This is a genomic window from Desulfatitalea alkaliphila (assembly GCF_022968795.1).
Lineage (GTDB): Bacteria > Desulfobacterota > Desulfobacteria > Desulfobacterales > Desulfosarcinaceae > Desulfatitalea > Desulfatitalea alkaliphila.
The window spans coordinates 1-107227 of record NZ_JALJRB010000019.1 but is presented as its reverse complement, the minus strand read 5'-3'; the positions used below and the strand labels follow the sequence as shown (position 1 = coordinate 107227).

The 107227-nt window shown below is 59.1% G+C and carries 98 protein-coding genes and 2 tRNA genes; 51 read left to right on the top strand and 49 right to left on the bottom strand.

Features of this window, described 5'->3' with window-relative positions:
- The first annotated feature begins 366 nt into the window (after window positions 1-366).
- Window positions 367-1320 (top strand): Mrp/NBP35 family ATP-binding protein, encoded by a 954-nt coding sequence (locus MRX98_RS15650; protein ID WP_246911730.1) that lies wholly within the window; start codon window positions 367-369, stop codon window positions 1318-1320.
- Here MRX98_RS15650 and MRX98_RS15645 read toward each other — a convergent pair.
- Both MRX98_RS15645 and manA read right to left on the bottom strand, forming a co-directional pair.
- Window positions 1260-1859, bottom strand: coding sequence for a VOC family protein (locus MRX98_RS15645; protein WP_246911728.1), 600 nt, complete (start codon window positions 1857-1859; stop codon window positions 1260-1262). The genes MRX98_RS15650 and MRX98_RS15645 overlap by 61 nt on opposite strands.
- On the bottom strand, window positions 1856-3094 hold the full coding sequence (gene manA, locus MRX98_RS15640) for a mannose-6-phosphate isomerase, class I (RefSeq protein WP_246911726.1): 1239 nt from the start codon (window positions 3092-3094) through the stop codon (window positions 1856-1858). The genes MRX98_RS15645 and manA overlap by 4 nt, the downstream gene beginning before the upstream one ends.
- Before the next feature lie 213 nt (window positions 3095-3307).
- Between manA and MRX98_RS15635 the strand changes: the two genes are divergently transcribed.
- The 5 genes from MRX98_RS15635 (at window position 3308) to MRX98_RS15615 (ending at window position 8925) form a co-directional block, all read left to right on the top strand.
- The gene (locus MRX98_RS15635) at window positions 3308-3952 is read left to right on the top strand and encodes a radical SAM protein (RefSeq protein ID WP_246911711.1); all 645 of its coding nucleotides are present in this window, start codon (window positions 3308-3310) and stop codon (window positions 3950-3952) included.
- 5 nt (window positions 3953-3957) lie between these two features.
- Window positions 3958-4662 (top strand): 7-cyano-7-deazaguanine synthase QueC, encoded by a 705-nt coding sequence (gene queC, locus MRX98_RS15630; RefSeq protein WP_246911700.1) that lies wholly within the window; start codon window positions 3958-3960, stop codon window positions 4660-4662.
- Between the two features lie 93 nt (window positions 4663-4755).
- Entirely contained in the window at window positions 4756-6177 is a 1422-nt protein-coding gene (locus MRX98_RS15625) for a glycosyltransferase (RefSeq protein WP_246911697.1), read from the top strand.
- Window positions 6170-7045 carry an HAD family hydrolase gene (locus MRX98_RS15620; protein ID WP_246911695.1) on the top strand — a complete coding sequence of 292 codons (876 nt, stop codon included), beginning with the start codon at window positions 6170-6172 and terminating at the stop codon, window positions 7043-7045. Before MRX98_RS15625 ends, MRX98_RS15620 begins: the two co-directional genes overlap by 8 nt.
- Window positions 7046-7089: 44 nt before the next feature.
- Window positions 7090-8925: an ARMT1-like domain-containing protein gene (locus MRX98_RS15615; protein WP_246911693.1), complete on the top strand. Its 1836-nt coding sequence runs from the start codon at window positions 7090-7092 to the stop codon at window positions 8923-8925.
- Between the two features lie 2 nt (window positions 8926-8927).
- Here the strand turns inward: MRX98_RS15615 and MRX98_RS15610 are convergent, their stop codons facing one another.
- On the bottom strand, window positions 8928-10229 hold the full coding sequence (locus tag MRX98_RS15610) for a CBS domain-containing protein (protein ID WP_246911690.1): 1302 nt from the start codon (window positions 10227-10229) through the stop codon (window positions 8928-8930).
- A gap of 295 nt (window positions 10230-10524) precedes the next feature.
- Between MRX98_RS15610 and MRX98_RS15605 the strand changes: the two genes are divergently transcribed.
- Window positions 10525-11079, top strand: coding sequence for a glycine cleavage system transcriptional repressor (locus MRX98_RS15605; protein WP_246911688.1), 555 nt, complete (start codon window positions 10525-10527; stop codon window positions 11077-11079).
- 35 nt (window positions 11080-11114) lie between these two features.
- The gene (locus tag MRX98_RS15600) at window positions 11115-12488 is read left to right on the top strand and encodes a PFL family protein (RefSeq protein WP_246911686.1); all 1374 of its coding nucleotides are present in this window, start codon (window positions 11115-11117) and stop codon (window positions 12486-12488) included.
- Window positions 12489-12594: 106 nt separating this feature from the next.
- Here the strand turns inward: MRX98_RS15600 and MRX98_RS15595 are convergent, their stop codons facing one another.
- The 3 genes from MRX98_RS15595 to MRX98_RS15585 all read right to left on the bottom strand — a co-directional run bounded on the left by MRX98_RS15595 (window position 12595) and on the right by MRX98_RS15585 (window position 15128).
- Window positions 12595-12987: a universal stress protein gene (locus tag MRX98_RS15595; protein ID WP_246911684.1), complete on the bottom strand. Its 393-nt coding sequence runs from the start codon at window positions 12985-12987 to the stop codon at window positions 12595-12597.
- Window positions 12988-13179: 192 nt separating this feature from the next.
- Window positions 13180-14229, bottom strand: a complete 1050-nt coding sequence (locus MRX98_RS15590) for an ABC transporter permease (RefSeq protein WP_246911682.1) — start codon at window positions 14227-14229, stop codon at window positions 13180-13182.
- A gap of 2 nt (window positions 14230-14231) precedes the next feature.
- Window positions 14232-15128, bottom strand: coding sequence for an ABC transporter ATP-binding protein (locus MRX98_RS15585; protein WP_246911680.1), 897 nt, complete (start codon window positions 15126-15128; stop codon window positions 14232-14234).
- Between the two features lie 77 nt (window positions 15129-15205).
- Between MRX98_RS15585 and MRX98_RS15580 the strand changes: the two genes are divergently transcribed.
- The 5 genes from MRX98_RS15580 (at window position 15206) to MRX98_RS15560 (ending at window position 19588) form a co-directional block, all read left to right on the top strand.
- On the top strand, window positions 15206-16216 hold the full coding sequence (locus tag MRX98_RS15580; RefSeq protein WP_246911678.1) for a YhdH/YhfP family quinone oxidoreductase: 1011 nt from the start codon (window positions 15206-15208) through the stop codon (window positions 16214-16216).
- Between the two features lie 13 nt (window positions 16217-16229).
- Window positions 16230-17372, top strand: a complete 1143-nt coding sequence (locus tag MRX98_RS15575) for a MalY/PatB family protein (protein ID WP_246911676.1) — start codon at window positions 16230-16232, stop codon at window positions 17370-17372.
- 229 nt (window positions 17373-17601) lie between these two features.
- Window positions 17602-17997: a hypothetical protein gene (locus tag MRX98_RS15570; RefSeq protein ID WP_246911674.1), complete on the top strand. Its 396-nt coding sequence runs from the start codon at window positions 17602-17604 to the stop codon at window positions 17995-17997.
- 4 nt (window positions 17998-18001) lie between these two features.
- Window positions 18002-18934: a radical SAM protein gene (locus MRX98_RS15565; RefSeq protein ID WP_246911672.1), complete on the top strand. Its 933-nt coding sequence runs from the start codon at window positions 18002-18004 to the stop codon at window positions 18932-18934.
- Window positions 18935-18973: 39 nt separating this feature from the next.
- Entirely contained in the window at window positions 18974-19588 is a 615-nt protein-coding gene (locus MRX98_RS15560; protein ID WP_281432379.1) for a peptidylprolyl isomerase, read from the top strand.
- A gap of 883 nt (window positions 19589-20471) precedes the next feature.
- On the opposite strand, the gene MRX98_RS15555 is transcribed toward MRX98_RS15560, so the two are convergent.
- The gene (locus MRX98_RS15555; RefSeq protein ID WP_246911670.1) at window positions 20472-20786 is read right to left on the bottom strand and encodes a hypothetical protein; all 315 of its coding nucleotides are present in this window, start codon (window positions 20784-20786) and stop codon (window positions 20472-20474) included.
- A gap of 12 nt (window positions 20787-20798) precedes the next feature.
- Between MRX98_RS15555 and MRX98_RS15550 the strand changes: the two genes are divergently transcribed.
- Complete coding sequence (locus tag MRX98_RS15550) at window positions 20799-21239, top strand: hypothetical protein (RefSeq protein WP_246911668.1); 441 nt, start codon at window positions 20799-20801, stop codon at window positions 21237-21239.
- 89 nt (window positions 21240-21328) lie between these two features.
- On the opposite strand, the gene MRX98_RS15545 is transcribed toward MRX98_RS15550, so the two are convergent.
- The 12 genes from MRX98_RS15545 to MRX98_RS15490 all read right to left on the bottom strand — a co-directional run bounded on the left by MRX98_RS15545 (window position 21329) and on the right by MRX98_RS15490 (window position 34743).
- Window positions 21329-22717 carry a DEAD/DEAH box helicase gene (locus MRX98_RS15545; protein ID WP_246911666.1) on the bottom strand — a complete coding sequence of 463 codons (1389 nt, stop codon included), beginning with the start codon at window positions 22715-22717 and terminating at the stop codon, window positions 21329-21331.
- The gene (locus tag MRX98_RS15540) at window positions 22714-23706 is read right to left on the bottom strand and encodes a ParB/RepB/Spo0J family partition protein (protein WP_246911664.1); all 993 of its coding nucleotides are present in this window, start codon (window positions 23704-23706) and stop codon (window positions 22714-22716) included. The genes MRX98_RS15545 and MRX98_RS15540 overlap by 4 nt, the downstream gene beginning before the upstream one ends.
- Entirely contained in the window at window positions 23696-24583 is an 888-nt protein-coding gene (locus tag MRX98_RS15535; RefSeq protein WP_246911662.1) for a phosphoribosylaminoimidazolesuccinocarboxamide synthase, read from the bottom strand. The genes MRX98_RS15540 and MRX98_RS15535 overlap by 11 nt, the downstream gene beginning before the upstream one ends.
- Window positions 24584-24741: 158 nt before the next feature.
- Window positions 24742-25086 (bottom strand): PilZ domain-containing protein, encoded by a 345-nt coding sequence (locus MRX98_RS15530; protein ID WP_246911660.1) that lies wholly within the window; start codon window positions 25084-25086, stop codon window positions 24742-24744.
- A 116-nt stretch (window positions 25087-25202) separates the two neighbouring features.
- Complete coding sequence (locus MRX98_RS15525; protein WP_246911658.1) at window positions 25203-26381, bottom strand: cyclic nucleotide-binding domain-containing protein; 1179 nt, start codon at window positions 26379-26381, stop codon at window positions 25203-25205.
- Window positions 26382-26388: 7 nt separating this feature from the next.
- Window positions 26389-27003: a GTP-binding protein gene (locus MRX98_RS15520; RefSeq protein ID WP_246911656.1), complete on the bottom strand. Its 615-nt coding sequence runs from the start codon at window positions 27001-27003 to the stop codon at window positions 26389-26391.
- A gap of 31 nt (window positions 27004-27034) precedes the next feature.
- Window positions 27035-27970 (bottom strand): tetratricopeptide repeat protein, encoded by a 936-nt coding sequence (locus tag MRX98_RS15515; RefSeq protein WP_246911654.1) that lies wholly within the window; start codon window positions 27968-27970, stop codon window positions 27035-27037.
- A 161-nt stretch (window positions 27971-28131) separates the two neighbouring features.
- Window positions 28132-29115, bottom strand: a complete 984-nt coding sequence (locus MRX98_RS15510) for a malate dehydrogenase (protein WP_246911645.1) — start codon at window positions 29113-29115, stop codon at window positions 28132-28134.
- A gap of 282 nt (window positions 29116-29397) precedes the next feature.
- Window positions 29398-31272: an excinuclease ABC subunit UvrC gene (gene uvrC, locus MRX98_RS15505; RefSeq protein WP_246911643.1), complete on the bottom strand. Its 1875-nt coding sequence runs from the start codon at window positions 31270-31272 to the stop codon at window positions 29398-29400.
- Window positions 31273-31361: 89 nt separating this feature from the next.
- Window positions 31362-33350 (bottom strand): excinuclease ABC subunit UvrB, encoded by a 1989-nt coding sequence (gene uvrB / locus MRX98_RS15500; RefSeq protein ID WP_246911641.1) that lies wholly within the window; start codon window positions 33348-33350, stop codon window positions 31362-31364.
- Between the two features lie 3 nt (window positions 33351-33353).
- Window positions 33354-33827 carry a 2-C-methyl-D-erythritol 2,4-cyclodiphosphate synthase gene (gene ispF / locus MRX98_RS15495; RefSeq protein WP_246911639.1) on the bottom strand — a complete coding sequence of 158 codons (474 nt, stop codon included), beginning with the start codon at window positions 33825-33827 and terminating at the stop codon, window positions 33354-33356.
- A complete protein-coding gene (locus MRX98_RS15490; protein WP_246911628.1) occupies window positions 33805-34743 on the bottom strand; it encodes an adenylate/guanylate cyclase domain-containing protein in 939 nt (312 codons plus the stop codon). The genes ispF and MRX98_RS15490 overlap by 23 nt, the downstream gene beginning before the upstream one ends.
- A gap of 203 nt (window positions 34744-34946) precedes the next feature.
- Here MRX98_RS15490 and pilM point away from each other — a divergent pair, with 203 nt between their 5' ends.
- The 19 genes from pilM to MRX98_RS15395 all read left to right on the top strand — a co-directional run bounded on the left by pilM (window position 34947) and on the right by MRX98_RS15395 (window position 56877).
- Window positions 34947-36833: a pilus assembly protein PilM gene (gene pilM / locus MRX98_RS15485; protein WP_246911626.1), complete on the top strand. Its 1887-nt coding sequence runs from the start codon at window positions 34947-34949 to the stop codon at window positions 36831-36833.
- On the top strand, window positions 36830-37357 hold the full coding sequence (locus MRX98_RS15480; RefSeq protein ID WP_246911623.1) for a hypothetical protein: 528 nt from the start codon (window positions 36830-36832) through the stop codon (window positions 37355-37357). The genes pilM and MRX98_RS15480 overlap by 4 nt, the downstream gene beginning before the upstream one ends.
- A 16-nt stretch (window positions 37358-37373) precedes the next feature.
- Window positions 37374-37898: a hypothetical protein gene (locus tag MRX98_RS15475; RefSeq protein WP_246911621.1), complete on the top strand. Its 525-nt coding sequence runs from the start codon at window positions 37374-37376 to the stop codon at window positions 37896-37898.
- An 86-nt stretch (window positions 37899-37984) separates the two neighbouring features.
- Window positions 37985-39559 (top strand): type IV pilus secretin PilQ, encoded by a 1575-nt coding sequence (pilQ, locus tag MRX98_RS15470; RefSeq protein ID WP_246911615.1) that lies wholly within the window; start codon window positions 37985-37987, stop codon window positions 39557-39559.
- Window positions 39560-39769, top strand: coding sequence for a hypothetical protein (locus MRX98_RS15465; protein WP_246911612.1), 210 nt, complete (start codon window positions 39560-39562; stop codon window positions 39767-39769).
- 60 nt (window positions 39770-39829) lie between these two features.
- Window positions 39830-41542, top strand: a complete 1713-nt coding sequence (locus MRX98_RS15460; RefSeq protein WP_246911609.1) for a GspE/PulE family protein — start codon at window positions 39830-39832, stop codon at window positions 41540-41542.
- 13 nt (window positions 41543-41555) lie between these two features.
- Window positions 41556-42776: a type II secretion system F family protein gene (locus MRX98_RS15455; RefSeq protein WP_246911606.1), complete on the top strand. Its 1221-nt coding sequence runs from the start codon at window positions 41556-41558 to the stop codon at window positions 42774-42776.
- Window positions 42773-44113, top strand: a complete 1341-nt coding sequence (locus tag MRX98_RS15450) for a sigma-54 interaction domain-containing protein (RefSeq protein WP_246911603.1) — start codon at window positions 42773-42775, stop codon at window positions 44111-44113. Before MRX98_RS15455 ends, MRX98_RS15450 begins: the two co-directional genes overlap by 4 nt.
- A 530-nt stretch (window positions 44114-44643) precedes the next feature.
- Window positions 44644-45888 carry an acyl-CoA dehydrogenase family protein gene (locus MRX98_RS15445; RefSeq protein ID WP_246911600.1) on the top strand — a complete coding sequence of 415 codons (1245 nt, stop codon included), beginning with the start codon at window positions 44644-44646 and terminating at the stop codon, window positions 45886-45888.
- A gap of 258 nt (window positions 45889-46146) precedes the next feature.
- Window positions 46147-46623 carry a type II secretion system protein gene (locus MRX98_RS15440; protein ID WP_246911598.1) on the top strand — a complete coding sequence of 159 codons (477 nt, stop codon included), beginning with the start codon at window positions 46147-46149 and terminating at the stop codon, window positions 46621-46623.
- Between the two features lie 29 nt (window positions 46624-46652).
- A complete protein-coding gene (locus MRX98_RS15435; protein WP_246911595.1) occupies window positions 46653-47156 on the top strand; it encodes a pilus assembly FimT family protein in 504 nt (167 codons plus the stop codon).
- Window positions 47153-47623 carry a prepilin-type N-terminal cleavage/methylation domain-containing protein gene (locus MRX98_RS15430; protein WP_246911592.1) on the top strand — a complete coding sequence of 157 codons (471 nt, stop codon included), beginning with the start codon at window positions 47153-47155 and terminating at the stop codon, window positions 47621-47623. Before MRX98_RS15435 ends, MRX98_RS15430 begins: the two co-directional genes overlap by 4 nt.
- Before the next feature lie 7 nt (window positions 47624-47630).
- On the top strand, window positions 47631-48275 hold the full coding sequence (locus MRX98_RS15425; protein WP_246911590.1) for a PulJ/GspJ family protein: 645 nt from the start codon (window positions 47631-47633) through the stop codon (window positions 48273-48275).
- A 39-nt stretch (window positions 48276-48314) separates the two neighbouring features.
- Window positions 48315-50429 carry a hypothetical protein gene (locus tag MRX98_RS15420; RefSeq protein ID WP_246911583.1) on the top strand — a complete coding sequence of 705 codons (2115 nt, stop codon included), beginning with the start codon at window positions 48315-48317 and terminating at the stop codon, window positions 50427-50429.
- Window positions 50430-50559: 130 nt separating this feature from the next.
- Window positions 50560-52734 (top strand): acetate--CoA ligase family protein, encoded by a 2175-nt coding sequence (locus MRX98_RS15415; RefSeq protein ID WP_343217768.1) that lies wholly within the window; start codon window positions 50560-50562, stop codon window positions 52732-52734.
- A 499-nt stretch (window positions 52735-53233) separates the two neighbouring features.
- Window positions 53234-54355, top strand: coding sequence for an MlaE family lipid ABC transporter permease subunit (locus MRX98_RS15410; RefSeq protein WP_246911581.1), 1122 nt, complete (start codon window positions 53234-53236; stop codon window positions 54353-54355).
- Between the two features lie 3 nt (window positions 54356-54358).
- Window positions 54359-55144, top strand: coding sequence for an ABC transporter ATP-binding protein (locus MRX98_RS15405; protein WP_246911579.1), 786 nt, complete (start codon window positions 54359-54361; stop codon window positions 55142-55144).
- Complete coding sequence (locus tag MRX98_RS15400) at window positions 55132-56142, top strand: MlaD family protein (protein WP_246911571.1); 1011 nt, start codon at window positions 55132-55134, stop codon at window positions 56140-56142. The genes MRX98_RS15405 and MRX98_RS15400 overlap by 13 nt, the downstream gene beginning before the upstream one ends.
- 84 nt (window positions 56143-56226) lie before the next feature.
- On the top strand, window positions 56227-56877 hold the full coding sequence (locus tag MRX98_RS15395) for an ABC-type transport auxiliary lipoprotein family protein (RefSeq protein WP_246911552.1): 651 nt from the start codon (window positions 56227-56229) through the stop codon (window positions 56875-56877).
- A gap of 459 nt (window positions 56878-57336) precedes the next feature.
- Here the strand turns inward: MRX98_RS15395 and pgi are convergent, their stop codons facing one another.
- The 6 genes from pgi to MRX98_RS15365 all read right to left on the bottom strand — a co-directional run bounded on the left by pgi (window position 57337) and on the right by MRX98_RS15365 (window position 69375).
- Window positions 57337-58986, bottom strand: a complete 1650-nt coding sequence (pgi, locus tag MRX98_RS15390; protein WP_246911549.1) for a glucose-6-phosphate isomerase — start codon at window positions 58984-58986, stop codon at window positions 57337-57339.
- Between the two features lie 126 nt (window positions 58987-59112).
- Window positions 59113-60717 carry a bifunctional aminoglycoside phosphotransferase/ATP-binding protein gene (locus MRX98_RS15385; RefSeq protein WP_246911546.1) on the bottom strand — a complete coding sequence of 535 codons (1605 nt, stop codon included), beginning with the start codon at window positions 60715-60717 and terminating at the stop codon, window positions 59113-59115.
- A 9-nt stretch (window positions 60718-60726) separates the two neighbouring features.
- Window positions 60727-61932 (bottom strand): glycogen synthase, encoded by a 1206-nt coding sequence (gene glgA / locus MRX98_RS15380; RefSeq protein ID WP_246911543.1) that lies wholly within the window; start codon window positions 61930-61932, stop codon window positions 60727-60729.
- Window positions 61929-63908 (bottom strand): 1,4-alpha-glucan branching protein GlgB, encoded by a 1980-nt coding sequence (gene glgB, locus MRX98_RS15375; protein ID WP_246911525.1) that lies wholly within the window; start codon window positions 63906-63908, stop codon window positions 61929-61931. The genes glgA and glgB overlap by 4 nt, the downstream gene beginning before the upstream one ends.
- Before the next feature lie 37 nt (window positions 63909-63945).
- Complete coding sequence (gene treS / locus MRX98_RS15370) at window positions 63946-67308, bottom strand: maltose alpha-D-glucosyltransferase (RefSeq protein WP_246911524.1); 3363 nt, start codon at window positions 67306-67308, stop codon at window positions 63946-63948.
- A gap of 81 nt (window positions 67309-67389) precedes the next feature.
- The gene (locus MRX98_RS15365) at window positions 67390-69375 is read right to left on the bottom strand and encodes an alpha-1,4-glucan--maltose-1-phosphate maltosyltransferase (protein ID WP_246911518.1); all 1986 of its coding nucleotides are present in this window, start codon (window positions 69373-69375) and stop codon (window positions 67390-67392) included.
- A gap of 661 nt (window positions 69376-70036) precedes the next feature.
- Here MRX98_RS15365 and glk point away from each other — a divergent pair.
- Together glk and MRX98_RS15355 are read left to right on the top strand one after the other, a co-directional pair.
- Window positions 70037-71038: a glucokinase gene (gene glk / locus MRX98_RS15360; protein ID WP_246911515.1), complete on the top strand. Its 1002-nt coding sequence runs from the start codon at window positions 70037-70039 to the stop codon at window positions 71036-71038.
- Between the two features lie 10 nt (window positions 71039-71048).
- Entirely contained in the window at window positions 71049-72620 is a 1572-nt protein-coding gene (locus MRX98_RS15355; protein WP_246911512.1) for a glycogen synthase, read from the top strand.
- 77 nt (window positions 72621-72697) lie between these two features.
- Here the strand turns inward: MRX98_RS15355 and MRX98_RS15350 are convergent, their stop codons facing one another.
- From MRX98_RS15350 to MRX98_RS15340, 3 genes are all read right to left on the bottom strand, one after another.
- Window positions 72698-73597: an LOG family protein gene (locus MRX98_RS15350; protein WP_246911510.1), complete on the bottom strand. Its 900-nt coding sequence runs from the start codon at window positions 73595-73597 to the stop codon at window positions 72698-72700.
- Between the two features lie 27 nt (window positions 73598-73624).
- Window positions 73625-74152 carry a DUF6691 family protein gene (locus MRX98_RS15345; protein ID WP_246911502.1) on the bottom strand — a complete coding sequence of 176 codons (528 nt, stop codon included), beginning with the start codon at window positions 74150-74152 and terminating at the stop codon, window positions 73625-73627.
- Window positions 74153-74271: 119 nt separating this feature from the next.
- Complete coding sequence (locus MRX98_RS15340) at window positions 74272-74670, bottom strand: YeeE/YedE thiosulfate transporter family protein (protein WP_246911499.1); 399 nt, start codon at window positions 74668-74670, stop codon at window positions 74272-74274.
- Between the two features lie 322 nt (window positions 74671-74992).
- On the opposite strand from MRX98_RS15340, the gene MRX98_RS15335 reads away from it, so the two are divergent.
- The 7 genes from MRX98_RS15335 to MRX98_RS15310 all read left to right on the top strand — a co-directional run bounded on the left by MRX98_RS15335 (window position 74993) and on the right by MRX98_RS15310 (window position 82621).
- Complete coding sequence (locus MRX98_RS15335) at window positions 74993-75757, top strand: response regulator (protein ID WP_246911496.1); 765 nt, start codon at window positions 74993-74995, stop codon at window positions 75755-75757.
- A 180-nt stretch (window positions 75758-75937) separates the two neighbouring features.
- Entirely contained in the window at window positions 75938-79273 is a 3336-nt protein-coding gene (locus tag MRX98_RS15330) for a hybrid sensor histidine kinase/response regulator (RefSeq protein WP_246911493.1), read from the top strand.
- 61 nt (window positions 79274-79334) lie between these two features.
- Window positions 79335-79781, top strand: a complete 447-nt coding sequence (locus tag MRX98_RS15325; RefSeq protein WP_246911485.1) for a chemotaxis protein CheW — start codon at window positions 79335-79337, stop codon at window positions 79779-79781.
- The gene (locus tag MRX98_RS22070) at window positions 79771-79902 is read left to right on the top strand and encodes a hypothetical protein (RefSeq protein WP_281432375.1); all 132 of its coding nucleotides are present in this window, start codon (window positions 79771-79773) and stop codon (window positions 79900-79902) included. Before MRX98_RS15325 ends, MRX98_RS22070 begins: the two co-directional genes overlap by 11 nt.
- Complete coding sequence (locus MRX98_RS15320; RefSeq protein WP_246911477.1) at window positions 79899-81041, top strand: protein-glutamate methylesterase/protein-glutamine glutaminase; 1143 nt, start codon at window positions 79899-79901, stop codon at window positions 81039-81041. Before MRX98_RS22070 ends, MRX98_RS15320 begins: the two co-directional genes overlap by 4 nt.
- A 44-nt stretch (window positions 81042-81085) precedes the next feature.
- Window positions 81086-82024, top strand: a complete 939-nt coding sequence (locus MRX98_RS15315; protein ID WP_246911474.1) for a CheR family methyltransferase — start codon at window positions 81086-81088, stop codon at window positions 82022-82024.
- A gap of 39 nt (window positions 82025-82063) precedes the next feature.
- Window positions 82064-82621, top strand: coding sequence for a response regulator (locus MRX98_RS15310; protein WP_246911471.1), 558 nt, complete (start codon window positions 82064-82066; stop codon window positions 82619-82621).
- Window positions 82622-82630: 9 nt separating this feature from the next.
- Here MRX98_RS15310 and murI read toward each other — a convergent pair whose 3' ends face one another.
- The 5 genes from murI to dnaX form a co-directional block, all read right to left on the bottom strand.
- Entirely contained in the window at window positions 82631-83416 is a 786-nt protein-coding gene (gene murI, locus MRX98_RS15305; protein ID WP_246911469.1) for a glutamate racemase, read from the bottom strand.
- A gap of 94 nt (window positions 83417-83510) precedes the next feature.
- Entirely contained in the window at window positions 83511-83915 is a 405-nt protein-coding gene (locus MRX98_RS15300) for a YkgJ family cysteine cluster protein (protein WP_246911466.1), read from the bottom strand.
- Window positions 83905-84504, bottom strand: coding sequence for a recombination mediator RecR (recR, locus tag MRX98_RS15295; RefSeq protein ID WP_246911456.1), 600 nt, complete (start codon window positions 84502-84504; stop codon window positions 83905-83907). The genes MRX98_RS15300 and recR overlap by 11 nt, the downstream gene beginning before the upstream one ends.
- A 12-nt stretch (window positions 84505-84516) precedes the next feature.
- Entirely contained in the window at window positions 84517-84828 is a 312-nt protein-coding gene (locus MRX98_RS15290; protein ID WP_246911453.1) for a YbaB/EbfC family nucleoid-associated protein, read from the bottom strand.
- Window positions 84829-84963: 135 nt separating this feature from the next.
- Window positions 84964-86754 (bottom strand): DNA polymerase III subunit gamma/tau, encoded by a 1791-nt coding sequence (gene dnaX, locus MRX98_RS15285; RefSeq protein WP_246911450.1) that lies wholly within the window; start codon window positions 86752-86754, stop codon window positions 84964-84966.
- A gap of 507 nt (window positions 86755-87261) precedes the next feature.
- Here dnaX and MRX98_RS15280 point away from each other — a divergent pair.
- Together MRX98_RS15280 and MRX98_RS15275 are read left to right on the top strand one after the other, a co-directional pair.
- Window positions 87262-87546, top strand: a complete 285-nt coding sequence (locus tag MRX98_RS15280; protein ID WP_246911447.1) for a helix-turn-helix domain-containing protein — start codon at window positions 87262-87264, stop codon at window positions 87544-87546.
- A gap of 189 nt (window positions 87547-87735) precedes the next feature.
- Window positions 87736-87879 carry a hypothetical protein gene (locus tag MRX98_RS15275; protein WP_246911444.1) on the top strand — a complete coding sequence of 48 codons (144 nt, stop codon included), beginning with the start codon at window positions 87736-87738 and terminating at the stop codon, window positions 87877-87879.
- Window positions 87880-87881: 2 nt separating this feature from the next.
- Here the strand turns inward: MRX98_RS15275 and MRX98_RS15270 are convergent.
- The 5 genes from MRX98_RS15270 to MRX98_RS15250 all read right to left on the bottom strand — a co-directional run bounded on the left by MRX98_RS15270 (window position 87882) and on the right by MRX98_RS15250 (window position 89474).
- Window positions 87882-87975 (bottom strand) — tRNA-Ser (locus MRX98_RS15270).
- Between the two features lie 78 nt (window positions 87976-88053).
- A tRNA-Ser gene (locus MRX98_RS15265) sits at window positions 88054-88145 on the bottom strand.
- 76 nt (window positions 88146-88221) lie between these two features.
- Entirely contained in the window at window positions 88222-88962 is a 741-nt protein-coding gene (locus tag MRX98_RS15260) for a tRNA1(Val) (adenine(37)-N6)-methyltransferase (protein WP_246911442.1), read from the bottom strand.
- 4 nt (window positions 88963-88966) lie between these two features.
- Window positions 88967-89284: a DciA family protein gene (locus MRX98_RS15255; protein ID WP_246911439.1), complete on the bottom strand. Its 318-nt coding sequence runs from the start codon at window positions 89282-89284 to the stop codon at window positions 88967-88969.
- A 91-nt stretch (window positions 89285-89375) separates the two neighbouring features.
- Window positions 89376-89474 carry a 30S ribosomal protein bS22 gene (locus MRX98_RS15250; protein ID WP_073474648.1) on the bottom strand — a complete coding sequence of 33 codons (99 nt, stop codon included), beginning with the start codon at window positions 89472-89474 and terminating at the stop codon, window positions 89376-89378.
- A gap of 158 nt (window positions 89475-89632) precedes the next feature.
- On the opposite strand from MRX98_RS15250, the gene MRX98_RS15245 reads away from it, so the two are divergent.
- The 5 genes from MRX98_RS15245 to MRX98_RS15225 all read left to right on the top strand — a co-directional run bounded on the left by MRX98_RS15245 (window position 89633) and on the right by MRX98_RS15225 (window position 94368).
- Entirely contained in the window at window positions 89633-90139 is a 507-nt protein-coding gene (locus tag MRX98_RS15245; protein WP_246911436.1) for a hypothetical protein, read from the top strand.
- Between the two features lie 216 nt (window positions 90140-90355).
- Window positions 90356-90643, top strand: a complete 288-nt coding sequence (locus MRX98_RS15240) for an FmdB family zinc ribbon protein (RefSeq protein ID WP_246911433.1) — start codon at window positions 90356-90358, stop codon at window positions 90641-90643.
- A 295-nt stretch (window positions 90644-90938) separates the two neighbouring features.
- Window positions 90939-91226, top strand: coding sequence for a co-chaperone GroES (gene groES, locus MRX98_RS15235; RefSeq protein ID WP_246911431.1), 288 nt, complete (start codon window positions 90939-90941; stop codon window positions 91224-91226).
- 38 nt (window positions 91227-91264) lie between these two features.
- On the top strand, window positions 91265-92917 hold the full coding sequence (gene groL / locus MRX98_RS15230; RefSeq protein WP_246911428.1) for a chaperonin GroEL: 1653 nt from the start codon (window positions 91265-91267) through the stop codon (window positions 92915-92917).
- Window positions 92918-93330: 413 nt separating this feature from the next.
- A complete protein-coding gene (locus tag MRX98_RS15225; protein ID WP_246911416.1) occupies window positions 93331-94368 on the top strand; it encodes a LysM peptidoglycan-binding domain-containing protein in 1038 nt (345 codons plus the stop codon).
- Between the two features lie 267 nt (window positions 94369-94635).
- Here MRX98_RS15225 and MRX98_RS15220 read toward each other — a convergent pair whose 3' ends face one another.
- The 10 genes from MRX98_RS15220 to MRX98_RS15175 form a co-directional block, all read right to left on the bottom strand.
- Complete coding sequence (locus MRX98_RS15220; protein ID WP_246911414.1) at window positions 94636-96447, bottom strand: GspE/PulE family protein; 1812 nt, start codon at window positions 96445-96447, stop codon at window positions 94636-94638.
- 78 nt (window positions 96448-96525) lie between these two features.
- Window positions 96526-98856, bottom strand: coding sequence for a hypothetical protein (locus MRX98_RS15215; protein ID WP_246911412.1), 2331 nt, complete (start codon window positions 98854-98856; stop codon window positions 96526-96528).
- 456 nt (window positions 98857-99312) lie between these two features.
- On the bottom strand, window positions 99313-101493 hold the full coding sequence (locus MRX98_RS15210) for a pilus assembly protein (RefSeq protein ID WP_246911410.1): 2181 nt from the start codon (window positions 101491-101493) through the stop codon (window positions 99313-99315).
- A 38-nt stretch (window positions 101494-101531) separates the two neighbouring features.
- On the bottom strand, window positions 101532-102086 hold the full coding sequence (locus tag MRX98_RS15205; protein ID WP_246911409.1) for a pilus assembly PilX family protein: 555 nt from the start codon (window positions 102084-102086) through the stop codon (window positions 101532-101534).
- The gene (locus MRX98_RS15200) at window positions 102083-102490 is read right to left on the bottom strand and encodes a prepilin-type N-terminal cleavage/methylation domain-containing protein (protein ID WP_246911406.1); all 408 of its coding nucleotides are present in this window, start codon (window positions 102488-102490) and stop codon (window positions 102083-102085) included. Before MRX98_RS15200 ends, MRX98_RS15205 begins: the two co-directional genes overlap by 4 nt.
- Before the next feature lie 55 nt (window positions 102491-102545).
- Window positions 102546-103394, bottom strand: coding sequence for a PilW family protein (locus MRX98_RS15195; protein ID WP_246911403.1), 849 nt, complete (start codon window positions 103392-103394; stop codon window positions 102546-102548).
- Between the two features lie 4 nt (window positions 103395-103398).
- Window positions 103399-103872, bottom strand: coding sequence for a pilus assembly FimT family protein (locus MRX98_RS15190; RefSeq protein WP_281432374.1), 474 nt, complete (start codon window positions 103870-103872; stop codon window positions 103399-103401).
- A 476-nt stretch (window positions 103873-104348) separates the two neighbouring features.
- Window positions 104349-104630 (bottom strand): type II toxin-antitoxin system RelE/ParE family toxin, encoded by a 282-nt coding sequence (locus MRX98_RS15185; RefSeq protein WP_246911399.1) that lies wholly within the window; start codon window positions 104628-104630, stop codon window positions 104349-104351.
- A 6-nt stretch (window positions 104631-104636) separates the two neighbouring features.
- Window positions 104637-104858, bottom strand: a complete 222-nt coding sequence (locus MRX98_RS15180; RefSeq protein ID WP_246911396.1) for a ParD-like family protein — start codon at window positions 104856-104858, stop codon at window positions 104637-104639.
- 141 nt (window positions 104859-104999) lie between these two features.
- The gene (locus MRX98_RS15175) at window positions 105000-106004 is read right to left on the bottom strand and encodes a transposase (RefSeq protein ID WP_246911393.1); all 1005 of its coding nucleotides are present in this window, start codon (window positions 106002-106004) and stop codon (window positions 105000-105002) included.
- A 243-nt stretch (window positions 106005-106247) separates the two neighbouring features.
- Here MRX98_RS15175 and MRX98_RS22065 point away from each other — a divergent pair, with 243 nt between their 5' ends.
- Window positions 106248-106484 carry a DUF4160 domain-containing protein gene (locus MRX98_RS22065; RefSeq protein ID WP_281432373.1) on the top strand — a complete coding sequence of 79 codons (237 nt, stop codon included), beginning with the start codon at window positions 106248-106250 and terminating at the stop codon, window positions 106482-106484.
- Window positions 106465-106740: a DUF2442 domain-containing protein gene (locus MRX98_RS15170; protein WP_246911384.1), complete on the top strand. Its 276-nt coding sequence runs from the start codon at window positions 106465-106467 to the stop codon at window positions 106738-106740. Before MRX98_RS22065 ends, MRX98_RS15170 begins: the two co-directional genes overlap by 20 nt.
- 260 nt (window positions 106741-107000) lie before the next feature.
- Here MRX98_RS15170 and MRX98_RS15165 read toward each other — a convergent pair.
- Window positions 107001-107227 (bottom strand): hypothetical protein (locus tag MRX98_RS15165; RefSeq protein WP_246911381.1); only part of this gene is annotated, 227 nt, incomplete at its 5' end.

Here is a 107227-nt window from a genome sequence, read left to right as displayed (position 1 = left end):
ACCAAACGCTCCCCGACCCACCCGCCGGCGGTTGTTTAATGCACAAATGTACAATGGAATGGCTAATAACCTAATGTGGACTTCCGTTACCTGAAAAGCGGAACCGGTGACACCGGCAATGTTTTGGTTTGGGTTGGAATTTTGCATTCCGAGCCGGAAGCAAGTCGCAGGAACGCTACCATGAACACGTTCCACGCGCTGCATGTGGTTGGGTTATTAGTGCAAATCATTTGATATCGGTGAGTTGAGATTCCGGGCGATCCCTGGCACGACCTATGCTGCATCCCTGCTGTACGGTCGCCGTTTCGAACGGCGCTGGTTTCGAACATCAAATACCTGCGGATCGCTTTGGAGGGAAACAAAAAGATGCAAACAACGGACGTCGAAAGCACCAGCACCTGTGACAGCTGCAACCAAACCGCCTGCAGCGCAACCAAACGCCAAAAGGACGAAAGCGAAGAGGCATTCCAGGAGCGGCGGCAGCTGCAATCCCGTTTGTGCCGCATTCGTCACAAGGTGGTTGTGTTGTCCGGCAAAGGGGGCGTGGGCAAAAGCACCGTCGCCGTCAATCTGGCCATGGCGCTGAAAATGGCCGGCAAACGGGTGGGACTTCTGGATGTGGATATTCACGGCCCCAGCATACCCACCATGATGGGCTTGGAAGGCAAGCAAACCATCGGGACCGAGGATGGCCTGGTTCCCATCGAGATGGGCGGCATCAAGGTGATGTCTCTGGGGTTTCTCATCAAGAATCCGGACGATGCGGTGATCTGGCGCGGTCCGCTCAAGTTCGGCGTGATCAAACAGTTTCTCAAGGATGTGGTGTGGGGTGACCTCGATTATCTGATAGTGGATTCACCGCCGGGCACCGGCGACGAACCCCTCTCGGTCTGCCAGCTGATCGGCACCCTGGACGGCGCCGTTGTGGTCTCGACGCCCCAGCGGGTGGCTGCGGTGGATGTGCGCAAATCCATCACCTTTTGTCGTCAGTTGCACCTGCCCGTCATCGGGGTGGTGGAGAACATGAGCGGTTTTGCCTGTCCTGAATGCGGTGCTGTGACCCACATCCTGCGCTCCGGCGGCGGGCGGCAGATATCCATCGACATGGGCGTGCCATTTCTCGGCTCCATCCCCATCGATCCCAAGATCGCGGAAGCCGGCGACAGCGGCCTGCCTTTTGTGCAACACTTTGTCGACAGTCCCACGGCCAAGATCATGCAAACCATCATTGAGCCGGTGCTCGCGCTGGATGGCCGGGATCAGGGGGCAGCCTCGTCATCCTCCGGCCTATCCACCAAGTCCGTGCCTTCTCCTGGATAGATGTATCGCTCTGCGGCGGGCGGGATGGGCGCTGCGGCCGCCCAATGACCGTTCACAGGCGCCATCCCCTCCTTGGCCGCCGGCAGGGGATGGCGGTCCCGCATGCGCGGCTGCCGATGCAAATCCACCTCCGCCACCGGCGCGCTGAACTCTATGGGAATGTTGTTGGGATCGAAACTGTACAAGGAGTGAATGAAGCCATGGTCGATCAGCTCCGAGGCCCATAGCCCCGCCCCCTCCAGCCGCGACTTGATCTCCCACAGATCATCATCGCTTGCCACACACAACGACACATGATCGAACCCCACCGGCCCCTCGACCGGTACCCCGTGATCCTTCTCCATCATGGGTTGCGCCTGGGGCCATTCGAAAAAAAGCAGCAGGGTGTGGGGTGCGATCTCGAAAAAATATTGCCGGTACCCTTCCCTTCCCAACCCGGCCACAAGACGCAACCCCAACAAATCACGCCAAAACCGAATGGTGGCCGTCATGTCGCGGGTCACCATCGCCAGGTGGTTGATACCACGGTAGTTGATCATAACAACGCCTCGTTCACCGTCGCTTTATAAATCTTGGCCGAACCGCCGAGGCGGTATCCCCGGTGGCCGGCAGGAATGAAAATCGAGCGCCCTTTGGACAGGGTGCATGTCGGACCGCCCGAGCCGGTACCCTCCACGATGGCTTGCCCGTCGATACAAAAGAGAATTTCAGGAAGAGCGGCTCTTTGGTCGAAGGTCGCCTGCCGACCGTATTGCAATCGAAGCTCGGAGAGCACGAATTCGGCGGCGGCGCTGGGATAGCGATTTTCCCACGGCGTTATGGCGTCGGGCAGCAAAATTTCAGTCGCCTGCGGCTCGAACCGGAGCACCTGCAACAGCTCCGGCACATCCACATGCTTGGGTGTCAGACCGCCGCGCAGCACATTGTCCGAATTGGCCATGAGTTCCATGCCCGTGCCGTTCAAGTAGGCATGCAGGCAACCGGCCGGTAAAAAGAGCGCTTCGCCGGGTGCCAGGCCAATCAGATGCAACAGGGCCGGGGAAAGCACCCCGACATCCTCCGGATAGACCCGGAACAAACGCGTCATGCAGGCGTAGACCGCATGCTCTTGCGCCATTGCCTCTGCTATGGGGCGGATGTGGCCGAGCAGTTCCCGCCGTTTATCAGTTTCCATGGTCATCAGGCGGGTGTAAAAGGTGCGCAAGGCCACTGCGGCGGCGGCTTCGGTCAGGGGTTGCAAATCGGCATGCCATCGGGCAGGCCAGAGGGGGGCGAGCAACGAACGGATGGCATCGGGGGCGCGAAATCCGCACAACGCCTCAAAAGGCGTCAAGGCACAGACCAATTCCGGCTTGTGGTTGTCGTCCCGGTAGTTGCGTTCCGGTGCATTCAGCGCAATGCCCAAGGCGTTTTCCCTGGCAAAACCCTTTTCAGCCGTCGTCCGGTCGGGATGGGCCTGGATGGAAAGGGGCTGCTCCACGGCCAACACCTTGAACAGAAAGGGCAGCCGCTCGCCGAAACGTTCGCTGACCGCCTTGCCCAGCAAAGCATCCGGGTCCTGCCGCAGCAGTTGATCCAATCGCATCAGGCCGTCCGGTCGCTGCCGGTGGTCCGGGTACCACACCCGGGAGGGCGCCTTGGGATGGGCGCCCATCCACAACTCGGCCTGGGGCTGATCCGCCGGCACCGGTTGTCCCAAAAGCCGTGCAATGGCCGTGCGTGAGCCCCAAGCGTAGGGTTGGATCGGATTCTCCATTTCCAGAAACAGGTTCATGCTATTGGAATCCTTTGATTATGGCCGTTTACGGACCGGTTGGCGCATGTTATAAGTGGGCATGCACACTGCGGTCTTGCCACAGGCATAAAATAGAATGGATCAAGTTGCAACTTGAAATGTTTGTATCCAACCATTTAATTATTAAAGATATTCGATCATGAACCGATTGGCCTGCAAGCCACAGGCGGGTGCAATTTCCCCGGGTGGACAATGTCCTTGACCATCAGCGAAATTTTTCACAGCATTCAGGGGGAATCCTCCTGGGCCGGTTTGCCCTTTGTGTTCGTTCGCTTGACGGGGTGTAACCTGCGTTGCCGTTATTGCGACACCCGTTACGCCTACGACGGGGGGCAGCCCATGACAGTGGACGCAATTCTGCAGCGTATTGCTGCTTTTGGTTGCCCCAGGGTCCTGTTGACGGGTGGAGAACCCTTGTTGCAGGGGACCACGCCGCAATTGGCCGAGGCCCTGTCGGACCGCGGATACACAGTCACCGTGGAAACCAACGGTAGCCTGGACATCGGTGTTCTGGATGCGCGCTGCCACCGCATCATGGACATCAAGTGCCCTTCCAGCGGCATGCAACACCACCAACGGTGGGCCAATCTGGATCTGTTGGCACCGGGCGATGAAGTCAAATTCGTAGTTGCGGATCGTGACGATTTCCAATACGCCCTGGACATCTTGCCACGGCTGGCGGCCCGGCAGGCGGCAGAACGGATCCTCTTTTCGCCGGCCCAGGGCATCCTGCCACCACGACAGTTGGCGGACTGGTTGCTGGCAACCCGAACGGAAGCCCGTTTGCAATTGCAACTGCACAAGATCCTGTGGCCGGATCAGGACAGGGGGGTTTAGCACACATGACGGAAAAGGCGGTTGTACTATCCAGCGGCGGTATCGATTCCACCACCGCCATGGCCATGGCCAAGGACCTCGGGCTGCGGTTGTTCAGTCTGAGCTTCGATTACGGCCAACGCCACCGCTGTGAATTGGACGCCGCCCGGCGGGTGGCAACAGCCTTGGGCGCAGAACGACACCTGGTTTTGAAGATGGACCTGGCGCCCATCGGCGGCTCGGCCCTCACGGACGCCATCGACGTGCCCAAGGGGCGCGCCCTGGAGGCCATGGGCGACGACATCCCGGTCACCTATGTCCCGGCCCGCAACACCATTTTCCTCTCTTACGGCCTGGCCTGGGCCGAGGTGCTGGACGCCAACCAACTGGTCATCGGCGTCAACGCCCTGGATTACAGCGGCTATCCCGATTGCCGACCGGCCTTCATCGCCGCTTTTCAAGCCATGGCCAACCTGGCCACCAAGGCGGCGGTGCAGCAAGACCGCCCTATTCGCATCTTCACCCCGCTGATCCGGATGACCAAGGCCGAAATCATCCGCACCGGCACCTCCCTGGGGGTGGACTACGGCCTGACCTTCAGTTGTTACGATCCCACTGCCGACGGGCTGGCCTGCGGCCAATGCGACAGCTGCCTCCTGCGCCGCAAAGGGTTTCAGGAGGCGGGCGTTCCGGATCCCACGCGATATATGAAATCAAGTTTTAAGTGTTAAGTTTTAAGTGTTAAGTTTTAGGTACTTCGGGTATAATATTTAATCTTAAACGTAAACATTAATGATTAAATTTTTAATATTTCATGTGGTTGGATGCGAATTGCACTGCTTCATTATCATCTCAAGCCGGGCGGCGTCACATCCGTCATGGGTCGCCAGGCGGCATTGCTGGCCGACGCGCAACACGAAGTGCTGCTGATCGCCGGCGCCTCATCGCCTGGCGCGTCGTGGCCGGCGCCCGTGGCCGTGGTGCCCGGTTTGGCCTATGATCGCGCCGGCCAGGCGGCACCGTCGGCGGCGCAAACCGTCACCGACCTGGAAAACGCTTTGCGCCGCCACTGGCCCGACGGTCCGCCGGACCTGATCCACGCACACAACCCCATCCTGGCCAAGAACAAGCGCTTACCAAACATTCTCAATGGGTTGCAGCGCAACGGGCACCGGCTGCTCTGCCAGGTCCACGATTTCGCCGAGGATGGGCGGCCGGAAGCCTATTGCCAAGACCCCTACCCGGCCGATTGTCACTATGCCGTCGTCAACGGCCGCGACAGGCACCTGTTGCAGGCGGCCGGATTGTCGGACGGGGGCGTCCACTACCTGCCCAATGCCATCGACCCCATCACCTTGCCGGCGGAAATACCCGGCGGGTCCGCCGGCCCCGTTCTCTACCCGGTACGGGCCATCCGGCGCAAAAACATCGGCGAGGCGATCCTGCTGCGGTTGTTCATGCAGACCGCCGCACCGTTGGCCATCACCTTGCCGCCGCAAAGCGGCGGCGACATGGACGGTTATCGCCTGTGGCGCAAAACGGTTGCCGACCAGGGGTTGCCGGTGATGTTCGAAGCGGGTTGCCGCGCCGATTTCCGGCGGTTGTTGGCCCAATGCCGCTTCGCCTTGACCACCAGCATCACCGAGGGTTTCGGTTTCGCATTTCTGGAGCCGTGGTGCGCCGGCAAGGCGTTGTGGGGCCGGTTGCTGCCCGACATCTGCAATGATTTCAGCCGCAAGGGCATCTTTTTGGACCACCTTTACCGGCAGTTGCGGGTTCCCCTGGACTGGCTCGATGCCTCGATTCTGCAACAACAGTGGTGCAACGCCTGGTTGGCCGCCGCCGAGTGTTACGGTCTAACCTCGGATGTCGACATCGCCCACCAAGGGTGGACCACGATCAGTGCCGACGGCTGGATCGACTTCGGTTTGCTGAACGAGCTCCATCAGCACACCATCCTTGCACGGGTGATCGCCGATCCCCACGCAAAGCGTCTCCTGGCGGACCGTAATCTGTTTTTGCGCGCACCCGGCCCGCCCTCGCCTGCGGCGGCGCTGATCGACGGCAACCGCCGCGCGGTCTTGCGCCACTTCCATCCGGCCGGCCACCTGCAACGGCTGCTGGCCATCTACCACCAGGTGATGGCGCACCCGGTGCGTCAGGCCATCGACAAAAGAAAGTTGGCGGCGGCGTTCCTGACACCGGAACGCTTCAGCCTGCTCAAATGGCGCCCGTTTCATGGATAGCGCGCTGCCCCCGGAATTGGCGGCCGAACATTTGCGGCCCATGGCGCCCATCCCCACCCCCTTGTCGGAGCGGGGCGCCCTGCGGCCGCCGGTGCGCTGCCTGTTGTGCGACATCTACGGCACGTTGCTGATCAGCGGCAGCGGCGATCCCGGCAACAGCCCGGCGCGGCATGTCGCATCGGACGCATTGCAGACCGTACTGGCCCGCCACGGTGTGGCCATGGCACCGGCCGCGGTGGCCGAGGGGCTGCGCCGCGCCATCGACCGGCATCATGCCGCCGCCCGACGCAGGGGAATCGACTTTCCCGAGGTGGACATCGAGGCCATCTGGCGGGAAGTGGTGCCTTCTGCCGACGCGCAACGGATCCGCCGGCTGGCCATCGAATACGAGATGGTGGTCAACCCGGTGTGGCCCATGCCCCATCTAACGGAATTGATCGCGTTCTGCCGACACAACGACATACGCCTGGGCATCGTTTCCAATGCCCAATTTTTCACCCCCTGCCTGCTTGCCTGGTTCCTGGGCGCGCCTGTCGAACAGCTGGGATTCGATCCCGACCTGATCTTCTGGTCCTATCGCCACGGGGTGGCCAAACCTTCACCGCACCTATTTCAAATGGCGGCCGAAGCGCTTGTCGCCAAGGGCATTGCACACGACCAAACCGCCTATGTCGGCAACGATCTGCGCAAGGACATCCTGCCCGCGGCATGCATCGGTCTCCAAACCGTGCTGTTCGCCGGCGACGCGCGTTCCCTGCGCCTGGAGGCGCCCGGCACAACCGATCCCACAACCGATCCATTGAATGTACCCGATTTGATTGTCACCGACTTGTCCCGGTTGATCCGCTGCCTGGAAGCTGTTAAATGAATCCACTGTCACTGCCATCCATCGTTACCGAGGAGTCTTTTGCGATGCCCGTTGCCCCCGAAACCAAACAAAACGCCAAAGCCGCCGCGAAGGCCGCCGAGCCGGTCTACGTCCCCGGGCAAAGCCCGGAACAGGACGCCTGGTTCACCTCATTTTTCATTGAAAACCACTTGGACTATTTCACCAGTCCGGAGAAAGCGGCCTCGGACGAGCAGATCCGCTTCATGGTCTACACCGCGCCCAACGAGCGCTACTACCCCTGCTCGGACAAGATGTTCGGCGCCATCATCTGGCGCAACAACTCGGCCCACATCCAGAAAGCCTACAACCAGGTGTTGCAGCGCATCCTGGCCTTGATCGAGAGACAAATCGAAGATCAGCGGGAGAAGGCCTACCTGGAGTCATTGGTGATCAACAAGTACCAGCACGAGACCCGGGACGAAATCATGATGCCTTCCCGGCTGGAAAAGCGGTTGATGCAAATCTATCTGAACCGCACCCACATCGAAGATCCCTTTGCCGTCGAAAAATCGGAAAGAAACCAACGGGCCAGGGCCCTGCTGGAAGCACCGGCCTTTCAGGAGGCCTTCAATCATGTGACCGAAACGGCCCTGCAGAACCCGCCGAAAACCCTCAATGAGATCAAATCCCAAATCGCCGCCGTCGAGTTCCAGCGCTTGTTGTGTATGGCCAACGCCCCGGAACTGTGGCAAACGGATCGCCCCGGAGAACTGAGTACGGCCGACTATCTGCAGCTGTTCGACAAACCCATCACCGGCAATGGCCGACGGCCCCTGATGGATTTCCTGGGATTCGGACGCTCCTACCCCCCGAAACAGCGCAGGATTCTCTGGCTGGCCGACGAGTCGGGAGAAGTGGTGGTGGACCTGGCCTTGATTCGGTTCTTGGTCTCCCACGGCAACAAAGTGATCGTGGCCTTCAAGGAGGGTCCGCTGTACACCAAGGCGGACATCCTGGACATTACCGCCGACACGGTATTGCACAACGCCATGGGGCAAGCCTTGACCATCGACGATCCGCGAATGGGCAAGAACGACCTGGTGCGCACTCTGCGCAGTGACGTGCCCATTCTGGCGCTTTCCGACGGCACCAGCGAGAACCTCAACCTGATCCTGGTGTCCACCACCTTCGCCCGCATGTTCAAGGAGGTGGACGCCGTGGTTTCCCGCGGTCTGGATCAGCGCCGGCGGCTGTTCGACACCCGGTTTCAGTTCACCCAGGACATCTTCAGCATCGCATCGGACGGCGCCGGCGCCGTTTCGATCCTCTACAAATCGCGCCATCCGGAAGTGATCAAGTTTTCCCACCACGATCTGGAGCGCAAGGGCAATGCCATTATCGCCCAAATGAAAGCGGCCAAGGCCAAGGGCATGACGGTCATCTTCTACAGCGGCATCATCGGCTCCATTCCGGGCAAGATCAAGATGGCCAAGGCGATCATGTCCACCTTTGTGGATCACTTGAAGAAGCAGTCGGCCATGACCTTCATCATCAACCCGTCCGAATATTACGAGCCGGGCATGGACGCCGACGATCTGATGTACATGTGGGAAATCGTGCAACGCAGCGGCCAAATCGACATCTGGCGCTTCCAGACCTACGACGATATCGTGACCGCTTTCCAGATAATGGGCCGGAAGATCCCCCCCGAATGGGTCGGCAAGGACGCCACCTACAGCACCGGTTGCACCAAGGAGATGGCCATCGCCATCGATGTGCAGCAGAAACATCCGGAAATGCAGATCATCGGTCCGGGCAAGGAACGTTTCATGCGTCGCAAGGAGTACGGCGTGGGCAAGATGTACGATCAGCGATTGGGCATGATTTGCCCGACGGGCAACTGCACGGAGCTATCGTAGCCCTAATCCGGTAGCAGATCGTAAAAATAGCACATGACGTCGGAGCGGGTGACGATGCCGATCAACCGATCGGCATCCACCACCGGCAGGCGGCCGATATCCTGCCGGATCATGAGGCGGGCGGCCTGCAGGGGGCTTTTGCCCGGTTCGATGGTCTGCACCGGCTGTTTCATGAAGGCCTTCACCGGCGCCTTGAGCTGGGAGTCGCGCCGCAGCTTCTGGAAATCGCGCCGCGAAATCATGCCCACCAGCTTGCCGTCCTTCGCCACGGGCAGTCCGGTACATCCCTTGGTGCGCATGATCTTGGCCGCCTCTTCCATTGTGGCATCGGGTTTGACGGTCTGAACCGGAAAGGACATCAGATCGCTGATTTGCACCGAGGCCTGTTGATTGCCGGTGATCAGTTGCAGAATCATCTCGGTCACCGCTTCGGGGTTGACCTGGCGCAGCATGGCCGAACCGGCGCCGGCGTGTCCGCCGCCGCCCAAGCTGCGCATGATGTCGCCGATGTGCAATCCGGCGACATCGCTGCGCCCGATCACCATGCAGCGTTCGTTTTCCGGCTGGCAGAAAATCCCGAAGGCGGCATCCACGTTCATGATGTCGCGGTACATGTTGACCACCAGGGCGAGCCCATCCACATGCCCTTCGATGGGCAGTCGGCTGATGCTCACCGTGTGCCCGTTGACCTTTTCCCGCCGGGCGTTGGACAGCATGCGGAACAGAATCTCTTTTTGCTTTTCACCGTAGGCCGGTCTCAGAAAGCGGCGCAGGATGGCCAAGTCGGCGTTTTGGGACAACAGGTGGCCGGCGGCGTGGGCGTCCTCGGCCGTGGTGCTGGGGAAGGTGAGCTGTCCGGTGTCTTCGTACAGGCCGATCAGGAACAAGGTGGCCTGGATGGGGCTCAGGTGTTTGCCTTCGGAGCGCAGGCAGCGCATCATGAGGGTGATGTTGGCGCCCACCATATCGTGGCATTTCCAGGCGGCCTTGATGGTGGCCGGCTGGGGATGATGGTCCCACAAGAAAATTTCCAGATCGGACCGCTTGCGAAAAACGGACATGCCGCTCAACCGTTCCCACTGGGCCGTATCCACCACGATCAGCCGCTGCGCTGTTTTCGGGTCGGGGGCCGGCTTTTCCACCCATGGAAACACATCCTTGTGCAGCGACAGAAACGCCTTCACATTGGGGTTGATGGGTTTGGGGAGCAGCGGGGTGGCATCCGGATAAAGCAGCATGGCGGCCACCAGGGACGCCAGGGCATCGAAATCGGTGTTCTTGTGGGTCGTTATGATCGTTTCCATTCCAGCTCCATCAAGAAGATCGTCGGCCGTGTGTCGCGATTGCGCCGGGTCCGAAAGTCATATCGACACCCGTCGGCCGGCACTTGAGCCCTCAGGGTTCGCGGACCGGCATCATCATTTGACAGGCCGGCGAATTTCATCCATATAGGCAACTTATTGGCGGGTCGTCAACCGATGTTGAAAAGGGGCGCCGGCTGTTCGATCTCCATGGGAAAGGGCTTGCAAACGTGAACATCAATGCCGATCACGACCGCAGGTACGACGGGTGGTCGATGGTCGACGGTTGGGTGGCGGAATGAAAAAGTTCATTATCTCGGTGCTGGGCAAGGATCGGCCGGGGATCATCGCAGCGGTGACGCAGGTTTTGTTCGAGCAAAACTTTAACATCGAGGATGTGAGCCAAACCATTCTGCAAACCCAGTTTTCCAGTATTCTCGTCGTCACCGGGCCTGACCGGATGGCGCCTGGAATGCTTTGCGACCTGTTGTCCACCCGCACAAGCGCCCTGAACATGCATTTTCACGCCCGGGAACTGTCTGCCGATGAAGGGCCTTGGACCGCTTGTGACTGCGAGCATTTCGTCATCACCACCCGCGGACCGGACCGCAAGGGCCTGGTGGCCGCAATCACCGCGGTGTTGGCCGATTTCAACGTCAATGTGACCCAACTGCGGGCCGCCTTCCGCGGTGGCGACAAGCCGGATCACAATGTGATGATCTACGAGGTGGACATACCGGTTGACGTCGACCAGGGGCGCCTCAATGCCGCCCTCAAGGCCAAGGGGGAAGCGCTGGGCCTTGAGGTCAACATCCAGCATCAGAACATCTTCGAGGCCATCAACCGCATATGAAAGGCCGTTCCGGCCAGTGAGGATCGCGATACACCATGCTCACCCACAGCGAAATTCTTTCCGTCCTGGACATGCTCCACCATGAGCACCTGGATCTGCGCACCGTCACCCTGGGCATCAGTTTGCTGGATTGCGCCAGCGACGATCTGCAACGGTTCACGACCAAGATCCATGACCGCATCGCCCGCAAGGCCGAACGGCTTGTGGCCGTCTGTGACCAGGTGGGGGAAAAGTACGGCATCCCGGTGGTCAACAAGCGGGTTTCCGTCAGCCCCGTCGCCGTTGCGGCGGCGCCTTTCAACGCCGATCAGATGGTGGCCGTCGCCCATGCCCTGGACAAAGCCGCCCGGGCGGTGAATGTGGATTTCATCGGCGGCTTCACGGCCCTGGTGGAAAAAGGGATGGCCGTCGGGGACCGTGCCTTGATCGATGCCCTGCCCCGTGCCTTGTCCGAGACGGAGCGGTTGTGCGCCTCCATCAACGTGGCCGCCAGTCGCGCCGGCATCAACATGGATGCCATTCTGTTGCTCGGGCGGCAAATCAAGGCGGCGGCGGAACTGACGGCCGACCGGGACGGCATCGCCTGCGCCAAGTTGTGCGTGTTCGCCAACATCCCCCAGGATGTGCCCTTCATGGCCGGCGCCTACCTCGGCATCGGCGAGGCCGATGCGGTGATCAACGTCGGCGTCAGTGGACCGGGGGTGGTCAAAAAGGCCATCGACCGCGCCCTGGAAGCCAGTCCCGGCATGGATTTGCGCCAAGTGGCCGACCTGATCAAACGCACGGCCTACAAAGTCACCCGGGCGGGCGAGCTGATCGGCCGCGAGGTGGCCGAAGGCCTGGGGATTCCCTTTGGCGTGGTGGATCTCTCCCTGGCCCCCACCCCCAACGTGGGCGACAGTGTGGGCGAAATCTTTCAAAGCCTCGGCCTGCTCGGCATCGGGGTGCCGGGCAGCACTGTGGCGCTGGCCCTGCTCAACGATGCAGTCAAGAAAGGCGGCGCATTCGCCGGTTCCAACGTTGGGGGACTCAGCGGCGCCTTCATTCCGGTGAGCGAAGACCTGAACATCTCCCGGGCCGTCCAGGACGGACATCTGACCCTCGAAAAGCTGGAGGCCATGACCAGCGTCTGCTCCGTCGGACTGGACATGGTGGCCATTCCCGGGGACACTTCCCCCGAAACCCTTGCCGCGATCATCGCCGACGAGATGGCCATCGGCGTCATCAACAAGAAAACCACCGCCGCCCGCATCATCCCCGTGCCTGGAAAAAAAGCAGGTGATTACGCCCACTTTGGCGGTTTACTGGGCGAATCGATCATCCTGCCGGTCAACAATGCCCGTGGGGACAATCCGTTCATCCGCCGCGGCGGACTGATTCCTTCGCCGATTCACTCACTGACCAATTGAGGGTTTGGGTGAGGGCTTGGGATTTATGGCTTTTTTTTTTAGGGGGTAGCGCGTTGAACGGGAGGGGACGGGGCGCACTTGGCAGTGCGCCCTTTCCGGATGCAGGTTATTTTACCGTAATGACGGGGCAATGGGCATTGAGGATCAGATACTGGGCCGTTGACCCGAAAATCAGTTTCCCCACCTTGGACCGTTTGCGGATGCCGATGGCGATCTCGTCGATGCCCTGCTCCTTGGCATAGGTCACCAGATCCTCATCCGGGGTCATGCCGCGCACCAGCAAATGGGTTTCGCAGGCGATACCGTCCCGTTCCAGCTTCTCCTTGGTAGTGGCCAGCTCGGTCTCCAGCTGCTGAATCATTTTCTGCTCGTCCTCGGTGCCCTTTTCCATCGAGGCCACCAGGTAAATCTTGGCATCCATGGCCTTGGCGTGTTTGGTCGCCACTCTCAGAGCCGAACGGGAGGCACCCGATCCATCATAACAAACCATAATCTTCATTGCGGTTCTCCTTTACCGAAAAAAGGTTTAAAAACTGAAATTTATGACGTTTCCGAAATATCGGGGAATAGCATGAGGATCGGTGGCGCTTGGTATCCATCCATATCACATTTGCGGTTTGTTGCATAGCGAGGTTGTCGCGTTTGTTGAGAGTTTGTTGAGTTTTTTGGGTTTGTTGGGTTGGCGTGGATTCTATTTGTTCCAGGAGAACAGTGCCGCGCCGGTGGCCAGGAACAGCAGGGTCAGCAAGGCCAGCACCGCCACCTCCAGCCCCAGGTCTGCCAGTCGGGCGCCGTCGTTGACAATTTGGCGCACCGCCCGCAACAGGTGGGTCAGCGGAAAGATCTGGGCGATGCCCCGCACCCAGTCCGGCGCGCCCTCGATGGAAAACCACACCTCGGACAAGAACATCATGGGCCATGTGATGAAGTTCAAAACACCATTGGCGAACTCTTCGCTGGTGCCGCGGGCGGCGATGATCAATCCCAGGGCGATCAGGCTCAAACTGCCCAACAAAAAGACGATCACCAGGTCGAAATAGGATCCTTCCATGGTGAAATCGAAAATGAAATGGCAGCCGATCCACAGCACCGTGATGGAAAAGGCCAGCACGAAAAGCCGGGACAACATCTGGGCGGAAAGATATTCAAAGGGTGTCAACGGTGTGGCCTGCAACCGTTTCAGCACTCCGTTTTTGCGGTATCTAACCACCACGAAGCCGACGCCGTACAGGGCCGAAAACATCATGTTCATGCCGATGATGCCGGGAAAGAGCCAGTCGATGTAACGCACCTGGCGCACGTTGAGGGCCTCCTGGCGGGACAGCAGCCGGGGACCGTCGTCGGTCAAACTGCCGACCAGGACCAGCTCCAGGGTCTGGCCCTTGGGCGCGGTTTCGTTGATCCAGTACCGGAACGGCGGCCCCTCCTTGTGCAGCAGCAAATCGATCTTGTGATGTTTGAGGCGCTCCAACCCCTGTTCCAGGTGATCGAAATGGATGTATTGAATTTGTTGAATCCCGGCCAATTCGGGAGGAACGCACGCAGCCGCCGCGGCCGGATCTTGGGTCGGACAGGAAAACAGCCCCACCTTGAATTCCTGGGGCGAATCCCCGCTGAAGATGATGGCGAATCCCACCACCAGCAAAAAAGGAAACAGAAAATTCCAGCCGAAGGTGGCGCGATCCCGGAAAAATTCCCGGTTGCGCGCGGTGAACATGGCCCATATCCGTCTGAAACGCATGGTCATTCCCTCAACTTCCGTCCTGTGAGGTTCAGGAATACGGTCTCCAGGGTCGGTGATTGAACGCTCATGTGGGTCAAGTCCACGCTCGCTTCCAACAACGCCTGGATGGCCCTGTTTAAATCGGTGACCTGCAACACCACCCGGTCGGCCAGCCGATTGACCTGAAAAATGGCGTTGCTGGTGATCGCTTCAGCGGCATCGGGCGGCAGGGTGATGTTGATGCCCCGCGTGTGCCGGGCGATCAGTTGCTGGGGGCTTCCGGTGGCGATGATCCGGCCGTGGTCCATGATGGACACGATGTCGCAAAGATGCTGGGCCTCATCCATGTAATGGGTGGTCAGGATGATGGTTTTGCCCTGGGACCGCACTTGATGCACGATGTCCCACAGATTGCGCCGGGCCTGGGGGTCGAGACCGGTGCTGGGCTCGTCCAGAAAGAGCAGCTCGGGTTGATTGATCAAGGCCAGGGCCAGCAGCAGCCGTTGCCGCTGGCCGCCCGAGATCTTGTCGTTGAGCTGTTTGCGGATGTCGTCCAGGTGGCACAACCGGATCAGCTCTTCCAGGTCATAGGCTTTGTCAAACAGCTTATGAAAGGTGGCCAGGGTTTCTTGAACGGTCATGAAGGCCAGCAAGGCCGTCTGCTGGAACATGATGCCGATTTGTTGACGAAACAGGGAGGTGCGCGGCTTGCCGAGGTAGAACACCTCCCCGGCGGTGGGCCGTATGATATCCTCCAGGATTTCGATAAGGGTCGTCTTGCCGGCGCCGTTGGGGCCGAGCAAACCGAAACAGATCCCCGGCGGCACCGCCAGGCTCAAATCGTCGACGGCGGTCAAGCGGCCGTATCGTTGAATGATACCGCGACATTCGAGGATCGGCGCGGTTGTCGTTTTCATGGTATCGTTGTTTGGCATTGTGGTATAAAATGACATTGATGGTTTGAAGACATCCCCCCTGAAAAGGAGCCTCCGCCATGACACAAGCAGACACACCATTTCCCGCCATGATCGTCGAGGAAACCGCCGATGGCCGATTCACCCGCCGCATCGGCACAAAAACGGTCTCTGAATTACCGGATGGTGAGGTTTTAATCAAGGTGCATTATTCTTCACTGAACTACAAAGACGCCTTGTCCGCCACCGGCAACCGGGGGGTGACCCGGCGCTTCCCCCACACACCGGGCATCGACGCCGCCGGCGAGGTCGCCCGGAGCAGCAGCAACGATTTCCAGGTCGGCGATGCGGTGCTGGTCACCGGATACGACCTGGGCATGAACACCTCCGGGGGTTTCGGCCGCTATATCCGCGTGCCGGCCGCCTGGGTGGTGCCCATGCCGGGAGGCCTTACCTTCCAGCAAAGCATGGTGTTCGGCACCGCCGGTTTCACCGCCGGCCTGAGCATCCTCAAGCTGGAACAGGCCGGCATCCTGCCGGGGGACGGTGAAATCCTGGTCACCGGCGCCAGCGGCGGGGTCGGCAGCCTGGCGGTGGCCATTCTGGCCGGCAGCGGTTATTCCGTGGTGGCCGCCTCCGGCAAGCCACAAGCCCGCGAACTGTTGACCACCCTGGGCGCCAAGGAGGTGCTGGACCGCGCGGCGGTGACGGACCCGAAAAACAAGCCGTTGCTGCCGGGACGCTTCACGGGCGTCATCGACACGGTGGGCGGCGACATTCTCTCCTTTGCCATCCGTTCCACCCGATACGGCGGGACGGTGACCTGTTGCGGCAACGCCGCCTCCGCCGAATTGCACATTACGGTATACCCCTTCATCCTGCGCGGCATCAGCCTCATCGGTATCGACTCGGCCGAATGCCCCATGAAGACCCGACGGGCCGTTTGGAACCGGCTGGCCGCCGATTGGAAAATCGCACATATGAAGCGAATCTGCGCTGAAATCGAGCTCGCGGAGCTGGACCAACGCATCGCGGCCATCCTGGAGGGTCGTCTGACGGGACGCTGTGTCGTCCGATTGCCCAACGATTAGGAGCCCGCTGCCCATGTTCGACTTCGACACGCCGGTGGATCGCACCGGCTCGGACAGCCACAAATGGCAAAAATACGCCGGCCGTGACATCCTGCCCATGTGGGTGGCGGACATGGATTTCCGATCCCCGCCCGCCGTCATGGAAGCCCTCCAGCAACGGGTGGAGCATGGCGTTTTCGGTTACGGGCGGCCCGATCCGGCGTTGACCGATGCCGTCCTGCGCCATTTGCTGGAAACCTACGGCTGGGAAGTCTCCCCGGAGTGGATCGTTTGGCTCCCCGGGTTGGTCACCGGCATCAATGTGACCGTTCGCACCGTGGGGGAACAGGGTTCGGCCGTGGTAACCCATGTGCCCGTCTATCCGCCCTTTTTGAACGCCCCCGCCCTGTGGCAAAGAGAGTTGCGCACCACCCCGCTGATCTATGACGGCCGTCAGTGGCAGATGGATTGGGACCAGCTCCAAAGCGTTTTGGGCCACCGGACCCGGCTCTATCTGCTGTGCAACCCGCAGAACCCCACCGGCCGTGTTTTCACCCGCCGGGAGCTGACCGCCCTCGCGCAGATCTGCCTGGAAGCCGATCTGGTGGTCTGTGCCGATGAAATCCACTGCGATCTGATCCTGACACCGGAAAAGCGCCACATCCCCTTCGCCACCCTCGGCCCCGAAGTGGCGGCCCGCACCATCACCCTGATGGCGCCCAGCAAGACCTTTAACGTCCCCGGCCTGGGTTGTGCCTTCGCCATCATCTCCGACAGCGGATTGCGACACCGGTTCAAGCAGGCCATGGCGGGCATCGTGCCCCACGTCAATGTGCTCGGCTTCGCCGCCGCCCGGGCCGCCTACGCATCCGGCGGACCGTGGTTGAAGGCCCTGCTGGAGTATCTGCGTGCCAACCGCGACCTGACCACTCAGGCCATCAATCAAATGCCCGGTCTCCACATGGGACCCGTGGAAGGCACCTACCTGGCCTGGATCGATACCCGTAGCAGCTCCATCGAGCACCCCGCCCCCTTCTTCGAGGCGGCCGGCGTGGGCCTTTCGGACGGCACCGGCTTCGGTGGACCGGGATTCGTGCGGCTCAATTTTGGGTGTAATAAGGGGTTGCTGGTGGAGGGGCTTGAGCGGATGGCTGTGGTGATGGCGGGGGTTGGGTGATATAAAATTAAAACAGAGTTTTAAGTGTTAAGTGTTAAGTTTTAAGTTAAGGAATGCTATCGATTGTAGGGGGGTGGGGTTTTGCTTTTCTTGGGGGGTGGTTGTGTAGTATGGAGGGCGTTGATGGAATTGAGCTGGATTGCCTCCTTAGCGGAGGCAATAGTGGATGGTGGGTTTTTGCAGGAGCGCTTGGAGTGGGCGCGGTTCAAAACGGGAGGGGATGGGTATTATGTATTTTATCGGTAATTTTCAATACTTGACCGATCAGCAGAACGAGAACGAGGCCGACCGTCGCCATGGCGGATTTTCCATGATGATTCAGGCCGATTCGGCCGATGAGGCATTGAATCATTTTCGGCAGCGACTGATCGCCTTTCGCGAAACGTCCACTTTCTTCGAGGGGCATTGCACCATTTTCATCACCCAAATCCTGGAGTTCGATCATGTACCGCGGGACGAGGCCATCCTGCTCAACTTCAAATCGTTCATGGGCGACCCCCTGCTGCCCCACATCGCCTGTGTGGTGCCGACGGAACAAAGCGATGCCTGCACCATCCACGAATGGCAAAACAACCAACCGCTGACCGAAGGACACCAGGACAGCCTGTTCATCGAATTCGTCTAACCGAATGGATTTTCAGCCGGCCTACATCAGCGCCTTGCGCCGATCGCGCCTGCGGGCCGCCGCCGATCAGGGCCTGGCCGCACTGAGCGCCTGCACCCTTTGCCCGCGCCGCTGCGGGGTGGATCGCACCGCCGGCGAGACCGGCTATTGCCACACCGCCGACCAGGCCGTGGTGGCCTCTTACAATGCCCATTTCGGCGAAGAAGCGCCGTTGGTGGGGCGCAAAGGTTCCGGCACCATCTTTTTCGCCCATTGCAACCTGTTGTGCAACTTCTGCCAGAACTACGAAATCAGCCACGGCGGCGAAGGGTGGCCGGTCAGCGCCCGTCAACTGGCCGACATCATGCTCGAACTGCAAGCCATGGGCTGCCACAACATCAATTTCGTCACCCCTTCCCACGTGGTGCCCCAAATTCTGGCGGCCCTGATCCCGGCCGCCGAACAAGGGCTGAACATCCCCCTGGTGTTCAACAGCGGCGGCTACGACAGTGCGGAAACCCTGCGCCTGCTGGACGGCATCGTGGACATCTACATGCCCGATTTCAAATTCATGGACGCAGCGGTGGCCGAACAGACCTGCCAGGCGCCCGATTACCCCGTAGTGGTGCAAGCCGCCGTTGCCGAGATGCACCGCCAGGTGGGCGATCTGAAGATTGCCGACAGCGGATTGGCCCAGCGCGGCCTACTGGTGCGGCACCTGGTGCTGCCCGACGGACTGGCGGGAACGCGACAGGTGATGCGCTTTCTGGCCACCCGCATCTCGGCCGACACGTATGTCAACATCATGCCCCAATACCGTCCCTGCGGCCGCGCCCGCGAAATGCCCGCCCTGTCCCGCACACCGACGGTCGAGGAATTCGAACAGGCACTGCGGGAGGCACAGGAGGAGGGCATCACCCGGCTGGACCAACGCCGGCGGTCGTTCGTTTTGTGGTAGCAGATTTCACCATTTGCATGTTTCAGGGAGGAAAAAAGGATGAAACCGTTGAAAATGATGTTACTCGTTTGTCTCGTCCTGTGCGTGGCGGCACCGATCGTCATGGCAACCGATGAAACAACCGGATCAAGGGTCGTTTTGGAAACCAGCAAAGGCAACATCGTCATCGCCCTGGACCCCGACGCCGCCCCCCTCACCACCGCCAATTTTCTCCAATATGTGGCCGACGGTTTTTACGACGGCACCATTTTTCACCGCGTGATCAAGGGCTTCATGATCCAGGGCGGCGGCTTCACAGCCGAGATGGGCAACAAATCCACCCTGGCCCCCATCGCAAACGAAGCGCACAACGGCCTGAAGAACCGCACCGGCACCATCGCCATGGCCCGCACCCCCAACCCCCACTCCGCCACCTCCCAATTTTTCATCAACACCGCCGACAACAGCTTCCTCGATCACACGGCCAAAACCCAGGCCGGTTGGGGCTATTGCGTGTTCGGTCAAGTGGTGGACGGCATGGAGGTGGTCCGCGCCATCGAATCGGTCTCCACCACCACCCGCGCCGGCCATCGGGATGTACCTTTAGATCCCGTGATCATTGAGCGAGTTGCTGTCGTACCTGCCGATGGTGAAGCGAGTAAAGGGGGAGATTAGAAGGAGTTTTAAGTGTTAAGTGTTAAGTTTTAAGTTAATGAATTCTATCGATTATAGGGGGTTGGGGGGTGGTCGAGCGGATGGGTACTGCCACGGATCGTGCCGGCACAACACATCATGCCCGAAAAGGCTCAACAATCCCGTAGGGGCACGGCACGCCGTGCCCGGGTAGCCCCGATCCACCCGCACGGACGCACCACACACCTCAGGGGCACGCAAGGGCACGGCATGCCGTGCCCCTACGAAGGCGATCCGATGGAATAACGCCGTGGTCCACGAACGAATGCAAAGACGATTCCGATCCCGATAGCGATATCGATTTCGATGCAACGGAATCCCCTCCGGATAATCCTCGAGGCCGACCACAAACGGATCTTCCCGCCGCAAAAGCGACACCGCCTGTTATCGCACGGAGGCCGATGGGTAGAAATCATACTAGCCTTCTATAATCGATAAAATTCCTTAACTTAAAACTTAACACTTAAAACTTAAAACCCATTATTTTCAGGTAGTTTCACAAATCCCCGCAAACCCGCAAGGGTACGGAACGCCGTACGCCGTCAAACCCAACATTACGGCCCTTTGGCGCCAAAACGCGCAGCAACAAGCGCTCCCCCCGACCCACCCGCCGGCGGTGGTTCAATGCTCCACTATATATTTTCTCATTGCACCTGATTTCATCTGATGACAATCATTGCATCTGATGACGATCTTAACTTGACACATTTCAAATCCCGCTGTTATTCTCCATATAGAAACACTTCAGTCGCAGCAGCTTTGCCGGTTTTCCAGGGATCACACTGACAACGACCGCCGACCTCTTGATTCAAACAACCATCCTAATTCGCTTGGAAATACGGACCGGCAACCAAGTAGAGGGGCCTCATTCGTTCTTCGGCAGATTGACCGCACGCCATTGGCCTCGGAACTGTTCACCGTCGATCTTCATCACGGGCTTTTGCTGCACTCGGACCAGTCTCTTCGACTGAACAATGATCGCTCTGTGCATCGGTTTGCGGGATTTGGATGCGTCGGGATCGAAATCGATTTCCTCGAATCCAAGGACCGAGGCGTCTCCTTTTCTTTCGATTGCGATCCCGATCCCGATGCGATTGATCTGATCGGGTTCAGGGGGATCTTCAAAATGAGGAGGGCAGGAAAAATGATCGTCCCATCTCGCCCGGAACGCCGCCGCCACAAACGCTACCCGATGAAAAACCGCATCTTCGCCGTGGTGCGTTCGGAAAATTACGCATCCTATGAAGTCGAAAGCATGAGCAAGGCATCGGTCGCGTTGGCGGTGCTGAAATCCAGACCGCCGCGCATGGGGGAGATCGTGGAGATCAGCAGGGATGGTCTGACCTTCCAGTTTTTGAACGAGGATGCCGGCCAATTGCATCTCGATGCGGAGATGGACATTCTATTTGCCGACGAAGATTTTCACCTGCGCCGGGTCCCTTTTCGGACCATCAAGGAAACGGCCGTCGACAGTGAATCGCCCTTCGACGTGCTGACCATGCGCCGACTCACCGTTGCTTTCGGAGGGTTGACGGACAAACAGCGGAAGAAGCTGCGGCACGTGTTGAAAAACTATACATCCCAAGACGTTGCCCGCAAATCCAGCAAACAGGTGTGGGGTGGTGGGTCATAGCGACACCCAGCGGTGATGGCCGTATTCAGCCCAGTCGTGGCCTCGATGACCGATCGATGCCACGGTCCCTTTCAGGTTGTTGGTGCCCTTCAGCCGCCGCCCCACACTTGTTCCAATCCTTCATACACACCACGACGGGCCTGGGCGGCCTTGTTGAGCGGCGGCACCAATACATCCACGTAATCGTATACCCGGGCCCGTTCGATGCCGGGTGTCGGTCGCAAAATGCGCCCCAGATACTGCATCATCCGGCCGCTGAAACGAACCGGTGTCGCCAGAAAGAGCGTCGACAGGCGCGGACAGTCGAATCCCTCGCCGATGAGCTGGCCGGTGGCGATGAGTACCCGTGCGGCGCCGCTGTTCACTCGCTCGATCACCGCTTTGCGCTGTTCCGCGGATAAATCGCCCGTCAACAACTCTGCGTCCACATGGTGCTTGTGCTTGAGCAAGGCTTGCAGCACTTGGCAGTGCAACTTGCGGTCGGACAACACCAAGCACACCCCCGGGCGGTGGGCATTGTTCACTTCCTCGGCCAGATCGGCGACAATCAGCCGATTGCGGGTGTCGTTGTGGGTCAACTCGGAAAGCATCCTGCTGTATTCGCTGACGGGATCGGCGTAGGCGACAAAATCGGTGGTGCGCCACATCACCTCGATATCGAGGATCTGTCCGCCGGCCACCAGATCGGCGGCCGCCAAACGATGATGGACGTCGCCCAGATGCCAGAAGATCAGCTTGGAGAGGCCGTCGCGTCGGAAGGGCGTGGCCGACAGACCCAGCATGTACCGGGTGTCGAAGGCGGTCACCGCCTCGGTGAAGGTGCGGCTGGGCGCACGATGGCACTCATCCACAACCAGGTGGCCGAAATGGGCGGCGATTTCGTCGGCGCATTTGTACAACGATTGGACCATGGCCACGGTGACCGCGGCGCCCAACCGCCGCCGCCCGCCACCGATCCATCCGATCTCTTTTTCCGGAATACCGAGAAAGGCCTCGATACGCGCGATCCACTGCAGGGCCAGCTCCCGGGTGTGTACCACGACGATGGCCGGTTGGCGGCGTTGGGCAATCATATGAAGGGCCATGACCGTCTTGCCGCTGCCGGTGGGCGCGCTCAAAGTTCCGAAATCCTTCTTGAGCATGGCATCCACCGCGGCTTGTTGATATGGCCGCAGTTCGCCCTGGAATCGAAAATCCACCGATGGCCCTTTACGGCGTCGATCATCCATCACCACCGGTTCCTGGTGATGTCGGCAAGCCAAAATGACTTTGCGTGTCAAGCCCCGGGGTACGATCAGTCCGTCTTTGCCTGACCTATGGAAAAATTTGAGTGTCTTGGGAACGCCCCGATTCCAGCGCCCCATGCGCTCGTTCTCCAGCCACTTGGGGTTGGCGAACTGCAGCTCGGCCTCCAATGCCGTCCGGATCGGGAGGGGAACACGGGTCAAGGTGAGGTGATTGGACAGGCGCAGGTTCACGACGGCGATTGATCGACCGAAAGGTCTTCCAGCAGGCGGCGCAATGGGGGCGCAGCGGCCAGGCGTTCCACTTCCCGCGCCAATTCGCGCAGCTGGTCGGCGGATTGAAAATCGATCTGCAAACGATAGGTGCGTCCCTCGAAGTGGGCGGGGGGCAACAATTGCAACCCGTTGGCCGGCTGCAGGGCCTTCACGGTTTGTGCATAGCGCGTCTCGAAAGCGGTGATGGCCGGAAAGCGGCGCCGGCGGATGTGATCCCGGATCAATTGCGACTTGCGCCCCCTGTCCATCTCCGCGTCTTGACGCCATTGCACGAGTTGCGGATCGGCCAGGACCTGCGCCAGGAGCATCCCTTCCCGCATCGCAATGGCCTGCACCCAATCCAGCAGATCCCGCTGGCGTCCCAGGCTCAACACCAGGTTTTCAAAAAGATCTCCCAGGATCCGGGCTGCCGCAGCATCATCCAGGTCATGGAGACGCAAGGCCATGGGCAATGGTATGGTTCCCTTGGCCAGACAGCCTTGCAGCCAAGGCGCCATTCGCGGCACGGGCCGCAACTTTTTCAGTAGTTGCGGCCCGGCTTCGATGCCGGCGGATTTCAACAGACGGGCGCCACCGTCCGGCGCACATTCCACGCCGGCCGCATGTTCCAGCAGCTTAAGGGCCTTGGCGGTTTCCACAATATCCAGGGATCGTTGGCTGCTGTTGTCCGCCACCGCCATCAAGGCACAATCGGCGAAGGCGGATTCGGCGGGCAAACAGCGCGCCGGCATTTCGCGCCAGGCGAGCCGTCGGCACACCTCCACGCGGGCGAAGCCGCAAACCACAACCCAGCGTTCGCCCTTTGCCAACAACACAGGCGGATGAAGCAGTCCGACGCTTTGAATGGAACGGGTCAGTGCATCGTCCGCCTGTCCGGAGGAGATCCGAAAGGTTTCGTCCGCGGCGTCGATCAGGGCCGGCGGGACGCTCCGGATCTCAAAGTCCATAATCGCTTCCGGTAATGGCCTTCAACGCATCCAGGTATTTGGCACGGGTGTTGGCGATCACATCCTCCGGCAGATGGGGGGCCGGGGGCTGTTTGTTCCATTTGATGGATTCCAGGTAGTCCCGCAGGTACTGCTTGTCGAAACTGGGTTGGGCACCGCCGGGACGGTAGGTCGCCAGGGGCCAGAAACGGCTGGAGTCCGGTGTGAGCACCTCGTCGATGAGCACCAGTTCGCCGTCCACCAGGCCGAATTCGAATTTGGTGTCCGCGATGATAATGCCCTTTTCCAAGGCCAGCGCGGCGCCCTTGGCGTATATGGACAGGGAGAGATCGCGCACCTTTTCCGCCACCTCCCGGCCGACCCTTTGACAGGCGGTCTCGAAATCGATGTTGATGTCATGCACCCCGACCTCTTCCTTGGTCGAGGGCGTGAAAATCGGCTCAGGCAATTTGTCCGATTCCTGTAAACCTTCCGGCAGCCGAATACCGCACACCTCAGCGGTTTTCCGGTACGACTTCCACCCGGAGCCGGATATGTAACCCCGCACGACACACTCGATGGAAAGGGGCGCGGCCTTTTTGACCAACATGGAACGGCCTTCCAGGGCTTGTGCGTGGGGTCGGCAGGCCGGCGGGAAATCCTTCACGTCCCCTGAAATGACATGGTTGGCCACCAGGGGGGCCATGATGCCGAACCAGTAGAGCGATATCTGATTAAGGATCATGCCCTTGTCGGGAATGGGTTCGGGCATCACCACGTCGAAGGCGGAGATGCGGTCCGAGGCGACCATCAACAACGCGTCGCCCATGTCGTAAATATCGCGCACTTTGCCGCGTTTGATCAGATTGAGATCGGACAGAGAGGTTTCGCTGACCATTAGTTTGTTCACTCCTGTTTGGATATGTTGGATGGTGATGGATTGTACTGTTCGTTTATGGAGTGCGGTGTGCCGTGGCCCCCTGTGATTGCTGGGTTTTGGGTGCGGGATGGCGCGCATCCTGCCGATACTCGGGCAGGGCACGGCGTGCCGTGCCCCTACGCCTCCGTTTCGTTGAAGGCCGTTATGTAGCGTCGCAACACCTGCAGGGCTCCGTTGTTCAACCCCTCGAAACTGATGCCGGACTCGAATAGGCCGTCCGGGTTTTGTTTCATGTAAACCACCCTTCCCCGGATATCCACCACATCCTCTTTCATGCCGATGGTCAGGCTGACCTTGTTGGGCGGTTGCAGGGGGGTGTGGGTTTCCAACAGAATGCCCGCTTCGGAGATGTTCAGGGTGCGTCCCATACCCTGGTTTGCATCTTCCTCATTGTTCTCGTAGTAGAGGTAATTGAGCAGGTTGAGCGAGTCGATCCGGGCGTATTTTCTTTTTTCTTCCATCTGCATGCCTTGTTCGTCCATTGCTGTGCGGGTTGCCCTCAATGGCGGCGCGAGTGCGGGAGATCCGGCGATCCACCACTATTATCATCTGCCGCTATTGTCATCAGCCGAAGAGGTTATGACGTCCCCCCGAATTTCTTGTAATAGTTGCAAACCACCTTGGTGCTCACCGATATGCAGGTCGCCACATTGTCGATGAAGTTTTTGAAGGTGGTGGACAAATGATTGTACTCTTTTTGGAAGTGGTTGATTTCGACCTTGCGCACCTTGAGATCCTTGGCAGCCATGATGGATGCGAACTCCGGTTCGTGCCCCAAGTCCAGAAAAGGCAGCTGTCCGAAATAATCGCCCTTGTAGAGCGTGGCCAAAGGAATGCGGCCGAAGGGCTCGCTGCGAACCACTGCTGCGGACCCTTCACGGATCAGATAAAAGGACTCCTCTTCGGAGGCCTGCATGATCAGCGGCTTGCGGTTCTCGACATAGCCGGAGGGGTCCAGTTGCTTTTGACGCAGTTCGATGGCCCTTTCGTTGAGTTGCTTCAAGCGCCGGTCAAGGCTGATCAGCAACCCACGGAATTCAGGTGAGAGGCGTGAAAACTCCTGAGCCAACCGTTGGGAGTCCAGCACCCCCAGCTGCACGTTGCCCACGGCAACAGCCGTGGCGGTGCGGATGTGACCCTGGATCAAAAAGGAAGACAAGCTGCCGATGAATGAGCCGTCCCCCAAACGGACGATCGGCAAGGGACCGTCGGGTGTCTGGCGCATGATCTCCACCACGCCTTCCAGGATCACCCAGATCCAGCTGCCGTGCTTGCCCTCCTCCACGATGAGTTCACCGTCGAAAAAGTCCTCCTCGTCGGCCACGTACATGTAGTCCACCAACGGACCTTTAATGATGGGAACCGCGTCGGGATCCTCCAGCATCTCATGCCGGCGGCTACCTGTTCCGGGACCGACCCTTTTGACTTGTCCATCGTCTACCATTTTCAAACCTTCCAGGATGATGCCCATTCGGCTCTTGGTGATCACCCTCTGACTGAGCACATTTTCGCGGGTGAATTCAAACTCCCCGTCGGTCCAGCCGAAAAGCGCGTAAACCGCCTCCAATCCGGTGGCGTTGCCGCAGGCGGCATTGACCGGGTTGCCGTTTTCGAAATAGATGAAGCCGGGGTCGGCGGCATAGCGGCTGATCAAACGCAGCACACCGGTGCTGCTGTTGGCGCCCAAAAGCTGCATGATATCGCCAAGCGCCAGGAATTTGAGGCTTCCGGCCAGAACAACATTATCTCGCATCATGACCGGCTTACCGTGCCCATTGGAATTCGCGCTGTAGCGATTGCAGTGTCACCTTCAAGCACTCCTTGAGGGTCGCCCCTACGCCGTCTCCCCGCACCGCGCTGGCGGAAAAAGAGGGCGCCTTCAATTGACGATTCAAATCCCTTTCCATTTGCTCAATGGACATCAGGGGAATCCCCTGGTCCGCCAAGTCGCGCTTGTTGTATTGCATGATCAGCGGCACCTTGAAAATGCTCTTGCCGTACTCTTTCAAATTGGCTTGCAAATCCTTGAGCGACAGCATGTTCTTTTCCCGCCGAACCTCGAGGGAGTCCGCGACGAACACGATACCGTCCACGCCGCGCAGCACCAACTTGCGGGTGGAGCTGTATTTGACCTGTCCGGGCACGGTGTACAGTTGCACCCGCACATTGCACCCTCGAATTTGACCGAGCCCTATGGGGAGAAAGTCAAAGAACAACGTGCGGTCGCCCTCGGTGTTGATGGAAACCATCTCTCCCTTGACTTGCTTTTTGTATGCGCCGAAAATGTATTCCAGATTGGTTGTCTTCCCGCACCGGCCGGGTCCATAATAGACCACCTTACATTCGATCTCCCGCTTTTTCAGATTGAAAATCGCCATAAATGCAAACTCCCCGGGAATAGCGCTGGCATTATGAACTGACAATGCGAATATCCAGGCAATAATCGCCTTGCTTGGGTCCTGCCTTGATCTGGGTTTTGGACGCAACCACCCCCGCCCCGTTGAATATGGCGATAGGTGAAAAGAATTGCACGTCCTGCAACTTCATGCCTTCGGCCAAATGTTCCAACACTTCTTTTTCCTGCTTGGAGATGATCAAGCTCAGCATGTTGCCCGATTGGAAATTGACATCGAACTCCACCATCTTCCCCTTGCGCGGCCCCTTGTCGAAGGTGATGCCGATGGAGGTGATGTCCAGAAACTCCTCTTCCGCCTCGACAATCGTTTCCGCCTCGACGGCCGTTTCTTCCAGAAGGGCGGCCTCGGCGGTCTGCGCCGATGGCAGATCCATGGTCAGCCCTCTTTTCTGCAGGATCTCGTCCAAATAAATGCGCACCGCTTCCAGCTGTTGTGGCTGAAACTGATCGCCACTGAACCACTCGTGATATTGACTGATCGCTTCGTCGACGGTGGCGGAGGCCAGATGGCAGCGCAATATGTTTTTTGCCGCCTCGACGCGAACGGCCTCTTTTTGCAGCAATTCGTTCAATTCCACGACAGCGCGGTCGAATTGGCCGAACTTGGCAAGTGCGACGGCACCCTCCAGGGCGGCACTGTCGGCATCGGTGTTCTCGGAGAAAGCGAAGAGGTTCTTGATGAGATCCTGGGCCTTCTTGGATAATTCGGGCGTTTCGGCCCCTTTGTCCACCTTCTCTTTTGTTGAGTCCAGCGCCCTGATCTTCTCCGACACGGCCTTTAAGAGGCTCTCCTTGTTTTTCAATTTATTTATGGAATGAATCAGATCGGCCGCTGATTTATACTTGTCGTGGGCCTCGCTGATCAAGCCCTGGGTGCGGTAAATTTCGGCTTCCTGAAGCAACGCCTTCAGTCGCTGTTTGATGTCCATCCATTCCCCCGAAACCGTTCGTACCTTGGCCCCAGCAGCCTGCGACCGTCATTGGGTGCTCAAAAAGAAACAGGCGGCAGATAAGCCGCGGCCGTCCGTACAGGTGCATACAGATTCATACCTTTTACCGCGTCTGCCGCCCAAAAGTCAATATTTAATAGTTATTTAAATAATCTATCGGCAATAGCAGCCTTCTCGCCCAAAAGCTCCTTTTCCGTGTCGGCCATTCGTTTGCGGCTGAAATCGCTGATGGAGAGGCCGCCGACTTCACGCCATTCGCCGTTTTCGCACATGATGGGGAAGGCATAGACAATATCGTCATCGATGCCGTAGCTGTTGCCGGCGCTGAACACCCCCATGCTCACCCACTGCCCGCTGCTGCCCAGCGCCCAATCGCGCATGTGATCGATGGCGGCCGATGCGGCCGACGCCGCACTGGAGGCGCCGCGGGCTTTGATAACGGCTGCGCCGCGCTGCTGTACCACAGGAATGAAGGTGTTTTCATACCATTCGGCATCCACCTGATCCTTGACAGGCCGTCCGTCGATGGCGGCGTAACTGATGTCCGGGTACATGGTGGGAGAGTGGTTGCCCCAGACCACCATCTTTTCGATCTGGGTGGTTTTGCATCCGACCTTGGCCGCCAGTTGCGACAAGGCCCGGTTGTGATCCAGGCGCATCATGGCGGTAATGTTGCGGGGGTTTAGGTTGGGCGCGTTTTTCAAGGTGATCAAGGCGTTGGTATTGGCCGGGTTGCCGACCACCAGCACTTTGACGTTGCGGTTGGCGTTTTGATCCAGGGCCTTGCCCTGCACGGAGAAAATGTCGGCGTTGACTTTCAGCAGATCGGCGCGCTCCATGCCGGGGCCTCGGGGCCGGGCCCCCACCAGCAGCGCATAGTCGCAATCCTTGAAAGCCACATTGGGATCGTCGGTGGCCACGACGCCGGCCAGCAGGGGAAAGGCACAATCCAGGAGTTCCATCACAACCCCCTCCAGGGCCTTCATCGCCGGCGGGATCTCCAGCAGTTGCAATATCACAGGTTGGTCCTTGCCCAGCATGTCCCCATGGGCAATTCGAAAAATCAATGCGTAGCTGATTTGGCCGGCGGCTCCGGTGATGGTGACGTGAACGGGATTTTTCATCGGCGATCTCCATGTGTTGATGTAATGGTTTAATTTTTGCGGTTATCTACAAAGCCCAAGTTGGGGCTTGCCCCATTGGCAATCCAAATCGGAATCGGGATCGCTATCGAAATCGATGCGAACCCAGCCGCAAAACGGAACAGAAACGATTTCAATTCCGATTTCGACGTCGATCCCGATACTGCCGTTTATCGATTCCATCTGACCGAACATAGTGGCAATTACACCAAATTGCCAAATAAAAAAAGGGGATCGCCGCCATCGCGCCCTTGGCAAGATTATTCACTTATCCGTCCCACGGATCATCGCCTGCACGGCTTGTGCGATTTCCGCCGTGATACCGGGCAATGCCTGGAGCGCTTCCGGGGATGCCGCGGCGATGGCCTCCAAGCTGCCGAAATGGTGCAGCAACTGCGCTTTGCGTTTGGGGCCGATACCTGAGACTTGGTCGAGGGCCGATCGCAGGGCGGCGGTTTCGCGCCGTCGCCGCTGAAAGGTGATGGCCCAACGATGGGCTTCGTCGCGCACCCGTTGCAAAAAGAGCAGCAGGTCCCCATCTTTGCCGAAGGTCACTGGATTGGCGCGCCCCGGCAGGTATATTTTGTCCTGTTGTTCGCCCGCATCCGGATCTTTCTTGGCAATGCCGGCCACGTCGAATTGGGCGCCCAACCCCATCTCTGCCAGAATCGCCAGGGCGACATTCAACTGGCCCTTGCCGCCGTCCACCAGCAGCAGATCGGGCCACGGACGTCCTTGGTCCGCCTTGTCGAAGCGCCGGCGGATGACCGCCGCCATGTGAGCGTAATCATCCGGTTTGCCGGAGCCACCCATGATATAGCGCCGGTAGCCCTCAGCACGCGGTCGCCCCCCCTCGAACACCACCATGGCCGACACCGGTTGGCTGCCGAACAGGTTGGAGTTGTCGAAGCATTCGATGCGCACCGGCGGCCGACGCAGTTTGAGCCGTTGCTGCAACCGTTGCAGCATGGCCGTGTTGGCGTCCCGCTGCAGGCGGTGTTCGCCGGCACTCTGGCGGGCATTCTGCAAGGCGAGCTGCACCAATTTCTCCTTGTCGCCCCGTTGCGGCACGGCGATGACCACCCGACCGCCCCTGATTTCCTGCAGCGTCTCTGCCACCAAATCCGGTTCCTCGGGCAGCCGGCTGACCAGAATCTCCCGCGGCATCCGGCCGGCCGAGGCATAATACTGCCGCAGGAATACGCCCATTTGCGCCTCCGGCGCCCCCACAGCCTCCTCGAAGACGAAGTTGCGGCTACCCAGGAGGAAACCGCCCCGCACCCGCAAAAGCGCGATCACCGTGAAATCGTCCGCCGCCAGCAGCCCCACCACGTCGCGGTCCTTGAAATCGGTGCTGACCGACACCTGTTTTTCCAGGGTCCGCTCCAAGGCGAACATTTTGTCCCGTAACCTGGCGGCGGATTCGTAATCCTGGGTCGCCGCCGCGGCTTGCATCTGTTTCTTGATTTTACGAATCAGCGCGGGCGTGCGTCCTCTCAGAAAGGCGACCACCTCCTTGACCACCTCCTGGTATTCCCCGGGGGAAACCTCCTGGAAACAGGGCCCCATGCAAAGCCCCATCTGGTGGTTGAGGCACGGGCGGGGGCGCTTCTTGAATGATTCGCATCGACATTTGCACAGCTTGAAGGTTTTGTTGATGAACTTGATGGTCTGGCGTACCGCTCCGGCGGAAGCGTAGGGACCGAAATAGAGTGATCCGTCGGAACGCAATTTACGCACCACCGTCAGCCGGGGGTATGGGGCATCGATGTCCAGACGCAGCGACGGGTAGCGCTTGTCATCCTTGAGCACCACGTTGAAGCGGGGGCGATGGCGCTTGATCAGGTTGGACTCCAGGATCAAGGCCTCTTTTTCGGTGTGGGTCAAAGTGGTTTCGAAGGCGGCCACCTTGGTCAACAACAGCACGGTTTTGGGGTCGTGGGGCCGCTGCTTCTGGAAGTAGGATTGCAAGCGCTTGCGCAAATTGCGCGCTTTGCCCACGTACACGATGGCGCCACGCTCGTCGCGCATGATGTAGACGCCGGGGGTGGTGGCCACCGCGGCGGCCTCGCGAGCCAGGCGGTCGATGCGCGATGATGGGTGCTCGATGGCGGTGGGGGGGGTGGGGTTCGTGGTCATAGTGGACAAAGTGGACGGTGTGGACGGAGTGGACGAATCCGCTTCGGCGTCTTCTTTCTGTATTCAGTTTGGTCTGCTCTTGGCAAGGCTCATCCTTCGTTGACCATTTTGTGTTTCAGCAGCTTGATGCGGTCGCGCAGTTCGGCGGCTGTTTCGAATTCGAGGTCGCGGGCGGCCTGATGCATTTGCTTTTCCAGGGCCTTGATGGTGTTTTCCATCTTTTCCGGCGAACCGTAGGGCGTGTCCGGTTCTTTCACGGCCGGCGCGGTGGACGGTTGTTCCTGGTAGACGGCATCGAAAATGGCGGTGATGCTCTTTTGGATGGTCTGCGGCACGATGCCGTGGGATTGGTTGTACGCGACCTGGATTTGCCGGCGCCGGTCCGTCTCTTCGATGGCGGACCGCATGGATGGCGTGGTGGTGTCGGCGTAAAGAATCACCGTGCCGTTCACATTGCGCGCCGCTCGGCCGAAGGTTTGAATCAGGGAGCGGGTTGAGCGCAAGAAACCTTCCTTGTCGGCGTCCAGGATGGCCACCAAGCCGACCTCGGGAATGTCGAGCCCTTCCCGCAGCAGGTTGATGCCGACAAGCACGTCGAAGGCGCCCATGCGCAGTTCGCGAATGATCTCCATGCGCTCCAAAGTGCCGATGTCGGCATGCAGGTAGCGCACGGCCAGCCCCAGGTCGGTGTAATAGTCGGTGAGGTCCTCGGCCATGCGCTTGGTCAGGGTGGTCACCAAAACCCTCTCGCCCCGCGCTTTGCACTGCACGATTTCCGCGTAGAGGTCGTCCACCTGGTGCCCGGCAGGGCGCACGACAACAGGGGGATCCACCAACCCGGTGGGCCGTACGATCTGCTCCACAACGGCATCCCGGCCCTTGTCGGTTTCGTAGGCCGCCGGAGTGGCCGAAACGTAAATCACCCGGTGGACCCTTTGGCGCCATTCGTCAAAGCGCAACGGCCGGTTGTCCAGGGCGGAAGGCAGACGAAAACCGAAGGCCACCAGGGTCTCCTTGCGCGAGCGGTCCCCCTTGTACATCGCGCCCAACTGGGGCACGGCGATGTGGCTCTCGTCGACGAACATCAGATAGTCCTCGGGGAAATAGTCCAGCAAGGTGGGCGACGGCGCACCGGCCGCCCGGCCGGTCAGGTGCCGGGAATAGTTTTCGATCCCGTTGCAATAGCCCAGCTCCTGGATCATCTCCAGATCGAAGCGCGTGCGCTCTTCAATCCGCTGGGCCTCGATCCATTTCTTGTCGTCGCGGAACCGGTTCACCCGCTCTTTGAGTTCCTCCTTGATGGCGGCCATGGCCCGCTTCAGGGTCTGCTGGGAGGTCACATAGTGGCTGGCGGGAAAGACTGTGGCGCTCTCCACCGTGGACAAGACCACACCCCGCAGCGGATCGATTTCCTGCACGGCATCCACTTCATCGCCGAAAAAGTCGATGCGCAGGGCCTTGTCCTCCTCATAGGCCGGAAACACCTCCACCCGGTCGCCGCGCACCCGGAAGGTGCCCCGGTGAAAATCGACATCGTTGCGCTGGTATTGCATGGCCACCAGATCCCGCAGCAGTTGCTGCCGCGAAAGCGTCATGCCGGTTCGCACATCCACCCGCATGGCCAGGTAGTCCTCGGGCGCCCCCAGCCCGAAAATGCAAGAGACGCTGGCCACCACCACCACATCCCGCCGGGACAGCACCGAGCGGGTGGCCGAATGGCGCATCTTGTCGATCAGGTCGTTGATGGAGGAGTCTTTCTGGATATAGGTGTCGGTGGTGGGGATGTACGCTTCGGGCTGGTAATAGTCGTAATAACTGACGAAAAACTCCACTGCATTGCGCGGAAAGAGCTGTTTGAATTCGTGGTAGAGCTGGGCCGCCAAGGTCTTGTTGGGCGCGATCACCAGGGTGGGCCGGTTCAGCGTGGCGATGACATTGGCCATGGTGAAGGTCTTGCCCGATCCGGTGACGCCCAGCAGCACCTGATCTTTGCGCCCCTCACGCAAACCGTCGCACAAGCGCCGGATGGCCTCCGGCTGATCGCCCCGGGGGACGAAATCCGAAACCAGTTCAAACATGGGTCACTTCACATTCAGCAGCACCACGCACATGGCGGCCATCCCCTCCCCCGCCCCCACCTGCCCCAAGCCTTCGGTGGTGGTCGCCTTGATATTAATGACGGCTTCGTCGGCATGCAAGGCGGCCGCCATGGTGCGGCGCATGGCGTCGTTGTGAGGCGCCAAACGGGGTGCTTCGGCGAAAATGGTGGCGTCCAGGTTGGCCAGGAGGAACCCGTGGTCCGCTAAACGGCGGCGGCATTCCTGCAACAGCACGATGCTGTAGATGTCCTTGTAGCGGGGGTCCGAATCGGGAAACAAGCGTCCGATGTCGCCCAAACCGGCGGCCCCCAGCAAGGCGTCACAGGCCGCATGCACCAGCACGTCGGCATCGGAATGGCCCAGCAGCCCCTTCTCGAAGGGAATGGTCACCCCCCCGAGCACCAGGGGACGTCCCGCCACCAGGCGGTGGATATCATACCCGATGCCGATACGCATTGTCGCCGACCACGTTGTAGGCTTTGATGGCCTGTTCCATGCCCTTGACCCGGACATCGCCCCGGGGCCGGGTGGCGAAGTGATCCTTGATCAAATGATGGGTGTATTCCGACACCAGGATCTCCCCCGGCGCGGCGCCCGCGCAGAGGCGGGAGGCCTGGTTGACGGCGTCGCCGATGACCGAATAGCTCATGGTGCGGCTGGAACCCAGATAGCCCGCCACCACCGGTCCGGTGTTGATACCGATGCCCACTTGAATCGGGGGTTTGCCCGCCGCGGCCCGATCGAAATTGAACGCCTCCAGGGCCCGCTGGATGTCCAGCGCCGCCCGCGCTGCGCGCTGCGGGTCGTCATCGTGGGCCAGGGGCGCACCCCATATCACCATGATGCCGTCGCCGATGAATTTGTCCACGGTGCCTTCGTGGCGAAAGACGATCTCCACCACGACTTCGTAATAGTCGTTGAGCATGCGCAGAATCGTGTCGGCATCTGCGTCGCGGCTGTGGCGCGTGAACCCCCGGATGTCGGCGAACATCACTGTCGCCACCCGGCTTTCACCGCCCTGCTGCACACTCAAATCCCCGTTGACCACCAGCTCCGCCAGATCGGGGGAGAGCAAACGCCGGAAACGTTCCCGCGTGGCCGCTTCCCGTTCCATGCGGCGGGCCGACTTGCGCCGCTCGTTCATGGTGAATTGGGCGTGGCTGCCGAAAATGACGAACAAGCAAAGCACAATGACCCGTCCCCACACATTGGTCAGGTCCAGACCGGTCATCTTCTCCAGAAAATTGTCGTAGGACAGGAACAGGGACAGAAAGGAGTCCAGCAGCCAGTAGATGGCCGCCAAGCCGAAGCCGATCAACACCATGTGATCGGTCACCATGGAGCGCTTGTCGTTTTTTGCGGACGTTTTCATGGCAGGGTCGTGTCTTCCGGTCTTTGGTCAACAGCATCGGGAACAAAGGAAAGATACACGTTCGTTGGGCCATTTTCAATACAACTTGACAAAGATGGCCCTTTAAGGTGAAAGAGAGGGCATCGCGCCCTTAATGGCGGCCGTTTTCCACATCCCCCCACCCTATTGCATCGAGGAGTGCCGTGTTGGTCAGGTCGGAGGAAATGCATTCCACGGAGACATCTGTAGATCGGATTCACCGGCCCGCGCCCAAACCGTCCATCACTGAAGCCACCGCCGCTCGCCCAACGGCCGGTAGACAACTGCGGGCGGCACTACGTTTGCCGGCCCTGCGCACGCGGAAGCCCATGGTGTTGGGGGTTGAGATCGGCCACACCGACATTCGCATCGCCAAGACGGCGCGCCTGGCGGACAAGCGGTACCAGCTGATCGATTACTGTCGTGTGCCCCTGCAAGGCCGCCCCGCCCGGCACGACCCCCTTTTTCGCAAACAGCTGCAGGCAGCTTTGGAACGCATCGGTGCCAATGAAGGCCATTGCGAAATCTGGAGTGCCATCCCTTCGGCCCGGGTTGAGCTGCGCTGCTTGCGCGTTCCCAAACTCAAGAAGCGCCAACTGACCAACGCCGTCCACTGGACCTTCACCACCAAGGTGGCACTCAACGAGCAAGAAGAGTTGCTCGATTTCGACATCCTGGGCGATATCACCGAAGAGGGCGTGCGCAAGACGGAAGTGCTGGCCTTCAAGGCGCCCAAAGCGGAAGTGGCCGCCCTCAAGGAGGCGTTCGAGGCCATCGGTTATCCCCTTACCGGCATCAGCATCGTCCCTTTTGCGGTTCAGAACCTGTTCCGTACCGGTTGGCTGCGCCACGGGCAGCAGGACGCCTGCACGCTTTTCGTGGGCCGCGACTGGTCGCGCATCGCCATCTACAACCAAAACCACCTGGTGCTGGCCAGGGGCATCAAAACCGGTATGCGCAGCATGGTGGAGGCAATCCAGACGGCCACGACCGCGACGCCGTCGGATGGCGCTTCCGACAACGGGACCATTGCCTTCCCGTCTGAAACGGATGCGCCCCCCGGGCCGACAACCGTTCCCGAAGGCATCGCCGGACCGGCGGCCCAGCAATGTTTTTTCGACTTTCTCCTGGGAAAAGATGCATCCGCCGAAGACCAACAGGCGACATCGTCCCTCGGGCACCCCCCGGAAGCGGTCTTTGCGATGCTGCGGCCGGCCCTGGACCGTCTGGTGCGACAAGTGGAACGCACCTTCGCGCACTACAGCCTCCATTTTCAAGGCGGCAAGGTGAAGCGCCTGTTGCTGTCCGGCCGGATCAGCGCCAATGACATGTTGATCGAGCATATTGCAAAACAGCTGGACCTGCCCACCGAGGTGATGAATCCCTTTGCGGCAGATCCGGCGTTCATCGGCGATGCCGTCGTTCCCGAAGGCCGTGCCGACCGCGAAAGCTACCTGCCTGCCATCGGACTGGCGGTTTCGCACAACAGCTTTACGCCCAACTTCCTGCACACCCACAAGGACAAGGCGGCGGAAGACCATTCGCAGCGCTTCAATCACCGTTTGCTCGCGGGGTGCTTGGCCTGCCTGCTCGCCCTGTTGATGCTCTTTGCCTGGCAAGAACGGCGGATCAGTCAAAAAAGAGAAACCATCGCCCGACTCGACCGGCAATTGCTGACATACACGCCGGCAGCGGAAAAGGAAATCATGCTGGCCCTGTTCGCCCAAAGCCGACAGCGGCGGCAAACCATGACGCAACTTGTAGAAAGCTACTTGCCCGTGGCGATGCTGCAGGAGTTGTCCCGGTTGACGCCGCCCAACGTCCGTTTGATCGATGTGACCGCCGACCTCGAACCGTCCGCCGGACAACAAACATCGAACGCGGCCCGCGTCACCGTGGACGGCCTCGTTTTCGGCGCGCCAGGCGCTTTCGAAACCGCGCTGACCAGTTACCTGCTCACCCTGCGCAACTCGCCGATCTTCAGCCGCCCTGTGGTGCAAAACCGGCGGGTGGAATATTATGACGGCCGGGAGGTGTTGCGGTTTCAAGCCGTGCTGGAGATTGAGGGATGATCCTGAACCGTTTGTCCAACCGGCACCTGGTGTGGCTCGGCCTTTGCGGTGCCGCCATTGTCGCTTTTTTGTTGTTGTTCGTTCTCCCGAATCTGCGGACCATGAAGGAAATGGATAACCGTGTGGCGACGCTGACGCAGCGGGTGCAGTCCCAGGAGTTGCTCCACCCGGTTTATCGAACCCTGATCCGCCAGAGCCGACATCGTCTGCCGGAACAGCTGCCGATTCCGGCAGACAACGATGCGCCGTTACCCTCCATCGATGACATTCAGGGGGTCTTCACGGAGATGGCCCGCGAACACCGGGTGGTTTTCGAAAGCGCCGCACCCGACCCCGCCAGTTATTTGCAAGAAAACACCCAACTCGTGATGAACGTCGTCTTCAGTGGTGATTTTGTCGACTTTCAACCGTTGTTGTTCCGGCTTTGTCAACTGCCTTACATCAACGCCATCACTTCGGTCGGCATTCACACGCGGGAAGATCGCCGGCGAATGGCGTTGCGATTGGTTTTGAACCCGATGTAGATCGGGCGAGGGCCCTATGAGCATGCGCGAAAAATGGATCGTGGCCGTCATGTGCCTCACCCTGGTCTACGGTGCCCACGAACTGCTCGGCAAAAGCGTGGGCACCGGCCGGGCCACCCAACCGCCTGGCAGGGATGCCTCGCTGGAAGAGGTGCGCCGGTTCGCCGAGGAGATGAGCCGCAAAGCGGGCGAGCAGGTGATCTCCGATGCCGACCGGCACGTCATCGCTCAGGCGCTCGCGCCGTGGACCGAAGATCCGTTCATCGCCTCGCTCAGGCCCCTTTCCAGCCAGCCGGGCCAAAGGCAAGGCGACTCGGCGCGCGCCGCCGCGGCGTCCAGCGGCCCGCCGGCTTTTGCCTTCACGGGGTTTTTGCGGTTCGGCGAGACCCGCATGGCGATCATCAATGGTATGGAGTATGCCCGGGGAGAAGCCCTGGGCACCGATGGCCTCTATGTGCACAGCATATCGGAGCAGCGGGTGGTGCTCGGCAAGGTGGGCAGCGCCCACCGGATCGTGCTGCCGCTGCGGGAGATGGATTGAACGCCCCGCACAGGCGGGATGGATATGGAACACACCAAACGGAAGACGACGGGGATCAAATGAAGGGTGCCGGATGCAGATGGGCAATGTTGGCGGTCATGATGCTGGGCATCGTCTGGTTTTGGGGATGCGCCCATGACGCACGGGAATCCCAACCCTCGCCCCTGGAAGTGTGGCGACAAAAAGCGGAACAAAGTGGCGGGTACTCACCGAGCGCGCGGGAACGCTCCATCGCCTTGCAACCCAAACAGATCGAGACGGTCGGCGGCACCGGCAGCGCATCGGCAGGGCCGGCACGGGACCTGCCCGATGGACCCGTCACCTTGAAAATGCACCTGGCCGAGGTGCCGGTGTTGCTGCGCGCACTGGCCCGCGCCGTGGATCTGAACATCATGATCAACGAGAGCGTCACGGGACGCCTGAGCATCAATGTGAACAACGCGCCCTGGAACCAGGTGTTCGTCGGCGTACTGAAATCCCAAGGATTGGATTACGACTGGGAGGGGGAGATCCTGCGCATCGTCACCATCGAGGACCGCGAACGGGACTTGAAAAACCTGGAGGCCGAAGAGCGCATCCTGGCCAAGCGCCGCGAACTGGAGATCCGGGCGCCTTTGGTGACCACCATCATCCCGGTCGACTTTTCCAGCGCCGAACGGTTGCGGGAAAACGTATCGCGGGTGATCAGCGCCGAAAAGGCCGGCGAGCCGGTGGGCACCGTGATGGTCGACACCCACACCAACTCGCTGATCGTGCAGGCCACCCCCAGCGATATCGACAGAATCATTCCCATGATCAAGGCCCTGGATCGCCCCACGCCCCAGATCCACATCGAGGCCCACATCGTCGAAACCACCAGCAGCACGGCCCGCGAACTGGGCGTGCAGTGGGGCGGCCTGTACCACAACAGCAGTCGCGGCTACTGGATATCACCCAATGCCACCGGCGCCGTCGGCGGGCAGCAACCGGGATCGGGCCAGGGCATCAACCCACCCGCGGGCACGGGCATCAACTTTCCGGCCAATTTGAGCAACGCCACGACGGAGGGCGCCGGCCTCTTCCTGGGCCTCATCGCCGAAGGCTCCAGCGGCCTTCTGGCGTTGCAGCTCTCCGCCCTGGAGGAAGAAGGAATGCTGAACATCCTTTCCAGCCCTTCCATCACCACCCTGGACAACACCAAGGCGGTCATCGAGAGCGGCGACGAAGTGCCCATCCCGGTGGTTCTCAGCGACAGCTCCAATGTCATCTACAAGGAGGCCCTGCTCAGCTTGGAGGTGACCCCCTACGTGATCCAGGAAGATGTGCTCAAGCTGGAGATCATGACCACTAAGAACGAGGTGGATTTTTCCCGCACCGTGCTCACCTACCCGACCATCGTCACCAAGAAGGCCGCCACCAACGTGATCCTTTTCGACGGCCAGACCACGGTGATCGGCGGCCTGAAAAAAAACACCACCCAGAACAGCGAAGCGGGCGTGCCATGGATACGCAAGGTGCCGCTGCTGGGGCATCTTTTCAAAAGCACCGGCAAGAGCGAAGAGATGCAGGAGCTGCTGATTTTCATAACGCCCCACATTCTCAAACCTCGGCCCGCGGCGGCGGAAAAGGCATCGCCGAGCGGAAAGCAAACCCTTTTTCCAGAAACTATTGAGGGAGATTGAATGGATCCGGATCAAATCATGGATGGTTTATCCAAGGAAATCAATTCAGCACTAAAGGCGATGGCCAAAACGAAAGACGTTAATGAAAAAGAGGCCTACAGCCGGATTATAAAGAATTTGTGTAAATCACAAGGTGTGTTCCTGGAATTGGCCGCCGATATGATGTCGCGCGATTTTGATGATGAGCTGGATGAAGAGATTCCCTTCTAACAGTGGATAAAGCATTGAAAAGGCCCAAAGGCGGCGGGTGAAACCGATGGCGGAGGTTGCGTGAGGGAACGGAAACGACTGGGCGAAATGTTGGTGGAGGCCGGCCTGATCACCGACGACCAGCTCAAGCAGGCGGTGGTGGACCATCGCCGCAGCCACATGAAGCTGGGGCAGTTCCTGGTGCACGAGGGCATGGTGGGCGGTCCCCAGATCGCCGACCTGATCTCCCGCCAGCTGCGGATCGAAAAGTATCACCCCGACAACTATCCCATCGACATTCAAATGGCCGAGTTCCTGCCCCTGGAGATGGTGCAGAAGTATCAGGCCATCGCCCTGGCACGGGCCAACTCCCTGATCACCGTCGCCATGACCGACCCCACCGACATCACCGCCCTGGACGCCATCGAGGTGTACACCAACCTGGAGGTGGAGCCGGTCATCTGCACCTACCCGGAGTGGAACCACCTGATGGGCAGTCTCTACGGCACCTACTCCACCATGGGGGGCGTGCTGGAACGCATGGAGGAGATGGAGATCGAGCACACCGGCGGCGGGGACCCCGAACAGCGCGGCGTGGAAGATCTGGAAGTGCGCTCCCTGCAGGATATGGCCGAAGAGGCCCCGGTGGTGCGCCTGGTCAACTCCATTCTCTCCCAGGCGGTGCGCGAAGGCGCCAGCGACGTGCACATCAGCCCGGAAAAGGACCGCGTGCAAGTGCGCTTCCGGGTGGACGGCAAGCTGCACGAAGTGCCCGCGCCGCCCAAATCGATGCACCTGCTCACCGTGTCGCGCCTGAAAATCCTGGCCAACATGGACATCTCCCTCTCGCGGATACCCCAGGACGGCCGCTTCACCATCCGCATGGACAACAAGGAGATCAACATCCGGGCATCGACCATCCCCACCATCTACGGCGAAAACATGGTGCTGCGGCTGCTGGACACCAGCAGCGGGATCTACTCGCTGGAAGAACTGGGCATGAATCCGGGGGACATCCAAAAGCTGTCCGAGATGATTTTCAAACCCTACGGCATGATCCTGAGCACCGGCCCCACCGGCAGCGGCAAGAGCACCACCCTCTACGCCATACTCAAGCGCATCAACCAGCCCGACATCAACATCCTGACCCTGGAGGACCCGGTGGAGTACCGGGTGGGCAAGATCCGTCAGATCCAGCTCAACCGCAAAGCCGGCATGACCTTCGCCGGCGGCTTGCGGGCCATCATGCGCCAGGATCCGGATGTGATCATGGTGGGCGAAACCCGCGACGCCGAAACGGCCCAAATCGCGGTGCAAGCCGCCCTGACCGGTCACCGGGTGCTGAGCACGGTGCACACCAACGATGCCGCCGGCGCCATCACCCGTTTCATCGACATGGGCGTGGAACCCTTTCTGGTTTCTTCGGTGATGCTGGTTTCCATTGCCCAACGGTTGGTGCGCAAGGTGTGCCCTTACTGTAAAAAACCCTACGATCCCCCCCGATCCGCCCTGCGCTTCTGGGGCCTGGAAGACAAAAAGGATGCCGAATACGTCAAGGGCGCCGGCTGCTTCAACTGCATGGACAAAGGATACAAGGGGCGCACCGGCATTTTCGAGGTGCTGCTGATCGACGACATGGTGCAGGAGATGATTCTGAAACGCTGCTCGGCCCGCGAAATCACCCGCGCCGCCCATCAATCCGGGCGTCTGCGCACCCTCAAGGAGGATGCCGCCGACAAGGTGGCCCGGGGCATCACCACTCTGGACGAAGCCGCCTCGGCGGTCATGATGTGATGTAAGGTACGCCATGCCCACTTACAGCTACCAGGCCATCAACCAGAGCGGCGCCGCCATTTCCGGCTCAATGGAGGCGGAGAACCTGGCGGCGGCCAATGCGGCCCTGGTCAACAACGGGTTGATCCCCGAGAAGGTCCGCCCGCAGAAAGCCCCGCGCATCCAGCAGCTTCTGGACGGCTTCTCCGCCCGCCTGCATCCGGTGCGCGCGCCGGAGCTGATTCTCTTCACAAAGCAGTTCCGTACCATGATTCGGGCCGGCATCCCGATGCTAACGCTGCTGCGCACCCTGGAGGTGCAGAGCGAAGACCCCCGCTTGCGCAAGGTGGTCATCGCCATGGCCCAGGACATCACCCAAGGCGCGAGCCTGCACGAAGCCTTCCGTCGCCACCCCAAGGTGTTTTCGCCCCTTTACTGCAGCATGATCCGGGCCGGTGAAGCCAGCGGCGCCCTGCCCGAGGTGATGGATCGGTTGATCCACATCCTGGAGCACGAGCACCGCATTCGCAGCGAAATCCGTTCGGCCCTGCAATACCCGGCCATCGTGCTGATTTTTCTGGCAGTGGCCTTTTTCGTTCTGCTGACCTTTGTCATCCCCAAATTCTCCGCCATCTTCATTCGCTCGGGCCTGGAGTTGCCCCTGCTGACCCGCATTTGCATCCTGATGTACGAGTTCTTACGGCAGTGGTGGCCGGTCCTGTTGACGGTCAGCGCAATCGCGCTGGTGGCCCTGACCCTGTTTCTGCGCAGCGAAAACGGCCGCTTCCAAAAAGACCGCCTTTTGCTGCATCTTCCCTTGCTGGGGCCGCTGTTCCGCAAAGCCGCAATGTCGCGCTTCGCCAGCATCTTCGCCATTCTGCAAGCCAGCGGTGTCGCCATCCTCGATTCCATGCGCATTTTGGCGGACACGGTGAACAACAGCGCCATTGCAAGGGAGTTCACCCAATTGATGGGACAGCTGGAAGAAGGCCGGGGCATCGCCGAACCGTTGCGCCGCTCCCAATACTTCACCCCCATCGTCATCAACATGACCGCCATCGGTGAGGCCTCCGGCAACCTGGAAGAGATGCTCGGCGAGATCGCCGCCCATTACGACTGGGAGTTGTCCCATGCGGTCAAACGGTTCAATGACTCCCTCGGTCCGATTCTGATCGTGGGCATGGCCGTGGTCATCGGCTTTTTCGCCCTGGCCATTTACATGCCCATGTGGGATCTGTCCCGCGTCGTGCGATGACCATGAAAGACCTGCGCTTCAACATCAATCTTTACGTCATCATACCGGTCATCTTCGCCGGTCTGACCATCCTGTCCCTGCTCTCCGCCTATCGCCTGACCCGTTTTTACCTGGATCGCCACCTGCCGCCCGAATGGCCCCTGCTCGCATGGGGCGCCGTCCTGACGACCCTCACCTTCGCTTGCGGTCTGCTGGTGGTCAAATTCCTCATCGCCCCCGTGCGCCGGTTCGTGGACCGCACCCAAACCATGGGGGTCTTGCGGGACATCGGCATGGAAAACGACCCGCCCCACGCCACCGGCGATCCCGAGCTGCATCGCTTCGAGCGGGTGTTCGATCAAGTCACTGAAATACTGAGCAAGGTGGAAGCACGAACGCTCTTTCCGGAAATTGTGGGCCAAAGCACCGCCATTCGGGCCGTCCTCAACCAGATCCTCAAGGTTGCGCCCACCGACGCCATCGTTTTGATCGCCGGTGAAACCGGCACCGGCAAAGAGCTGGTGGCCCACAGCATCCACCGCCACAGTCGCCACCAGTCCCACCCCTTCGTGGCCATGAATTGCGCCGCCATCCCTGAAGGCCTTCTGGAAAGCGAACTCTTCGGCCACGAAAAAGGCGCCTTCACCGGCGCCGTCAATCGCAAACCGGGCAAGATGGAGCTGGCCGGCGCGGGCACCCTTTTTCTTGACGAAATCGGGGACATGCCCTTGGAGACCCAGGCCAAGATGCTGCGCGCCCTGGAGGAAAAGCGCATCGTCCGGGTGGGCGGCATTCATCCCATCACCGTGGCGGCCCGCTTCATCGCCGCCACCAACAAGAATCTGCCTGAAATGGTGCAACAGGAGCTGTTTCGCCAGGACCTGTTCTATCGACTCAACGTGTTCGTGATCCAACTGCCCCCGCTGCGGGAGCGCCGCGAGGACATCCCCCTGCTGGCCGAACACCTGCTGGACCAGGTCGCCCCGGAAAAACATTTCGCCCCCGCCACCATGCACCTGCTGACGGCCCACGCCTGGCCCGGCAACGTCCGCGAATTGCAAAACGCCATCCAGTCGGCCGCCGTTCTCGCGGGCGCCACCATCGAACCCAATCACCTGCCGTCCGCCATCCTGCAAAACATAACCACCCCCCTGCAAACCCCCGCCCCACCCCTACCCAACGGCGCCGCGGCCCTGGACGAACGCCTGCGCACCATCGAAAAGCAGATGATCGTAAACGCCCTCTCCCAAACCCGCGGTGTCCAAAAACAAGCCGCGGAAATCCTGGGTATCAAGGAACGCAGTTTGTGGCATCGGTTGAAAAAGTATGAGATTGATGCGGGAGTGTTTAAGCGATAAGGGAGTTTTAAGTGTTACGTGTTAAGTTTTAAGTTAATGAATTCTATCGATTATATGGGTTTGAGGGTAGTCGAGCAGATGGAGCCGTTCACCAACCCGTTGGGGCACGGCATGCCGTGCCCAATAAGATCCGATCCTATGGCACGCCGTGCCCCGGTATCCCCGATCCTCCCGCACGGGCTCGGCACGCCATGCCCGGGTATCACTGATCCTCCCGCACATCCTATGAAATGCCTGAGCACAGCGCATTTGACTTCAAGAGATGCCGAAAATACAAAAGTCGCCGGGTGTTATGGACGAAAAGCATTCGCTTTCGATCCCGATAGCGATTTCGATTTCGATGGAAAATTATGGGAATTCAATCAACTGTGGCGTGCGCCCACCCCAACCATCTATAATCGATAGCATTCCTTGCTTGAAACTTTAAACTTTAAACTTTAAACTGTCCCCTTTTCCGACCCGGCCAACTCGAAACTTCCAAGTTGGAGCATATTCGGTAAAACACCATTTTGAAAAAAGGAGGTCCCCTGATGTTCGATTTCATGATGAGCGACGCACAGAAGCAACTGCGTGAAGAGGTTCGGGACCTGGTGCGCTGGGTGCCCCGACAGATGATCCTGGACATGGACCAGGACAAAATCCAGTTTCCCAAGGCGTTTCTCAAGGAGGCCGGCCGTCGCAACCTTTTCGGCGTGCGGTATCCCGTGGAGTGGGGCGGACGGGGCATGGACTGGGTCTCCACCTGCATGGTCATGGAGGAGGTCGGCACACTCGGCTACATTTTCGCCTGCGTCTTCGGTGTCGGCGCGGAGTTGGTGTGCGACGCCATCATTTTACACGGCACCGACGAACAGAAGGAAAAATATGTCAAGCCGTTGTTGCGGGGTGATCTTTTTGCCGCCGAGTGCCTCACCGAACCCCGGGGCGGCTCGGACTTTTTCGGCACCACCACCGCAGCCGTGGATCATGGGGACCATTTTGTCCTCAACGGCCAGAAACGGTTCATCGTGGGAGCAGAAGGCGCCGACTATTTTCTGGTCTATGCCCGAACCGATCCCGACGCCGAACCCCACAAGGCGCTCACCTGTTTCATCGTTGATCGGGGTGAAGGGGTCCGCGTTGACTATATTTATGGCCTGATGGGCAGCCGCGGCGGCGGTGCCGGACGGGTGGTGTTCAAGGATGTGCGGGTGCCCAAAGAGAACATCGTGGGTCAGCTGCACAACGGCTATGCCGTTTTCAACACCATGATGATTCCCGAGCGGCTGGGCACCGCGGCCATGACCATCGGCGCCGCCCGACCCGCCCTGACCGTGGCCACCGGCTACACAACGCGACGCAAGGCCTTCGGTCAACCCATCGCCCAGTTCCAAGGGGTCGGCTTCCAGGTGGCTGAAGCCGCCATGCTGCTGGATGCCGCCCGCAGCATGATCTACACCACCGCCCGCATGGTCGATTCGGGCGTACCGGCCAAACAGACCCGCCGCATGGTTAGCCAGGCCAAGAAATTCGTCACCGAATCGTGCCAGAAAGTGGCCCACAACGCCATGCAGGTCATGGGCGGCATCGGCTACACCAACGTGTTTCCCGTCGAACGCATCGCCCGCGACCTGCGCCTGGCCTCCATATGGACCGGCTCCAACGAGGTGATGAGCATGATCATCGCCCATGAGTGGTACAAGGAGTATCTTGCCGGCAAAGGCCGCAAGACCGAACGGGATTTCGAAAACGATGCGGCCGAGGCCCACGCAGCGGATGAAAAAATATATGAATGAGGCCATGCAATCGGCACTTTCTTCCATCATTTAATGGATAATCAACTACATTTTTTGATGCAAAATGTATTCGCGAGCCATTCCGCGCCCCTTGCACGGAGCGGATTTAGATTCTATTTTATAATTAATTCATATTGTTAAATGAATCAAGATTTTGTTGTCATCAATCTCTTCCTATGGCATATATAGTGCACTCATAAAATAGCAGAACTGTCCATCTTCATATTTATTTTTTTTCCTTCGAAGGGATTGAACCTAATGCAACCACCCTCTCCCGGTAAAAACGCGCCAGTTGTCGGCAACGCCGGTTTCACCCTTCTCGAAATCATCGCTGTCATCGTTATCATGAGCATCCTGGCAGTTGTCGCCGTGCCGCGCTATTTCGACCTCCAGGGCGAAGCCAGGAAGAAAGCCATGGAAACAGCCATGGCCGAAGCCATCGGCCGGGTCAACGGGTATTTCGCCCAGCAGGTGTTGAGGGGGTCGCTTCCAAGCGAAATAAATTACCAAGATGGCGAACCGTTGGGGACAGATCTTGGCGATTTCGAATTGTCTGTTTTCGACGGCGGCCACAGTGAAGATGAGGATTTCGATCCGTCTGCATGCTTTAGCGATAAGGCTGACAATGATGACGCCTTGGACGGTTGTATCAAGCTGGTCGTATCGCCAAAAGATGGTACAGCAATCGCGGGAGCTGATGACGAGATCAAAAGCATACCTCGCCCAGGAATTTGATTTTATTAATAATATCAAAAAAGGCAGCCATGCGGCTCCAGGCCGGCAACCGCAGTACAGGTTTCACCGTTCTCGAGGTCGTGCTGGTACTGGTTTTCATCAGCATCTTCGCAACGGTCGCGGTGTTGCGCCAACCCCCCACCGATGTGACCCTCAAGGCCCAAATAGCCACTCTCAAATCCTATGTTCGTTATGCCCAAAGCCGGGCTATCAACACCGGCACCCCTTGGGGCATCCACTACGACAGCGACGACCGCCGTTTCTGGTTGTTCGCCGGCAATGATTCGAACAACCGCAGGCCGCTTCCAGGAGAAACGGAAAACACCACCGAGTTGGCCGGCGGCGTGACCATCACTCCTGCCGGGTTTACGCTCTGTTTTGACACTTGGGGCCGTCCCGGGGCGTTGGCGACCCAAGCCGAACAGGACCATTGCACCCCATTGACCGAGGCAAGCGACCTGCATTACATTCTGACCAAAAACGGTGAAACTGAAAGTTTTATCATTCATCCGGAGACCGGATTCATACCATGACGGCACCCGCACCAGCAAAAGAGTGGTGCGATCAGCGGGGCTTCACCCTGATCGAAATCCTCTTCACCATCATCATTTCCGCCATTTTGACGGTCATCTTGGCGCAGGTGATCAGCGAGCAAACCTGGCGCAGCTATCAACCCGTGCAAACCCTGGACGATTCCTTGTTACTCAACGCCGTCATGAACAACGTAGTGGCGGATTATCGTCATCTGCAACGGGATCCGGTTCAAAAAAACCCTTTGATCACCTTGTGCAAGAAGCTGAATAGCGGCGTTTACTGGCAGAACGACCATGTTGTTCCGTCTCGTACCAAGATAGTGTTTAACCCGCGCAATGTGGCATTAGAACCCTCAGGGATCAGGGCCGACGATATTGACAACTGCGAATCATTACAAGGCCTGCTGCAAGTCATCGTGTCCATCCCGGACACTTCCCAAAATTTGACCGCCCTTTTCGGTCGGTAAGGCAGCCATGGGCACACTTTCCTGGATCAACAAACATATCCGCGTATGCATTTCGAACAAATTGGGGTTCACTTTCCTCGAGCTCATCGCGACCATGGTGTTGATGGCGATTCTCGCCGGCCTTTTCGGTTCCGGTTTGGTTGCCGCCGTCCAGGGTTATGATTTCAGTCGGGCCAACGCTCAAGTAACGCAAAAAGGGCACTTGGCCATGGCGCGCATTGTGCGTGAACTGACAGAGTTGATAGATGTCCGGGATACCGGCCCGGTGTCCTCCGACGATGTGTTTGTGGTTTATGAGCGCATCCAGAAAGATCCTGGCGGCATTCCACACATCCGCCGCATGGAATTGCGATTCGTTGAGGCGTCTGGAAACGATACCGGGGCGGTTTACCTATACACAAGTGACCCGAACCAGGCGGATTCCGCCGATACAAACCAAAACGGACACATCCTGGTGGACGGGGTGACCGATTTCGCCCTCACCTTTTTCCGCGGGGCCGACCCTTGGCTACCGGGCTACGATATCCGGTTGCTGACGGCCATTCTAATCCGCTTGGATTTGCAACGCCCCGATGCCCCTACCCAGTCACACAGCTTCACCACACTAGTGCATCCGCGCAATACAGATAATGTGGGTGGTGGGGTGTATTAGCGTTGCTGTGAAAAATACCCTGTTGAACGGGATCCCTATATGTATGCAATGTCTTTGACATCAAAAACCACAATCAGTCCTCCAACAATGGTGTGCAAAAGGCATCACGGCAGTGCGTTGATCGCCATTATTGCGGCTATTTTGCTCTTTTCCGTCCTGGCGGCCACCCTGTTGCCCCTGGTGAGTTCCTCCAGACAGCAGACAGCGTTCCACCATCTGGCCGACCAAGCCTATTTTCTGGCGGAATCGGGTTATCGCATGGCCCTGCACCAGTATCGACAGGCACAAACCATGCAGCAGAAGGTGGCGGCGCTTGAGAACATGGACGGCCGACGGTTTCAACTGGAAGGGGTGGGCTCCTTCGAAATTCGCATCTTCTCCTACTATTTCGTGCTGACCAATGGTGCCGAGCCCGGGGTCAATAGTTGGAAAGCGGTCGTTGCAGGCACTTTGCCACCGGAATTGCTTGAAAATGCAATCGGGCAAACGCAACGTTTGTTCATTGGTAACCAGGACTTCGAGGTAAACCTATCGATAGAAGATAACAACCAGGAAATTACCATCATTTTGGAAGATGGTGAGGGGTTTGCTACGCCACTGCCGCAACACACCATCGTCTACCCATTTGTTCGCAGTAACGGTTTCGATCCCACCACCGGTTTTTTATCCTATGAAAACGGCGGTGGCGGCCTCTTTCCGTCGACCCATGGCCGCATCATCGTCGGCGGCCGCATTGTGAATTACAACTACAACAACCGCGACGAAAACCGATTCGAAGGAATTCGCGACCCGAGCGCCTCTTCCCAGGACTCTAATCTTGAAATATTGTCAGGCGCCCCGATCATACTAACCAACTTTTCACGCTTGCACAGCACCGGGATTGTCGGCCAGGGAGCATTAACGACGCACCGGGAGTTGATCTTTGATGGCGCCTTTCCGCAAGAGCCCTTTCTCTGGGAAGAGGTGACGGAAGAAACCTTCTCCGAAACTTCGGCAATTGCGAATTGGGAAACGGTGGACGGGAGTGTCGCGATCAGCGCGGCGGACGGCAACCGGGCACTCTTTTTTGAAGAATTGAGTTCGAATGGAGGATTGGCAACATCGGCCGCAGCGGCCGGTGACCGTTTCACCGGCTACCGAGGCTTAACCGGCGGGTTTCTCAGCTACGATGTGCAAGTCAAATTGGGATTTCTGAATTCGCTTTATCCTGAAACGGAGGGCGACGATTCTGATTCGGATGCCGCCCCGTCCTTTGCCGGCGGTCTTTCTTTTCGCCTGAGGACCACTGACGATAATCCATCTCTTTCACTCACGGCCTTCAACGGTTACGGCCTTTCCATCGTTCTCGGCCAAACCGGGTTTCAACTTCCCGGCACCGCGCTTGAAGCCGGCCCGCTGGTCGTTTTGTGGCAACAAACAGGCGGCATCGATACCAGGACTTGGCTGGCTTACAGCGCCATCGATTTCCCTGCCGGAGGCGTGGCGTTACTGGTCCGCTTGCATGAAGCGGTGTTGCTGAATTTCACGAATGGTGAAGCTGCAGCTATCCAAGCGGGTGAACGAATTTTCGGCGAGAACCATGGCGCAATGGGTACTGTTTTGTCATCTCCCATTCTATCAACAGGCGCTTGGAATGATGGATCGGCCGCAGGCACCCTCTTGCTCAACAAGGTCACAAAGGGAAGCACCTTTCAGCGAAATGAAACCCTGCTGGTGGTCGGCCGATCCAATAGCGCAGCCAAAGTGTCGAACGATGTCACGATGGATAAAAAAGAAAACATAATCAGAATATATCGTGCCGATTTGGCCGATTACCCGCGCATCGCCGGCAATCAAAAGCTCCAGTGGCCGCCGGACGATGGGGCGGATGAAGAGGCGCACACCTCCCCTTTCCGATTGATTCACTGGGACGCAATCAACGATACCATCAATGCGCCGTCCGAGCTGTACGCCGTGCCCTCTTCCAACACCCCCGACAGCATTCTGCGCACCTATCACCCAAACCTCATCTCAAAGCCCCTTAGCGCCTCCCCCGTTGCCGAATTAGGATTGCACGCCTTCGGTGATGGGGCCGGCGACATCTTTTTCGATGACTTCGGGTTTCGATTGACTTATCCAGTGCGCGAAGCTTTTCCCTCACCCCTGCAACAATAAATCCCGTTTATTCGATGAACCATTTGTGGTAAAGAGATATGCTTCCGCGAAGGGCTCGCGAATGGTCCTCGGGGCCTTGTTTTCCGGTGCCTGAAGATCAATGCATGCAACAGTGTAAAAAGGAGTTCCAGTGAATACGAAATCTTCCTTGATGGTGTCCGGTCCGACCGCCCTCGATGAACATGCGGCCAAAAACATATTGCAACAGTACGGCATTCCGGTGGTGTCCGAAACGGTGGTGCGGGATGCCGCCGCCGCCGTGGCCGCCGCCGCCGAGTTGGGATATCCGGTGGTGCTCAAAGGGTTGGGCGCCGCTCTGCAGCACAAGACGGAAAGGGGACTGGTCCACCTGAACCTCTTCGATGCCGAAGCGTTACGCCGCGCGGCCGCCAAGATCGCCGAAGGCGCTGGGGCGGACCTGGAAGGGTTGCTGGTGCAGCCCCAAATCACGGGGCAACGGGAGTTGATGACCGGCATGTTCCGCGATCCCCAGTTCGGCCCCGTGGTGTTGTTCGGACTGGGCGGGACGCTGACCGAGGCGTTGGCCGATGTGGCCATGCGGCTGGCCCCCCTGAGTCGTTGGGACGCAACGCAAATGATCGCTGAAATCCGGGCTCAAAAATTGCTTTCCCCCTTCCGGGGCGAAGCGGCGGTGGATCGGAAAACCTTGCTCAAAGTACTGGACGGGGTGTCGCGGATGGCCGTGGAACACCCTGAAATTGCCGAAATCGACATCAACCCGCTGCGGGTCACCCCCGATGGCCGGCTGGTGGCGGTGGATGCCTTGATCGCCCTCCGTCCGCCGACCGAGTCGGCGCCGTCGCTCACCCCGGTGCCGGCCAAGGAGATCGGCGCCATTTTCCACCCCCGTTCCATCGCCTTTGTGGGGGCGTCGGCCCAGCCGGGCAAATGGGGCAACATGCTGGTGGTCAACACCATCAGCGGCGGCTATGAAGGCCGGATTTTGCTGGTCAACCCCAAAGGCGGTACCATTGCGGGACGACCGGTTTACCGCAGCCTGCTGGACATCCCCGATCCCGTGGACCTGGTGGTGGTGACCGTGCCGGCCCGGCATGTGCAGCCATTGGTGGACGAATGCCGCCAAAAGGGCATTCGCTACATGGTGTTGATCACCTCGGGATTTTCCGAGGCAGGCGATGAAGGCAAGGCCCTGGAAGCCGAGCTGGTCAAGGCGGCACGCGAAGCCGGACTGCTGATCCTGGGACCCAACACCATGGGCATCGCCAATCCCCACATCCGCCTTTTCAGCACCGGCACCACGGTGCAGTCCCTGGCGGGCAGCACGGCCATGGTGGCTCAGTCGGGCAACATGGGCACCCAACTGCTGGCTTTCGCCGAGCATCAGGGCATCGGCATGCGAGGTTTTTCCGGCAGCGGCAACGAAGCAATGATCACCATGGCCGACTACCTGGAAGGTTTCGAGGTGGATGACACCACCCGCACGGTGTTGATTTATGTGGAAGGGTTCAAAGACGGGCGGCGTTTTTTCGAAAGCGCCCGCCGCGTCAGTCGCCGCAAACCCATCGTGCTGCTCAAAGGTGGGCAAACGGCCGCCGGCCAGAAAGCGGCCGCAAGCCACAGCGGCGCCATGGCATCGGACAACCGGGTGTTCGAAGCCCTTTGCCGGCAGGCGGGCATCGTCAACGTCCACCGCCCCATGGATCTGCTGGACCTTGCGGCGGCCTTCGACGCCCTGCCCCTGCCCCGCGGTCCCCGGGTGGCCATCATGACCTTCGGCGGCGGCTGGGGGGTGGTGACCGCCGACCTGTGCCAACGCCTCGGCTTGGTGCTGCCGGAGCTGGACGCGGACATCCTGGCGGAAATCGACACCATGCTGCCCCCTTATTGGAGCCGCGCCAACCCCGTGGACCTGGTGGGCGATTTCAATCCCGATATGACTTTCCGGGTCCAGGAATTGCTCATGCGCTGGAGCGGTTGCGACGCCGTACTCCACATGGGCATCATGGGCCGCCGCATCCTGATCGAACGGCTTTCGGCCTCGGTCCTGGCCGCCGACCCCAGCGTGGCCCCCGGAACCTTCGACGAAATCAAAACCCTTGCAGAGCAGTTCGAAGATGCCTTTGCCCGTCGCTGCCTGGAATTGATGGACGAGCTGAACAAACCGATCCTCGGCGTCAACCTGCGTACCGACCACAACACCAAAACCATCCTGCACCTGCCCGGCCACCGCTACAAAGGCGTGACTTACCAAACGCCGGAAAGAGCGGTTCTCGCGTTGTCGAAGATGCTTGATTATGAAACTTTTCTTGCGCAAAAAGAGTAGGTGGATGGGACGTTTTTTTTAAGTATTCGTAAATATTTAGTTTAAAGTTTAAAGTGTAAAGTTTAAAGCAAGGAATGCTGTCGATTCAATTCAAATTATGTCGCACCAAAGGACCTATAGGGGATACCGGGGGTTCAAAGATGCTTGGCATTGTTGAGTTGCCGGGTCGAATCTGGTATGAAGGATAAACGACGATAATTTTGGAAAATACAAAAATCTTGCAGGACGATTCTTTGTGATGAACCATGGTAAGACCCCTATACGGCACCAATTCGACTTTGAAATCGGCTATCTCATTAAAAGTCCTTGCCGAAATTGCCTCATGCGATTCGATTTCCCGGGTTGTATGGCGCAATGCGACACCCTGGACCTGATCCAAACCCGATTGGCCGGCGCTATTTCCAGTTGCCGCTCTCACTCGCCGATGGAAGCGTTTCGGGTGGATTTGGAAAGTCGCCGCAACAAGTAATTTCTTGGACACAATCCCGAAAGGGCATCGATGTCCGAATCCTATGCTCTGAAAACCGGCGACAACGGCACCGTTGCCATCCAGTTGATCGGCCGCATCGATCACCACGGCGCTGCACGTCTGCTCAAGCAGTTGCAGGGTGAAGTCAAGCAGCGCGAACCGAAACAGGTGACTGTCGATCTCAACCGGGTCACCTTTTTCGACGATTTCGGCCTACTGGTGCTGTTCCAACTGCGGGATCACCTCAATAAGCAAGAAGTGCCCTTCCGCTTGGTCCAACCACCGCCAAAAGTGGCTGAAATCCTGGCCCGCACCAGCTTCGACGATCCGGACATGTGCTCCCCCCTACCTCATGCGCACCGCGACAATACCGTCGTGCGGTTGGGGGCGGCTACCATTCAATTCTACAATAGCTTGAATTTCGTAATTTCTTTTTTAGGTTCGGTCATATTGGCAATGTTGCACGTCATTCGCCATCCCCGCGACCTGCGGGTGGGCGACACCATCGTGCTGATGCAGAAGGTGGGGGTGGACGCCCTGCCCATCGTGGCCATGATCAGTTTCTTGCTCGGTTTGATCATGGCCTTCGTCTCCAGCATGCAGTTGGAGCAGTTCGGCGCCAGCATCTTCGTGGCCCGGCTGGTAGCTCTGGCCATGGTCTCCGAACTGGGCCCCATCATGACGGCCATCGTGGTGGCGGGCCGTTCCGGTTCGGCCTTCGCCGCCGAGATCGGCACCATGCGCATCTCGGACGAAATCGACGCCCTGTTCACCATGGGCTTCTCCCCCACCCTGTTTTTGGCCGTTCCCCGCATTCTGGCCGCCATGATCATGGTTCCCTTACTGACCCTCTTTTCCGACATTTTCGCCATCGCCGGCGGCATGGTGATCAGCGTCAGCATGATGAACCTCACCGTGGCCACATACATCGACCAGACTCTCAAGGCCCTGACCTTGTTCGAATTGATGTGGGGGTTGATGAAAAGCGTTGTATTCGCCGCCCTGATCGCCTGGGTCGGCTGCCTGCGGGGCTTTCAGGTCCGTGGCGGTTCCTCCGAGGTGGGCAACGCGGCCACATCGGCCGTCGTCAGCGGTATTTTCCTGATCATTTTGTTCGATTCCATATTCGCCGTCATCCGCAGCTACTGGTAAACGATGGAAAACAACGACCGAACCATCATCGAAGTCCGCGATCTGGAGGCGCGCTACGGCGAAACGACCATCCTCAAGGATGTGAACATCGATGTACGGGCCGGCGAAATCCTGGCCGTCATCGGCGGCAGCGGCTGCGGCAAAACAACGCTGCTAAAACACATGGTGGGACTAAGCCGACCCTACGGCGGGCACATAACCATCGACGGCATCGACATCACCAACGGCGATGAAAAGAGCTTTGCCAGAGCACTGCGCAAAATCGGCATCTTGTTTCAGGGCGGCGCTCTGTTCAGCTCGATGACCATCGCCGAGAATGTGGCCCTGCCCTTGCGGGCCTTCACCGACCTGCCGCCGGACGCCGTCGGCACCCTGGTGCGAATGAAACTGTGCAGCGTCGATCTGGGCGGATACGAGCACCATTTGCCGTCGGAATTGAGCGGCGGCATGATCAAGCGGGCGGCTCTGGCAAGGTCCTTGGCGTTGAATCCCGAAATTCTTTTCCTGGACGAACCCACCGCCGGCCTCGACCCGGTGATTTCGGCGGAAATCGAAGCGTTGATCATGCGCATCAACCACCAGTTCCGCACCACCATGATCATCATCACCCACTCCCTCGACATCATCTACGAGGTGGCCCACCGGGTGGTGATGCTCGACAAATCGGCCAAGGGGATCATCGCCCAGGGCGACCCGAAAGAGTTGCGCCGCAGCAGCCCCAATGCGGTGGTACGCCAATTCTTCAACCGTCAAGCCAACCTATCCAAGCGGAGCACATGGCAACCTTAAAAACCAAATTCAGCGTCGGGCTTTTCATGATCGTCGGCATAACCATCGTGATTGTCGGCGTGGTGTGGCTGGGCATGTCCAACTACCTGAAAAAGGGTCAGCTTTGCCTCGCTTATTTCGATGAATCGGTGCAAGGTCTGGACCGGGATTCAGCGGTCAAATACCGTGGCGTCAATGTCGGCCGGGTCCACAGCATCGACATCGGTGCGGACGGCAACCTGATAGAAGTGATGATCCTGATCGAGGCGGATGTCGATCTTGAAGAAGTCCTGCACGATATTGTCGGTCAGCTCAAATCGGTGGGTATCACCGGATTGATGTTCATCGAGCTGGACCGCCGCACCGATGGGGATCAGCTGACCTACCCACCCGATGGCGTAACCCCTCCCTACCCGGTGATTGCCACCCGGCCGTCGGACATCACCAAGTTCTTCCAAGGCATCGACGACGTGTTCGACACCCTGCGCGCCCTGGACACCCAAGCCATCTCCGACGAACTGGTGTTGGCGATTCGCAAGGTCAACCATGCCATGGAATCGCTTCGCCTGGACGCGCTGCTTGCCGAAATACAACAAACCGTCCACAATCTCCAGCGCCTTGTGCAACCCGAAAAGATCGAGCGCCTGGTCCGCTCCTTCCAGCAGACCTCCGACAATTTGAGCCGGATGGCGGTCAACGCGGACAGCGGCATCGACGATATCCGAAGCGCGGTGAACCGCCTGGAACACATTCTGGATAGCAGCGGCCCCGATGTACAGGAAGTCACGGCCGACCTGAGGGCATCGGCCGCAGAAGTCAAAAGGGCCATGGAGCACCTGGCCGCAGTGATGGAGACCACCGATCAGAGCGTGGACATGGTCCGGCGACAGGCCATCCAGACCCTGTACCGCATCGACCGCGCCGGCGACAACCTGAACCGCTTTCTGGACCGCCTCTCCGGCGACCCCTCGCAACTGCTGTTCAGCACTCCGCAGGTGGAAAAGCCGGCGGCCCCCTGATGGATGCAATCGCGGGCGATAGGCCCGCCATGCCTTGCCTGACAATGGCCGCCAACACAGGCCATTGAAGAGGAGGAAGAGAAATTGACAAGTGCGACACACGACAAGACGGGCCATCGCTTTTACCGGCTGCTACTCATGGCGCTGCCGGCCCTGCTGCTGATCGGTTGCGGCGGACGCTCGGACCCGGCGCGCCCGATGTACTACTACACCCTGGACTACCCCCCACCGATCACCCAAGCGGCCACCCCCCTGCCCTATGCGCTGCGCATCGAGCGCTTTTCCGCCGCGCCCCCCTTCGACACCCAGCGCATCATTTACGCCGACAAGGATCTGCATCGCAATGCCTATGCCTCCTCCCGCTGGGTGGCGCCGCCGGGTGACATGCTGGCCTATCTACTGGCCAGAGACCTGCAGCGTGCCAACGCCCTGCAAGCCGTCATCGCCCCTGACGACGTGATGACCCCCACCCACGTGGTCAAAGGATGGGTGGAGGAATTCCTCGAAGAAGGCACGACCGCCCCGGCGCAGGCCGCCATCCGTGTCAATATCACGCTGCTGGATGCCGACCAATCCGATCCCGTGGCCCGCGTTCTGCACCAGGGCACATACCACGCCCGAGCCCCCTTGGCGGAACGCAATCCCGCCGCGCTATCTCGGGCGATGAGTTTGGCGGCGTCGCAAGTTATGATTCAGATAAGAGACGATGTCCTTGGGGTATTGGTGGAAAGATAGTTTTAAGTTTTAAGTGTTAAGTTTTAAGTTAATGAATTCTATCGATTATAGGGGGGTGGGGGTTGAAAGATGCCTTTCATCGAAATCGAAATCGGGATCGCTATCGGGATCGAAACCATGGCATTCCGCTGCGATTCGTGAATCCTTTGAAGGATCATGGGATGTGCTGACGTAGGAAGTGCATCAAAACCCAACATTTGCCTTCCGGAGGGTCGAAAAATCGATATCCCCGTAAGGAAATGTGTTTTGTCCTTCAAATTCAAACGATGCGCTTCCTTCGTCAGCGCATCCTATTCAATTGCAGCCTAATTAGCAGATGGCGGCGTCACTCCATATTTTAGATCCCGATCTCGATTTGGAAAAACCAATGTTCAACTCTTATGACTCAAAAGTTCTCACCCCCAGGCCATCACTCCCAACCCCAAAATATATAATAGATAGAATACCTTAACTTAAAACTTAAAACTTAACACTTAAAACTCTCCCCCTAAAACTCTCCCCAAACAACAACCTCAAATACCCCCGACCGATATCATCCATATCTCCGAAATCGTAATCCGGTTCGGAATTCCGACGGGCGATGCGCATGCGCAAATCATCGGCCAACACCTTGCCCAACTCCACGCCGAACTGGTCGAAGGAGTTGATGCCCCAGATAAATCCTTCATAGACCGTGCGCGCTTCGTAGAAGCTGAGCAGGCGGCCCACGTTGATTGGTTGCAAATCTTCCAGCACCAGGGTGCTGGATGGCCGGTTGCCCTCGAAATGGCGCGTCCGGTCCTCGCTGGGCCGCCCGGCGGCCAGGGCGTTGGCCTGGGCCACCAGGTTGGCCCACAGTTCCTGATGGTTGGTCACTCCCTTGGAACGGGCGGTGTACTGGGTGTATTGGGGTGTGCGCACGCCGATGAATTCGATCGGGAAGGGGTGCCCCTGGTGGGCGAGTTGGAAGAAGGAGTGCTGGGCGTTGGTGCCCGGCTCGCCGAAGATCACCACCCCCGCCGGCGGTTCCAGGGAGTCACCCTGGATGTCCGCCGCCTTGCCGTTGCTTTCCATGTTGAGTTGTTGCACATGGGGCGCCAGTTTGGCCAGGGGCGAAGCATAGGGGATGATGGCCTGCTGACCATACCCCAGCAATGAGGTGTTCCAGATGGAGATCAAGGCGGCAATCAGCGGTAAGTTCTTCGCCACCGGCGCTTCCAGGGCGTGGCGGTCCATCTCCGCGGCCCCTAGCAGGAAGGCCTCGAAGCGGTCGTAGCCCAGCAGCAGGCTCAGCGGCACGCCGCCCACGGCCGAGGTGACGCTGTAGCGCCCGCCGATGAAATCGAACATGTGAAAGGTCTGCAGCACCGGTCGGGCGGGATCGTCGCCGGGGCTGCCCTTGCTGGTGACGGTCACCGTGTGGCGGGCCGGATCGAGGCCCTTGTCCCGCATGAACTGTTCCGCCTGGTGGGTGTTGGCCGAGGTTTCGGCCGTGGTGTAGCTTTTGGAAATCACCACCCAGAGGGTGGTTTCCGGGTCGATGGCCGCGGCCACGGCGCCGAAGTTGTGGATGTCCACGTTGGCGAGGTAGTGCAGCGTTAGTCGACGGTCGCTCAGGGCGGCCAGGGCGGTGGAGACGAACTCAGTGCCCAGATAGGAGCCGCCGATGCCGATCACCACCACGTGGCGAAACGGTTTGCCGGTGCTGCCGGTGATGGCGCCGCTGCGCACCTGTTCGCTGAACTGTTTCATCTGATCGCGCACGCGGCGGATTTCCGGCATCACGTCCCGGCCATCCACCCGGATGGGGTCGTCGCCGAAGGCTCGGGCGGCCGTGTGCAGCACGGCCCGATTCTCGGTGACGTTGATCTTCTCCCCGGCACACATGGCGCCGAACCGTTGCCGCAGTCGCAGTGCGTCTTCCAGGGTGAAGAGCAATCGGCGCGCCGCGTCATCCAACCGCTGGCGCGAATAGTCCAGCAACATACCACACCCCTCGATCGAATAGCGCTTCAAGCGGTCAGGGGTCTCGATCAGCCGGCGCAGATGGTTTTCCGGCCGTTGCATGCGTTGGGCTTCCTGCAGCAGCGGTTGATGGACGGTTGTTTGGTCCAAGCGAAAGGACGTCATATGGCCGATCTCCTTGACATAGGTGAAATGTGGCAGTTGAAAAAAAAGCAGATCACTCCCGAAAAGCAACAATGGGGCGCAACGGTCCTCATCGCATACGGGCGTTTTCCACCTCTGGGCGATTGCTCAACACTGCTGTTCATCATCCCGGCAAGCACAAATATGACCGTTGTGCTCGGCCGCCGCCAGGATGTCCCGCAGGTTGTTTGCAATGGGCTGCTCCGTATCGACGCGCAGGCGGCGGGCGGGCGGCATCTCGTCCAAGGCTTCGAACCGTGCTTTAAACTGCTCGAAATGGTGCAGTCGTGCGTCGGAAATCCCGGGTTTCTTCTCCCGCGCCGCCAGCCGCGCCTGGACCGTGGCCTCGGCGCAGACACATTCGACAAAGATCCATCCGGCATCCGTGTCCCTGGCCAGCCGCACTGCCTCCGCCCGCCGGTCCCGTTGATCGAAAGTGGCATCCAGTATAACCGAGCGTCTCCTTTCCAGATAGCCTTGGGCCTGCAGCAGCATTTGTCCGTAGGTCAGGCGGGTCGCATGGGCGCTGTAAATCCCCGCTTCGAAGGATGCGCCGTCGGACGCCAGCGCCTTGGATCGAAACAACTCCTTGCGCACCGCGTCGGTCCGGATCACCGGCGCATCCAGGCGCCGCCCCAGGGCGGTGGCGATGGTGCTCTTGCCGGTGGCCGGCATGCCGCACACCACCCACAGCACAGGGCGCGTGAAGCGCAGCGCGTAGCTGTAGGCCAACCGCTGGTAGCACTGGATCTGCCGCTCCAGGGCGGGCCGCTGGTCGGCCGTAACCTGGTCCCAACGGAGGCAGTTGACTTTCAACCGCACCATGGCGCGGTAGCATTTATAAAAATCGATCAAGGTGTAGATGTCGCTGTCCTCGGTGGCGGCCGCATAGCTCGCCAGGAAAGCGTCCGCCATGGGACAAAAGCCGCGGGCGTCGAGATCCATGGCCAGGAAGGCCAGGTCGTTGGCCACATCGCCGTAACGAAATCGGTCGTTGAATTCGATGCAGTCGATGATCTGGATGGCATCCCGGTCGAAATAGACATGGTCGCAGCGTAGATCGCCATGGCCGTCCCGGATGAACCCCGCTTCCATGCGCCGGTCGAACAGGGATCGGCGGCGGTGCAGAAAAGCGCGGGTGGCCGTCCGCACAATATCCAAGGTTCTGCGATCAACCAGCGCGCCGGCGTGGGGTTCGATCTGGGTGAAGTTCTCCTCACAGTTGGTGCGCACCGTCTCCCGGGCCCCGACGGCGGCGACCGCTTCATCCTGGTATGCCTGATCGTAGAATCGCGCCAGTTGCCGGGCCAAGGCGATCACCTGTCCCGGCGTGACCCGGCCCGCCGCCAGCAGGCGATCCATGGCCGCCGCGTCCGGCAGCCGGCGCATTTTCACCGCGTACTCCACCGCGGGTCCGTCGCCTTCCAATCGATAGCCGTCGTCATTGGAAATGCCGCAGACATTCAGGTAGACATCCCGGCTCAGGCGACGGTTGAGCGCCACCTCCTGTTCGCAATAGTAGCGCCGCTTTTCCAGGGTCGTGAAGTCGAGAAACCCCAAATCCAACGGTTTTTTGATTTTATAAACAAACGCTCCGGCCATGGCCACGATGGAGATGTGGGTCTCCCGGATCTCCACCGAATCCACCGCATGGGAATAGAAAGCGGGTTGTTGCAAGGCGGCACGGAGGCCGTCCAGATGATGTTGTGCCATAAAAGGTCCTTAAACCAGATCCCGGTAGAATTGCAACGTTTGCGCGGCGATGCGCTGCCAACTGAAATGCGCTTCCACCCGACGGCGGGCGGCGATGCCCATCAAACGCCGCTTTTCGGGCGCGGCCAGCAATTCGTTGATCGCCGCGGCCAGATCCCTGGCATAGGCTTCGGGATCCAAAGGCTCCGGGTCCTCGGGACCCGCGGGCGCAAAGGGCACCAGCAGCCCGGTCTCGCCATGGCGCACCACTTCGGGGATGCCCCCCACGGCGGCGGCCACCACCGGCGTGTGGCAGGCCATGGCCTCCAGGTTGATGATACCGAACGGCTCGTACACCGACGGGCAGACAAACAGCGCCGCCTGGCTGTAGAGCACTACCAGGTCCTTCTCGGGCACCATGTCCGACACCCACACGATGGGTCCGTCGTGGGTTTCACGGGCGGCGGCCACCTGATCGCGCATTTCCCGGGCGATGGCTTCCGTGTCCGGCGCGCCGGCGCACAGCACCACCTGGGTACCGGGTTGCAAGTGGGGCAAGGCCTTGACCAGGTGCAGAATGCCCTTCTGATGGGTCAAACGGCCGACAAACAGGACGTAGGGCCTTTGGGGGTCCACACCATAGGCGGTCAGCACGGCGGGATTCTCCGTGGGACGATAACGGTCGGTATCGATGCCGTTGTAGATGACCCTGACCCTGTCCGGGGCCACGCCGTAGAGGGTTTGCACATCTTCGCTCATGGCCTTGGAAACGGCGATGATACCGTCGGCATTCTCCATGGCCGTGCGCTCCAACCACATGGAGGCGTAATAGCCTTCGCCCAACTGCTCTTGTTTCCACGGGCGGTGGGGTTCCAGGGAGTGGGTGGTGACCAGCAGGGGGATGCGCAGCATCTGCTTGAGCAGGCAGCCCGCCAGGTAGCTGTACCAGGTGTGGCAGTGAACCACATCGGCCGCCGTCGCCATGCCGCTCATCACCAGGTTGCGATAGAGGGGATCCAGGATGCGGCCGCGCTGCAATCCGGGCCACTCCCGTCCGCCGATCCCGCTGACCCGCAACCGTTCCCGGTCAACGTCCTGATCCCCGAAACAGAGCACCTCCAGTCGGTGCGCGCCATTGTCGGCCGCCAACAGCGCATCGCCCAGGTGTTGCACATGGACCCCGGCGCCGCCGTAGATGTGGGGCGGATACTCGTTGGACAGAAACAATATCTTCATGCCGTATCTCCTTTGACAGGCGGTTGCGCCCTTTTGAAAAACACCGCCGCAAGCGGCGGCAACACAATGGTCAAGCTGTAGGGCAAGCCGTGGGCCGGCACGGGGGCCGCCTCCACACCACCCTGGTTGCCCTGGTTACTGCCACCGTACTGCTGCGCGTCGCTGTTGAGCACTTCGGCCCAGAAACCGCCTTGGGGGGCGCCCACCTGGTAGTTGTGCAGCGGGGTGCCGCTGAAATTGCACACCACGATGATCTGCTCATGGACCTTTTTGCCTTTGCGCAGCAAACTGAGCACCGACTGGTGGGCGTCGTTGCAGTCGATCCAAGCGAACCCTTCGGGTCGGCAATCCAGTTGGTGCATGGCGGCTTGGTCACGGTAGAACCGATTCAGGTCTTCCAGCCAGCGTTGCAGGCCGGCATGCAGGCCTTCCTCCAAAAGATGCCAATCCAGACTGCGGTCGTGGGACCACTCTTGCCACTGACCCCACTCGCCGCCCATGAACATCAGCTTCTTACCCGGTTGGGCGTGCATATAAGCGAACAACAGGCGCAGGTTGGCGAAGCGGCACCAAGCGTCGCCGGGCATCTTGCCCACCAGCGACCCCTTGCCGTGCACCACTTCGTCGTGGGAGAGGGGCAGCAGGTAGTTTTCATGCCAGGCATAGAGCATGCGGAAAGTCAATTTGTCGTGATGATAACTGCGGTGAACGGGGTCCTTGGCGAAGTATTGCAGGGTGTCGTGCATCCATCCCATGTCCCATTTCATATCGAACCCCAGGCCGCCGCGATAGATGGGACGCGACACCTGGGGCCAGGAGGTGGACTCTTCGGCCACGGTCAGCACGCCGGGGTATTCGCTGTGGACCTCGGCATTGAACCGTTTGAGAAAATCGATGGCCTCCAGGTTTTCGTTGCCGCCATGAACATTGGGCATCCACTCCCCCTCGGCGCGGGAGTAGTCCAGGTAGAGCATGGAGGCCACGGCATCGACCCGGAATCCGTCGATGTGGTACTTGTCCAGCCAGAAAAGGGCGCTGCTGATCAGAAAACTGACCACCTCGCGGCGACCGTAATTGAAAATCAAACTCTTCCAATCGGGATGGACCCCTTTGCGGGGATCGGCATGTTCAAAAAGGTGAGTGCCGTCGAAGTAGCCCAGGCCGTGTTCGTCCGATGGAAAATGGGAAGGCACCCAATCCAGGATCACGCCGAAACCGGCCCCGTGGAGTCGATCCACCAAACGCATGAAGGCCTCGGGGGGGCCATAACGGCTGGTGGGCGCGAAGTAGCCCAGGCACTGATAGCCCCAACTGCCGTAAAAGGGGTGCTCCATCACCGGCAGAAATTCCACGTGGGTGAAGTTCATCTTGCGCAGGTAGTCCACCAGGCGGGGCGCCAGCTCATCGTAGGTCAGCGGGCGATCCTTTTCCTCGGGCACCCGCATCCAGGAGCCCAAGTGCATTTCATAGAGCGAAATGGGCGCTTCCAAACGGTTCACGGCACCACGGCCGGCCATCCAGCCCCGATCCTGCCATTCGTAACGCATATCCCATACCACCGAGGCGGGCCGGGGGCCCAGCTCATGGTAGAAGGCAAAAGGGTCGGTTTTGTCCACCCGGTATTGATTGTGCCGGGACACCAGATGGTATTTGTACACCGCCCCGGGTGCCAGGCCCGGAATGAAACCGGTCCAGATGCCCGACTGCTGCAACGGATGCAACGGGTGACGGCGCTGATTCCACTGATTGAAATCGCCGATGACGCTGACCGCCTCGGCGTTGGGGGCCCAGACGGCGAAGTGGACCCCGTCCCTGCCGTCATGGGAGGCCGGGTGGGCGCCCAACTTTTCATACAGCCGGAAATGGCTTCCCTCGTTGAACAGGTACAGATCATCCTCACTCAACAAGGTGAAATCGTAGCGCACCGTTTCGGCCGCCTTTTCTTCCGCCGGCCCTTCTTTGGATGAGTATCCCATATTCCCCCCCTTCGAATTCAGGCTGCGTCCCCAACCACTAAGAACCATCCACTCTCAACACATCGCGCAATCCGCGGATGGGAATGGGCAGCCATTCGGGACGGTTGTCGAGTTCATAGCCCAATTCGTAGATCACTTTTTCGATCAGCAGCACATCGAGCAGCAACTGCCGTTGGTCCTGATCGGCCGGCAGAAATCCGGCCGGCGCCGCCGCCTCGATATAGTGCTGCAAAAAAATGGCACTGATCCAACGCTGCCAGTACTCGCCCCAGGCATGGGCGAAAGATCGCTCTTCGGGGCGGAAGAGGCCCCGCCGTTCTTCCTCCATGAGGGCGCTGTAGGCGGCATATTGAAAGGAGCGCAACATGCCGGCCACATCCCGCAGAGGAGAGCGTTTGATTCGTCGTTCTTGTAAAGTGCGCGCCGGTTCGCCCTCAAAATCGATGATAACGAAATCCTTACCGGTGAACAAGAGTTGCCCCAGGTGGTAATCTCCGTGGCAACGCAGTCGCTGTGCCTCCAGACGTTGCGTGAGCAAAACGCCCATGCGCTCGATAACGATTTCTTTGAAAGCCACCGCCCGGCGACATGCGGCTTGCAGTTGCGGCGCCAGCGAAGGCATTTTCTTCTTGAGCCGGGCCAACACGGTGATGGTCAAAGAACGGATCGACTGATAGAGCGCGCGCTGGTACAGCTTGGAAAAAGGTTCCGGGGCAAAGCGGTCGTCCTCGGTTGCACCGGCGAGCAGGATGTGCATCCGGGCGGTACGGCGGGCCAGCAGGCGCACGGCCTCGGCATACATCCCGATGCGGTCGAGTGCCTCGCACGGAATCGTTCCATCCGCCAGGCACAGCGGGGTGGCGGTGGGCAGTGCCGGTTTCCACCGCCGGTCATTTTCAACCACTTGCTCGAAAAAGCGATGCAGGTTTTCCAGCGTGTAGGCCCAGGCATCGCCCTGATTGGGCACATAGGCCTGGAGCATCGCCAGGGTGTCGGGCGTTGCATTGGGGCGGCGATATTCCAGGTGTCCGGCCACCGCCGGAATGTGTTCAAAACCCCTGTTTGTCAGCAGCAGCCCCATTTCCAAATCCGGATTGCGCCCCTCGTGCACCCGGCGGTACCATTTGAGAATGAAACGATTGCCGTAGACAACAGAGCTGTTGCTCTGTTCGGCCTTGAGCGGCCGACTCTCGAAAGATGAAACCGCAGAAGGTTCGTAAAGCGGCTTGAAGGCCCGGGTCGCAACGGCGGCCATTATGCCGCCACCGCCCTTGCTCGAGCCGCGTCGGGCCACCATGCGCAGTACAGCTTCACAAAAGGGTGCCACCAGGAGCGCATCCACCAGCATCCCCGACCGCTCTTGCGCTCCGCTGCGCACCATGGCCAATACCGCCCGCGGATGGTCCTGGTGCAACGTTTCCCCGAGTGCTGCATCGACATGGGCCAGGGGCAGAAGATAGGTTTCGTCGCTGCCATCGGTATAGGCCAGCTGCACCAGCAGGAGAAATGCCTCCAAATCGATGCCCTGTACGGGCAGCATTTCAACAACCGTGGCCTTCTTGATCCGGCGTCCCTTGCCGCCGAACCAGCGCTGCAAGCGTATGTACGCCGGCAGTAGAGGCGTCAGCGCCTTGGCCGAATCGTCCAGTACCTCCCTCCAGGAGCGGCGGGTCTCCAACAAGGGCAGTTGCTCCGAATCGGCCGTTGGAGCATCGTCTGCGTCCAGGATCCCGGTATGCTGCAAGCTGAACCAGTAAAAAGAGTGGGGGCCCAGCGTGAGGGGGTATCCCCCATGGGCCTTGATCGCCGGAAAGGCGGTGTTGCCGAAAACCTCCACCGGCACCTTGCCTTCATGGTCACTCAAATCCAGTTCGACATACTGCACATAGCGTGAAAAATTGGTCACCACCAATATGCATTGGTCTTGGTAACATCGGGTGAAGGCCAATATTCTGGGGTTGTCCGGCTCCAGAAAGGTGAGGTGGCCTCGACTGAAGGCCGGAATGTGCTTGCGCAGCAAAATGATGCGCCGCATCCACCAGAGCAGGGAGTGGCGGTTGTTCTCTTGAGCCGCCACATTGAACACCTCGTAGTGGTATTCGGGATCGATGATCACCGGCAAGTAAAGCTGGTGCGGATTGGCCTGGGAAAAGCCGGCGTTGCGATCGGCACTCCACTGCATGGGCGTGCGCACGCCGTTGCGATCACCTAGAAAGATGTTGTCCCCCATCCCGATCTCGTCGCCGTAGTAAATCACCGGCGTTCCCGGCAAGGAGAAGAGCAGCGCATTCATCAGTTCGATGCGGCGCCGATGGTTGCCCAGCAGCGGTGTCAGCCGCCGCCGGATACCGAGGTTGAGCCGCATGCGGGGGTCCTTGGCGTAGAAGCGATACATGTAGTCCCGCTCTTCATCGGTCACCATCTCCAGGGTCAATTCATCGTGGTTGCGCAGGAAGATGGCCCACTGACAATTATCGGGAATGGCGGGTGTCTGGTCCAGGATGTCGACGATGGGAAAACGGTCCTCCATGTGCAGCGCCATGTAGAGACGCGGCATGAGAGGGAAGTGAAAGCTCATGTGACATTCGTCGCCGTCGCCGAAATACTTGACCGCATCCTCGGGCCACTGGTTGGCCTCCGCCAGAAACATGCGGTTTTTGTATTTGGCGTCCATGCGCGCCCGCAGCTTTTTGAGAAACTGGTGGGTTTCCGGCAGGTTTTCGCAATTGGTGCCTTCGCGTTGATAAAGATAGGGTATGGCGTCCAGCCGAAGACCGTCCACCCCCATGTCCATCCAGAAGTCGAGGGCCTTGAAGATCGCATCGTGGACCCGCGGGTTGTCGTAGTTCAAATCGGGTTGGTGGGAATAGAACCGATGCCAGAAGTAGGCCTTGGCCACCGGGTCCCAGGTCCAGTTGCTGTTCTCGAAGTCCTGGAAGATGACCCGCGCCTCGGTGTAGCGGTTGTATGTGTCGCTCCAGACATAGAAATCGCGCCATTTGCCCCCGGGTCGGTCCCGCCGCGCCTTCTGAAACCAGGGATGCTGGTCGGAGGTGTGGTTGATGACCAGCTCGGTAATCACCCGCAAACCGCGCCGGTGCGCTTCGGACAAAAATTTGCGAAAATCGGCCAGGGTGCCGTAGGATGGATGAATTTTACAGAAGTCGGCGATGTCGTAACCATCGTCCTTGAGGGGCGAAGGATAGAAGGGCAGCAGCCACAGGGTGTTGACCCCCAGGTCGCGCAGATAGTCCAGCTTGGTGGTCAATCCCCGAAAATCGCCCAGGCCGTCGCCGTTGCTGTCGACGTAGGTTTTGACATGCAACTGATAGATGACGGCGTCTTTGAACCACAGCGGATCGTCTTGCAGCAATACGTTCTGTTTGGCGTCGTTGGGCATGAATCGTTTCCTCCGCCTGGGAAAGCGGTTACGGGTGCGGTCAATGAAATCGAACAACATCCAGGGCGATGGGTCAAGCCCTCACATGTAGTAATCGAAATCGTGCTCGGTGCGCACCTTGCGCCGAATGCGAAAGATGTGGGCCGGGACCGACCGGGGATCCAGGGCCACGTAATTTTCACCGGCATGCCAAAGGTAGCGGGCATCGCGAATCAGATCGTGGACCTGAAACGGCTGTTCCGCCGCCAGCCCCAAGGCCTCCAGGGGCAGGCGCACCGACGCCGCATGGGCATGGTGGGGATCCAGGTTCACCACCACCAGAACGATGTTGGTCAGGTCGTCGGTGTGCTTAGTGTAACAGAGCATCGCCTCTTGCGCCACTGCATGAAACTGCAGGTTGCTGTTTTGCTGCAAGGCGGGGTTGGTTCGCCGGATCCGGTTGACCCGCGTGATGAAATCCTTGAGACTCTCGGGGGCGTCCCAGTCCCAATGCCGCAGCTGATACTTCTCCGAATCCAGATATTCTTCGCTGAAAGACTCGCGGGGCTGGTCCACGCACAGCTCGAAGGCGGGGCCGTAAATGCCATAACTGGACGACAGCGTGGCAGCCAGCACCAACCGGATGATGAAAGCCGCCCGCCCGCCGGTCTGCAAGTATTCGGGCAGAATATCGGGCGTGTTGGGCCAAAGATTGGGCCAGAAGAATTCATTTGCCGGCGGCGTGGTCAACACCTTGAAGTATTGCTCGATTTCCCACTTGAGATTGCGCCAGGTAAAATAGGTATAGGATTGGGTGAAGCCCCCTTTGGCCAGGCGATACATGGTGCGCGGCCGGGTGAAGGCCTCGGCGAGGAAAATGGTATCCGGATGCAGCCGCTTCACCTCGCCGATCAACCATTCCCAGAAGCGCAACGGCTTGGTGTGGGGGTTGTCCACCCTGAAAATGCGCACCCCCTGATCGAGCCAGAAACGGACCACGCCCAGCAGCGCCTCGGCCATTTCCGGCGCCTGGGTGCCTTCGAAGTCCAGGGGGTAGATGTCCTGGTATTTCTTGGGCGGATTTTCGGCGTACTGAATGGTGCCGTCCGGCCGGCGGCGAAACCATTCGGGATGCGCCGACACATAGGGATGGTCGGGGCTGCATTGAAAGGCCAGGTCCAGGGCGATTTCGATCCCGTGGTCACGGGCCGCCGCCATCAGTTGCTGAAAGTCGGCGAGCGTTCCCAGTTGCGGATGGACACCGGTGTGTCCGCCTTCCGCCGCGCCGATGGCCCAGGGGCTGCCCGGATCCGCCGACCCCGCCGCAGGTGTGTTGTTGCGCCCTTTGCGATGTTGTCTGCCGATGGGATGGATGGGCGGCAGGTAGAGCACATCGAAACCCATCCCGGCAATATAAGGCAGGCGCCGGATCACATCCTGGAAAGTGCCGTGGCGTCCAGGCTCGGGCGCACAGGACCTTGGAAACAGTTCATACCATGTGCTGAAGCGGCCCAGTGGACGCTCCACACGAACGCGCAATCGCTTGCCGTAGACCGTTTCCTGTGTTGGGTCGGGCCGGGATGCCATCAAATCCGCCAGCTCAGGTGATAACGCCGTTTGCACGCGATCCGCGACGGGTGCGCCGTTTTGCAGTTGCCGCGCATACCAGGCCAGACGCTCGTTACCAGCGAGGTCGGCCTGATCGGCCGCCGCGGCCGCCAGCGCGGCCATTTCCGTTAAATCCAACGACGGATCCTGCCCGGCGGCCATCCGTTGCCGCAACCGGCCCGACCAGGTAGCGAAACGATCCACCCAAGCCCGCACCGTGTATTCGTACTCGCCCGGGCCATCGACGCGAAACCGTCCCTCCCATCGATCATTGCCCAACGGCGTCATGGCCGTTTGCACCCAGTGCGTTTCCCCGGCGCGCCGATGGCACAAAACGGCGCCAATCCGGTCATGACCGTCGGCAAACACATCGGCCGTCACCCGCACCGTTTCCCCGGCGGCACGGCGCACCGGAAACCGACCGTGGTCGATTTCCGGCTGCACGTTCTCGATGATCACACGTTTGAAAAAGGCATCCATCCCCTGCTCCTCGCGGCACGTACAAGACGCACCCTTTTGTTGGATGACAATCGAACCCGATTCTTCAAGCATCGGCGGATGATGAGCTCGACCCACGAACGGCAGCAGTGAAACCTGTGACGACGGCAACGGAAAGATCAGTGAACGGCGCAGTTTTTCGGTGTCTATCAACACTAGATTATAACCACACCCGTCGCCTCTGCAACTATTACTGCAGACATCGACCAACGCCGGAGATAGACCACTTGTTTCGGTACCCATATAAAGGAAGCTTTGAACGAGCGCAGTATGGAGCGTTGAACAACCGCCGGCGGGTGAGAACAGACGATGTTCCTTTTACCGTGAAAAATACCCTGTATGGTCAGGATCATAGATCATAGGATGCGCTGACGAAGGAAGCGCATCAAAGCCCGTTATTCCCCTTCAAACGTGACCTCGGCCGGGATGTGCAATGGCCTCCTACGGGCTGGACAACATACGCCCCTACGATTTGTGGAAGGCCCCATCCGCTTGCTTACCCACAACCCCTTATAATCGATAGGATTCCTTAACTTAAAACTTAACACTTAACACTTAAAACTATTCTATCTCTGATCTTGCCGCCGCCATCCCATCTACGCTATGCTACAGCGCAACAAACCCCTATTACGGAAAACAGTTTATGGAGAAGATTCTCGTCGGAGATATCGGCGGCACCAAAACCCGCCTCCACCTGTTCGATCGTGACCATGGCCCCGATGCGCCGATCGCTTCGCAAACCTACGCCAGCCGCGATTTCGATTCCCTGGAAGCCATTTTGCAATCGTTTCTTGAGGCTTCACATGTATCGGGCGGTGCTCTGCACCGGGCCGTGTTCGGCATTGCCGGTCCGGTGGTGGGCGGGCGCGTCGAGGTGACCAACCTGCCCTGGGTCATTGAGAAATCGAATCTCGCACGCCGTTTGCGCATGGATCGGGTGGCCTTGCTCAACGATCTGCAGACGGTGGCCTATGCCCTGCCCCACCTGGAACCGGATGACCGGATCGTGCTCAATGCCGGCCGACCAGAGTCGGACGGCACCCGGGCGGTGATCGCCCCCGGCACGGGCCTCGGTGAAGCCTTTCTGGTCAACGGCCCCCAAGGCCCCACGGCCCATCCCACCGAGGGAGGGCATGTCAGCTTCGCCCCACGGGGCGAAATTCAGATCCAATTGCTGCGTCATCTTTCCCGTCAATTCGAACATGTGAGCTTCGAGCGGGTCTGTTCGGGGATCGGCATTCCCCATCTCTATCACTTTTTCCACAGCCTGAACCAATACAAGGTTTCGGCCGCCATCCATGACCAAATCACCGGCGCCGAAGATCCGACACCGGTCATTGTCGACGCCGCCCTGGCGCAATCGGCGACGTGTCCGCTTTGCGTGCAGGTGCTGCACACCTTTGTCGAAATTCTGGGGGCCGCCGCCGGCAATCTGGCCCTCAAGGTGGCGGCCATGGGGGGCGTCTATGTTACCGGCGGCATTCCACCGCGAATGCCAGAGCAGATGCGCGATCCCCGTTTCATGGCGGCCTTCACCGCCAAGGGGCGCATGACCGACTTGCTGCGCAACATTCCGGTCTTCCTGGTCACCCGGCCCGATGTGGGGGTGTTCGGCGCGGCGTGCTACGGTTTTTCAAACCCGTGAGGTGATGCCCATGCATATTTTAATGGTCGCAGCGGAAAACGGCGCCTTGAACGGCGCCAAGGTGGGCGGCATCGGTGATGTGGTGCGCGACATCCCCATGGCGCTGGCCGACCTGGGCTGCCGTGTGTCGGTGGTCCTGCCGGCCTATGGTTTTCTGCACCATCGGCGGATGACGAACGAACCGGTCACCTTACCGGTGCACTTCGGCGGCACCGCTCATACCGCTTACGGCCATCGGGTCCAGGCCGATCAACCCCATGACGGTGTGACCCACTTCGTCATCGATCACCCACTCTTCGAAGCCTTCGACGCGGAACGCAATGCACATCGCATCTATGTGGACGACCCGCCCCACCAGCCTTTCGCCGCCGATGCCACCAAGTTCGCCCTGTTCTGTCTCACGGTGGCGCAAGGGGTGCGCCAGGGCCTTTTCCCGGACCTGACCCATCTGCATCTGCACGACTGGCACGCGGCCCTGCTGCTGTTCCTGCGCGCCTTTCACCCGGACTACAGGTCGCTGCGCGACCTGCCCACCGTGTACACCATCCACAACCTGGGCTTGCAGGGCATCCGCCCCTTTCAGGACCATGCGTCCAGCCTGCACGCCTGGTTTCCAGGGATTGCCTATGATCGCTCGGCGGTAGCCGACCCTCGCTGGGACGCCGTCAACCCCATGGCCCTGGGCATCCGCCTGGCCGATCGCGTGCACACGGTATCGCCCACTTATGCCGAAGAGGTGCTGCGTCCCAGTGATGTGCCCCACTTTTACGGCGGTGAAGGGCTGGAGAGGGATTTGCGCGGGGCGCGGGACGAAGGCCGTCTGTATGGCATTCTCAACGGCTGCGCTTACCCGGAGGAAACAAAACGGCAGACCGAACCCGACTTCGGCGCACTGTGGTCCCTTCTCAAAGCCACTGTGCTCGACTGGTCCGCTGCGACGGACACGCTGCGAACGGTGCATTTCACGGCCCACGCCCGGCTCAGCGCCCTGGCGCAAGCATCTCGTCCCCCGACGATTCTCTGCACCAGCATCGGGCGCTTGCAACCTCAAAAAATGATGCTGCTCAAAGAAGCCGGCACCCGTTCCGGCAGCGGGCTGGAGGGGGTGTTGGACCGCTTGCCGGAAGGTGGCTTGCTGGTGGTTCTGGGGTCCGGCGACGGGGATTACGAACGCTTCTTCATGCAAACGGGCGCCCGACGTGGAAACTTGCTCTTTCTCAACGGCTATTCGGATGCCTGCGCCGCGGCCCTTTACACCGCCGGCGACCTGTTTCTGATGCCCAGTTCCTACGAGCCGTGCGGCATCAGCCAGATGTTGGCCATGCGCGCCGGTCAGCCCTGCCTGGTGCATGCCGTGGGCGGGTTGCGCGACACCGTCCGCCACGGCCACAACGGTTGGCATTTCGACGGCGAGCGACTGCCGGACCAGGTGGACCGCATGATCGACGCCTTTTCCGGCGCCATGGAGATCTTCAGCACCGACAAAGCGCAGTGGCGGACCATTTGCCGCAACGCCGCCGCCACCCGTTTTCCCTGGCCCCGCAGTGCGGAACGCTACCTGGAAGAGCTCTACGCAAGTTAAAACCAGTCAACCCAATATGGCTTGCAAACAAGTGGCCCTCTGCGAGTAACCACTGCTTGCGAGCCTTTTTGCCTCTTTCACTCCCGCGCGGTCCCTTGCCCGTGCCCCAATTGCCGCGCAATGTGTTCCCAGGCTTCCTCCGCCGTCTCCACATAGTGAAACAGGTTCAGGTCTTCGGGCGAAATGGTGCCTTCTTCCACCAGGGCCTCGAAATGGATCACGCGCTCCCAGAAAGCCTTACCGAAAATCAGCACCGGAAACGGTTTGACCTTTTGGGTCTGGATCAACGTCAAACTTTCGAACAGCTCATCGAGGGTGCCGAAACCGCCGGGAAAGACCACCAGCGCCTTGGCCCGCATCAGGAAATGCATCTTGCGAATGGCGAAGTAGTGAAAATTGAAACAGAGTTCGGGGGTGATATAGTCGTTGGGTTTCTGCTCGAAGGGCAGCACGATGTTGAGCCCGATGCTTGGCATGCCCGCATCATGCGCGCCCCGATTGGCCGCCTCCATGATGCCGGGACCGCCGCCGGTCACCACCACGCAGTTGAACCGCTGGGAATTCTTGTTGGCGTTGGATATGAGCACGCCCAGCTTGCGCGCCTCGTCATAATAACGGGACGTGTCCAGGCGCCGACGGGCCACCCGCACGGCCTTGGCCGCCGCCGTATCGTCGGGCGCCGCGGCGGCGGCCGCTACGGCCCTTTCCAGGTCGCCGCGGGCGGCCGCCGGTTCCGGAATGCGCGCGCTGCCGAAGATCCCGATGGTGCCGTCGATCCCCCGTTCGCTGAGCAGCAGTTCCGGTTTGAGCAGCTCGAGCTGCAATCGCACCGGTCGAAGCTCTTCCCTGACCAGAAAATCGTTGTCGTTGAACGCCAGCCGATAGGCGGGCGAAAGGGTTTGGGGTGTTCTCACGCTCCGTTCGGCGGCCTGGGCATCCTCACGCGCCGAAGGGAAGAACTTCGATCTTTTTCCCATTTATTTCTTTGCCTTTCTTCAGACCTGCTACAAGCCTTTCTTTTCGAACCAGCGGAACATCAACACCGCCGCGACGATGAAAAGGGGAATGATGATCCAGTGGCTCACCCCCAGCACCTCGGGCACGGTGATCTTTCCCAGATCCCCCCAAGTGTAGACCGTTCTCAGTAACATCGGGTAGGCTTCGGCGAACAAGGCGGCGCCGACCACCATCCCCAAAATGCCCCACAAAGCATCCCACCGGCCTTCGCCCACGGCGCCCATGGAGGTGCCGGGACAATAGCCGAGCAGACCCCAGCCGATGCCGAAAATCAACGCACCGATAATGACCGGTCCCAGGATGGTCGCTTTAATGGAGAGTTTCACCATGCCCAGATCGTAGAGCAGATAGATGCCGACCATGCCGACAATCACGCTGCTGAGCATGAATTTGACGATGGTCATGTCCATCAGGCGCAGGGCGCCGAGCTGCTTGTCGTAGCGCAGCACCCGCCCTTTCTGCAGTAAAAAACCGAAAAAGAGTCCGGTGACCAAACCGTAGATGAGCATTTTCATCGTTCACCTCCTCCGTAGACCAGACGGGCCACGATCATGCCACCGATGAAAAAACAAACCAAAGCGATAAAACCACTGACAGCCAGTTGGAGCGAACCGCTCAACCCGTGACCGCTGGGTCACCCGTCGGCCATACGGGCGCCGAACATGGCCACCACACCACCCACGAAGGCCGTCAAGGCCCGCGGCACGACGCTGCCGGCGCCGAACCGCCGGGCCCACATGTCCGGCACGGCCTGCAGCTTGAACGATCCGGAGGTGACGGCGGAGATCATCGCGCCCAGGAAGATGCCCACCACGAACATCCACTGCCAGTCGATCCGCGGCACCACTTTGATGAAATAGTCCATTTGGGCCACACGATCCGCGCCGAAAACCTGCTCGATCAGCCCGGCTGTGCGTACGAACGAGGTGGACGCCCCGAAATATTTGCCGGCGATCCAAACCGACAAGATGCCCACCACACCACTGAGCCCCCCTGCGATGTAAGGGCTCCAACCACCGCTATCCTGCTTCATCCGCTCCTCCTTTCTTCATGGTGAAAACGCCAGCGTCGATATCCATCAACCGTATCCAATCATATACGCACCCCCCGAACAATTCAACCGCAACCCACAACCCGGTTGAAGCAGGATCGGGATCGAAACAGCACCCACCCCCGCCCCCCACCCCCCCCTATAATCGATAGAATTCATTAACTTAAAACTTAACACTTAACACTTAACACTATCTTCTCTATTAAAGTCTAACTACAGCATACCGATAATGGATCTATGACGCCCCCATCCAACCTTCGATGCGTGGGTGTCACCCAATCCAATCCTGTGCGGGAGTGTTGGCATGACATACAAGATCCTTACCGTGGACGACAGTCGGACCATCCGAACCATCGTGAAAAATGCGTTCAAATCCTACGAATGCGAGCTATTCGAGGCGGAGAACGGGCGCGACGGCTTGGCCCTCGCAGCAGAGGTGCGTCCCGACCTGATCATCCTCGATATCACCATGCCGGTGATGACCGGTATCGAAATGCTGGGCAAAATGATGGCCGACGACACCCTCAAAGAGACGGCGGTGATCATGCTGACGGCGGAATCGGGCCGCGACAACGTGATGAATATCGTCAAAATGGGGGTGAAAGACTACATGGTAAAGCCCTTCAAGGGGGAACAGCTGATTGAACGGGTTCAACTCGTGCTGCCGGACCTCAAACAGCGCATCGACGCTTCCGCCGGTGCCCCCGCCGAGGCCCACGACGCCCTGTTCACCGTGGACGGCGATGTGGTGGTCCTCACCCTTCCGACCAAAATCACGCGCAATGTGAGCGAAACCGTATTGGCGCAGGCGAAAGCCAAAGCGCGCCAAATGACCGATGCCGGGGCACGCAAGTTGGTCATCGACCTCAGCGGCATCGTCAACTTGAACATGACCGCCATGCAGGCCCTTTTGGCAGTGATCAACCTTTGCCTGCGGGCCAAGCTGGACATCCGACTGGTGGCCACGGCGTCTCAGCAAGGTTCGCTGCAGGGCTTCCAGGAAACCGGCACGCTGGTGACCCAGCCATCGTTGTCGGCAGCCGTGGCGGATTTTTTCGCGAGCCCTTAGGTTTGAACATGAACCATGAATGCCGTCGGTGGTCCACAATAGAGCTAAAGTTTTCCGCTATTGCGCGGATAAAGAGGGATAGGACCGGCGTGTCTCGGGACGCCGGCGAGCTGTTCCGGCCGGATGAGTGCCGCCCGGTTACGAGGGTCCGATTTTTTGCGACGAAAAGGAGTTGCCGCCATGACGATTCAAGATGATGAAACCCTGCAGATGTACCTGGAAGAGTCCCTGGAGCATCTGGCCGATATCGAGACCGACTTGTTGGCTATCGAGGCCGATGGGGCCGATATCAACGAGGCGCGGGTGAACAAAGTGTATCGGGCCGCCCACTCCATCAAGGGAGGGGCCGGTTTCATGGGGTTGACCAACATCAAGGATTTGACCCATGAAATGGAAGATATCCTGGGCAGAATCCGCAACCGCGAAATCATCCCCAATCCCGATATCATCAACGTGCTGTTGACGGCGGCCGATGCCCTGAAGGCTTTGATGAACGACATCCTCAACAGCAACGACGTGGATATCGCCGACCAGCTGCAAGCATTGCGCGCGGTGCTGCATGCCCATCAGGAACAGGTCGAAGCACCGTCCCCGCCGGCCAAGGCGGCAAAAGCCGTCAAGACCAAAACCGAAAAGCCGTCGCCATCGCCGCCCGAGCAAGACAAAAAGAGCGACGCGGACCTGTCCCTTGCATTTCCCGATGGCCGGGAGACACTGTCCGTCGCACAGCACTTGGTTGCCGACCATTTGGAGCAAGGCAAAAGCGTTTACCTGGTGTGCATCGATGTGGCGCAGCACCTGCGCGCTCGGAATAGAAGTTGCAGCGGCTTGCTGGAAGAGATGGAACAGACCGGTGCCATCGTCGGCGCCAATTTCGATTTGCAACCCTCGGCGGAATTGGACGAGGGTTGGGCACCGGATATGCCCACACTGCTGTTTCTCTTCGCCACCATCTTGAAACCTTCAGATATCAATGTATTGTTTGAGATCGAAACGGACCGCATACTGGAACTGCGCAACGATCACCGCCTGTATCCCATCGACGGCGAACCGTTGCCGGAAGAACCGACTGACCGGCCGGACACCGCATCCTTGGACGGACATGACGTGGCCCCGGATCCGATCCCATCCACCGCCGCGCCCGTCCCCGCCGAGGCATCGGGCAATTCGGCCATCGTTGCCACCCATGATATGGAAGATATGCCCATGGAACAAGTCGCCAGCGCCCGGGAAACGGCCGCCGCCAACGGCGCCGACAAAAAATCGACCAAATTCGAGCACGAAACCAGTCTGCGGGTGCACGTCAGTCTGCTGGACCAACTCATGACGCTGGCCGGCGAGTTGGTGCTCAGCCGAAACCAATTATTGCAATCCATGGCCTCCACCGACGCCCGCGGTTCTGAAACGGCCGGTCAACGCATCGACCTGATCACCTCCGAGCTGCAGGAAGCCATCATGCTCACCCGCATGCAGTCCATCGGTAACGTTTTCAACAAGTTTCCCCGCGTGGTACGCGACCTGGCCCGCACCCTGGGCAAGCAGGTGGAGCTCTCCCTGGAAGGCCAGGATGTGGAGCTGGACAAAACCATCATCGAGGCCATCGGCGATCCTTTGACCCACCTGGTGCGCAATGCCGTGGACCACGGCATCGAAACACCGGCGGTACGGCAACGGGCCGGCAAGAACCCCGTGGGACAGATCTTTCTCAGGGCCTACCACGAAGCCGGCCAGGTCAATATCGAAATATCGGACAACGGCAAAGGGTTGGACGGCCGCGCCATCGCCGCCAAGGCGGTGGAAAAGGGGTTGATCAGCGAAGAGCAGGCCAAGGTGATGTCCGTGCGGGAAAAGGCCAACCTGATCTTTCTGCCCGGCTTCTCCACGGCCGAAACCATCACCGATGTTTCGGGCCGCGGCGTGGGCATGGATGTGGTCAAAACCAACCTGGACCAACTGGGCGGTATCATCGATATCGACTCGGAGGCCGGAAAAGGCACCACCATCCGCATCAAGCTGCCGTTGACCCTGGCCATCATTCCCTGCCAGATCGTGGTCACCGGCGGCGAACGCTACGCCATTCCCCAAGTGAATCTGGAAGAGCTGCTGCGCATACCGGCCAACCAGGTGCGCAAACGGATCGAACGGGTCGGCAATGCCGACGTAGTGCGCCTGCGCGGCAACCTGCTGCCCTTGATCCGCCTGGCGGACATCATCGGCGTGCAGCCGCTGTACACCGATCCCGAAAGCGGGGAACAAAAACCGGATCGACGCACAACCCTGGCGGATCGGCGTTCCAAAAAGAGTGCCGCCATACCGGCGGAAGAAATGGCCGCGGTTGCCGATGCGGACGCCGCCGCTCCCTCCAATCCGACGGACGATGCACGGCACGGCAAGGATCGCCGTTTCCATGCCGCCGGCGCCCTTAACGTCGTGGTGGTCTCCACGGGTGCCATGAAGTACGGCCTAGTGGTCGACCACCTGCTCGACTCGGAAGAGATCGTGGTCAAGCCCCTGGGGCGCGATCTTAAAAAATGCAAAGGCTACGCCGGTGCGACCATCATGGGCGACGGCCGCGTGGCGCTGATCCTGGATGTCTCCAACCTGGCCCAAATGGGCGGATTGACCACCGTGGAAGCCACGGCCCGGGCCTCGGAAGTGGCCGAGGCCGAAGCCGAAGCGCAACGCGCGGCCCGCGACAAACAGTCCCTGCTGCTGTTCCGCGCAGCGGAGAACGAGCAGTTCGCCGCGCCCCTGAGCCTGGTCGAACGCATCGAGAAGATCAAGCGCAGCGACATCGAAAAGGTGGGCGGCCAACGGGTGATGAAATACCGGGGCGGCAGCCTGCCCCTGTTCAGCATCGACCAGGTGGCCTCGGTCGGCCCCTTGGCCGATACGGAGCAACTGCTGGTGATCGTGTCGGTGGTGGGCGGCCGGGAGATCGGCCTGCTGGCCATCGGTCCGGTGGACGCCATTGAAATGAACTTGGAAATCGACGGCACCACCCTGCGCCAGACCGGCATCATGGGCTCGGCCATCATCAACGATCACACCACCTTGCTTGTGGATATCTACGAAATCGTGCAGCACCTCAACCCCCAATGGTTCAAGGCGCCGGAAAAGACATCCGCGGCAGCGCAAGAGGCCGCCACCATTCTGTTCGCCGAGGATTCCAGCTTTTTCCGCAACCAGGTCAAAGGCTCCATGGAAAAAGAGGGCTTCCGGGTGCTCGAGGCCGAAGACGGCCAAATCGCCTGGGACCTGCTCCATCAAAGCGAACAAGCCGTCTCCCTGGTGGTGACCGACATCGAAATGCCCAACATGGACGGCTTCACCCTGACGCGCAAAATCAAGGAGAGTGCGCGCTATGCCCACCTGCCGGTGATCGCCTTGACCACCCTGGCGGGAGAAGAGGACATCGCCAAGGGCAAGGCGGTGGGTATTGACGACTACCAGATCAAGCTGGATCGTGAACGGCTGATCCGCAGTATTCACGGTTTTCTGCAGGCGGCGGCTTAGGGGCCGTGGGATGTCGTCTCGTTGCACTGATCAGAAAGGATACGATCCGATGAAAACAGGTATGGATAAAGCGAGAGCCGGCGGTACGGTGGAGCTGGCCACCTTCTATGTGGGCGATGCACTTTGCGGCATGGACATCTTAAAGGTGCAGGAAATCAACAAGATCATGGAAATGACCCAGGTGCCCCAGGCCCCCGATTATGTAATGGGCATCTTGAATCTGCGCGGTCAGATCGTCACCATCATCGATTTGGGAAAAAAGTTGGGCCTCTCCTCCATCGACGTGGACGAATCCTCCCGCAATATCATCGTCAATTCGGAAAATGAGTACATCGGCCTGCTGGTGTCACAGATCGGCGATGTGGTGCAAGCCGACTGGCAGAAGGTGGAACGCCCGCCGGCCAACATCGGTGGTTTGCAAGGCACCTTCTTCAAGGGGGTCTTCAAGACGGAAGATCGCCTGATCGGCATTCTGGACGCCGACCGGGTGCTGGCAGATGAGAATTGAACCGGCCGCTCCCGGCACGCGCATCGCGCTGGCCCGCCGGTACTGCTGCAACACCACGGCCCATGATGACGTCTCTGCCCATCTCCGGCGCAACAAGGCCACCAGAACGGACATGAAATGAACGAGCCTGCCAAACCACTGCGCGTGTTGGTCGTCGATGACACCGTACTCTACCGCAAGATCGTCAGTGATGTGCTGGCGACCATGCCCGAGGTGGAGGTGGTCGGGACGGCCCACAACGGAAAGGCCGCGATGTACAAGGTCAACACGTTGAAACCCGACCTGTTGACCCTGGACATCGAAATGCCCGAGATGAACGGCCTGGAAGTGTTGCAGCAACTGTCCCAACACGCCCCCGGCGTCGGTGCCGTCATGCTCAGCACCTTGACCCGCGAAGGGGGCGCCATGACCATGCGGGCGCTGGAATTGGGGGCCTTCGATTTCATCCCCAAACCCCAGTCGGGCACCATGGCCCAGAACCGCGAGGCCATTCAAAGCGCCCTGACGCCCATGATCCTCGCCTATGCCCGCAGCCACCAGATCCGCAAGCGGCTTCGCCCGTTGACCAAGGCCGGACCGCAGGTCGCACCACGTACCGTGACGATCCCGCGCACCGTTGCATCGGCCGTCGGGCGCAGCGGCCCATCGTCCATTGTTGCCATCGGTATATCCACTGGCGGTCCCAACGCCCTGGCGCGGATGTTGCCCCGCTTGCCCGGCGATATCGGCGTGCCCATCGTCATCGTACAGCACATGCCGCCCCTGTTCACCAAGTCCCTGGCCACCAGCCTGGACAACAAATGCGCCATATCCGTCAAGGAGGCCGAAAGCGGCGAGCCGTTGTGGCCCAACGTGGCGCTGATCGCCCCCGGCGGCAAGCAGATGAAAATCGTGGCCGGCGCCGACGGCAAGCAGCGGGTGATCAAGATCACCGACGAGCCCCCGGTCAATAATTGCAAACCATCGGTGGACTATCTGTTCCGGTCCGTGGCCGATCACTTTGTGGGACGCGCCACCGGCGTCATCATGACCGGCATGGGATCCGACGGCACCGTCGGCTTGCAACTGATGAAGCACAACGGCGCCGTAACCATCGCCCAGGACGAAGCCACCTGCGTCGTTTTCGGAATGCCCAAGGCCCCCATCGAGAGCGGTTTGGTGGATGTGGTGGTACCGCTGGACGGTATCGCCTCGGAAATCCTCAAAACCGTCGCCTACCGCTCCGCCGGCACTGTACAACGCCAACCCCTGCGGGCTTAAGCGAACAGGTCAGCCATGCGTCCAACCAGGAAAGCCGAACAACCATGAACTTGCCAATGCCCGGCGGTAATGCCCGAATCGGTGACGGCATCACCTCCGCCAACGGAGGAGCCAATGGGATCCAACCCATCCCCGGCATCCGCCGCCAGGTGAAAATCACGCCGGCGGAAATCGTTCATTTCGCCAAATATGTTCGCGACCTGACCGGGATCCACATCGAGGCCGCCAAATCCTACCTGCTGGAAACCCGTTTGGGCAGACTGTTGGAGCAGGAAGGATGCGACTCGTTCACGGCTTTATTACAAAAAGCAAAGGCGGACGCCGGCAAGCGACTGCAGAACCAGATCATCGACGCCATCACCACCAACGAGACCCTGTTTTTCCGCGACACCAGCCCGTTCGAACTGCTGAAATTCAAAATCATTCCCGAACTCATCGACAAGCGCGCAGCCAATAAAAGCGCGGCGAGTGTGCCGCTCCGGATTTGGAGCGCGGCCTGTTCCACCGGCCAGGAAGTGTTCAGCATCGCCATCGTTTTGCGGGAGCTTTTGGGCAACAACCCGAAATACAACATCCAATTGCTCGGCACCGATATTTCCGACGCGGCCATCAAACAAGCCAGCTCCGGCATCTACAATCGCTTCGAAATCGAACGCGGGCTGCCGCGGGAGCGGCTGCAACGCTATTTCACCGTCAGCGGCGACAACTGGAAAATCAAAGACGAAATCCGATCCATGGCCACCTTCCGCAAAATCAACCTGCTGGCCCCTTTCACCGGCATGGGCAAATTCGACCTGATTTTCTGCCGCAACGTGGCCATCTACTTCACCCTGGAAGATCGGATGGGTCTGTTCGACAAAATCGCCGACACCCTGGTACCCGATGGTTATCTCATCATCGGATCGACAGAATCGCTGACCGGCGTTTGCCCCCGTTTCATACCCAAGCGCCATTTGAAATCGATCTTCTACCAGTTGCGGTAGAAAGGGGCCCATCGCTTCAGCCCCGGGAGGAGAACAACAATGGAAGCAATCAACATTCTGGTGGTGGACGATGATCCCGTCACCCGCGCCCTGCTCAGCAAACGATTGAGCAAAGCCGCCTATGCGGTGGACACCGCCGAAACAGGTGTGGCGGCCGTGGAAAAACTGCAACGGCAATGTTACGATGTGGTCTTGACCGACCTGATGATGCCGGGCGGCATCGACGGCATCGGCGTACTCGAAGCGGCCAAGGAGCATCACCTGAAAACGGAAGTGATTCTCATCACGGCCCACGGCACCATCAGCAACGCCATCGTGGCCATGAAAAAAGGGGCCACCGACTATCTGCAAAAACCCATCAATTTCGACGAATTGATTCTGCGTTTGGAGAAGATCCAGAATTGGCGCCACTTGCTGAAAAATGCCGCCGATCTGCGCATGGCCATGGACATCACCGAACAAACCGCCTGCGAAACCATCCAAGACCTGGAGATCGCCGTGGCGGAGCTGCAGGAGCGGATCAGCGCCATGCGCGACACCCTTGAGCGCAGCGACCTGAGCGCCGACCAGCGCATTGACATGGCCCTCAAATGCTGAACCGATCGTCTACAGATCGGCCTGTTCGATGGTCACCGGTTGTTTGAGAATCAAACGGGCGGTTTTGCGAAACTGATCGGCTGTATCGGTGACAAAAATTTTCAATCGTCCCCCGCCCTCACCCCGCGCTTCCCCTTCCGGGATTGCCGCCAAATGGTCACGCACCTGCTCGGCAACGGCGGCCGCCGAATCCACCAACACCACCCGGGCACCGATCTTGCGTTGAATCACCTGGCGCAACACGGGATAGTGGGTGCACCCCAAAATCAGGGTGTCGATCTTTTTAACTTTCAAGGGATGGAGATATTTGCGCACGATCATGGCCGTCTCCGGTTTGCGGATCCAGCCCTCTTCCACCAGCGGCACCAGAAGGGGGCAGGCGGCGGCATACACTTTGGCTTGGGGTTGCAATGCCTGGAAGGTGCGGGGGTACACGCCGCTGGCCACCGTGGCGCGGGTGCCGATCACACCGACACGGCCCCAACGGGATCGTTGCAGGGCCAGGCGGGCGCCGGGACCGATCACCTCGAAAACCGGCCCGTCAAAGTGATCGCGCACCGCCGCGAAGGCGTAACTGGATGCGGTGTTGCAGGCGATGACGATCCGCCGCGCGCCTTGGCGTCGCAGAAAATCGGTGTTGTTCAGGGAGTAATTGACGATCGTGGCCGCACTTTTACTGCCGTAGGGGGTGCGGGCGGTGTCGCCCAGATAGACGATATCGTGGCCGGGCAGTCGTTCCCGCAGGGCCTGTACCACCGTCAAGCCGCCGATGCCGGAGTCGAAAACGCCGATCATCGAACGCCACCCGTTGCAACGAGGCGCCCATGGGTTTTGGCGGCCCTGCACGCCCGTGGCGCCGGCAAACGGTTGTCTTCCGCCATCTGGCGCTTCACTTCTGCTCCTGCATCATTTTCGCGACCCATCGCCGCAGGGTGGCTTCATCCACATCGGGATGGATGCCGGGGCAACTGTCGGCCATGGTGCGCCAGTTGAGCGGATCGATCAAAACGCCGGCAATGAAGGGCCAATGGCGGCACATCCGCGGTTTGACCGGATGGATGGTGCAGATCCGATCCCAGAAGACGCAATATCCGTTGTCCGCCTGGGCCAATAGCGGTTTGCCGCCTGACAAGGTGCAGTAGCGCCGTCGCACCGTCTCGGCCGGCATATTGAGAAAGGCGGCGATATTGCGAATGTCCGCATCGGTCACATAGGTGCCGCCGTACCCTTTGCAACATTCGCCGCATTGGGTGCATTCGAACAGGTCGCCGACAGTGGTGGCATCAGAGGGCATGGCGACCGTCCAAAGCACATTTGAGGGTGTTTTTGTCCACATATTTCAGATCGCCGCCCACCGGCACGCCGGAGGCGATGCGGCTCAGCCGCACCCCGGTGTCGGCCAGCTGTCGGGCGATGTAACCGGCCGTCGTCTCGCCTTCCACGCCGGTGCCGGTGGCCAGAATGATCTCGTCCACTTCCCGGTTGCGGACCCGCGCCAGCAATTCGTTCAGGCGCAAATCGTCCGGGCCGACCCCCTCCATGGGTGCCAGGGCGCCGCCCAGGATGTGGTACAAACCGTTGAAGGCCCCCGATTTTTCGATGGCGATCATGTCGGCCGGCTGTTCCACCACGCACAGCAATCGTTCATTGCGCCCGCTGTCCTGGCAATAACGGCAAAGCGCGCCGTCACTGAGACCGAAACAGCGGGTGCACAGGCGCACCTTTTCCTTGACCGTCGTAATGCTTTCGGCCAGGTCCCGCGCCTCGGCGACAGGGCGCCGCAAAATATGGATGGCCAGGCGTTCGGCGGTCTTTTCGCCCACGCCGGGCAACTTGGCCAGGTTGCGGATCAACCGGCGTATGGAATCGGGATATTGCTCCATGGTGTGTTTCGCCTACATCATTCCGGGCACGGTGAAACCGCCCGTCAGTTTGCCCATCTCGGCCGCCACCATCTCCTGGGCCTTGGCCAAAGCATCGTTGACCGCCGCCAGCACCAGGTCCTGCAGCATCTCCACATCTTCCGGATCGACCACTTCCTTGTCGATGGCAATGGAGACAACTTGCTGGCGTCCGTTGGCCACCACGCGGACCATGCCGCCGCCGGCGCTGGTCTCCACGGTCTTGTCCGCCAACTCCTCCTGCAGCTTCATCATCTTTGACTGCAGCTTCTGCGCCTGTTTCATCATGTTGCCCATGCCCTTCATATCCGCAACCTCCTTTATCGGCTCAATGCCTTGTGCCTTGTTTAAAAGCGCGCCCCCTTCCATCACCGGCCGGCAGGCGTGGCCGCCTTGGCCGGTGCTTTCCGGGGGGAATTTTCATTCACGTTACAGCACCCCTCATTTTTCCGGGGGACCGCTCTCCACCTTCACGTCGATCACCTTGCCGCCGAACAGTTCCATCGCCTCCATCACCAGGGGATGATCCAAGGCCGCCTGCCTGCGCTTTTCGGCGACCTCGCGCTCCTTCTGCTTCTCGGCCGCATCCCGCGTATTGGCGATCACCTCAAGCGTCGTGGTACGCCGGGCAAGACGGCAAAACAACGCCTCCAGGAAGACATGGTGTTTCTGGATGCTCTTAACGGCGAACGCATTGCCGTCCACTTCCATGGTCAGGCGGCCTTCCTCAAGCGCCACGATTCGACACCGTTTGAGCAGCGCCCCGAGGGACGGCTTCTCCTGTTCGACCGCCTCCAAGGCATTCTCCCACAGGGCTTGCGTGTCCAGGGCAGGCGCATCTGCGGCCGGCGTGGGAAGGGTGCCCGATGGGCGGGCGGTGTCCACCGCAGGCGCCTCGGGCGTCTCGGGCGTCTCGGACGCCTCGGCCGTCTCGGGCGCCTCGTGACGCGGAATGGCGTTCTCTGCTGCAGCGGCTTGCGACGCCGGCCCGGCGCCGCCGCCCGCCGCCGTCGCTGAAGAATTTGCAGGTAGCGCCGGCGTTTTGACCACTTGGCCGCCGCCTTGCGGCGCTACCGGCGACGCAGCAGCGCCGGAAGTGCGCAATTGGTCCAAGCGCTCGATCAGGGTGTCGATGGCCAGGGCCGGCGGTGTCTGAAACAGCTTCAGGAACACCATCTCCATGGCCAACCGCGGTTGGGTGGAAAATTTGATGGCCGGTTCGGCCTGGAACAACAGATCGAGGACCTGCAGTAAAAAGGGATTGGATACGGAGGCCACCTGCCGGCGCATGTGACGGACCGCTTGATCGGGAAGATCGACCAGTTGACCGGTGCGATCCCCCATGGCCACCATCATCAGGCGGTGAAAATGGGCCGTCAGGTCGGCGTAAAACCGTTTCATCTCCAGCCCCAGGCGCCAGATCGTATCGATCTTCTCCAACACGCCTTGAATATCGCGGGCGAAAACCGCCTCCGAAAGCTCGAAAAGGTGATTGTGATCGACGGCGCCCAGCAGGTCGGCCACCAAATCGGCGGTCACCTCGCCCTCGGCGCAGGACAGCACATGGTCCAACAGGCTGAGCCCGTCGCGCATGCTGCCGGCGGCCTCCTGGGCGATTAAGGCAAGACCGGCCTGGTCGATGGGCACTTCCTCGCTGTCGCACAGGGACTGCATCTGTGCGATGATGGCCGCCGTATCGATGCGCCGCAAATCATGGCGTTGGCACCTGGACAGGATCGTAACCGGAATCTTGTGCGGCTCGGTGGTGGCGAACATGAACAGCACATGGGACGGCGGCTCCTCCAACGTCTTGAGCAACGCGTTGAAAGCCGCCAGGGTCAGCATGTGCACTTCGTCGATGATATAGATCTTGTAACGGCTGTGGGCCGGCATGTACTTGAGATTTTCCCGCAGCTCACGCACCTGGTCGACGCTGTTGTTGGATGCGCCATCGATCTCGAAAACATCGGATGCATGCCCGGCGGTGATCTCCAGGCAGGAACGGCAAACGTTGCAGGGTGTCGGCGTCGGACCCTGCTCGCAATTCATGGCCTTGGCCACAATGCGCGCCACCGTGGTTTTACCCGTTCCCCTGGGACCGGTGAACAGCAGTGCGTGGGCCACACGGCCGGCCTCGATGGCGTTCACCAGCGTACGGGTCACATGGCCCTGCCCCACCACTTCGTCGAAGATCTGGGGGCGATATTTGCGCGCGAGTACGAGGTAGCTCATGGGTCTTCCACTGTTCATTGCCGCTCAATCCGCGGCTTTCCGGATCTTATAGTGCATCTGGGTTCATTACCGCTCGATCCGCAACTGTCCGGTTCTTATACCGCACATGGTGGGTGGGTGCAAGGAATGATGGAGAGCGTTTTTCAGTGTTAAGTGAAGGTATACCGGACCATGGGCCGGGTCGGCATCGTTATGATAGGGGCGCATTTGGTGGGGCGGTTTTCGCTTGACATATACCATTATTGGTATATCCTCAAAGAATGAAATGGGGCGTCGAGATTAAGCCAAGCGTCGCAAAGCGCTTAGGAAAGCTGCCTAAAAAGGTGCTTGACGCCTTGATTGCCCTAATTCGAGAGATTGAATTGAAGGGGCCATATAGAAGCAATTGGCACAATTATGGACCGTTGAAACAGAATGCTTGCTTCCATTGCCATTTGAAAAAGGGAAGCCCGACCTATGTTGCCCTTTGGACGGTGGACAAAGATAGCGTAACCGCGGAGGTGATTTATGTTGGCACTCACGAAAAAGCCCCGTATTGATTCGGTGGGGGAGGATGGCCGGGGAAGCCTGGAATGGCGCAAGGCGCTTCAGGTGAACGATGCTGAACTTCCGGCAACGGTTTTGAGGGGTGCCCGCGCCAAGGAAGGTTTGACGCAAAAACAGCTTTCTGAACGGGCGAACATTCCGCAAGGACATATTTCGGAGATGGAACGCGGCAAAAGGCCGATTGGTGTGACCATTGCCAAGAAGCTTGGCATGGCGCTGAACATTTCCCACAAGGTTTTTTTGTAAAACGTACCACCGACCGTCACCAGGGGCCGCCCATCACCGGGTGGCCCTTTTTTTGTGGCATAGCCTACTGCCGGGATCGGTGGGATATGGCACGCCGAACAAGTTACCAACTTATGGATGCCGCTGTGGTTGTTGAGAATGTGCGCCATGGCGTACAGCCCCCCCGCAAACGAGCGCCAATGCCGCCCCATGACCAAGCTACCGACCCCGGCGGCAGCGACAATGGGGGTGGTCGGCGACCTGGGCGCCTACCATTTTGATGATGTGGGTGCTTTTGTTGGTACGCGGCGGGTTCTTTTTTATTTGAATGTTTTTCAGGTACTTAAGGCATGAAATGGCGGAGAGAGAGGGATTCGAACCCTCGGTGCCGCTATTAACAGCACACACGATTTCCAGTCGTGCTCCTTCGGCCAGCTCGGACATCTCTCCGTTTGTCTTTTGACGCGTCGCATGCGGGGCGGTCCGGATCTCGATGGTACTTGTGCGCGGTTCGAGTTACCGGTGAAATGGCGGAGAGGGTGGGATTCGAACCCACGATCCCGGGTAAACGGGATACCGCTTTTCGAGAGCGGGGCCTTCAGCCACTCGGCAACCTCTCCGGAACCCAAAGGGCCGCATGCGCTTTCAAAACAGCGTCAATACCTTGTTTGGTCTACCCTGTCAATCGCTTATCGGTCATTTCAGTGATTCCGCAGTCGATTCAAACATCCTTGCCACCACCGGCGTGTAATCGCCCTTTTCATCGTAGATCACCAATGGTGCCCCCCATTCGATCCCCGGGCGGGCGGCGTTGATGCCGTGTACCAGGATCAGCCTTGCCGGTTCCCCTTCGCGGGAGTGCACTGTTTGCAGCCACTTGGGTTCGATGCGGGCAAGGCGCATTCGGTGCAACAGATCCACGGTGCGGACAGCTGGAAAGATGGCGGCGAAACGGCCGCCGCTGCGCAGCATGCGTTTGGCGGTACTGATTACCTGGGCGATGTCTACGAGAATTTCGTGGCGCGCCAGGGCTTTTTGGCTGTTCGGGTTGGTTCTGCCGCTGCCGGGTGGCCGGTATGGGGGGTTGCACATCACCCAGTCGAAGGGGGCTTCGTCGGCCGGCGGGCGGAGCCGGCGCAGGTCGCCGCGGATCAACCGAATGCGCTCTTGCAAGTGGTTGGCACGGAAGTTGGCGTGTGCCAGGTCTGCCAATTGGTCCTGCACTTCAACGGCGCTGATATGCACCGTCGGATAGCGAAAAGCGATGATCAAGGGGATGATGCCGCAGCCGGTGCCCAGGTCCAGCAGCCGTTCGCCCGGTTTGGGCACAACGGTGGCGGCCAGCAGAACCGCATCGATGGAGAAGCGGTAACCGTTGCGCATCTGGTGTACGACCATCCGGCCGTTGAAAAAGGTATCGCTGGTCTGCTCGACCATGGATTCAGAGGGGACCGATCTTGAATTTGATCCGCTTGACGCGGTCACCGCCAAGCAGGTGATTGATCTTGCGGCACAACTCCTGTTCATGGATGGAGAGGTGGTGCAGCCAAGTGGAGGCGTCAACGTGCACCAACAGCAGGTCGCCTTTGAAGGCCGCCGGTTTGGCATGGTCGACGATCATCGGTCCGACGGCCTGCGGCCACACCTCCCAAACCTTGAGCAAGGACGCATCGGTAGCCGGACGGTACTTGCGCAGCACTGTTTCGAGCACGTTGCCGATGGGCACGAACTGTTTGCGCTGAATCCGCTTTGCGGCCATGTGCCCCCTTTCGCCAAGAAAAAAGCACCCCCGTGGATAATGCCCGCCGAAGGTGCTTATGGCATGCCGTTATGCGAAATCGCGGCAAACATTATTTGCCCTTTCTCCGCTGGTGACGCGTGCGCGCCAGCAGCTTGCGATGTTTGTGCTTTCTCATCTTTTTCCGGCGTTTTTTGATGACACTGCCCAATGGCTCACCCCCTTTCATTTACGGAGATCAATCCGGCGTCTATATCATCGGTCCCATGGGAATGTCCACAGCTATTTCGATTTGATATGCCCTGCTTTGTATGCTATGGGCGCGCCATGGGTTCCAAATATCATAGACCGACCTTCGGCAGGGGTCAATTGCCGCTCATCAATCAGGCGGTGACCTTGTCCGAAGAGCTGGTCAGCAATCATTATAAGATGTCGGCCAGCCAATGGTTGCACCGCCGCTACGATGTCAAGACCCTGGCGGAACTCAATCCCCACGAGATCGTGGACGGCCCTTTTGCGCAGATCATTCGCTATGAAGGGCAACGCAAGGGTTCCGAGCTCGGTTCGGAGGTGTACGACTTCTACAAGGTGTGCCTGCAGGATCACGCCATTCTCAATGCCTTGCAAAGCAACACGGATCTGGCTCTCCTGCCCTTCGCACTGTATATCATCTGTCATGAGCTGGTGCATATCGTACGGTTCAGCAAGTTTCTGCAAAGCTTCGACGCCACGGCCGCCGAAAAACTGGCCGAAGAGCACCGCGTGCACGCCATCACCCATCAGATCGTGACCCCGGTACGCATGGACGGCATCGAACCTGTAATCGCTTATTATGAGCGCTGGCGAACACCCCTCGAGGACCTGAACGCCCATTGAATTTTTATTGAATTGCGATGCTTGACAATAAAAAAACCCACCCTATATTTTGCCAAATTTTTGAAACGGAGGGCTCAAACGCCGGTTCGGGCGGAAGGATGCAACATCCGCCGAAACGACCGGAAACGGCGAGAATGCACTTCCCGAATGCATTTGAGATCAACGTGTGTGCCCCCGCTGATTATAGAAATCGTGCACAAGGAGGTTTTTTAGAAAATGCCGATCTACGAGTACCAATGCGAACATTGCGGCGCGGTGTTGGAAGTGCTGCAGAAAATCTCTGAAAAACCATTGAACAAATGCACACAATGTTCGGGAAAACTGCACAAACTCATCTCCCAAAGCGCATTTCACCTGAAAGGGTCCGGCTGGTACGTCACAGACTATGCCGGCAAATCGAAAAAACCGGACAGCTCGCCCGGTGACACCGAAACATCCACCAGCAGCAAATCCGCCGGCGAAGCCAAATCCGCCGATTCACCCAAAAGCGGCAACGATGCCTGATCTGTGAACAGGCAATGGAATGGGCGAGGCTGTGGTGAAAGAGAACCGGCAGACCACCTGCGTAGGGGAATTGCCAGATGATGACGCACGTTTGTAAAGATGAAGCGCCCTTACCTTCTCTCACGATGGGTTCCATCACAAGCCATCAGTGCCGATCCGACCGGATACCGGACGAAGGGAGGTGACCTGATTCAGACAACGGATTGACGCACTGTAACCAATGCCAATCAGCAGGGCATTTGCGTAAAAGCCCTTTATAGAAATCACGATGTAATTCAAAAGGAGACGCAGAACAATGAAACTCAGACCACTGCAGGACCGCATTCTCGTTCAAAGGGTTGAGGAAGAGACCACCACCAAGGGCGGCATCATCATTCCCGACACGGCCAAAGAGAAGCCGGCCGAAGGCAAGGTAATCGCCGTCGGCAACGGCAAAGTGGGCGATGACGGCAAGCGCATCCCCCTCGAGATCAAGACCGGCGACCGGATTCTGTTCGGCAAGTACTCCGGCACCGAAGTCAAAATTGAAGGCCAAGAGTACTTGATCATGCGTGAAGACGACGTTCTTGGCATCATAGGCTAATCAACTCAACCACAACGAGAAGTAATGGAGGATATCCAATGAGTTCGAAAATCATCAAGTATGACATGAAAGCCCGCGAAGCGATGCTCAAAGGCGTCAAGACACTGGCCGATGCCGTTGTGGTCACCCTTGGTCCCAAAGGCCGCAACGTGGTGATCGATAAATCCTGGGGCTCCCCCACCGTCACCAAGGACGGCGTGACCGTGGCCAAGGAAATCGAACTGGAAGACAAGTTCGAGAACATGGGCGCGCAGATGGTCAAGGAAGTGGCCAGCAAGACCAGTGACATGGCCGGTGACGGCACCACCACCGCCACCGTTCTGGCGCGCGCCATTTACGAAGAGGGCCAGAAGCTGGTGGCTGCCGGCAACAATCCCATGGCCATCAAACGCGGTATCGAAAAGGCCGTCGAAGCGGCCGTCAAAGAGCTGCACAAAATGAGCAAGCCGACAAAGGATCAGCGCGAAATCGCCCAGGTCGGCACCATTTCCGCCAACAACGACGAGACCATCGGCAACATCATCGCCGAGGCCATGAACAAAGTGGGCAAGGAAGGGGTCATCACCGTCGAAGAAGCCAAATCCATGGAAACCACCCTGGAAGTGGTCGAAGGCATGCAGTTCGATCGCGGCTACCTTTCCCCTTACTTTGTCACCGATCCCGAGAAGATGGTCTGCTCCCTGGAAGATCCCTACATTCTGATCAACGAGAAAAAGGTCAGCAACATGAAAGACCTGCTGCCGGTGCTGGAGCAGGTGGCCAAAATGGGCAAACCTTTGGTGATCATTGCCGAGGATGTGGACGGCGAAGCGTTGGCCACCCTGGTGGTCAACAAACTGCGCGGCACCCTGCAAGTGGCCGCCGTCAAGGCGCCGGGCTTCGGTGATCGCCGCAAAGCCATGTTGGAAGACATCGCCATTCTGACCGGCGGCCAGGTGGTGTCCGAAGACTTGGGCATCAAGTTGGAGAACCTGACGCTCAACGACCTGGGCAAGGCCAAACGCATTTCCATCGACAAGGACAACACCACCATCGTCGACGGCGCCGGCGCCCGCAGTGCACTGGAGGGTCGTGTGAAGCAGATCCGGGCCCAGATCGAAGAAACCACCTCCGACTATGACCGTGAAAAACTGCAGGAACGGTTGGCCAAACTGATCGGCGGCGTGGCCGTGATCAATGTGGGCGCATTCACCGAAACCGAAATGAAGGAAAAGAAAGCCCGCGTGGAAGATGCACTCAACGCCACCCGCGCGGCCGTGGAAGAAGGCATCGTCCCCGGCGGCGGCGTGGCCCTGGTGCGCACCCTGGCCGCCCTGGAGAAACTCAAGATCAAGGCGGACCAGAAGCTGGGCGTCAAGGTGGTGATGCGTGCCATCGAAGAGCCGCTGCGCCAGATCGCCAACAATGCCGGTTTTGAAGGCTCCGTGGTGATCGACAAAGTCAAGAATGCGGAAGGTTCCTTCGGCTACAACGCCGAAACCAATACCTACGAAGACTTGATCGAAGCCGGTGTGATCGACCCCACCAAGGTGGTACGCTTTGCGCTGCAGAATGCCGGCAGTGTCGCCTCCCTGATGTTGACCACCGAGGCCATGATCGCCGAGAAGCCCGAAGAGAAAGCCGATCCGATGCCGGGCGGCGGCGGCATGGGCGGTATGGGCGGCATGGGCGGCATGGGCGGCATGATGTAATCTCCGCCGGCTTCCCAGCCCGCGCGGTACCGACCGCGCATTCGTTCCAAGACACTCCAAACCCCCCGCGTCCTTAGGGACACGGGGGGTTTTTTCTTTCCCGGAATTGCAGCCGCATATACACTTGGACACTTCTGTGTCCAGTCGGCAAGGACATCCGACAATCCGGGCCGCCCAACCCACACCACCCAAAGTCCTCGGCCCATTGCAGCGTTTATCCTGAGGGTGCCCTTCATTTGCTTCATACCCCGACCCGTACAAAAAACGGCCACCGTAAATCTTTCAGGCGCGAATTTTGCATAAGTTTTCAGCGGCATAGAAAACTTGACAATGGACCGTGAACCAGGGTACTGAAATCAATAACAAAGTAATCGTACATGAATCGTAAACACCAATCGATGGGGATCTGGCCAATGAAAAGCAAGATGCAACGCCCGGTTTTGGTAAGCCTGTTACTCTTTTTGGGATGGGCCCTTATGACCACCGGCCAAGCCGTGGCGGCCGAAAATCGAATCAGTCAGGATGTGCAGTACGAAGCCGGTTTCTATTACACCGTCCAAGAAGGGGACACCTTGTGGGATCTGTCGCAACGCTTCAGCGACTCCCCCTGGCAGTGGCCCGACCTGTGGCGGGAGAATCAGCAAATACCCAATCCTCATTGGATTTATCCAGGCGAACGCATTCGGCTTTTCCGAAAATCAGACCAGCATCACACCGAAACGACCATTGCGGCACCGCCGGAAACCCGCGAAGAAGCCGCCGCCCCGCCGGCCGTGGATTTCGTTTACCCCTTCATCGACCGTGTCGGTTTCATCCGCAAGCCGTCGGTGCAGCCCGTGGGCGTCATCTTCAAGAGCTTTGACGACCGCAAGCTGATCGGCGAAGAGGACCTGGTCTACATCCGCCATCCGGAAAGCGGGCAACAAAACGCCTTCCTGCCCGGCACCCGTTTCACTGTCTACCAGACCAAGCGGCCCAACAATGATCGCGACGCCCAGCGCGCCTACGGCGAACAGCACTACCTGCTGGGCATCGTGGAGGTTGTCAAACAAGAAGAAGGATATGTTACCGGCAAGGTGGTGGAGTCGTTCCGTGCCATCGGCGTCGGCGACTTGCTCATGCCCTACGAGCCCCTCCCTCCCGAGATGGCCGTGGTGGAAAGCACCACCGGTATCGAAGCACGCATCATCGCCGGTGAAGAACAAACCCGCATCATGGGCGATCACTTCGTTGCTTTCATCGACAAGGGCGCCGATGATCGCATCGTGCCCGGACAAGTCTATGATATCTTCGATGAACCCACTACGCGCGCACTCGGACGCGGCGCGACCCTGGCGCCGGTCAACATCGGATCCCTCGTGGTATTGCGCGCCGAAAAGAACACCGCCACGGTGCTGATCAACGCGAGCAAGCGGACCATAGAAGCGGGGCATTTGGTGCTTGCGCCGTAAACTTTGATTGCGTTATTCAGGTTTGGTTGGTTGATAGCGTCTTGTGAGTTTTGTAAGGGGTTGGAAAAAGATAGTTTAAAGTTGAAAGTTTAAAGTTTAAAGCAAGGAATTTTATCGATTTTAGTGGGTTGGGAGCACGAGCGGTTGGGGTTTTGGTTGTTGTTTTGATTGTTTGTGGGTATGGATTTTTGGGATGGGGTTGGTTGTGTTGTGGTTTGGTGCCGCGGGTGGTTTGCCCGCGGCACTTTTATTTGGGGTGGGTTGGAGTTAGTGCTCCCAGGTGACCCTTAGCACTTCTTCGTGGGTGGTGATGCCTTCGAGGAGTTTTTCGATGGCGCTTTCGCGCAGGGTGCGCATGCCCTCTTCGCGTGCTTTGGCGCGGATGAGGGCCACGTCGGCGCCTTCGGTGGTCATCCGGCGCAGAGATTCGGTGAAGGGCATCATCTCCACGACGCAGGTGCGCCCTAAATAGCCGGTGCCCCGGCACTTTTCGCAGCCGCGGCCGCGGGCGAGCGTCAACGAACCGTCACGCCCCACGTCCAAACCAGCCGTGCGCAGTTCATCGCCGCTGATCTCATAGGACACCTTGCAGTAGTTGCAGATCTTTCGCACCAACCGTTGGGAAAGTACGCCCACCAGGGTGGCCTGGATCAGGAAGTGGGGCAGTCCCAGGTCCAGCAGTCGCATGATGGCGGACGGCGCATCGTTGGTGTGCAGGGTGGAGAGCACCAGGTGACCGGTCAGGGCGGCCTGGGTGGCGTTCTCGGCGGTTTCCAGGTCGCGCATCTCGCCGATCATGATCACATCCGGGTCCTGGCGCAGGATGTTGCGCAGCACCGATCCGAAGGTCACCCCGATCTGGGTTTGCACGGCGATCTGGTTGAAACTCTCGTGCACCATCTCGATGGGCTCTTCCACCGTGGTGATGTTGATCCCCGGACTGTCGATCCGCTTCAGGGTGGAGTACAGCGTGGTGGACTTGCCGCTGCCGGTGGGGCCGCAGACCAGCAATATACCGTGGGGCATGGAAATCACGTTCTGATAGCGTTCCAGGTCCAACGGCGAAAACCCCAACTGCGCCAGGTCGCGGAAGAGAATGTCGGGATCCATGATCCGCATCACCATCTTCTCGCCGAAGGCCACCGGCACGGTGGAGACCCGAATCTCCACCTCCACGTCCCCTTTGTCCGTTTTTATGCGACCGTCCTGCGGACGGCGCTTTTCGGCCATGTCCATTCGCGCCAGATTCTTGATGCGGCTGACGATGGCCGAATGGACCGCCCGCGGCAGTTTGTAGACCGTGTGCAGCACGCCGTCGATGCGCATCCGCACCAAGGTGAGTTCCCGTTTGGGTTCGATGTGAATATCGCTGGCCTTCTGATCGAAAGCATAGATGAACAGGTGGTCCACCGCATTGACGATGTGCTGATCATTGGCCGGCAGTTCATCGGCGGAGCGCAAACGCACATACTGCTCCAGGTTGCCCAAATCCACCCCGATCCCACCGAATTGGTCCTGGGCGGCCACAATGGAGCGCTTAAACCCGAAAAACTCGTTGATCAGTTTGATGATGTCCGACTTGGGACTCACCACGGCTTCGACCCTCATTTTGCTGGCCATGGTGATATCGTGCAGCACTTCCTCGTCGAAGGGGTTGGGCATGGCAACGGTCAGCACGCCATCTTCCACCGCCACCGGCACCACTAGATGTTTCATGGCGAAGGTGCGGGGTATGGTGCTGGTGACCACATTCAAATCCAGCTTCAAGGGATCGAGCCGGAAAAAGGGCATCTGCCAGTGGCCTGCCAGGTATTTGAAGACGGTCTCTTCGTCCAGCGGCAGCCCGGGGTTGTCCAGCCGGCTCAGCTTCAGCGAGGCGATCACATCGACAATGGTGACGGGATTGCTGATGGCTTCCGACGCCGGCACCTGTGCATACTTCTTCTCACGAATACGTTCCAGTTTCTGAACCAATCCGTGTTGCTTCCGCAAAATCTCCTGGGCGCTGGACACCGCCAGCACCTTGTTCCGGACCAGAATCCGGCAAACCTCTTCCGCCTGGAAAGGGTTGCCGGCCATACTCGCCATACCTTGCGGTTCTCGTTTGTTATTCACTTTGCGACCAGGGTTCATCGCTGTCCATTCCCTTCAAGCCCATCACTGCATTTGAACCTGGATGGCCCGGATGGCCGGGGCGACCCACGCCAGTGTTTTTTTGACGCGCCGCTTGTGGGCGGGATCGGTGTCCAACGTCATGAGAAGTGCGGCGGACTGCTCCAGCGCCTTGAGCCGCGTCAAGTCCTCGGGACGCCCCACACGGGTCATGGCCTTGAGCACAATGCGCAGATGGTCCATTAAATCAGCCAGAAAACGGGTGTCCATGCGGGATTGGTAAATCGGACCATGGGGGTCGCCGTAAAATTCCAGCGCGCCGTGCAACACCGCCCGGGCCGCCTCGCCGCCCACCAGGGCCATCAGCACCAAGCCTTCCCGTTCCAGGGCCAGCAGGGTGGAAGGGTCCATCTCCTCACTGTATGCCATCGGGTTTGCGGCCTGAATCTGTTCACGCAATTTCCGGCGAATGGCGGTAAAATGGCCGGACAGCCGCACCCGATCGATGCCCAGACGCCATACGATGTGCCGTTGTAATGCATCATCCACGCCATCGTGCCCATCGAGCACCTCTTCGGGGGTGATACTGTCGTTGCCCGTCCACCTGTTTTGGCGTGCATGGAGCATGCCGTTGATCAGCCTGAAGGCGTAATATGGGGACGTGGAAATCAAAGGCTGCGTCGGTAAAAAATCGGCGAGCAGAAAACCCGTCGCGCCCTTCAAATCATGCAAACGCTGTATCAGCAATACTATGGCACTTAGCAGGATGAGCCGATCACGCAACGCGGGCGTGCGCCGTAACAGACACCATAGGATTTCAAATGCCTGGATCGAATATGGGGACAGCCTGTCCATTTGCTGCACGAACCGGGAACTGACAAACCGATCATCATCGCCGAAGCAGCCGTTGAGGGCCAAAATGAGTGTTGCACAATCGGCGGAAGACAATCGAAAAAGATCAGCCAACTTTTCCGAATCCGGATCCCTTCCCCCTGTTGCCCATTCATCGACGACGGCCATTTTGCGCCGCACCGCCCTGGCCTCCCGGATTGACAGGATCAACTCCAACACCCTCGGGTGCACCATCCCCACCATCAGGGTGCGGCCTTGGTGATCGATCGTGACCCCTTGCCGCTGGACCACCATGCCGGCCACCAAAGCCTCGGGTAACTGCTCCAAGCGCCGGTAGAGAAAGGCGATCACCCGCTCTATCAGCAGCGGGTCTTCCACGTGGCGGGCCAAGTCTTGCAACAATCGGCTGATGCCGCCCAAGCGCTTGACCACTCCATCGGGTGCAAGCGCGCCGAAATCATCATCGAACAGATGGGCCATCGCCGCCTTGACATCCGGAAGGGCGTCGCCCAGATGCAGGGCAAGGTATTGGGGCGAAAGATCGAGTCCCAGGGGGTCCAAGGCCTCTCCCGCGCCGAACGCCACGGGATCCGTCAATTGAATCACACTCTCGTCCGCCAAATCGCCGCCGGACGACTGATCGTTCTCCGCTGATCCACCTTCGGCCAACCGCTGCACCGCATCCGAGCCGCCGACATCGGAAGGCATCCACGGCAAGTTGTTGATTTCCACCAACGGTTTGATCAGCTGGGAACGCAAATTGCGCACGCCGAAGATGGTGTTGTAAGGGTCTTTCGCCTTGTCCTGGCCGCCGATGGCGGCCATACGGCGAAAGGCCTCCGCCTGCTGCATCAATTGACGCATGTTGATGGCCGACAAACCATTGAGACCGGCTACCAAGGTCAGATTGGGATCCGGACGCCCATGATTGTCGCGGACCAAGGGCACGGTCAAGGCACGTCCGAAATAGCGGAAGGTGATGGACGCACCGTTTTCCACGGCCTGGTTGAAACGCGCCACGATATTGAGCGCCAGCTGCAGTCGGTCAACGGCGTCCGGTGTGTTGGGCGGAATCTGCAGATAGAAGGCATGAATACCCTGGTCATTCAAACAGGCAAAGGCTTGCTCCAGGGACCGCAACAAATGGGCCGGTCCCTTGGCCGCAGCGCTGCACCGTCCCTCCAAAGCCGCACCGCCGCAAAAAGCGATGTCGCCGAACAAAACATGGTAGTCGGGCCGCTGAATGGGTGCGTCAACATTTTGTCCGATGCGCCGAATGATCAGCCCGCCTTCATGGCCCGGCATCCGCTCCAGAATGTGTAAGCGGTGAATGATTTGATTGAAAAACACCGCCGTGGCCCGCGCCTTGCGGGCGTGACGGGCGTGGGTGAAGAAGAGGCCCAGCAAATGGACCAATTCCATTAATAGAATCCGCCACGGATCGAAACCGACCCCTTGGGAACCGTTGTTCCGCGGATCGGCCTCCTTGGGCGGCAATGCGGGTGGAACATCCATTGCAGTCACGTCCGGAGCACCTTGCCTTGAATCCGATTGTATCGTTCGTTTGGGCAGTGTCGCGGCAGAAAATGGAAAGGAATACCCCCCTGCCGCAAAGCCTCGAGATCGTTTCGAAGGTGCGATCCATGCCACCATCGACACTATCTTCTATAATGAAAAGCACCGGCTGTGTCAATTCAGATCAAAACTCGACAGTGGGAGATTTTGGCGTTTGGAGGGAAATTGGGTTTAAAGTTGAAAGTTTAAAGTTTAAAGCAAGGAATTCTATCGATATTAGATGTTTGGGTGTTGTCAAGCAGATTGGTTTTTTCGTGCATCGTAGGGCCACGGCGTGCCGTGCCCAGGCAGACCTGATCCACCCGTATAAAATAGATAGAATTCATTAACTTAAAACTTTAAACTTTAAACTTTAAACTGGCCCGCCAGGGCCCAAAACTGGCCCGCCAGGGCCCAAACTTAACACTATCTCCCATCCTGCCGCCAAAAGGTTCGCCCCCAAATCTCCCCCTGAAACGGCAGCCGTATCAACCGTCCGGCGGCGTCGTGGAGAATGACCCAATCCAGGCGCGGGTCCGCAGCCGTCTTCAGGATGGTCGGCAATCGCTTGAGCCGCCCCTCGAACCGCCGGGACGATAGCATGGCGTCGGCCGTGCATTCGTTTTCTGTCATATCGCCGCCGCACATGTGCAGAATATTGAGCCAAGTGTAATCGGGTTGGGTGTCCGGGGATCGGCTCGGAACGAGAGAGGCCACCACGGCCTTGCCGCCTCGAATGGCGACCGCCTCAACCACCCGTTCGGCGGCGTAGGCTTGTGAGGGTGTAGGTACGGGAAAGTCGAAAAACCAACCGGCTACCACCGGCAAGGTCGGTTTTTCATCGCTGTCGCGATTGCTGCGGCCCGCGGCCGCCGCAGCGGCCATGTCCATGGACCACCCACTCAATCGACGCGCCGCCCCGTCATCCGTGGCGTCGTTCGCCACTACCTCGCGGCGGATCAACTGCCGACCCCCGGAAAGGCGCCCGTCATGGCGTCGCCTCAACCAACCCAAGGGTTCCATGGCCGTCCCCGCATCCCAGATGCCGTAGAGGCTCTGTTGACGGCGATCCTTACGATCGGACAGGCCAAGGAAGCGGCCGGTGCCGAAAACCACCAGATAGCCGCCCGAGGCGCCGGGCAGACAGCCGCCATGCACGGCCATCACGTCCGGCCGTGCCGTTATCGGCTGGCCGACGGCCCGAAACAGCGGCACGGACCGGCCTTGGTCGCCCCTCGCCGCGGCACCATGGGCCATCCCCCAGTGTTCAGGATTCTCGTCGGTTAGGTCGAACTTCCACAAATTGCCCCGCAGATCGCCCGCATAGACATAATCCACCCGCCGGTCCAGGTTGACATCCACAAGGGCCGGTGTGGAGAGCCCGTTGTCGATACCCGCGCCGGTGTCGATCTTGCGGATCAGCGTGCCGTCTGCGGCATCAAGTACATAGAGCACCGCCCGACCATTTGGGCTGTTGTAGCCGTTGCCGAAAATCACCACCGGGCGATGAAGGCCTTCCGGTGCATTGGCGTTGACCGCGTATGCCTGGCCGTAGCTGTAGCCCATGTCTGCATCGGCCACCACCATGGGTGGTATCGCCACCCATTCTTGGCCACCACCGGTGGTGCCATGATCCGACGGCAGGGGCGGCGGATACGACCAACGAACCACCTCGGCAATGTGCTCTTCATCCCAATCGTTTGCGATGGCGTCCACGTGAAAGACGGGCTCATAGACGCCGTATTCGTCTTCCGTCACCTGCCGCCGCCGATCGCCGATGCGCAAGCAGAAATAGCCGCGCCCCCCTTTGCCGAGGCCGCCCACCAGGTAGGTCATCCGCTGATCGGTATCGACCACCACCTCCCCCACGGAGAGCGGTCCGTCCACGTAAAATCGGTGATCGTCGGCATAGTCCGGCGCGGCCAAGGCCTTCAAGTGGCCGAACACCTGATGGGGCACATAGGCGAAGCGCTCATGACCCGTGCGGATATCGAAGGCGTGCAGCATACCGTCGTTGGCGCCGACAAACAGGGTGTTGCCCGCCACCACCGGGGCAGAATTGACCATGTCGCCCAAAACGCCCCTACGGTCGCGCCACCCATCCATGGTATCCATGGTGGCCCCTCGCAGATAATCCACCAGATCTCGAACGTTCTGGGCCGCTTCCGAATCGGCCACACCATCCCACCCCAGCAAACGTTTCTGATCCTCGGACAATTGATCGTACCGGAACGGCGCTCCTTGCGGCGTCGGCCAAATCCCGCCATATGTCACCACTCGCCGGGTTTCGTAATCGACACCCACCTGTTGAAAACCGTCCGATGCCCGCCAGATTGCCTTGCCCGGATCGGTGTCTACCTGGCCCGTCACCGGATTGCCGGCAAATGCCAACACATCCCCATGCCACGTCCCGGGCCAGTAACGGGTCTGAAAAACCGTCTCCCCGTCTTCGGACAAGGCCTGCCCGCTCACCATCCCTTCGGTCGCCGTCGACCCTGCCACCCCATCCAAAGGCACATCGCTGAGTTCCACCGCAAGCGCCGGCAGGCCCCACAACAGCACGACGGTAACCCAGAACGAACCAACCCCAAAAAGCCGAACCCTCATTCAATCACCTGCTCTCTCTCAAACAATCGCGCCCCCCCCTAATAGCGCAGACAGTATCCCACCTCCACCAGGTGAAGCGCGCCGAATTTGGTCGACAGGCCGTACACCCGGTTCTCGTACAGCCGGGATCCATCAGTCATCACCAAGGATCCACCGGGCGCCACGCGCCACTCAACGGCAGCCACGAAGCTCTCCGGGTCGACCCGCGACGGCACACAGTTCATCGGCACATCCTTGTCGGCTGTGTCGAACCTCCATACACCCGGATCGCGGAAACCGGACACTGCAACATCCCGTCGTCCATGGTGCCAATCGGCGACCTGTTCAACCAAGTCGATCCGCGTGGATGCTTCCGCCGCCATATGGCGCAACCGCCCCACCCCTTCCATGACCGCCGCCTCGGCAGTATAGAAACTCTGCCCCACCTCACGCTCGTTGCGTGCGATATGCAGTTCCGCCGTGGTCGTCTGAAGCGCCGCAACCCCGAGAATGGTGATGGCCAGCAGCACCAGCAGCGTCACCACCAACACCACCCCCGCCTCCCCGGGATCGGTCCCGGGCGCGACAACCGAAAGGCGATCATCCAGACTCATTCCCGCACCTTCACGTAATCGTATGTGAAGACCAGCGGCGCTCCGCCACGCCCTTGGGCCGTCACCATGACTCGGATGCGCTTCCCGCCCGGTATCGGCTCATCGTCCGCGATCTCCCAGGCAAGGCGACCGTTTCCGTCCGCCACTGAAAATGGGCCATGATCCGGCGTTTCTGGATGGAAGCCGTCATCTTCATCAACCAGCAGAGGATCGTCGAAAGGCATGCTCAACAGCTTTTCGATATGCGCCCCTGCCGCAAGGGAGTAAGCGTGGCCCAGACGTGCCTTGGCAATCCCCGCCATGCCCACCCCCTGCATGGAAGCCACCGCCAGCACACCCACGGTGAACACAAACAAGGCGATCATAATCTCGATCAAAGTTACACCGCGAATATCCATCATCATCGCAAGTACTTCTCATCAAGGCCTGTACTTCGTGAAAAAAATTACCCCGGCACACTCACCGCTGCCAATTCCGACACACCACCGTCTTCTCCACCACCCGTCGCAAATGCCCGTCCCCCGTCCCGCGCACCAGGCGATCCCCTACCACATGAACACCAAGGTCCACATGACCCTTCACCGGCGCAGCACTCTCCGCGAGCAGCCAGATGCGCACCGCGCGGATGCGATCCACCGGAATGGGCGGCTCGATGGCCGTGCCCGCCGCACCGTCAATGCGATCCGCACCCTCGGGAAAATCCCGCCGATCGATCACACCGTCATTGTTCACGTCCAAATGGGTGTCCAAAAAATTGTCGTTGGTGGTATCCACCGCCCAGGTCAAGTGCGGCCCGCCCCGCCAGCGATCCAACACCCCGTCGCCATCCGCATCCACCGCATAGGCCAACCCCAGCATGCGAATCCGCTCCGCCACGGGATGACGCCCCATGCCGTTGTCCCAGGCCAGCACCCAACGCCCCTCACCTGCGATCCGGCGCACCCTGAAGTTGCAGTGTTCCCGGTTGCGAAAGCCATTGCGCGGATCCGGCACACCGTCCTCATCCAGATCAAAATTGTAGAATAATGCCGGCTGCCCCTCCGGATCCGGACCGGTCCCCTTCACACTGTAGCGCCGCACATCGGTCACCCCGAAGGCGCCACTGCCTTCGGGATCGAACCCGGCCATGCGCACCTGCTGCGCCATCACCACCGAAGCCCCCCGCAACTGCTGCTGCAAATCCAACAACACCTGGTGATGCCGATACCCGCGCAACTGGGTGGCATACACGCCGTACACCGCCCCCAACGCCACCGCGCCCACCACCATGGCAATGAGCACCTCAACCAGGCTAAAACCGTCCTTCATGCGTCTACCGCCACTGCCCATCCACCCACCGATGCACCTGCACACTCCCCGGCCCCGTCACCCGCACCCGGTAGATGGAAGTCATCTCGCCATCCGCCAAAAAAATGTCCCGCGCCACCGCCGCAGTGGACATCCCCTGGCGATTGAACCCCACCTCCGACACCATCGACCGCCCATCCGGCCCGCTTGCCAGAAAACGCACCCCTCCGCGATACCCCGACAAGCATCCCACCCTCTTGGTAAGAATGTTGGTGTACTGCCCCGCAGCCGGTGCATGAAAGCGCACCGCACACACCTGCCGCTGTTTGATGGCCGCCATGCGCGCCTGCTGCAAATCAACCCGCACTTGCCGCACCGACAAACCGACCCCCTGCCCCTTGAACCAGCCATGGAAAGCCGGCACCGACAATGTCATGATCGCCATAATCGCAATCACAACCAATGCCTCTAGTATAGTAAAGCCTGGATGCCCACGCATCTTCCCTTCTCCCCCGAAGCACTTTTTCACCAGGAAGCCATTACTTCTACCGTTGCGGCGAACCAATGCCTCCAACGACTGCACCCACCGCGATCCGACCACAAAAGCGGCATCGCACAGGCGCAATCAACCGAACCACCGCGTTCAAATAGATTCAAACCATTAATCGTATTGGAGAATTACAGATTCGCTCAGGAAGGTGGGGCAATACAGATCCGAACTGATCAAGCGGTCACGCAAACATTCTGAATAACCGCCATTTTGGAAATCTGAACCAAAACAGATTCAACCACAAATGATATCGATTGGAACGAAACCCCTATAAAACAACCTGAAAAAAGGGTCAAGCAAAATTTGAACGAGGCGGGGACTCCCTTAACTTTTAAACTTTCGCTCTATTTTATTGGCAGTCATTTATTTATGTGCCTGCGAAAGTTAAAAAGTTAAGGGCGTCCCCGCTCACCCCCGCATACCGCTTACCTCATTTTAAGGTATTTCTTCAAATCTCTATAATAATTTTGATGTGGGCCTATCATGATCAGCTCAAGTTGTTCTTCGTTAAAACGGTAGGCCAAAAGGTACTGAGTGGCTTTCAGTTTGAATTTATGCACATATACTTCGCTTAGATCCCCCTTTTTCTCTTCACCCATATTGGGACGTTCCAATATTATCCTTACCTGCTTATCAAGCGCCGTCTTTTGTGCAGGATTTAATTTCTTTACCTGTTGCGCAAAGGATCGAGATTGAATAACCTTCATTCGCCATTATCCAAAATCGTATTCGGAGAATTCACCCTGCTCTAACTCGGAAAGGCCAACAAGTATATCCTTGATCATACTGTATGTGAGATCAGGATTTTCCTCAGCGCATTTCCCAATCGTAGCCCAATATTCAATCTGACCCGTCACTGACCTTTTGTCAATTTTACTATAAATTTTAGCCTTTTTGACCAAATCTTCAGACACCCTGACGGCCGTTGTTGTCATAGTCGCACCTCCAATGATTTGCTACAAATATACAACATAATGTTGCGAATTGCAACATCTGACGGAGTCGGGACGTGAGGACGCCCTTAACTTAGGGTTTAGGGGTTTAGAGGGCTTATGGGACGGGGGTACGTCAGTCATTCAAGTTTGCAATACCCACTTGTGCTTCTTGACCAACTCCCTCCCACGCGCAACGGCAAGGCTGATAGCCGACGGTGACAACTGCAACCGCTTGCTCAAAGCCGCTTGCGACATACCAAGCTCATGTGTCGCCCAATAACACAAAAGACGGCGCGCTTGCACCGTTTTGGTTTGTTTGCCCCCGGACCACATCTGATCGGTATCGATGCCTATGATTTCCGCGGCCCGCCCGGCAAGGTCATCGAGGTTCAGTCCGCTTGCCCCTGATTTGTATTTTCTTTTGAGAGTCTCCTCGGCCTCGGCAAGCACACGCTCGACAAAATCGCCATCACCCAGAATCCGCTCATCCCCCTTCTGCAAAGCATCGGCTTTGCGCAACGCTTTGACAGTCGCCCATCCCCCGGCGCTTCGAATCAGCCCGCCACCGACCAGATCATCTCGCTTCCCATCGGCAATCCCTTTCTGCACAAAATCACGGTACATCCTTCTTGCCGTCGACAATTGCCCATCGAACAAGCCGGCCACATAATCCGTATTCTGCCATTCTGCTTCGACCTTCCCCATCAGAACGCTGTGGCCGCAATAAGGATAACGATCCAAAGCCTCCATGTCCGCTACCAGTCTCGCTCGCAGCGGGTTCAAATGGATGTATCGGACCAATTCCAGAAGGTAACTGTCCTCCTGGCAAAGAATGGATTTGTAACGGTTCTGAAAAAGGTGACCGCACCGTTTGTGTCTGCGGTTATACCCCATAGCATAACCGGTCAACAGACGCTTCATCACCGTGGCGATGGGCGTTGCCCCGGTCTTCAACAGCAAATGGAAATGATTCGGAATCAACGCCCATGCGTAGCACTGGGTGTGGCTCTCCTGGATAATCGCCCCCAGTCTTTCCAGAAAGGCGTCCCTGTCCGCATCATCATCAAATATTTTTTGGCGGGCGATGCCCCTGACAATAATATGGTGCAAGGCGCCGGGGGCATCTATGCGGGCTTTTCTTGGCATATGCAATTTGTATCAAAAGTGGGGCACAATGGCAAAAACTGAATTTCTGTGGAACGTCCCCCAATTTCCGCTATAGATCAGCGCAACGTTGCCCCCCTCTACCTACATCTTGACGCGCACACAACCATGTGTAAATATTTGTGCAAAAATGGAATTAGCGACATTGAAATCAATCCGGCAATTGACGAGAATCTGTAGGGACCGTCAACTCTATTGCGGTATGCTGTTGAGGCGGATAGAGTAATGCCTGTTATTTTACGATCCGGCCCATACCGGTTATACTTTTTCAGTCACGAACCAAACGAACCGCCGCATGTGCACATTGATCGCGACAACCAATCCTGCAAGTTCTGGCTGAACCCCGTGAGCTTGGCCCGCAACCTTGGTTTCAGTGCAAGAGAATTGAGGCACATAGAAAGAATGGTTCTCGACAATCAGAAGCGGCTTTTGGAGGCTTGGGATGACAACTTCGGAAATTAAACCTGGCGAACAGGTCAAGGACGTGCATTTTACCGAAGATAGTTTAAGCGTGGATTTAATGGACGGCCGCACGATCAGCGTGCCGTTGGCGTGGTACCCCCGACTTTTGCACGCTTCTCCGGCGCAGCGCCAAAACTGGCATGTTTGCGGCGGCGGCTTCGGTATCCACTGGCCGGACATCGATGAAGATTTAAGCACCGAGGGGTTGCTACGAGGTGCACCTGCGCCCCGCAACACCATGTCACATGTGGCGTAGTGAAACAAGTCTCTCCAGAAAGGCGTCCCTGTCCGCGTCATCATCAAATATCTTTTGGCGGGCGATGCCCCTGACAATAATATGGTGCAAAGCGCCGGGCGCATCTATGCGGGCTTTTCTTGGCATATGCAATTTGTATCAGAAGTGAAACTTGAGGACAATAAATGAATATATGACGTACGTCCCCTATTTACGCCGTCCCCTATTTACGCGTCCCCTATTTACGCAATTTCCTGAATATATGAACCCCCCTGCTCACATTACTCCAGAGACAACACCATCGATGATGGAAGGGATCGCTTGAAATGGCTGTCGTTGGAAACAAACAGATCGACATCTGCGTAAAGCCCGGAAGCGATAATGAGACTGTCCACGGTCCGTAACGATTGCCAGCTCACCCTCTGATCTTTTCCCACCAGATCGAGCACTTCGGGCGTAATATCCTGGCATGTGCAATTAGGGAAATGAATAAGATAGCTCCTGACCG

Bases quoted from the DNA above. Each gene is read 5' to 3' on its own strand.
- MRX98_RS15650 (WP_246911730.1), top strand. From the start codon at position 367: ATGCAAACAACGGACGTCGAAAGCACCAGCACCTGTGACAGCTGCAAC.
- MRX98_RS15645 (WP_246911728.1), bottom strand. From the start codon at position 1,859: ATGATCAACTACCGTGGTATCAACCACCTGGCGATGGTGACCCGCGAC.
- manA (WP_246911726.1), bottom strand. From the start codon at position 3,094: ATGAACCTGTTTCTGGAAATGGAGAATCCGATCCAACCCTACGCTTGG.
- MRX98_RS15635 (WP_246911711.1), top strand. From the start codon at position 3,308: ATGTCCTTGACCATCAGCGAAATTTTTCACAGCATTCAGGGGGAATCC.
- queC (WP_246911700.1), top strand. From the start codon at position 3,958: ATGACGGAAAAGGCGGTTGTACTATCCAGCGGCGGTATCGATTCCACC.
- MRX98_RS15625 (WP_246911697.1), top strand. From the start codon at position 4,756: ATGCGAATTGCACTGCTTCATTATCATCTCAAGCCGGGCGGCGTCACA.
- MRX98_RS15620 (WP_246911695.1), top strand. From the start codon at position 6,170: ATGGATAGCGCGCTGCCCCCGGAATTGGCGGCCGAACATTTGCGGCCC.
- MRX98_RS15615 (WP_246911693.1), top strand. From the start codon at position 7,090: ATGCCCGTTGCCCCCGAAACCAAACAAAACGCCAAAGCCGCCGCGAAG.
- MRX98_RS15610 (WP_246911690.1), bottom strand. From the start codon at position 10,229: ATGGAAACGATCATAACGACCCACAAGAACACCGATTTCGATGCCCTG.
- MRX98_RS15605 (WP_246911688.1), top strand. From the start codon at position 10,525: ATGAAAAAGTTCATTATCTCGGTGCTGGGCAAGGATCGGCCGGGGATC.
- MRX98_RS15600 (WP_246911686.1), top strand. From the start codon at position 11,115: ATGCTCACCCACAGCGAAATTCTTTCCGTCCTGGACATGCTCCACCAT.
- MRX98_RS15595 (WP_246911684.1), bottom strand. From the start codon at position 12,987: ATGAAGATTATGGTTTGTTATGATGGATCGGGTGCCTCCCGTTCGGCT.
- MRX98_RS15590 (WP_246911682.1), bottom strand. From the start codon at position 14,229: ATGCGTTTCAGACGGATATGGGCCATGTTCACCGCGCGCAACCGGGAA.
- MRX98_RS15585 (WP_246911680.1), bottom strand. From the start codon at position 15,128: ATGAAAACGACAACCGCGCCGATCCTCGAATGTCGCGGTATCATTCAA.
- MRX98_RS15580 (WP_246911678.1), top strand. From the start codon at position 15,206: ATGACACAAGCAGACACACCATTTCCCGCCATGATCGTCGAGGAAACC.
- MRX98_RS15575 (WP_246911676.1), top strand. From the start codon at position 16,230: ATGTTCGACTTCGACACGCCGGTGGATCGCACCGGCTCGGACAGCCAC.
- MRX98_RS15570 (WP_246911674.1), top strand. From the start codon at position 17,602: ATGTATTTTATCGGTAATTTTCAATACTTGACCGATCAGCAGAACGAG.
- MRX98_RS15565 (WP_246911672.1), top strand. From the start codon at position 18,002: ATGGATTTTCAGCCGGCCTACATCAGCGCCTTGCGCCGATCGCGCCTG.
- MRX98_RS15560 (WP_281432379.1), top strand. From the start codon at position 18,974: ATGAAACCGTTGAAAATGATGTTACTCGTTTGTCTCGTCCTGTGCGTG.
- MRX98_RS15550 (WP_246911668.1), top strand. From the start codon at position 20,799: ATGAAAAACCGCATCTTCGCCGTGGTGCGTTCGGAAAATTACGCATCC.
- MRX98_RS15540 (WP_246911664.1), bottom strand. From the start codon at position 23,706: ATGGACTTTGAGATCCGGAGCGTCCCGCCGGCCCTGATCGACGCCGCG.
- MRX98_RS15535 (WP_246911662.1), bottom strand. From the start codon at position 24,583: ATGGTCAGCGAAACCTCTCTGTCCGATCTCAATCTGATCAAACGCGGC.
- MRX98_RS15530 (WP_246911660.1), bottom strand. From the start codon at position 25,086: ATGGAAGAAAAAAGAAAATACGCCCGGATCGACTCGCTCAACCTGCTC.
- MRX98_RS15525 (WP_246911658.1), bottom strand. From the start codon at position 26,381: ATGATGCGAGATAATGTTGTTCTGGCCGGAAGCCTCAAATTCCTGGCG.
- MRX98_RS15520 (WP_246911656.1), bottom strand. From the start codon at position 27,003: ATGGCGATTTTCAATCTGAAAAAGCGGGAGATCGAATGTAAGGTGGTC.
- MRX98_RS15515 (WP_246911654.1), bottom strand. From the start codon at position 27,970: ATGGACATCAAACAGCGACTGAAGGCGTTGCTTCAGGAAGCCGAAATT.
- MRX98_RS15510 (WP_246911645.1), bottom strand. From the start codon at position 29,115: ATGAAAAATCCCGTTCACGTCACCATCACCGGAGCCGCCGGCCAAATC.
- uvrC (WP_246911643.1), bottom strand. From the start codon at position 31,272: ATGACCACGAACCCCACCCCCCCCACCGCCATCGAGCACCCATCATCG.
- uvrB (WP_246911641.1), bottom strand. From the start codon at position 33,350: ATGTTTGAACTGGTTTCGGATTTCGTCCCCCGGGGCGATCAGCCGGAG.
- ispF (WP_246911639.1), bottom strand. From the start codon at position 33,827: ATGCGTATCGGCATCGGGTATGATATCCACCGCCTGGTGGCGGGACGT.
- MRX98_RS15490 (WP_246911628.1), bottom strand. From the start codon at position 34,743: ATGAAAACGTCCGCAAAAAACGACAAGCGCTCCATGGTGACCGATCAC.
- pilM (WP_246911626.1), top strand. From the start codon at position 34,947: ATGCATTCCACGGAGACATCTGTAGATCGGATTCACCGGCCCGCGCCC.
- MRX98_RS15480 (WP_246911623.1), top strand. From the start codon at position 36,830: ATGATCCTGAACCGTTTGTCCAACCGGCACCTGGTGTGGCTCGGCCTT.
- MRX98_RS15475 (WP_246911621.1), top strand. From the start codon at position 37,374: ATGAGCATGCGCGAAAAATGGATCGTGGCCGTCATGTGCCTCACCCTG.
- pilQ (WP_246911615.1), top strand. From the start codon at position 37,985: ATGTTGGCGGTCATGATGCTGGGCATCGTCTGGTTTTGGGGATGCGCC.
- MRX98_RS15465 (WP_246911612.1), top strand. From the start codon at position 39,560: ATGGATCCGGATCAAATCATGGATGGTTTATCCAAGGAAATCAATTCA.
- MRX98_RS15455 (WP_246911606.1), top strand. From the start codon at position 41,556: ATGCCCACTTACAGCTACCAGGCCATCAACCAGAGCGGCGCCGCCATT.
- MRX98_RS15450 (WP_246911603.1), top strand. From the start codon at position 42,773: ATGACCATGAAAGACCTGCGCTTCAACATCAATCTTTACGTCATCATA.
- MRX98_RS15445 (WP_246911600.1), top strand. From the start codon at position 44,644: ATGTTCGATTTCATGATGAGCGACGCACAGAAGCAACTGCGTGAAGAG.
- MRX98_RS15440 (WP_246911598.1), top strand. From the start codon at position 46,147: ATGCAACCACCCTCTCCCGGTAAAAACGCGCCAGTTGTCGGCAACGCC.
- MRX98_RS15435 (WP_246911595.1), top strand. From the start codon at position 46,653: ATGCGGCTCCAGGCCGGCAACCGCAGTACAGGTTTCACCGTTCTCGAG.
- MRX98_RS15430 (WP_246911592.1), top strand. From the start codon at position 47,153: ATGACGGCACCCGCACCAGCAAAAGAGTGGTGCGATCAGCGGGGCTTC.
- MRX98_RS15425 (WP_246911590.1), top strand. From the start codon at position 47,631: ATGGGCACACTTTCCTGGATCAACAAACATATCCGCGTATGCATTTCG.
- MRX98_RS15420 (WP_246911583.1), top strand. From the start codon at position 48,315: ATGTATGCAATGTCTTTGACATCAAAAACCACAATCAGTCCTCCAACA.
- MRX98_RS15410 (WP_246911581.1), top strand. From the start codon at position 53,234: ATGTCCGAATCCTATGCTCTGAAAACCGGCGACAACGGCACCGTTGCC.
- MRX98_RS15405 (WP_246911579.1), top strand. From the start codon at position 54,359: ATGGAAAACAACGACCGAACCATCATCGAAGTCCGCGATCTGGAGGCG.
- MRX98_RS15400 (WP_246911571.1), top strand. From the start codon at position 55,132: ATGGCAACCTTAAAAACCAAATTCAGCGTCGGGCTTTTCATGATCGTC.
- pgi (WP_246911549.1), bottom strand. From the start codon at position 58,986: ATGACGTCCTTTCGCTTGGACCAAACAACCGTCCATCAACCGCTGCTG.
- MRX98_RS15385 (WP_246911546.1), bottom strand. From the start codon at position 60,717: ATGGCACAACATCATCTGGACGGCCTCCGTGCCGCCTTGCAACAACCC.
- glgA (WP_246911543.1), bottom strand. From the start codon at position 61,932: ATGAAGATATTGTTTCTGTCCAACGAGTATCCGCCCCACATCTACGGC.
- glgB (WP_246911525.1), bottom strand. From the start codon at position 63,908: ATGGGATACTCATCCAAAGAAGGGCCGGCGGAAGAAAAGGCGGCCGAA.
- treS (WP_246911524.1), bottom strand. From the start codon at position 67,308: ATGCCCAACGACGCCAAACAGAACGTATTGCTGCAAGACGATCCGCTG.
- MRX98_RS15365 (WP_246911518.1), bottom strand. From the start codon at position 69,375: ATGGATGCCTTTTTCAAACGTGTGATCATCGAGAACGTGCAGCCGGAA.
- glk (WP_246911515.1), top strand. From the start codon at position 70,037: ATGGAGAAGATTCTCGTCGGAGATATCGGCGGCACCAAAACCCGCCTC.
- MRX98_RS15355 (WP_246911512.1), top strand. From the start codon at position 71,049: ATGCATATTTTAATGGTCGCAGCGGAAAACGGCGCCTTGAACGGCGCC.
- MRX98_RS15350 (WP_246911510.1), bottom strand. From the start codon at position 73,597: ATGGGAAAAAGATCGAAGTTCTTCCCTTCGGCGCGTGAGGATGCCCAG.
- MRX98_RS15345 (WP_246911502.1), bottom strand. From the start codon at position 74,152: ATGAAAATGCTCATCTACGGTTTGGTCACCGGACTCTTTTTCGGTTTT.
- MRX98_RS15340 (WP_246911499.1), bottom strand. From the start codon at position 74,670: ATGAAGCAGGATAGCGGTGGTTGGAGCCCTTACATCGCAGGGGGGCTC.
- MRX98_RS15335 (WP_246911496.1), top strand. From the start codon at position 74,993: ATGACATACAAGATCCTTACCGTGGACGACAGTCGGACCATCCGAACC.
- MRX98_RS15330 (WP_246911493.1), top strand. From the start codon at position 75,938: ATGACGATTCAAGATGATGAAACCCTGCAGATGTACCTGGAAGAGTCC.
- MRX98_RS15325 (WP_246911485.1), top strand. From the start codon at position 79,335: ATGGATAAAGCGAGAGCCGGCGGTACGGTGGAGCTGGCCACCTTCTAT.
- MRX98_RS22070 (WP_281432375.1), top strand. From the start codon at position 79,771: ATGAGAATTGAACCGGCCGCTCCCGGCACGCGCATCGCGCTGGCCCGC.
- MRX98_RS15320 (WP_246911477.1), top strand. From the start codon at position 79,899: ATGAACGAGCCTGCCAAACCACTGCGCGTGTTGGTCGTCGATGACACC.
- MRX98_RS15315 (WP_246911474.1), top strand. From the start codon at position 81,086: ATGAACTTGCCAATGCCCGGCGGTAATGCCCGAATCGGTGACGGCATC.
- MRX98_RS15310 (WP_246911471.1), top strand. From the start codon at position 82,064: ATGGAAGCAATCAACATTCTGGTGGTGGACGATGATCCCGTCACCCGC.
- murI (WP_246911469.1), bottom strand. From the start codon at position 83,416: ATGATCGGCGTTTTCGACTCCGGCATCGGCGGCTTGACGGTGGTACAG.
- MRX98_RS15300 (WP_246911466.1), bottom strand. From the start codon at position 83,915: ATGCCCTCTGATGCCACCACTGTCGGCGACCTGTTCGAATGCACCCAA.
- recR (WP_246911456.1), bottom strand. From the start codon at position 84,504: ATGGAGCAATATCCCGATTCCATACGCCGGTTGATCCGCAACCTGGCC.
- MRX98_RS15290 (WP_246911453.1), bottom strand. From the start codon at position 84,828: ATGAAGGGCATGGGCAACATGATGAAACAGGCGCAGAAGCTGCAGTCA.
- dnaX (WP_246911450.1), bottom strand. From the start codon at position 86,754: ATGAGCTACCTCGTACTCGCGCGCAAATATCGCCCCCAGATCTTCGAC.
- MRX98_RS15280 (WP_246911447.1), top strand. From the start codon at position 87,262: ATGTTGGCACTCACGAAAAAGCCCCGTATTGATTCGGTGGGGGAGGAT.
- MRX98_RS15275 (WP_246911444.1), top strand. From the start codon at position 87,736: ATGACCAAGCTACCGACCCCGGCGGCAGCGACAATGGGGGTGGTCGGC.
- MRX98_RS15260 (WP_246911442.1), bottom strand. From the start codon at position 88,962: ATGGTCGAGCAGACCAGCGATACCTTTTTCAACGGCCGGATGGTCGTA.
- MRX98_RS15255 (WP_246911439.1), bottom strand. From the start codon at position 89,284: ATGGCCGCAAAGCGGATTCAGCGCAAACAGTTCGTGCCCATCGGCAAC.
- MRX98_RS15240 (WP_246911433.1), top strand. From the start codon at position 90,356: ATGCCGATCTACGAGTACCAATGCGAACATTGCGGCGCGGTGTTGGAA.
- groES (WP_246911431.1), top strand. From the start codon at position 90,939: ATGAAACTCAGACCACTGCAGGACCGCATTCTCGTTCAAAGGGTTGAG.
- groL (WP_246911428.1), top strand. From the start codon at position 91,265: ATGAGTTCGAAAATCATCAAGTATGACATGAAAGCCCGCGAAGCGATG.
- MRX98_RS15225 (WP_246911416.1), top strand. From the start codon at position 93,331: ATGAAAAGCAAGATGCAACGCCCGGTTTTGGTAAGCCTGTTACTCTTT.
- MRX98_RS15220 (WP_246911414.1), bottom strand. From the start codon at position 96,447: ATGGCCGGCAACCCTTTCCAGGCGGAAGAGGTTTGCCGGATTCTGGTC.
- MRX98_RS15210 (WP_246911410.1), bottom strand. From the start codon at position 101,493: ATGAGGGTTCGGCTTTTTGGGGTTGGTTCGTTCTGGGTTACCGTCGTG.
- MRX98_RS15205 (WP_246911409.1), bottom strand. From the start codon at position 102,086: ATGAGTCTGGATGATCGCCTTTCGGTTGTCGCGCCCGGGACCGATCCC.
- MRX98_RS15200 (WP_246911406.1), bottom strand. From the start codon at position 102,490: ATGATGATGGATATTCGCGGTGTAACTTTGATCGAGATTATGATCGCC.
- MRX98_RS15195 (WP_246911403.1), bottom strand. From the start codon at position 103,394: ATGAAGGACGGTTTTAGCCTGGTTGAGGTGCTCATTGCCATGGTGGTG.
- MRX98_RS15190 (WP_281432374.1), bottom strand. From the start codon at position 103,872: ATGCGTGGGCATCCAGGCTTTACTATACTAGAGGCATTGGTTGTGATT.
- MRX98_RS15185 (WP_246911399.1), bottom strand. From the start codon at position 104,630: ATGAAGGTTATTCAATCTCGATCCTTTGCGCAACAGGTAAAGAAATTA.
- MRX98_RS15180 (WP_246911396.1), bottom strand. From the start codon at position 104,858: ATGACAACAACGGCCGTCAGGGTGTCTGAAGATTTGGTCAAAAAGGCT.
- MRX98_RS15175 (WP_246911393.1), bottom strand. From the start codon at position 106,004: ATGCCAAGAAAAGCCCGCATAGATGCCCCCGGCGCCTTGCACCATATT.
- MRX98_RS22065 (WP_281432373.1), top strand. From the start codon at position 106,248: ATGCCTGTTATTTTACGATCCGGCCCATACCGGTTATACTTTTTCAGT.
- MRX98_RS15170 (WP_246911384.1), top strand. From the start codon at position 106,465: ATGACAACTTCGGAAATTAAACCTGGCGAACAGGTCAAGGACGTGCAT.